We start from the raw sequence: 114263 nt of genomic DNA on the forward strand, positions 1-114263 counted from the left end.
GTTGTCCGCGCCGATCACGCCCTCGAGGGTCTGCGCCCAGATCAGCCCGACGTTCATGCCGCTCGGCCCGGCGTTCCTGCCGCTCAGCCCGGCGCTCATACCGCGACCGGGGCCTTGATCGCCGGGTGGTGCTGGTAGTCGACCACTTCCACGTCGGAGTAGGCGTAGCCGAAGAGCGAGTCGGCCTGGCGCAGCCGCAGCCGGGGGAACGCGAACGGGGCGCGCGAAAGCTGCTGGGTCACCTGCTCGACGTGGTTGTCGTAGATGTGGCAGTCGCCGCCGGTCCAGATGAAGTCACCCGGCTCGAGGCCGACCTGCTGCGCCACCATGTGCGTGAGCAGGGCGTAGCTGGCGATGTTGAACGGGACGCCGAGGAACAGGTCCGCGCTGCGCTGGTACAGCTGGCAGGAGAGCTTGCCGTCGGCCACGTAGAACTGGAAGAAGGCGTGGCACGGGGCGAGCGCCATCGCGGGCAGCTCGGCGACGTTCCAGGCGGAGACGATCATCCGGCGGGAGTCCGGGTCCCGGCGCAGCGTGTCGAGGACCTCGCTGATCTGGTCGATGTGCCGGCCGTCCGGGGTGGGCCAGGAACGCCACTGGGCGCCGTAGACCGGGCCGAGCTCGCCGTTCTCGTCGGCCCACTCGTCCCAGATGGTGACGCCGTGCTCCTTGAGCCAGCCGACGTTCGAGTCGCCGCGCAGGAACCACAGGAGTTCGTACACGATGGACTTGAGGTGCACCTTCTTCGTGGTGACCAGCGGAAACCCCTGGGAGAGGTCATAGCGCAATTGGTGCCCGAAGACACTTCGGGTGCCGGTGCCCGTCCGGTCGGCCTTGGCCGTCCCGGAGGTGAGCACCAACGTCAACAGGTCTTCGTACTGGGTGTCCGCCACAGGCGTCGATTCTACTGGCCACCTGCGGGTGCACTCGACGACCATGCCTCTTCGCGCGCCGGGGGCCGGTGTCCGGCTCCCCTCGGCCCGGCCCCGGCGTCGGCCACCCGCTACTCGAAGCGGGTGGTGTCCCCGGCGCCGCGGCGCACGATCTCGATGTCGCCGCCGGAGAAGTCGATGACCGTCGTCGGCTCCGTGCCGCAGTCCCCGGAGTCGAGCACGGCGTCCACGACGTGGTCGAGGCGCTCCTTGATCTCCCAGCCCTGTGTCATCGGGGCGTCCTCGCCGGGCAGCAGCAGGGTGCTGGAGAGCAGTGGCTCGCCCAGCTCGGCGAGGAGCGCCTGGGTGATGACGTGGTCGGGGATGCGGACGCCGACCGTCTTCTTCTTCGGGTGCAGGAGCTGGCGCGGCACCTCCTTCGTCGCGGGCAGGATGAAGGTGTAACTGCCGGGCGTCGCCGCCTTGATCGCGCGGAACACGTCGTTGTCGATGTGCACGAACTCGCCGAGCTGCGCGAAGGTCTGGCACACCAGGGTGAAGTGATGACGGTCGTCGAGGTCGCGGATCGAGCGGATGCGGCTGATGCCGGCACGGTTGCCCAACTGGCACCCCAGCGCGTAGCAGGAGTCCGTCGGGTACGCGATGAGCGCGCCGGACCGGATGCTGTCCGCCACGGTGGTGATGGTGCGCCGTTGCGGGTTCTCGGGGTGCACGTCGAAGTACTTGGCCATCCGCCGAGTCTAGGCGTGTGCGGGTGGGCCCGAAGGGCAGGACGTGGCCGAAGGGGCAGGCGCCCGGTGGCCGAGTGGCCGGGGGTGCGGTCCCGGGACTCTTGCGCCGGACGTGGCCCGTGTAGTCACCTGTCCCTCATGGGGAAGAGGAGCATTGCTTCACTGATCGCCGTCATCGCCGCGGGAGCCCTGCTCACGGGCACGCCGAACCCACCGGCGGAGGCCGCCGCGCCGGACGCCGACGGCCCGGCACCGACGGGCTCGTCCCGGACGGAGGCGGCCGGTGCCACCGACGTACCCGACCGCTACCTCGACACGGTGACGATCCCTCAACTACAGGCACGCATGGCGGACGGCTCGCTGACCTCGTCCGCACTCACCCGTGCCTATCTGCGGCGGATCAAGACCGTCGACCCCAAGATCCACGCGGTCCTGCGCACCAACCCGAAGGCGCTGCGGCAGGCGGCGGCGAGCGACGCGAGGCACCGGCACGGCCGCACCCTCGGCCCGCTCGACGGCATCCCGGTGCTCCTCAAGGACAACGTGAACACCCGCGACATGCCGACGACCGCCGGGTCCCTCGCCCTGGCCGGGAGCCCGCCCGGCACCGACGCCGCCCTCGTGACCAGGCTGCGGGACGCGGGCGCGGTCGTCCTGGGCAAGACCAACCTGTCCGAATGGGCCAACTTCCGGGCGGCCAAGCCCACATCGGGGTGGTCGGCGGTGGGCGGCCAGACCCACAACCCCTTCGTGCTCGACCGCAATCCCTGCGGCTCGTCCTCAGGCTCGGCCGCCGCGCTCGCCGCCTCGCTGTCCCAGGTGGCCATCGGCACCGAGACGGACGGCTCCATCGTGTGCCCGGCCGGGATGAACGGCGTGGTCGGCCACAAGCCGAGCCTCGGCCTGGTGAGCCAGAGCGGCGTCGTGCCGATCTCCGCGGAGCAGGACACCGCGGGTCCCATGGCGCGCAACGTGGTCGACACCGCGCTCACTCTTTCGGTGCTCTCCGGCGAGGGCACGCCCCGCCCCGGCGGCACGCGCGGCCCGCTGAGCGACGCCGGGACGATCCACGGCGACCTGCGCGGCAAGCGCATCGGGCTGTGGCGGCTGCCCTCGCTCGGCCCCGAGGTCGACGCCGTGATGACCCGGACCGCACGGAAGCTGCGCGCCGCCGGAGCCGAGGTCGTCGAGGTGACACCCCCATACCAGGACCGGCTCGCCGAGCTCGAGTTCCCGGCGCTCCTCAGCGAGTTCCACCGGGACATCGACGCCTACCTCGGCACCCGCAAGGGCCCCCGCGACCTCGCCGCGCTCATCGAGTTCAACCGCGCCCACCCCGCGGAGCGGACCTGCTTCGCCGGGCAGGAACTCTTCGAGCAGGCCCTCGCGGCGCCGCCCACCACCGACCCGAAGTACCGGGCCATGCGCGCCGAGTTGAAGGACCTCTCCGGGCGCTCGCTGGACGAGACCATGGCCGCCCACGACCTGGACGCCATCGCCGCGCCCACGAACCCGCCCGCCTGGACGACCGACTGCGCCCGGGGCGACAACGACGTCATCCCGTCCTCCACGCCCGCGGCCGTCGCCGGATACCCGTCCCTCTCGGTGCCCGCGGGACAGGTCGGCGAACTGCCGGTCGGCCTGCTCCTGATGGCGGGCGACCGCCAGGACGCCGAACTCCTCTCGCTCGGGGCGGCGGTGGAGCGCCGCCTGAACGCCTGGCGGGCGCCGCGGTACCTGCCGACGCTGGAACGCTGACCCCCACGTCCACCGGAGCACAGGAGGTGCACGCCCTCCCTTGTCCTCCCTGCCGTCCGAGGCTCCCGTGCGCCCGCCACGCCCGGCGCGCGACGTCGGGGTACCGGCGCGGCGGCGTGCGCCATTCCTGGGCACGCCCTTGCGAATGGTCCGTACCACCGTCTGCGTCCGACCGCCGCCCGTGCGGGGTTCCCCGCTGCCTTCCGGGACTGTTTGCATGGCCCATGCAGCCTCGTGCAGCCCGCACCTCTCGGCCGCACGCTCCGTCACAACGCTGTCGCCACGGCGCCGACCACCCTGGAACCCGCCCCTGACCGCAACCGCGCGGCTACTCCGACACCGGCGTCCTCAAGAAGATCGTCTCCCGGCTGCGGGTACGACAGGTGCGCGTCGGGGAGGTGCTCTTCGACGCCGGACAGCCCGTCGCCGAGGCCTACCTCGTCGTGCACGGCCGCATCACCCGCTACGCCACGGGCGAGTTCGGCGAGGAGGGAGTCATCGGCGTCTTCACCGGCGGCGATCAGATGGGGGACGGGCCGTCGGCAGGGCCGACCCGCTGTGGCTCAGCTCGGTGCGGGCCGAGACGCCCGGTGTCGTCCTCGTGCTGCCCTGGGACTCCCTGCAGCCGATCGTGGAGGGCGCCCCCTCCCTCGCGGCGCACCTGGACGCGTGAGTTCGGGTTGCTGCACAGCGTCGACTACGGCCGGCGCATCAGCACCTACACCGGCCCGCCCACACCCGACGACCTCGACGAACTCCTCTCCATACGCCGCAAGACCAAGCTGTTCCTGGCCCACCCGAAGGCGATCGCGGCGTTCTTCCGCCAGTGCAACAAGCCCGGCCTCGTGCCGGTCACGGTCACCGTCGACGGGCACGAGGTGCCCGCGTGGCGGGGCGTGCCGCTGTTCCCGTCTCGGCCTGGAACAGGACGCCCACCACCGTCATCCTCTACGACGGCACCTGCACCGGACGCCTGGGCCCGCTCCCGGGCTGGTTCAAGGGCGATCTCCACCCCGACCACGACAACAGGCTGAGCTAGGTCGACGCGACCTGCTGAGCCACACCCGACACCAAGAACGTCCAGGTCGACCGAGTGCGGCCGACCTGGACGTTCGTGTTTCCGGGCGACGTCAACGATCAATTGACGTCAGGGAATTCTCAGGCGAGGTCGAACCGGTCGAGGTCCATGACCTTGCCCCACGCGGCGGCGAAGTCGCGCACGAACTTCTCCTTCGCGTCGTCGCTCGCGTAGACCTCCGCCAGCGCGCGCAGCTCGGAGTTCGAGCCGAAGACCAGGTCGGCACGGGTGCCGGTCCACTTGACCGCGCCGCTCGCGTCGCGGGCCTCGAACTCGTCCTGCGCCGAGGACGTCGACTTCCATGTCGTCCCCAGGTCCAGCAGGTTGACGAAGAAGTCGTTGGTCAGTGTGCCCGGCTTGTCGGTGAGGACGCCGTGCTTGGACTGCCCGTGGTTGGCCCCGAGGACGCGCAGGCCGCCGACGAGGACGGTCATCTCGGGGGCGCTCAGCGTCAGCAGGTTCGCCTTGTCGAGCAGCAGGTACTCGGCCTGGAGGCGGTTGCCCTTGCCGGTGTAGTTGCGGAAGCCGTCGGCGGCGGGCTCCAGGGCGTCGAACGACTCGACGTCCGTCTGCTCCTGGGTGGCGTCGACACGGCCCGGCGAGAACGGCACCTGGACCTCGACGCCGCCGTCCTTGGCCGCCTTCTCGACGGCCGCGGTGCCCGCGAGGACGATCAGGTCGGCCAGCGAGACCTGCTTGCCGCCCGCGGAGTCGAAGGCCTCCTTCACGCCTTCGAGGGTGCGCAGCACCTGGGCGAGCTCGTCCGGGTTGTTGACCTCCCAGTTGCGCTGCGGCTCCAGGCGGATGCGGGCGCCGTTGGCACCGCCGCGCTTGTCGCTGCCCCGGAAGGACGAGGCCGCGGCCCAGGCGGTGGAGACGAGCTGGGAGACGGTGAGGCCGGAGCCGAGCACCCGCTCCTTGAGGTTCGCGATGTCCGCGGCGTCGATGACCTCACCGGTGCGCGCGGGCAGCGGGTCCTGCCAGAGCAGTTCCTCGGCGGGGACCTCCGGGCCGAGGTAGCGGACGACCGGGCCCATGTCACGGTGCGTCAGCTTGTACCAGGCGCGGGCGAAGGCGTCCGCGAACTCCTCCGGGTTCTCGTAGAAGCGGCGCGAGATCGGCTCGTAGATCGGGTCGAAGCGCAGCGAGAGGTCCGTGGTGAGCATCGTCGGGAGGTGCTTCTTCGACGCGTCGAAGGCGTCCGGGATGATCGCCTCGGCGTTCTTCGCCACCCACTGGTTCGCACCGGCCGGGCTCTGGGTGAGCTCGTACTCGTACTCGAAGAGGTTCTTGAAGAACCCGTTGCCCCACTGGGTCGGCGTGGTGGTCCAGGTGACCTCGAGACCACTGGTGATGGCGTCCTTGCCGACACCCGTGTTGTACGTGCTCTTCCAGCCGAGGCCCTGCTGCTCCATCGGGGCGGCCTCGGGGTCGTCGCCCACGTTGTCCGCGGGACCGGCGCCGTGGGTCTTGCCGAAGGTGTGGCCGCCGGCGATGAGGGCGACGGTCTCCTCGTCGTTCATCGCCATGCGGCGGAACGTCTCGCGGATGTCGCGGGCCGCGGCGATCGGGTCCGGGTTGCCGTTGGGGCCCTCGGGGTTGACGTAGATGAGGCCCATCTGGACCGCGCCGAGCGGGTTCTCCAGCTCACGGTCACCGGTGTAGCGGGCGTCACCCAGCCACTCGGTCTCGGGGCCCCAGTAGACGTCCTCCTCCGGCTCCCACACGTCCTCGCGGCCGCCGGCGAAGCCGAAGGTCTTGAAGCCCATCGTCTCCAGGGCGACGTTGCCGGTGAGGACCATCAGGTCGGCCCAGGAGATGTTCTTGCCGTATTTCTTCTTGACCGGCCACAGCAGTCGGCGGGCCTTGTCGAGGCTGGCGTTGTCCGGCCAGCTGTTGAGCGGCGCGAACCGCTGCTGGCCGGCGCCGGCGCCGCCGCGGCCGTCGCTGATGCGGTACGTGCCCGCGCTGTGCCAGGCCATCCGGATCATGAGCGGGCCGTAGTTGCCGAAGTCGGCGGGCCACCAGTCCTGCGAGGTGGTGAGCACCTCGGCGATGTCCCGCTTGACGGCGGGCAGGTCGAGGGAGTTGAACGCCTCGGCGTAGTCGAACTCCTCGCCGAGCGGGTTGGCCACGGCGGGGTTCTTGGCGAGGATCTTCAGGTTCAGCCGGTCCGACCACCACTGGCGGTTGCCGCCGCCCTGCGTGGGGTGCGGCGCACGGTGGGCGACCGGGCAGCCTCCGCCCTCCTCGACCTTCGCGTCTGTGACGATTGCGTCCGGGTTCTCAGCCATGGGAAGCCTTTCGAACTGAGTGAATCGTGGTGCTGGAGGGCTGCGCGCGAGGAACGGTGACCGCCGGAACAAGGTCAGGCAGGGGGACGAGGTCGATCGAAACGGACCGCCCCGCTCCCTTGGTCATCGTAGGAAACCGATCCTACGATGGACGCTGTCCAGGTCAAGAAGCTCAACTGATTCATATTGATTCAGAATCCGTACGGCTCCCGGTAAACTTGGAGTACGCCACCGAGCCTGAATGGGTGAACCGATATGAGCGACCTGCTGGAGCGACTGCGAGGGCGTGGCTGGCGGGTGACCTCCCAGCGGCGTGTCGTCGCGGAGGTCCTCGACGGTGACCACGTGCACCTGACGGCCGACGAGGTGCACGCCCGCGCGGCGCACCTGCTGCCGGAGATCTCCCGGGCGACGGTCTACAACACCCTGGGCGAGATGGTCTCCCTCGGCGAGGTCATGGAGGTCTCCACCGACGGCCGCGCCAAGCGGTACGACCCCAACGCCCACCACCCACACCAGCACCTGGTGTGCTCCAACTGCGGCGCCATCCGCGACGTCCACCCGAGCGGCGACCCCCTCGCCGACCTGCCGCAGGACCAGCGCTTCGGCTTCACGGTGTCGCAGGTCGAGGTCACCTACCGCGGGCTGTGCCCCACCTGTTCCTAGACCCTCCCCGCCACCCGGCCGGGAGTGTCCGGCAGGGGCGCCTCACGGACCGCGATCCGTCGCGGGAACGCCGTCGCACTGTGGCCGGAATTGTCGTCTGACGAGGGTTCAATTCCGGCTGATACTCAGGGCTGGGCGATCCGTCCCGCATTCCCCATGTCCGGAGGCCGCTGATGCACCAGACCAGTGTTCCGACCACCGCCGTCCTCACCGCCTGGCTGTCGGGTGCCGAGAGCGCGTACGGCCAGGCGAACCCCGCCGGGCCGCTGTACGTCGGCGGCACCGCCGCCGAGGCCGCGCTCACCGACCCGAGCGACTCCCTCTACGGCTTCTGTTCCAGCCCGAGCGGCTCGCACGGCAGTTGGTGCTGCTGACCGACACGCGGGCGTGGGGGACCGCGCGTGACGTCGCGTGCCCGGGCGTGTCGCGAGGTTCCTCGCGCCCTGTGGTGGTCGTTGTGGTCGTGCGGGTCGTCGGACAGGGGGACGGTGGACGGTGAGCGGATCGGCGGCGGGGCACAGACCTGAGCAGCGGTACGAGGAGGAGCGGCACGAGGCGGACTGGTTCGCCCAGCCGGTACGCGCCATCGCCCGCCCCTGGCACGACGAACTGGCCCGGCGCCTCGCTGCCGTGGACGGGCTCGGCCGCGCCGAGCGGGACGTGATCCTCCAGGCCGGGCACACCTCCCTGCTGCGGTCCTTGCACGCCAAGCTGTCCCGCCTGTTCCTGATCGAACTCCACGCGCTGCGCATGTCGGCCGCCGGTGGACGTGCCGACGAGGGCGCCGGAGCCGGGTCCGACACGGAGACCTGGGCCGCGTTCATCGAGCAGGCCTGCGAGGAGGGATACGTCGACCGGCTCGCCGAGCGCTACCCGACCCTCGGCGCCCGGATCGCGGCGGTGGCACGGCTCTCCGTGGCCGCGACGGCGGGCTTCGCCGAACGGCTCGGCGCCGACCGCACACTGCTGCGGCCTCTCCTCGGCGCGCCCGCGGGGGAGTTACAGGCCCTCGCGTTCGGCGCGGGCGACAGCCACCGGGGCGGCCTGACCGTCAGCCGGGCCGACTTCGCCGCCGGAAGCGTCATGTACAAGCCGCGGCCGTCCGGGACCGATGTCGCCCTGGGCGCCCTCCTGGACGAGTTGTTCGCGGACTTGCCCGACGCCCCGCCGCCGGACCGCCGCATCCGGGTGCCGCGCACCCTGGCACGCGAGGGCTACGGCTGGGCCGAGTTCGTCCACCACCGCTACTGCGCGGACGACGCCGAACTCGCCGCGTTCTACCGGAACGTCGGCCACTGGCTGGCGGTACTGCGCTTCACCGGCGGCACCGACATGCACGCCGAGAACATGATCGCCGCGGGCCCGGTGCCGGTGATCGTGGACGGCGAGACGCTGTTCGACGCCCCCGCACCGTTCCCGCCCAGCGGCCAGGGCCAGGCGGTCGACGTGGCGGCGGCCGCGATCCGCCGCACCGTCCTGCGCACCGGACTGCTGCCCGTGCGCGGCACCGGCTTCGCGCTCGCGGGCGTGGACATCTCCGGCGTCGGGGCCCTGCCCGGCCAGCAGCCGCTGATCCCGAACCCGGTGATCGCCGACGGCGGCACCGCGGCGGCCCGCTTCGAGGTGGACCTGGTGGCGATGCCCACCGCGGGCAACCACCCCAGCCCCGCACCCGTACTGAGCACGTACTGGGACCGGATCCTGGCCGGGTTCCGGGAGATGACCGCGCGACTGCACCGGCCCGGCACCGACCCGCACCGGCTGCTGCGCCGGTTCGAGGGCACCCGGGCGCGGCGCATCCTGCGGCCCACGCAGGCCTACGTCGACATCGGCCGGATGCTCTGGCACCCCGCCTCGCTGCACGACGAGACGGCGGCCGTCGAGCGGGCCCGGGACATTCTGCGCCGCAACGCCGAGGTGCTGCCCGGCGCGCCGACGGACCGCGCGGCCATCGACGCCGAGATCGCCGACCTGCTGGTCGGGGACGTACCGATGTTCGGCTTCACCGTGGACACGGCCGCGATCGGGGCCACCGTCGAGGACTGGCACGGCGCCGATCTGGCGCTGGAGGAGTCGGTGATCCAGGACGCGCTGGTGGGCGCGTACCTCAACGAGCGTTCGCTGCCCGCCCGGGTGCAGGCGGCCGCCCATGAGCCGCACGCCCGCGACCGGGAGCGGCGCCGGCGGGAGCTGGCCGCGCAGATGGTGCGGCGGCTGTGCGACGGGGCGGTGCGCGGCGAGGACGGCACGGTCACCTGGATCAGCCCGGTCTTCACGCCCGCGGGATGGTCGATCAGGGTGCTGCCCGCCGACCTCTACACCGGGCAGGGCGGGGTGGCGTTGACGCTCGCGGAGTACGTGAGCGAGGTGCGGGCGGGGCGGGCGGACCCGGTGCCGGGTGTCGCCGAGACGTTCGAGGGGGCGTTGCGGGTCCTGGTGGGTACGGAGGACCGGACGGCCACGCCGTCGGCGGGGGCGTTCAGCGGGGCGGCGTCGCAGGTGTGGACGTGGCTGGCGCTGCACCGGGTCCTCGGCGACGACTGGCTCCTGGAGCGGGCCGCGGCGCGGGCCGAACTGCTCGCACCGGCGGGGCGGTTGATCGAGGACGACGTCGAAGTGGACCTGCTGAACGGGGCCGCGGGCGCGGTCGTGCCGCTGCTCAACTTGGCCGCGGCGACGGGGCAGGACCGGTGGCTGGCCGCCGCCGCGCACGTCGGCCGCCGCCTGGAGGGCCTGGCCACGGTCGAGGGGAGCGGCGCGCGCTGGACGACGCGGCTCAACCCCGAGGGCATCGGCGGCTTCGCCCACGGCGCCACCGGCATCGGCTGGGCGCTGACCAGGCTCGCCCTCAGCGACGCGGGCACGGCGGCGGAACGGGGTGGCTGGCTCCGGCTCGGCGAGCGGGCCTTCGCGTTCCAGGAGTCCCTGTACCGGCCCGCGGACGGCAACTGGCTCGATGTGCGCGTCGGCGCCGAGGAGGACTTCTTCACCAGCTGGTGCCACGGCAGCGCGGGAATCGGCGTCGGCATGCTGGATCTGCACCGGCGCACGGGTGATCCGGTGCACCTGGACATGGTCCGCCGTGCCGCGTGTGCCTGTGCGGCGGAGGGCTTCGGCTGGAGCCACACCCTGTGCCACGGCGACCTCGGCCTCTGGGAATTCCTCACGTCCGTGGACTTCGGCAGCGCGTCCGACGTGGACTTCGGCACCGCTTCCGACCTCGACGGTGAAATCCTCACCGGCCTCGAACAGCGCGGCCCGGTCGGCGGTCTGGCGCGTGAGGCGTTCTCACCGAGCCTCATGTCGGGTCTTTCGGGCGTCTTGCACACACTGCTGCGGATGCACCATGAGGCGGCACTGCCGAACCCTCTTCTCCTTGACTGAGCCCACGGTTTCGGGGGCCTTCTAGGGAAAGATTTGACTTGTGATCCATGTCACATCTCGCCCGTGAAAGATCTTGGTCTGGGATATCCACACAGCTGTTTGGTTGTGGCACGATGCCAACGGATTGCCCATGGCCGAAGTAACCGATTGCGAAGCTTTCGACGTAGGTCTTGTCTTGCTGAGAACGACTTGTTGATGGTGTTGGCTGGACGTAATTCGGGGGATGCAAGAGTGTCATCTGTCATTGTTGTTGGATACCGTGATGACCTTGACCGCGCGGTGCGGAGTCGAGGATTGGATCCCTACTACATCGTGCAGGCGCCGTTGAGCCCGCCGCCAGGGCGAAGGTTCACGAGCGTCGCTGACATGGAGAACGCTCAGGAATTGCTGAGAGCGGTGCTCGCCGCGCGCATCGATGATGTGGCGGGCGTGCTGAGCGTGCATGAGATGGGTGTGTTCGGGGCGGCCTATCTGCGGCAGCAGCTGAACCTTCCCGGGAACCGGGATTCGAGGACGGCCCTGTATTTCCGGGACAAGTACCTGCAGAAGAGCTGCCTGCCGGACGACGTCAGGCGCGCCCGGTGCCGGTACGTCACACAAGGCACTTCATTCGCCGAACTCGTCGGCGAGTTGGGTGACGTCTTCGTCGTCAAACCCGCGACCGGAGCGGGTTCTCTGCGTACGGAAATCGTGCGCACGCCGGATGAATACGCGCGAGCCCTGAAGGAGCTGCCGGGCCAGTCGGACGTGGGCGTGGTCGCCGAGTCCTTCATCGATGCCCCGGAAGTCTATATGGACGGCATCTGGGAGGGCGGCGAGCTTCGCTGGTCGTCCATGAGCAGCAATCACATTGCGCCGCTCAGCGCCGTGAAGGGAGGTGTCCTCGCCGCGCACATCCTCGACAGGAGGCGGCAACCGGAGCTGTTCCGGCGGGCGGAGAAACTCGCCAGGCGTGTACTCGCCAGTCTGGGCGCACCGGATTGCGTGTTCCATATGGAGGCGTTCGTCGAAGAGTCGGGGCTGACTCTCGGTGAATGTGCCATCCGGCTCCCCGGGGCGCTGTCTCCGAACGTCAACAAATTGACGTTCGGCGTCGACCTCTTCGACGCCGAGATCAGCCTCGCGCTCGGGGAGCGGATCACTCAGGAACTGGACGGCGGAGCACCGGATCGCTTCTACGGTTACATCCTTCTGCGTCGCTCCCGGGCCCTGACCCAGGAGGACTTCGAGCGCGCCTTCACCTTCGACGAGATCGACTACCCCTCGTCGCCGGACGCGCCGCTCGGCCCGTACGGCCGCGTCGGGCAGGCCGTCGTGTCCGACGAGGACGAGCTGCAACTGCAGAAAACGATCGAGGACATCGTGCGTTTCAACGAGCTCGGCTGAGCCCGGACGTTCCGTCAGGCTCGGTCGGCACAAGCATCGCGGCAGGCTGCATTCGGGGGAGACGAGAATGCCGACAATGATCGTCATCGGGTACCGGGAGGATCTGGACCGGGCGCTGCGGCGCCGGGGCCTGGAACCCCACTACATCGTGCAGGCACCGGCGAGCCCGCCGCCGGGGCGCAGGTGGACGCGGGTCGCCGACATGGAGAACGTCCAGGAAGTCCTGCGGGCCGTGCTCGCCGCGCGCGTCGACGATGTGGCGGGTGCGCTGAGCGTGCATGAGATGGGTGTGTTCGGGGCGGCCTATCTGCGGCAGCAGCTGAACCTTCCCGGCAACAAGGACTCGAAGACAGCGCTGTATTTCCGGGACAAGTATCTGCAGAAGAGCAAGCTGCCGCCGCAGATCAAGCGGGCGCACTGCCGGTATGTCACCCAGGACACCTCCCACGCGGACCTCGTCGGCGATCTGGGGGACGTCTTCGTCATCAAACCGGCGACCGGCGCCGGTTCCGTGCGGACGAATATCGTGCGTTCCCCGGAGGAGTTCGCGCGCGCCGTGGACGTGCTTCCGGGACAGTCGGACGTGCAGATCGTCGCCGAGTCCTTCATCGACGCGCCGGAAGTCTATATGGACGGCATCTGGAGCGACGGTGATCTCCTGTGGTCGTCGATGACCCGCTATCACCTCTCACCACTGAGTGCGGCACACGGCGCCGTGCTTGCCGCGCACATCCTCGACAAACGACGGCACGCGGCGCTTTTCCAGCGGACGGAGGAAATCGCCCGACAGACGCTCTCCCACTTGGGTGCGCCCGACTGTGTCTTCCACTTGGAAGTATTCGTGGAGGAATCCGGGTTGACCTTCGGCGAGTGCGCTGTCCGGCTGCCAGGGGCGCTGTCTCCGAACGTCAACCAATTGACCTTCGGGGTCGACCTCTTCGACGCCGAGATCAGCCTCGCGCTCGGAGAGCCGATAAGACTGACGTTGGGAGACAGCGCGCCTGAGCGCTTTTACGGATACCTCCTACTGCGTCGCCCTGAAGGAAACACCTTGACCCAGGAGGACTTCGAGCGGCGTTTCGTCTTCGACGAGATCCAGTACTCGTCGTCGCCCGACACTCCGCTCGGTCCTTACGGCCGCGTCGGGCAGGCGATCGTATCCGACCCGGACGAGCTGAACCTGCAGAAGAAGATCGAGGACATCGTGCGATTCAATGAGCTCGGCTGAACAATGAGCCCCGCCGAAAGCACCTCACGGCCACCCGCTCGACGCGCCCGAAAGGCCATGCGCGCCCATGTGTGCCGACTGACATCAGCTGTCGGCCCTCGATTATCCGTGTACGGCATGACGCCCTGAGGCCGTGACACACAGCAAGCGGTGATCCGGGCGGCACAGACGCCCTTTCCCATACCGAAGCACGAGGACGCCCCGGCGCGCAGCAGCGGCCCCGCCTCTCCTCGTACGGCTTCGCCATCCCTAAAACACCCCATCGTGATGGAAATTCAGGGCCGTTTTCCGACCCTTCTGATCGGAGGTCTCCGCCCCCATGCCGGAACACATATCCGCCTCGACGCTTCCGCGACTCCTGGAGAGCGCGGCACGTGACACCACCCGAGGCATCACCTTCATCGGCGGCTCGTTCCTCTCCTACGCCGAACTGCGCGACAGCGCCCGCCGGATCACCCAAGGGCTGCGCGGCCAGGGCGCCGCCCCGGGAGACCGCGTACTGATCGCCGCCAACGACCCCGAGTCCTTCTTCCGCGCCTTCTGGGGCTGCGTCCTCGGCGGCCTCGTACCGTGCCCGGTCGCGCCGCCCGCCGACCCCTCCCGGTGGCAGACACAACTGGAGCACCTGCGTGCCCTGTTGGACGACCCGCTGGTCGTCGCCTCCAAGGCCACCCATGCCGACCTGCCCGACATCGGCCTGCGGACCGTGACGGTGGAGGAATTGAGCCACGCCGCACCCGACCCCGCCGACTCCCACACACCCGATCCCGCCGACCTCACCCTCCTCATGCTGACCTCCGGGTCCACCGGATCCAGCAAGGCCGTCCGGCTCACCCACGCCAACCTCCTCGCCGCACAGGCGGGCAAGGCCGGAGCCCTCGACCTCGGCCCCACCGACACCTCGTTGAACTGGATCTCCACCGACCACATCGCCGCCATCGAGGCGCATCTGCTGCCGATGTTCAACGGCGCCGACCAGGTCATGGCCACACCCGCGACGGTCCTCGCGGACCCGGTGGAGTTCCTCAGGCTGCTCGCGGCGCACCGGGTGCGCGTGACCTTCACCCCGAACTTCCTGTTCGGGCAGATCAACCAGGCCCTCGCCCAACGGCCCCCCGCGCGGGACGAAGTGGACCTGTCGCACGTGCGGCACATCATCTCCGGCGGCGAGGCCACCGTCACCGCGACCGTGCGGGACTTCCTGGCCGCGCTGGCCCCGTACGGGCTGCGCCAGGACGTCATCGTGCCCGCGTTCGGGATGACCGAGACGTGCGCGGGCAGCGTGTTCAACCGCGACTTCGCCGCCCGCGACCTGCGGACCGAGTTCCCGCCGCTGGGACGGCCGGTCCGGGGCCTGCGCATCCGGATCACCGACGGCGAGGGGCACGTCCTCGCCTCCACCGACGCGCCGGGGTCGGCCGACGCGGGCGAGGTGCAACTGCACGGCCCGATGGTCACCGACGGGTACTTCGGCAACGACGAAGCCACCGCGCAGGCCTTCACGGCCGACGGCTGGTTCCGCACCGGAGACCTGGGATCCCTGGACTCCGACGGCCGGCTCACGCTGGTCGGGCGGACCAAGGACTCCATCATCGTCAACGGCGTCAACTACTACAGCCACGACCTGGAAGCGGCCCTCGACGAGCTGGACGACGTGCGGCGGGGGCAGGTCGCGGCCTTCCCGATCCGGCCCGACGGCGCCGACTCCGAACAACTCGCCGTCGCGTTCGTCCCGGCGGACGACCCCACCGACGACACGGCGGTGTACCGGGCGCTCGTCGCGATCCGCAGCTCCACGGTGATGCACTGGGGGTTCCGGCCCCAGCTCATCCTCCCCGTCACCGAGGAGCAGATACCCCGCAGCAACCTCGGGAAGATCCAACGCACCCGGCTGCGCACGGCCGTCGAAGCGGGCGGCCTCGACCGGGCGGCCCACCGGGCGGCCGAGGTGAGCACCCGGTTCCTCGGCGCCCACGTGGCACCCGAAGGAGCCGCCGAGACCGCGCTGGCCGACATCTACGCCCGCGTCCTGAACGTCAAAACGGTGCCGGTCACGGCCAGCTTCTTCGACCTGGGCGGCACCTCCCTGGACGTGCTGCGGCTCAAGCTGGAGATCCAGACCGGGTTCGGCATCGACGACGTACCGATGGCGACCCTCCTGCAGGCCCCGACCGTACGAGCCCTCGCCGGACGCCTCACCGGCGGGCGGAGCGCCGACGGAGACACCGCCTACGACCCGCTGGTGCCTCTACAGGTCACCGGGGACGGAACGCCGTTGTTCTGCGTGCACCCCGGCCTGGGGGAGGTGCTCGTGTTCGTGAACCTCGCCAAGTACTTCACCGGCGAGCGGCCGTTCTACGCGCTGCGGGCCCGCGGGTTCGGGCAGGGCGAAAGCCACTTCGCCTCGTTCGACGAGATGGTGTCCACGTACGTCGACGCGATCCGGCGGACACAGCCCAGTGGGCCCTACGCCGTCGCGGGCTACTCCTACGGCGCGGCCGTCGCCTTCGAGATGGCCAAGCGGCTGGAGGCCGACGGCGACGAGGTCAAGTTCGTCGGCGTCTTCAACCTGCCGCCGAGCATCTCCGGCCGCATGAACGAGATCACCTTCACCGACGGCGCCATCAACCTCGCCCTGTTCCTCGAACTGATCGGCCCCGCCGACGTCGAAGCCCTCACCACCAGGCTCCGCGACCTCCCCGACGCCGACCAGCTCGCGTATCTCATCGACCAGGCCCCGCCGCGCCGCCTCACCGAACTCGACCTCACCGTCGAGCGGTTCACCGCCTGGGTGAACCTCGCCCAGAGCATGGTCCACCTCGGCCGCACCTACGAACCCTCCGGGTCGGTCGCGCGGACGCAGGTCTTCTACTGCACCCCGCTGCGCGGCACCAAGGAGGAGTGGCTGAACAACCAGCTCCGCCACTGGGACGACTTCACCCGCACCACCAACCGGTACATCGAAGTCGACGGCGAGCACTACACCCTCATGAGCCCGCAGCACGTACAGACCTTCCAGGCGACCCTGCGGCGCGAACTGGGCCGGGCGCTCGCGGGACAGACCGACACGGCCGACACCACCGGGAGCCACTGACCATGCAAGGCAAGAAGATCCTCATCACCGGCGGCACCGGCCAGGTGGCGCGGCCCGTCGCCGAGGCGCTCGCCGCCGACAACGAAGTGTGGTGCCTGGGCCGCTTCGGCGACCTGACCGCCCGCAAGGCCCTGGAGGAACAGGGCGCCCACACCTACACCTGGGACATGGCCGACGGCGACCTGGAGGACCTGCCGCGCGACTTCACCCACGTTCTGCACTCGGCGGTGCACCGCGGAGACAGGGCCGACTTCGAGGCGACCGCGCGCATCAACGCGGTCGGCACGGCGCGGCTCATGACGCACTGCGCCACCGCGGACGCGTTCCTGTACGTGTCGTCCGGCGTCGTCTACCACCGCGCCGACCGCACCCACCGCTACCGGGAGGGCGACCCCCTCGGCGGCACGGCGCCCTGGCTGCCGACCTACCCCATCGCCAAGCTCTCCGCCGAAGGAGTCGTGCGGGGCCTGGCCGAAGCACTCGCGCTGCCCTCGGTGATCGCCCGGCTCAACATCGCCTACGGCCCGTACGGCCACGGCGGTGTCCCGATGATCCTCTTCAACGAGATGCGCCGGGGCGAGCCGTGCGCGGTGCCGCGCGAGGGCCAGAACTACTGCAACCTCCTGCACACCGACGACGTCGTCCGGCAGGTGCCCCTGCTGTGGGAGGCGGCGCGGACACCCGCGCAGGTCGTGAACTGGGGCGGCGACGAGGAGGTCGGCGTCACCGACCTGCTGGAGTACATGTCCGCGCTCACCGGCGTGCCCGTGCGCCTCGAGCGGGGCGACTACAGCCGCGAGACCGCGATCTTCGACCACAGCACCCGCCGCGGTCTGATCGGCGACTGCTCGGTCGCCTGGAAGACCGGCATCGCCCGCACCCTGGCGGAGCTGTTCGAGGAGTACCAGGAACGCATCGGGGAGTACTTCGACACCCGCCTCGACAGCGAACGGAGCTAGCATGCGCAGGCCCTCAGATCTCGACGCGCTCCAGCAGGTCCTCCGCGCGGCCCTCGGCTCCGCCGAGCCCGTGGCCCCCCTGGCCCAACTCGGCCAGGACACCGGGGCGTTCGCCGTCCTCGACCCCGCGGTGCTCGCACGTCCCACCCTCATCGGCGGCGGATCCCTGTACAGCCCGACCAGCCCCGTCCCGGCCCCGCACGCCCTCGCGGAGCTGGTCCGCCGCGCGGAGACGCTGGACGTGCGCCAGATCCTCGTGCCCGGCGTGCGCCGCAGCGACGACACCCGCGCACTGCGGGCCGCGGGCCTCGCGCCGGTCCCCGCCGACCCCGAGTGCGTCGTGCGGCTGACGGGGGAGGTGGACGACGTGCTGCGGACCCGCGTCGGCACCGACCGGCTCCGCGATGTCCGGCGCCGCCACCACGCGGTGTCCCAGGACACCACGTGGGAGCGGATCAGGCTGCGCGACCTCGACGGGAAGCCGTGGGCGCGCGCGGCCTTCGCGGACCTCCACCGGCGCCAGACGGAGCGGAGGCAACAGGCGGAGCACGGGGCTCAGGCGGCGGACCAGCCCCAGGGCGACGGCCACCACCACCCGTACAACGCCGACGCCCTCGACGCCCTCGCCCACGGCGTGCTCGCCGACCGCACCCAGATGTTCGTACGCCGCCGCGACGACACCGTTGTCCAGGTCGGACTGACGACGACGTCCCACAACGGCCGGGGCGTCTACTGCCTCACGCAGGCCATCGACCACGAGGACGCCGCCGTGCGCGACGACCTGTACGAGGCCACCCTGTACCAGCTGTACGTCGAAGCCCGGACCTCCGGCCTGGAGTGGGTGCACCTCGGCCGGGGGGACGCCGAGCGCATGCGGTGCCTCGGGGCCGACCTGTTCGTCCCCCTCGACCACTGGCTGCGCGCCCCGGAGGTGACGGCCCCTGAGGGCGGGCGGGAGGAACCGGAACTCTCGCGGTTCACGGCCCCGCCCGTCACGACGGTGCCGGTCCCGGGCCCGGCCCGCTTCCGCCACCAGCCGCGGTTCGACACGGTCGACCTGACGAGCAACACCAACCCGTTCCTCGGACCCGAGGGCCAGTACCCCCACCTCGACACGGCGGAGCTCGCCCACACCTATCTGAGCACCATCGCGGCGCTGCCCGGCCACGAGGGCGTCGACGCCCTCAGCACCGACCACGTGCTGTTCACCAGCGGGGCGGTCGACGGCGTCATGCTGCTCCTCGCGGCGCTGGCCTCGCCGGGCGAGAGCGTCTGCGTCACGCCCCCGACGTTCCCGCTGTACACCCACTTCGCCCGCGTCCTGCGCCTGCCGCTCGTGGAGGTGCCGCTGCGCGGCGACGACCTGTGCGAGCTCGACACCGAGCGGATCCTCGCCGCGGACCCACGGGTCACCATCCTGTGCGATCCCAACAACCCCGTCGGGACCAGGCTCGACCTGGAGCAGGTGCACGCCCTCGTCACGGGCACCAGCGGCGTCGTGGTCATCGACGAGGCGTACGTGGAGTTCAGCGAGAACCCCTCGTACGCCGCCCTGGTCGCCCGGCACGACAACCTCATCGTGCTCCGCACCCTCTCCAAGGCCTGGGGCCTGGCCGGGGCGCGCTGCGGGGTCGCGCTCGCGCAGCCCGGCGTCATCGAGGCCCTGCGACGGCTCCAGGTGCCCTTCGGGTTCACCGACGCCTCGCAGCGCGCCGTGCGGGACCGGCTCACGAACGCGGGCCCGGCGCTGGCCGCCATCAAGCTCATCCGCGCCGAGCGGGAGCGGCTGGCGGCAGCCCTCGCCGATCACCCCGCGGTGGACCGGGTGTTCCCCTCGCAGACCAACTTCCTGCTGGTCCGCCTCCACAAGCACGACCTGGTGATGGAGCGGTTGCGCGACGCCGGCATCGCCGTCGCCGACACGGGCCACGTCATCCCCGCCACGTGTCGCGTCTCCATCGGCAACCAGCGCGCGAACGACGCCTTCCTGGAAGCGCTGTCCTTCGCCCTGTGAGCCAGCCGCTCATGCGGCGGCCAGAAGAGACGCTGCCGCCCGCAACCACCCCGACATCCCTCGGAAAGGACCCGTCCCGTGGGCACCGAGCCACACCCCGCCCCTTCCCACCCGTCCCTGACCAGCACGGTCGTGGCCAAGAACTTCGACCGCTGGAGCCCGCCGCTGATCAAGGAGTTCGACGACAACGTCCACAACGGCTGCGTCGGCCAGACCCTGCTCAAAGAAACCGAGACGCTGCGCGTCTGGGAGACCACGCTCGAGCCGGGCGAGCGGATCCCGGTCCACCGGCACGTCCTCGACTACACGTGGATCGCCCTCACGGACGGCCGGGCCCGCCAGCACGCGAGTGACGGAGCCTCGCGCGAGATCACATACGTACGCGGGCAGACCCTCCACTTCCCCTTCGAGGCGGGCCGCTACCACCTGCACGACCTGAAGAACATCGGTGAGGACGTCCTGTCGTTCCTGGTCGTGGAGACGAAGGACGGGGCGAACGAGCCCGTGGAGCTTCCCTAGCCGGACCGGGGCGCGGTCGGCGGCCGGTGGTCACAGCCGACGGCCGGCCTCGTCCCCGCCGGGATCGTCGGCGAGCGCGATCGCCGTGGTGATCCGCTTGCCGACGGGCTCCCGCTGCACGTGCAGGCTCTGGCACACGGCCATCACGATCTCCAGGCCGTGCTGGCCGATCCGGTCCGGGTCGGCGGGCAGGACCGCGGGCAGCGCGGGTTCGCTGTCCCACACCGTGACGTTGACGGCCCCGCCGTGCGCCTCCAGCGTCAGCAGGCACGGCCCCGGCGCGTACTTGCGGGCGTTGGTGACCAGCTCGCTGACCACCAGCTGCACGGTGCTCAGCACACGCAGGGAGACGGGCAGCCCGTGCACGGCTTGAATGTCGGTGAGGAACGCCCGGGCCAGGTCCCGGGCGGCGCCGATCTCCTCGCTGCCCTCGAAGGCACGGGACACCGACAGGTCGCCGCCGACCAGCGACGACGCGTCGCACTCCGCCGCAACCCGATCCATCTGGTCCGTCCCGCCCGCTCTGAAGCCGTGTCTCACAGGAACGCCTCTACCCCGAAAACGTGACGGAACGCGGCTGGATCTCGCTGGTCTTCTCCGTGTGGGGGAGAGGGGCGCGGCCGCCGCCCGGCCTCTCCCCGACGTGCGTGACGCGCGCACGCCATGATCCGGGTGTACGGACGGCACCCTTCCGTCCGGACCGGCCACCTGGCCCCCAGCGGTGGTGCGGGACCCTTCGTCGACGCGGTCCGCTCCTTCGCCGCCCGCCATGGCGTCCCTGTCGGCGAGGCCCGCGACGGTCAGAGGGCGCCACGGGTAGTGGGTGCCACGGCTGGAGGGTGCCGATCAGGGCCGCCCCGCGCCCGTGGCCTCGGCGAGCAGCATCCTGATGTGGTCCAGGAACTCGGCGGTCGCGGGGTGCCGGGGTACGCGCGGGTGGACGAGGTGGACGGTCACCGAGGGCGCGTCCGCGAGCGGCACGTAGCGGACGCCGGGGTGCGGGTGGCTGTGGCCCGCGCTCTCCGCGGTGACGCCGACGGCCTCCCCGGTGGCGATGGTGGTGAGCCATTCGTCCACGCCCGGCACTTCGAAGGTCTGCGGGCGCCGCCCGGCCGGCCACAGACGCGCGGCCGTGGTGGCGGCCGTGGAGCAGATCACCACCGGCTCGTACGACAGCTCCTCCAGGCGGACGGCCTCCTGGTCCGCGAGCGCGTGGTCCGCAGCCAGAGCGGCCACACGGCGCTCGCGCAGCAGCGGCACGCACACCAGGTCGCTGTCCGGTACGGGCTCCGTGCGGACGAGCGCCAGGTCGACCTCGCCGCGCCGCAGCGCCGCCTCCGGGTCGTCGCGGCGCAGCACTTGAGCGGCGGTCTCGGGCCGGTTCTCGCGCCAGGCGCGCAGCAGCGGCACCGTGTAGCGGCCGAGCGCGGACCAGGCGAAGCCGATGCGCAGGGGGCGCCCGTCGGAGGCGGTCTCGGCCAGCGCGTCGTCGACCAGGCGCAGGATGCGGTGGGCGTGCTCGACCAGGCGCCGACCGGCGTCAGTGAGCGCCACGTACCGGGTCGTGCGGTCGACGAGACGGGTGCTCAGTCGGCTCTCCAACTGGCGGAGGGTGCGCGAAAGCGCGGGCTGGCTGACGCCGAGGGCGATCGCGGCGTCGGTGATCGTGCCTTCGGCGTCGATGGCCACGAGGGCGCGCAGATGCCGCAGTTCGACGTCGGCGGCGTCTCCGTGTCCGGCCCGCACGGCTCCCGCAGCCCCGCTCCCAGCATTCATAACCAGGAAGCATAAGCACTGCGTGTCGGACATTTCCCGGCGGGCTCCGGGCCGCTCTAGGGTCCTCACCATGAAGATCCTCCTGATCGGTGCCGCCGGAAAGCTCGGCGCCGCCGTCCACCAGACGCTCACCGCCCGCGGCCACCAGCTCGTCACCGTCGGCCGCACCAGCGGCGACCTGCGCCACGACATCACCGACCCGGCGGAGATCGCCGCCCTGTACGCGGCGGCCGGCCCCGTGGACGCGGTCGTCAGCGCGGCGGGTGACACCCCCTTCAAGCCCGTCGCGGAGATCGCGCCCGAGGACTACGAAGCGGCGTTCCGCGGCAAGGTCCTCAGCCAGATCGAGCTCGTCCGCCAAGGCGTCGGGCACGTCGCCGCACGCGGGTCCTTCACGCTGATCTCCGGCGTCCTCGGTGACGAGCCGATCCCCACCGGGAGCGCCGCGTCCATGGCGAACGGCGCGGTCGAGGCCTTCGTCCGGGCGGCCGCCATCGAGATCGCCCCGCAGCGCGTCAACGCGGTGAGCCCGACCGTCTTCACCGAGAGCCTCGACGACTACGGCTCCTTCTTCCCCGGCATGCCGTCCGTCGACCTCGCCCGCGTCACCGAGGCGTACGTCCGCTCCGTCGAGGGCGCGCAGACGGGGCAGGTCTACGCCGTGCGCTGACCTGCGTCAGCCGAATGCGGCGAGGAGCTCCACGGCACGCCGATAGCGCCGGGCCTCGGCGGTCGTGGCGCTCTGGCCGACCGGCTCCCGCGCCAGGGCGCGGCCCTGCTCCCCGGCGGTGACGAGGCGGAAGGTCACTGCGCGGGCGACACAGCCGACGAAGCCGGGACCGAACGCGGGCGCGGCCGCACGCAGCAACTCGGTCCCGGCGCCGTGCCAGATCAGGGCGTCGCCCACCACGACCGCCTCACCGAACGCCGACGGCCGCCAGTACGGCGAGAAGTCGATGACCGCCGGCGCGAGACCCGGTGCGAACAGGACGTTGCCCGTCAGATCACCGTGGACGAGCTGGGCCCGGCCCCGCGGCTCCTGGCCGTACAGCGCGACCAACTCCTCGTAGGGCCCGCGCAGACCGGGCAGCAGGTCGGGCTCGCACTCCTGCCACGCGACCCGGTCACCCAGCGCCCACCGGTCCCGGCGCCGGTCCAGGAAGGCGGGGCGCGGTACGTCGGCCAGAGCCCGGTGGAAGGCACGGCCCGCGGCGACGATGTCCAGCCAGCGGGGCGCGGCGGCGTGATCGGGCGCGGTGCCGGGGACGAAGCGGGACGCGCTCCACCCGTCGTACGTCCAGGCGCCGGTGCGGGCGCGCAGGGGCCGTGCGACGCGGAAGCCGTCCTCGGGCAGGACGTCCAGCAGGTCGGCCAGCCACTGCGCGAACTCGACGTCGGGGCCGGTGGGCTTGAGCACCACGTCGTCGACCCGGACACTGCGGCCTTCCCCGCCCACCAGGCGAACGGGGCTTCCGGCCAGGCCGAAAGCGTCGAGCACATCTCGTCCAGGGACAGTCATGAGCACTCTTCGGTCGGGGGCGGTCGGAGGGGTGGCCGGGCGGGGTCGGTCGGCACGAGGCGGGCGGCAGGCGGGTCGGCAGGAGACAGTCCGTGGACCTGGCCCGCCCGTCCGACGCCACGTTAGCGATCACGTGCACGCCTGTAGCCCCCCGGGGCACGGCAGGGGGACGCTCACCGTGCGGACAAGGCGCGTCACCCCCGGCCCTGGGAGGGATCACTTGAACACGTCACGTCGTACGCCGTACCGGATGGACCCCGCCGGAGGCTGCCCGCACACGGACAACGCCCGGCTGCTCGCGGAGGGCGCCGTGGCCGACGTCGTGCTCCCCGGCGACGTGCCGGGCGCGGCGGTCCTGGGACACGAGGCGCTGAAGGAACTCCTCGCCCATCCCGAAGTCGCCAAGGGCGCAGCGCACTTCACCGCGCTGCGGGAGGGCGCGATACCCGACGGCTGGCCGCTGCGGACCTTCGCCACCGTCCCCGGCATGACCACCGCCGACGGGGACGACCACCGGCGGCTGCGCACCCTGGTGAGCAAGGCGTTCTCCGCGCGCCGGGTGGAGGCGCTGCGGCCGCGGATCGAGACGCTGACCGCCGAACTCCTGGACGGGCTGGCCGAGGCGGCCGTCGACGGCGGCGGGATCGCCGACCTGCGCGCCTCCTTCGCTCTGCCGCTGCCGATGGGCGTGATCTGCGAACTGCTCGGCGTGGACACCGAACACCGGGACCTCCTGCACCATCTGTCGAACCAGGTGGTGAGCACGGCCATCGGGCCGGAGGAGGCGATCGCCGCCAACCGCGAGATGACGGCAGCGCTCGCAGCCGTCGTCGCCCGCCGCACCGAGCACCCCGGCGACGACCTGACCAGCGCGCTCGTCGCGGCCCGCGACGAGGACGGCGACCGGCTCAGCCCCCAGGAGCTGATCGGCACCCTGCTCCTGATGATCGTCGCCGGTCATGAGACGACCCTGAACCTGATCACCAACGCCGTCCGCGCGCTGTGCGCCCACCGCGACCAACTCCAGCTCGTGCGCGCGGGCAAGGCCGACTGGCCGGACGTCGTAGAGGAGACCCTGCGCTGGGACAGCCCGGTCAGCTACTTCCCGTTCCGTTACCCGACCCGCGACCTCACCCTGCACGGAACCCTCATCCCCCAGGGCACACCCGTCCTCGCGGGCTACTCCGCCGCCGGACGCGACACGGCGGCGTACGGCCCGGACGCCCACCTCTTCGACGTCACCCGGCCCGCCCGGACCACCGGAGCCACACGCCACCTCTCGCTCGGGCACGGCGCGCACTACTGCCTCGGCGCGCCCCTCGCCAGGTTGGAGGCGACGATCGCCCTGGAGCGCCTGTTCACCCGCTTCCCCGAACTCGACCTGGCCGTCCCCGAGGCCGAACTCGCCCGGCACGAGGGCTTCGTGGGCAACAGCGTGCGGGAGCTGCCGGTGCGTCTGACCGCCTGAGTGGCGACGGGGGCGTGGGCGTGGGCGTGACGGAAGCGGAGGCGTGTACGTCCGCTGTCACTCGCCGCCCGCCCCCTCCAAGGCCCGCGCCGCCGGGTCGAACGTCACCGTGATGTCGAGGCCGCCCTCGGACCCGGGCCGGGCGGTCACCGGCGCGCTGTGGGCCTCGGCGACGGCGGCGACGATCGACATGCCGAGGCCGTGGCCGTCCGGAGTCCCGGCGCGCGTCTCGAAGCGCTGGAAGGGCTGGAAGAGCGCCTCGACGCGCTCGTGCGGGATGACCGGCCCGCTGTTGGTCACCCGCAGCACCGGCCGGCCGTCCCGCACCCCGGTGCGCACCCGCGCCCAGCCGCCGGGGACGTTGTGGCGCACAGCGTTGCTGACGAGGTTCGTCACCAGGCTCTCAAGCAGCCGTGGGTCGCCGACCGTGGCCGCCGGGGCGAGCGACAGGTCGATCCGCACCTCCGCGGCCTGCTCCACGAGGACCGTCTCCGCGATCGCCGCCAGGTCCGTGTGCTCGCGGCGCTGCAGCCCGCGCTGACTGCGGGCCAGTGTGAGGAGCGCCGCGATCAGATGCTCCTGGCGCTCGCCCGTGGCCAGCAGGCGTTCGCACACACTCCGCAGCGAATCCGCGTTCGCCGCCGGATCGGCGAGCGCCACCTCGATCATCGCCCGTTGCAGGGTCAGCGGGGTGCGCAGCTCGTGCGACGCGTTGGCGACGAAGCGCCGCTGCGTGGTGAAGGCCGTGTCGAGGCGCCCGAGCAGACCGTCGAAGGTGTCACCGAGGTCCTTGAGCTCGTCGTCCGGCCCGCTGACCGCGAGGCGCTCGTGCAGATTGCGCTCGGAGATCCGGCGCGCCTTGTCGGCCATCGTCCGGACCGGGCGCAGCGCGCGGCCCGCCATCAGCCACCCCAGTGCCACCGACACGGCCGACATCAGGGCGAGCGCGATCCCGGACTGCGTGAGCAGCTGCTTCAGCATCGCCTCGCGCTGCTCGCCGCCCACGTCGGGGAGCTGATCCGTGTCATGGGGCAACCAAGGGGCCGGGCCCGGTGTGGTCTTGCGGATGACCTGGGGATCGCGGGTGGCGACGAGGACGTACGTGATGATGAGCAGCGCGGCCCCGGACACCAGGAACAGGGCGCCGTACAGGAGCGTCAGGCGCAGCCGTACGGTCCAGCGGAAGCGGCGCGGCGCGGGGGATGTGCCCGCCGGGTCAGATGCGGTAACCGGCATGGGGGACCGTCTCGATCACCGGCGGGTAGCCCAGCTTGCGGCGCAGCCGACTGATCGTGACCTTCACGGTGTTGGTGAACGGATCGGTGGCCTGGTCCCAGGCGCGCTCCAGCAACTGCTCCGCGGACACGACCCCGCCCTGCGCGCTCAACAGGAGTTCCAGGACGGCCAGTTCCTTCGGGGACAGGTCGAGGCGCCGTCCGTCACGGCGGGCGACGCGCTGCGCGGAGTCCAGGGTGAGGTCGCCGCGGCTGAGCACCGGCGGTACGGCCGGGTGCGCGCGGCGGGCCAGGGCCCGGACCCGGGCGATGAGTTCGGCGAAGGCGAACGGCTTCGGCAGGTAGTCGTCCGCGCCGAGGGACAAGCCGTCGACCCGGTCCTCGATGGTGGTGGCGGCCGTGAGCATCAACACCCGGCAGCGGCCGCCGCTCTCGACCAGGGTCCGGCACACCTCGTCGCCGTGCAGCCGTGGCAGATCGCGGTCCAGGACGACGACGTCGTAGTCGTACACGGCGGCGAGGTCCAGGGCCTCTTGGCCGTCGAACGCGAGGTCGACGGCCATGCCGTCCTGGCGCAGGCCGGTGGCCACGGTGACGGCCAGCTCCTGATGGTCCTCGACGATGAGCACGCGCATAGCCGTCAGGATGCCGGAGGCGGGGTTACACCGGCATAACAACCAGCGTTCCTGCGGTGTAACCCCCCGCTACGTAGACCTGGACGGCATGACAAGGACGACCAAGCGCACCAGCGCGCACATACGCACCGCCGCCCCGCTGCTCGTGCCGCTCGCGTTGACCGCGGCACTCCTGACGGCCTGCTCGGACGAACCGTCGAGGGCGACGACCGAGAAGGACGCGGGGAAGAAGACGGGCGAGCAGGCGCAGGCGTCGCCGACGAGCCCGCAGGAACGCGGCCTCGCGTACGCCAAGTGCATGCGGGAGAACGGGGTGGCGAAGTTCCCCGACCCGGAGGGCGGTGGCATCAGGCTCGGGCCGGACTCGGGCGTCGACATGGGCTCTCCGGAGTTCAAGAAGGCCCAGGAGGCATGCAAGGACCTCTCCCCCCAGGGGGACGGCGGCCCGAACGGCGGCAAGCCGCTCGACTCCGCGAAGGTCGCCGCGTGGGCGGCGTGCATGCGCGAGAACGGCGTGCCGAAGTTCCCCGACCCGGAGATCGACGGCGGCTCGATGGTCATCGACATGTCGGCGGTCGGCATGGCGGGCGACGACCCCAAGTTCGAGAAGGCCATGGAGGCCTGCCGGGACAAGCGGCCGAGCGGCGGCGTCATGATGCGGGGCGGCGGTGGCGGCCGGTGAGCGGGCCGGAGACCGAGGACAGGGCGCGGGCCGAGGGCAGCGCTGAGGGCACCGTGCTCGACAGCGGCGCCGGTGATGCGGATGTCGGCGCAGCTGTCGCTGCCGACACCGACGGGCCTGCCGCCGGGCCCTCCCGTCGCCGACGGCGCCCGGTGCGGACCTCGCTGGTCCTGCTGGCCGCGACAGCCGTCGCCGGAGCGGGCGGACTCGCCGCGACCGGCACCCTCGGCGGCGACGGTACGGGCACGTCCGATGCCGCTCCTGCGGGCCCGGCCCGGACCGCCACCGTCGAGAAGAGGACGCTCACCCGGGGCGAGACCGTCGACGGCACGCTCGGGTACGGCGAGGCGACCCCGGTGCGGGCCGGTGCGGGCGGCGAGAGCGAGCCGGAGGCGGGGGCCGACGCGAAGGGCGGCGGGAGTCCCACCGGCTCCGAGGGAACGCTGACCTGGCTCCCCGACGAGGGGGAGGTCCTCGAACGCGGTGACACGGTGTACGGCGTGGACGCGCGGCAGGTCCCCTTGCTGTACGGCTCCACACCGCTCTACCGGACGCTCGACGTGGGCGCCGACGGCAACGACGTACGACTCCTGGAGAAGAACCTGGCGGCGCTCGGCCACACCGGCTTCACCGTCGACGACACGTACACCTCGGGCACCGCGCGGGCGGTCGAGGACTGGCAGCGGGACCTGGGACGGGAGGAGACCGGCAAGGTCGCGCCGGGGGACGCGGTCGTGGCGACCGGCGCCAGGCGGGTCGCCCAGGTCGAGTCGGCCCGCGGCGACTCCGCCTCCGGCGACGTGCTCACCTGGACCGGTACGCGGCGGACCGTCACCGTCGACCTGGAGGCGCAGTACGAGGACCTGGTCGAGGAGGGCACCAGGGCGACCGTCGCCCTGCCCGACGGCACCGAGGCCGAAGCCCGGGTGACCGACGTCGGCAACGCCGCCACCGCCAAGCCCTCCGAGGGCGGCGACACCGAGGGTGGCGCGGACGAGGCAACCCTGCCCGTCGAACTCACCGTCAAGGACCAGAGGAAGCTCGGCCGCTACCAGGCCGCCCCGGTCGACGTCACGCTGGCCGCGGAGAGCCGCGAGGACGCCCTCGCCGTCCCCGTCAACGCGCTCGTCGCCCGCAAGGGCGGCGGCTACGCGGTCCAGGCCGTCACCGGCTCGGACGTGCAGTACCTGCCAGTGGAACTCGGCCTGTTCGCGGGCGGCATGGTCGAGGTGTCCGGCGACGGCATCACCGAGGGCCTGAAGGTGGCGGTGCCGAAGTGAGGCCGCAAGCACAGGAATCGTGGCCCGTCGTGGGCTCGGCCCTGGGAGAGTCGGGGCCCGAAGAGCCGCCGCCCGTCGTCGAGTTGGAGGGGGTGTCGAAGACGTACGGGGACGTGGTCGCGCTCGCCGGGGCCGGGATCGTCGTGCGGCGCGGCGAGATGCTGGCGATCGTGGGACCGTCGGGCTCCGGAAAGTCCACGATGCTCAACATCATGGGGACGCTGGACCGTCCCTCGGCGGGCACGGTCCGCGTCGACGGCCACACCGTCGACGCCCTGTCGGACCGTCAGCTGTCCGCGCTGCGCGCCCGCACCATCGGCTTCGTCTTCCAGGCCTTCCACCTGGCGGCGGGCGTACCGGCCCTGGACGCGGTCGCCGACGGACTGCTCTACAGCGGACTGCCGAGGGGTGAGCGGCGTGGGCTCGCGGAGCGCGCGCTGCGCAGAGTCGGGCTCGGCGAGCGCCTCCACAACGAACCGCACCAGCTGTCCGGCGGCGAGAAACAGCGCGTGGCCATCGCGCGGGCCGTGCTCGGCGACCCGCCGCTGCTGCTCGCCGACGAGCCGACGGGCGCGCTCGACTCACGGTCCGGCGAAGTGGTCATGGAACTCCTCCACGAACTGCACCGGGCGGGCACGACGGTCGTCGTCATCACGCACGACCGGGACATCGCGGCATCGCTGCCCCGGGAGGTACGCATCAAGGACGGCCGCATCGAGCACGACTCCGCCGCCGGAAGAGCCACCGAGTCAGCCGTCGGGGAAGCCGTCGCGGAACGGGTGGGCGCATGAGCACGGCCACGCCGACGCGACCGCGACCACGGCCGGCTCCGGCTCGGCTGAGCCCGGCGGACGTCGTCAGGACCGGCGGCTCCGGCCTGCGCTCGCGCCCGATGCGCGTCTTCCTCTCGGCCCTCGGCATCGCGATCGGCATCGCCGCGATGGTCGGCGTCGTCGGCATCTCCACCTCCAGCCAGGAGGAACTGGACCGCAGACTGGCGGCGCTCGGCACCAACCTGCTGACAGTGGCGCCCGGCCAGTCCTTCAGCGGCGGCGCGGCCCACCTGCCGGACGAAGCCGTCGAGATGGTCGGTGCGATCGACGGCGTGGAGTCGGTCTCGGCGATCGGCAAGACCGACGCGAAGGTGTACCGCAACGACCACGTGCCGACGGAGGTGACCGGAGGCATCGGCGTCTACGCGGCCCGCACCGACCTGCCGGGAACGGTCGGCGTCGACGTCGCCGACGGCCGCTGGCTGACCGCGGCCACGCACCGCTACCCGGCCGTCGTCCTCGGGGCGAAGGCCGCCGCGCAGCTCGGCGTGTACGGGTCGGGGCCGGACGCCCAAGTATGGCTCGGCGGCAGGTGGTTCACGGTCGTCGGCCTGCTCGCGCCGAACGAACTCGCCCCCGAGCTCGACTCGGCCGCGCTCGTCGGCTGGCCCGCGGCCGAGCGGGAACTGGACTTCGACGGCTTCGCGACGACGGTGTACGCGCGCGCCGAGGGCGGCGCGGTGAGCGACGTGCAGCAGGTCCTGGGCGCGACGGCCAACCCCGAGAACCCCAACGAGGTCAACGTCTCCCGCCCTTCCGACGCGCTCGCGGCGAAACAGGCCACGGACGACACCCTGTCCGGGCTCCTCCTCGGCCTGGGGGCGGTGGCGCTCCTCGTGGGCGGGGTCGGAGTGGCCAACACGATGGTCATCTCCGTCCTGGAGCGCCGGGCGGAGATCGGCCTGCGCCGCTCCCTGGGCGCGACCCGAGGACAGATCCGTACCCAGTTCCTGTGCGAGTCCCAGCTGTTGTCGGCCCTCGGCGGCCTGGGCGGCGTGGTCCTCGGCATCGGGGTGACGGCGGGCTACGCCGGATACCAGGGGTGGCCGACGGTCGTTCCTCTGTGGGCCATGGTCGGTGGGGTGGGCGCGACGCTCCTGATCGGCGGCCTGGCCGGTTTCTACCCGGCGGTCCGCGCGGCCCGGCTGCCACCGACGGAGGCGCTGGCGGCGGCGTGATGTGTCGTGCGGCGCGGCGTGCGGCGTAGTGGGGCGCCGATGGGCCCTCACCCCCTTGCCGGGGGTGGGGGCCTGACGCTGGATCCGGCGTGTGGGGCCCCGCTCGGCTTCGGCGCGAGGTGGGCCGCCGTCCCGCCGGGTCCGGGTGCCCCCGAGCGGGAACGGATCTGCTGCGCTGGCGAGTGGCTGACCCCGGCGACAGGCCGGGGCGCGGTCGTGGACGGACGGCGCACGCGGCCCGATGCTCTCACCCATGCCCCCGCTCATGATCGTGCGCCGCGTCGACAAGTCCCACCCGGGCAGCACCTCTCCGGCCCCGAGCAGCGCCCCTCCCGCCCCGAGCAGTACCGCCGCCCCCACCAGACGCCATAGCCTCGCCGTCCTCGCCACGGCCACCGCGTGCGCGACGGCACTGGGCGCAGCCCCGGGCGCGACGGCGGCGGAGCACCGAACTCTCACGGGCACCGCCGCGAAGGACACGTACCGCCAAGTCCCCGCGGGAACGGCCACCGAGCCCACGTACCGCCAACTCCCCACGGGAACGGCCACCGGACCCACGTACCGCCAGGCCCCCACGGGCACCACCACCGGGCCCACGCACCACCAAGCCCCCACCGACACCCCCGCCGACCGCGCCCACCGCGACTTCCTCGACCACGGTCCCGGCATCTCCGTCATGACCGCCGCCCACCGCGGCCAGTGGCGGAAGGCCCCCGAGAACAGCCTCGCCGCACTCCGCGCGGCCTTCGCCGACGGCGCCGAGATCGTCGAGGCGGACATCCGGCTGACCAAGGACGGCGTCCCCGTCCTGATGCACGACGCGACCGTGGACCGCACCACTGACGGCACCGGCCGCGTCGCCGACCTCAGCTACGCCCAACTGCGCGCCCTGCGCCTGCGCGCGGGCCTCGGCGGCCGGCAGGCGGCGCTCACGGGCCACCGGATCCCCACGCTCGCCGAGGCCATGCGAGCCGCACGGGCCAGGGGCCTCGTCAACCTCGACCAGGCATGGAAGGACCGCGAGGCCGTCTGGCGCGTCCTGACGGAGACCGGCACCGTGCGCAACGGCCTCTTCAAGTCCGCCGCACCCGTCCCCGAGGTGCGGGCTTTCCGCACCCGCCATCCCGACGCCCTCTACATGCACCTCGTGGACGACACCAACGCCGCCTCCGTCACGGAGTTCGGGACGGACCGGCCACCCGCGTTCGAGGTCGTCTTCGACGACGCCGGCGACGCGGTGGCCGACGCGGCCTTCCTGCGGAGGCTGCGGTCGACCGGCCGCGTATGGATCAACAGCATGCGGGACGCCCTCGCCGCCCGGTACACCGACGAGGCCTCGCTGATCGCGCCCGCACGCGGCTGGGCCACGCTCATCGGTGTCTACGGGGCGTCGGTCCTGCAGACGGACAACGTCGAGGCGTTGGAGAGCTACCTGGCCACGGGGGCGGCGGGCGCGGTGCCGACCGGCGCGGTACGTGTCCAGGCGGAGGACTACGCCGCAGGCGGCGAGGGGGTGGGCTACCACGACGCCGACGCCGGGAACCGGGGCGACGGACCCGGCCGGACCGGCGAGGGCGTCGACGTGTGCGACCTCGACGGCGCCGTGGCCGTGTGCTGGATGCGCGGCTCGGAGTGGCTCGCCTACGAGGTGGACGTGCCCCGGTCCGGCCGCTACACCCTCACAGCCCGCGTGTCGTCACCGTACGCCCCTGCCGGGACCTACCGCGTCGCCGTCGACGGCGGCACCCCCGGCGCGCCCGTGGCCGTCGCCAACACGACGTCCCACCAGGCCTTCGCGCTCCAGGACAGCCGCCAGGCCCGGCAGTTGACGCAGGGGCGGCACACCCTGCGCCTTTCCCTGGACCCCTCCGCGTACCAGAACTGGAACCTCGACTACCTCCAGCTGGAGCCGGTCGGCAGCTGAGCGACGGACGGCGGGGAACAGGACCTGACGACGGGGAGCAGAACCCGGCGGCCGGGAATGTCGTTCGTCATCCGACCCGCGTCTTCATAGCCTGCGGCCATGCACATCAACATCCCGACGCGGGACCTCACCACCGCCGACCAGGAACTCATCGACCTCGCCCGGGCCGTCGTCGACGCGAACACCGACGGCGAGGACGGAATCCACACCATGGGCGCCGCCGTACGGGCCGCCGACGGCACGGCGCACGCCGGAATCAACGTCTACCACTTCACCGGCGGGCCCTGCGCCGAGCTGGTCGCGCTCGGCAACGCCCGCGCCTCCGGCGCTCGGGAACTGACCACGATCGTCGCCGTGGGGAACATGGGCCGGGGCGTCGTCGGGCCATGCGGCAGGGACCGGCAGGTGCTCCTCGACTACCACCCGGACATCCGCGTCATCCTGCCCACCGCCGAAGGCCTGCGCAGCGTCCGCATCAAGGACCTCATGCCGTACGCCACCGAGTGGAGTCCCGAGGAGGGGTCGATCGCGTACCGGGCGGACCCGGCGGACCCGGCCGCGCCGGAGTAGCCCCGCGCCCTGGGACGAACCTGTGAAACGCAGGTCGCGAGGCGTACACACACCGCGTGCGAAAATTCGTTCCTCATGACGTCCGAGAAATGACGGGGGAGACGCGTGAATCAGGTGATCTACGCCGAGCGGTCCCGCAACCCCTTCGCCCAGCTGGTGGAGTTGACCGAGCAGGGGCTGAAGGCCAACTACCGCACGACGCCGCTGAGCGAGCTGCACCTGGCCGCGATGGCGGACGCGTACCGGAGGGGGCGCTGGCTGGGCGGCGGGGGCACGGAACGCGGCCTCGAGGAACTGCCGGAGGGGCCGGGCGTCGTGCCGGTCACCCGTGTCACCGGCACCACCAAGCCGATCAAGGTCCGCAGGGCAGGCGAGTTCGCGCACCGCCTGGGGGAGCTGGCGCTGCGGGAGAGCGGCGGCGCCGCGCGGGTGGCGGCGCTGGCCACGCAGGCCGACGTGGAGGGGGTGCCCCTGTGGCTCGCCCGGCGGTCCGCTCCCGGTCCGGCGGGGCCGGTGACCGTGGCCGTCGACCGCCGCCTGATCCGGGTGGACGTCTGGGGGCCCTACGCCCCGGCCGTCCGGATCCGGGCGCCGCACGGCCTCGTCACGACCGACAGGTCACCGAGCCGCGGGCTCGTCCTGACCGTGGGCGAGGCCGCCGTCTCCCTCACTCTCACCAAGGTCTGGCGCAAGTCCCGGAGCTTCGTCAGCGCGCAGGGCCCGCACGGCTTCTGGGAACTGCGGCGCGTGGACACCCTCTCCTCGGAGCTCCTGCGCGACGGGCGCCGCGTCGCCTTGATCAGGCGCCCCGAGCGGCGTCGCCGCCCGGTGCCGGACACGGTCCTGCTGCCGCTCACGGAGATACGCCACGACACCCCCGACCCGCTCGACGCCGTCATGGCGCACGCCTTCGCCGTCGCCTTCGGTCTCGGCGACACAACCGGCGCCTATCGCTTCCGCGCCGAGAAGCCGCGGAACGCCCGCGGCGGCGAGCCGGTGGTCATCGAATGGGACTCCCCGTGGTTCAGCAACCTCGGCTGGGGCGGCGACGACAACGACTCCGGCGGCGGCGACGGCTGGGGCTCGGACGGCGGGGACGGCGGCGACGGAGGCGGCGGCGGTGGGGACGGCGGCGGTGGCGGGGACGGCGGCGGAGGTGGTGGCGGGGACTGACCGCGCCGCGGCCGGCGGCCGGGGTCTGCCCGGCTCCCGTCGCCGCGTCTCCGGGGCGCCGTGCCCGCCCCGGGCGTGATCAGTAACATGCCGAGTAGCTTGTTTGATGAACCTCCACTCGAAAGGCAACACGATGCCCCGTGCCACCGCTCGTCACATCCTGGTCAAGACCGAGACCGAGGCCCTGCAGCTGAAGGAGCAGATCGAAGGGGGCGCCGACTTCGCCGAGCTCGCCAAGAAGCACTCCTCGTGCCCCTCGTCCCGCGACGGCGGCAACCTCGGCTCGTTCGGACCGGGCCAGATGGTCGCCGAGTTCGACCAGGTCGTCTTCAGCGCCCCGGTCGGCTCGGTTCAGGGCCCGGTCAAGACGCAGTTCGGCCAGCACCTCATCGAGGTCACCAGCCGGCAGGACTGAGGTGTGTCCGACGGGTCGGCGCGCCGCCGACCCACCGGACCGACCCTAGGACCTGTCCGACGGGTGCTTCTTCGTCACCACGAACCGGTCGATGACCAGAAAGTCGATCTCCGTGGCGAGGAAGCACTCCAGCGCGTCCCGCGGTGAGCAGACGATGGGCTCACCGGCCACGTTGAAGGACGTGTTGAGCAGACAGGGCACCTCGGTGCGCTCCGTGAAGGCGCGCAGCAGCCCCGCGAGGACGGGGTTCTGCCGCTCGTCGACCGTCTGGACGCGCGCCGTGCCGTCCACGTGACAGGCGCCCGGGATGCGCTCCTGGTACTCCTCGCGCACCGGGAAGACGAACGTCATGTACGGAGACGCGGTCTTCTTGCCCATCTCGAAGACGCGGGAAGCGTCCGACTCGAGGACGACCGGCGCGAACGGACGGAACGGCTCCCGGTGCTTCACCCGGACGTTGATGATGTCCTTGATGTCGGGGAAGGCCGGGTTCGCTAGGATGCTGCGGCTGCCCAGGGCGCGCGGCCCGAACTCGGTGCGCCCCTGGAACCAGCCCACGACGTTCTTCTCGGCCAGCAGCTCCGCCGTCCTTTCGGTCACCGCGGCGACATCGGCCTCCTCACGCCACTCGACCTGGTCCGCGTACGCGGCCAGCGTGTCGAGGACCTGCCGCTCGTCGAACGACGGGCCCAGGTAGGGGGTGGTGACGGCCTTCGCGGGCCGGTTCCTGAGACCCGCGGTGTACACGGCCGCGCCGATGGCGACGCCCGGGTCGCTGGCCCCGAAGCTGACCTCCATCCCGGTGAACGACGACCGCTCCAGCATCTTGGAGTTGGCGACGCAGTTGAGCGCGAGACCGCCCTCGAACAGCAGCGTGTCCAGGCTGGAGGCCGCGGTCAGCGTCCGCAGCTGATGGGCGGTGATGGCCTCCACCATGTGCTGGGCGAGACCGGCGACCTTGACGCGGAAGTCGAACTCCTCGCGCTTCACGCTGTCACCGTCGAAGAGCTCGTCGAACAGCGCGTAGTACGCCTGCCTGTCCCGCGGGACGGAGATCGTGTACGAGCCGTTCTCGTGCAGCCGCACCACGCGTTCGAGCAGGGGGTTGTGGAGCGGCGGCGGGCCGTACGCGGCCAGGCCCATCACCTTGTACTCGTCGTTGTTGGGCACGAACCCCAGATAGCGGGTGATCCTCCCGTAGGCCACGCCGAGGGAGCTGGTCATCTCGACGGAGCTCTCGTCGAAGACCCGCACCACGCCGTCGCGCAGCTCGCCCATCACCGCGGACAGGGTCTCCGCGCGGCCGTCGCTCACCAGGAACGCGGCGTCGCCCCCTCCGGCCAGATAGGCGCCGCACATCAGATGGGCCAGGTGATGCGGGACGAGGGCGAGCTTGTTCGGGTCGAGTTCATGGCCGGTGCGCCGTACGAAGTCGCCGTGCACGGCCTCGCGGCTGAGCATGTCCGTGTACAGCTCGCCCGTGCGGCGCAGGGCGTCGAACTTCGCCGGCACCGACAGGTCGGTGGCACATATCTGGGCGATCATCTGCTCGCCCACCGTCGGCGAGAAACGCCAGGGGAAGGCGAACATGTCGACCTCGTCGAGGCCGACCCCGGCGGATTCCAGGCACCACCTGATCGCCTGCTCGGGGAAGTCGGCCGTCTTCTTGACCCGGCTCAGCCGCTCCTCCTCGACCGCGGCGACCACCTCGCCGTCGATCACCAGCGCCGCCGCGGCGTCGTGGCCCACCAAGAGGTTGCGGTCGATTCCCGTCGCCCCGTAGAGCCGCCCGAAGAGTTCTGCACCCTTGGTGAATCCGTTGTAACCGAGCACGATCACTGGCCCTCAGCCTCCCCAGCGTGACAACAGCGGCGGGACGGCACGCTACTCGGCCGTAAACGGGAGGGATAGATGTGACGCATGAGCAGCATGGGTTCCACTTTTGCGAAGGCCAGGGCTCCGGTTTTGTGAAGGTGAGGGCTCCGGTTTATGAAGGTGGGGCTCCGGTTCCGTGCAGGTCGGGGCGCGGGGGGAGGCACGGCTCGCGGGGCCGTCCCCGTGCTCACGCGGGCCGTGCGCGGAGCACCGCCTCGGCGGCGGAGGTCCGGGCGTACAGCACCGACCGCCCGGCCCGGTGCGCGCTGACGAGGCCCGCGTCGCGCAGCGCGGTGAGGTTCTTTTCGTGCCGTTCTACGCGATCGCGGGCACCGGACGCACGGCCGGAGCGCGTGCCACCGAGCACGAGGACGTGCTCGCCGTGGCCCGCGCCCACGGCACGGGCGCGGCCGCGATCCGGCTGGCCTGGACCCTGCACCAGGGGCCGCACGTCCTGGCCATCCCCGGCACCGGCGACCCTCGGCACCTGACCGAGAACATCGCCGCCGGCGCGCTGCGGCTCTCGCCGGACGAACGGGCCGCCCTGGACTCGCTGCACAGGCGCACCGCGTGAGCACACGGACGTCACCGAAGGCCGGTCGGGGGCGCGCGCTCAGCGTGCCAGGCGCTTGATCCTCTCGAACGGGTACCCGGCGACGGCCACGACGACCAGGCCGTAGGCCGCGACGATCAGCATCCCCGTCGTGCCGATCGCCCGGTCCCCGTCGGACAGCAGGACGCTGCCGAGCGGCACCAGCGGGGCGACGCTGAGGATCGCCGCCCCGGTGCACCAGTGCGCGACCAGGTGGTTCGCCCGGGCGCGCAGCTCGGGGTCGCGCTTGACCTCGTCCGGCACGTCGTAGCCGACCTCGCGGTCGCCGACCTCACCCCGGCGCCCGACGCGGGCGGCGAGCAGCGAGACCCCCGTCATCAGGAGGAAGCAGCAGAGGATGAAGACGTACGCCATGAGAGTGCGGGCCCCGGAGGTCTGGTGGGATCACGTGCTGATCAACAGTACTCGGCTTCCATGATCTTGGGGATGGACGCCGACTCCCAGTCCCCGTTGTAGTTGAAGGCGAGCTGGTGGCGGCCGTCCTCACTGGTGACGGCCAGGGAGAGCCAGCCCACCATGCCCCCGCCGTGACCCCAGACCGTGCCGCCGCAGCTCGTCCTGAACCGCTGGAGGCCGAGCCCGTAGGCCGTGTCCGGGCTGTCAGGGGTGCTGACGGTGGTCTTCATCGCCTTGAGCTGGCGCGGCGGCAGCAGCTTCCCGCGCAGCAGCGCGCCGTAGAACCGGGTCAGGTCCCCGGCGGAGGAGATGATGTCGCCGTCGCCCCAGCCCTGGGAGCCGTTCATCTCGGTGATGTCGTCGATCCGGTCGGGCTGGGACCGGAACAGCTTGGAGTAGCCGCGGCTGCTCGGCCGGGGCAGGTGCACGCTGTCGCCCGGGTTGGAGGTGGCCTTCAGGCCCAGGGGCTTGATGATGCGGTCGCGGACCTCTTCCTCGTACGTCCTCTTGCCGACCTTCTCGACGATCAGCCCGGCGAGGATGTAATTGGTGTTGGAGTACGAGTGCTTGGCGCCGGGCTCGAACAGCGGCCGGTGGGAGAGGGCGACCTTGACGTGCTTCTCGGGCGGCAGGGTGTCGTAGCGGTGCTTGAGGTAGCCGTCGCCCTCCATGTACGTCTCGCTGTACTTCTTGTCGGTGAGGTAGTCGAACAGGCCGCTGGTGTGGTTGAGGAGCCGACGCACGGTGATCTTGCGGCCGTCGTTGCCGTTGCCGCGTACCAGGCCGGGCAGATGGCGGTCCACGGTGTCGTCGAGGCTGAGTCTTCCCTCCGCCTCCATCTGGAGGAGCACGGTCGCCATGAACGTCTTGGTGATGCTGCCGACGCGGAACCTGTCGTTCTTGCCGCGCGGCTCGCCCGTCTTGAGGTTGCCGACGCCGGACGCCGCCTTCCACACACCGCGGCCGTCGCGCGCCTGGGCCGTGACGCCGGGGACACCCGCCCGCACGGCCGCGTCCATCGCCCGCTGCGTCGCCCCATGACCGGACGCCCGGGCACCGGGGTCCGGCGACGCCTGGGCGGGGGCCGTGAAGGCGGTGGCCGCCACCGCGGCCGCCGCGAGACCCACCACGCCGATCCTGGAACTCCTGCGTAACGTCATCCCGTACTCCTCACCTTCGTCTCCACTGAGCTGTGCGCGTGCGGTCCCGCCGCGACAGCCGAGGTTCCTGGCCGGTGGTGCGGAGGGGCCGCTCGCGTAGCAAGACCGCGCAGGGTGACGAAGTGGTTGAGAAGGACCCGAACTCCGTGTTCCTGGACGGGTGGTGGGCTCGTGCGGTGCGGGCTCGATCCGTCAGGCCCGGACCGGCAGGGAATAGCGGAGTTTCTCCTTCGCCCGGGCGCCGAGACGGCCGTAGAAGCGGATCGCGCCCTCGTTCCACGCGGGCGTCTGCCACTGCACCTCCTCGGCGCCGAGGGCGCGCGCCTCGGCCACGACGGCGTCCATCAGCGCCCCGCCGAGGCCCGAGCCGCGGTTCGCGGAGCGCAGGAAGAGGCAGTCCATGTGGAGGTATTCGCGTCCGTCCCACGTCGAGATCTCCGGCGCGCAGGTGGCGTAGCCGACGACCTCGCCGTCGTCCGCCTCCGCCACGAGGCAGCGCAGGCGTGGTGCGGGGGTGTCGAAGAGGAGGACGCCGAGCCGCTCCGCGAGGTCGGGTGCGGGCGGTGCGGCCTTCTCGTACACGGCGTGCTCCGCGGCCAGTTCCGCCACCCGCGGCAGGTCGGCGGCGCGTGCGTGCCGCACCGACGTCATCGGACCTCTCCCGACAGGACGTCCTTGCTCCACGCCACCACCCGGTCCGCGATCCGGCCGCCGCCGTCCAGGACGTGCCGCGTGAACGCGTCGCGCTCATGGGCGAGAAGAGCCGCCTCCCACACGCAGGGCGCGAGGCCGACCCGCCCCGGCCGCAGCTGGTCGGGCTGTCCGGCGGGGCCGACGAACACCGCGAGGTCGGACATGTGGCCCTCGATCCAGGTGGAGACGAGGACATAGTCACCGTCGCCGCCCGCGTGCACGATCAGCACCGCGAGGCCAAGGGAGCCGCGGGCGCGCCCCAGTTCCAGATGGGCTCCGGCGAGCCGCAGCGCGGCTGCCTCGTCCTGCACGGTGACCGTACGGCCCGGCGCCTCCAGGGCGTACACCTTCACGACGTGACCACCGGCCTCGCGGACGGGGCGGGCGCGGGCGGTACGGGCGTGGTGCCCGTCGGCCAGGGCCAGCAGCGCCTCCGTGTCGAGCCCGGGCGGCATCTCTCTGAGATCACTCATCCGGACATGATGCCCTGGCCCGGCCGACAGGGGCCGGGCCAGGGCACGGTGCACAGCCGCGTCAGTAGAGCTTCTTCACCGCCGTGGCCGTCGTGGTCTTGAAGGCGGAGACCGGGGCGTCGGAGAAGTCGCCCATCTGCCCCCAGTGCACGAGCGTCACCGTCCTGCCGTCCCGGCCGACCGCGTACATGTTGATGTCGGAGGCACCCCAACTCGCCTCGGTGTGGACGCCGTAGACGTGCGCGCCCTCCTCGACGTTCACCTTGCCGTAGTACTTCTGCGCCGCGGTGACGTCGGGGTACTGCGCCATCACCTTCTTCGCGCAGCCCGCGAGGTCCTTGCGGAGCAGTTCGGCGAAGGCCTTGGCGCGCTGCACGTCCCGCTCGACCACCGTCACCTGCAGGGCGCCCGTGTCCAGGTCCGTGCGGTAGGCGCGGTGCACGGACGTCGACGGCAGCGCCTCGCCGCCGCACATCGGCAGCGGGTCGGGCTGGCCGGAGGTGATCGGACCCGCGTGCCAGGCCGACGACGCGTGCGGCGGCAGCTCGGACGGGGACAGGAAGCGAGGCGTGCCCTCGGCGGCCGAGGCCGGAACAGTCCCCACCGCCACGCCCGATGCGGCCACCACGGCGGCCATCGCCAGCAGCTTCACATTCACACGCACACTCATCATCGACATCTCCCCAAGTCGGATGCGTCGGCCCGCCGTTCCGGGCCGATCTGACCGCCCCCGTGCACGGCGACCCATTACGCCTCATACGACCCGCGGCACCCCGCACCCGTTGCCCCCGCGCATGTCACGGATCTGTCCGTCATGTCACCGAACGGCAACAGCCCTACGGAGCAAGGAAGTCGGCGCGGGCGACGGTCAACGCATTCGCCAGTCAGGGGAGTCAGTGCGTGGGCAGGACGCAGACGCTGTCGATGCCGAGCACGTGATTGAGCCTGCCGAACGCGAGCCACGAGCCGATGCTCATGCTCAGCTCCACGATCTCCACCTGGCTGTAGTGCGCCCGCATCCGCGCCCAGAACGCCTCGTCGAGTCCGTGGTGGTCCAGGGCGTACCGCTCGGCGTACTCGGCGGCGAGGCGGGTGCGGTCGTCGAAGGCGTCGGTCGTGCGCCACGCGGTGACCGCGTCCGCGAAGCCGTCCTCGACCTTCTTCCCGTCGCGTTCGGTGCGCCAGTCCAGGCAGAAGACGCACCCGTTGATCTGCGCGGTCCGCAGCCGCGCGGCCTCGAACTCGCGCAGCCCGAGCGTGCTGTGCTCGTACACCGCGAGGGAGAAGTTCGCGGCGGCCGCGCCGATGCCCGGGACCATTTCGCCCCACACGTACCCGATCGGCTCCTGTCCTTCGGGAATGTCGATGATCATGGCAACTTCCTTCCCAGGCTGCCCACCGCGGGCCGCAGCGGGACGTCGAGGGCGTCGTAGAGACCGGGCTCCGCCGCCGCGAGCCAGTCGATGGCGCCCACCAGGCGGCCGACCGCGGTGGCGTTGCCGCCCGCCGACCGGTTCTCGCCCTCGTCGGTGGCCTCGACGGTGACCGCGATGCGCGGGCGGCCCTCGATCAGCACCCGGTGCGCGCCGTCGCCGTCCGGGGGAGCGGGCCAGTCCGGGGCGCAGGAGGGGTGGATGCGCGTGACGTGCTCGATGACGATGCGGGGCTCGCCCGCGACGATGCCCTGCACCTCGAACCGCACTGCGCCCTGCGTGCCCGCCTCGAACCGCCCCATGGTCCGGGTGGTCACCGTCGTGTCCAGCGGGCGGCGCTCCACCGTCTCGCGGATCTCGTCGAGTTCGACACCGAGGGCGCGGCACATCAGGCGTATCTGCCCGCCCCACACCATGGTCGGCACCGACTCCGCGAGCATCAGCGGCTCGTACGTCATCGGGTGACCCATGCCGATCAGATCGCGGACCGAGGTCTCCTGGTCGTACGTCGAGTAGTCGAAGATCTCCTGGCAGCGGATCACGTCCAGGGTGGTGCCGAGCCCGCTGACCAGGAGCGGCAGCACATCGTTGGCCCAGCCCGGGTCGACGCCGGAGACGAACAGCGAGCCGCCCCCGGCCGCGACCGCGGCGAGGACGGGGTCGCGCAGTTCGGGCGGGGCGCCCACCTTGTCGTAGAACGCGTACAGGGACGGCGTCACGACCACGGCCCCGACGCCGATCGCCCTGATGACGTCGGCCATCGCGTCGTCCGGGCGGATGTCACCGGACGCCGCGTACACCACGGCCCGCGGCCGGGCGGCGAGCACCGCGTCGACGTCGTCGGTGGCCGCGACCCCGAGCCCGCGACCGAGCCCGGCGAGTTCCCCGGCGTCCCGGCCGACCTTGGCGGGGTCGTGCACCACCACGGCCGCCAACTCCAGCGCAGGGTGGGCGTCGACGGCGCGGACGGCCGCCCGCCCCACATTGCCTGTGCCCCAGACCACCGTGGAAATCATGCGGCGGAGGGTAACGACAGGGCCTCGCACTTCCTAGGGGCATGACCGCACCTTGTGCGCGGAACGCGGGCCGGGGGAGTGGTCGGCGGTGTCCCGAAGGTCAGCCGCTGAGGTCCTGGAGGTGCCGGTGCAGTGCCTGATGGCCCTCGGCGGTGGGGTGCAGGCCGTCCACGAGGAGTGCGGCGTTGTCACGCAGGGGCTCCCAGACGTCGAGGTGGTCGACGTGGTTCTCCTCGCACCAGTTCCGCAGGAACGCGCGCAGGGTCAGGGCTCGGGCCTGGGTGAAGCGCAGTCCTTCGTAGTCGCGGGTCCGGGCCTCGTCGACCCAGGTCGGTCCCGCGACGACGAGGCGCGCGTTGTGGCCGAGGGCCGCGGCGGCCAGCGAGCGGAGGCCGGCGGCGATGTCCGTCAGCCAGTCGTCGGGGGCCGCCGGACCGGTGAGCGGGAGCGCGGAGTCGTTGATCCCGGCGGCGACCAGGAGCGTGTCGGGCAGGCGGGGGGCCAGGAGCGCGGGCGTCTGCGCGCTGACGTCGCGCAGGGTGCTGCCGGGGATGGCGAGGTTGAACACCCGGTGCTCGGTCTCGTCGGCGGCGATGTGGGCGGCCGCGAACCGGGCCGCCCAGCCGCCGTCCGGATCGCAGCGGCCGTACGCGATGCTGTCGCCCACGATCACGACGCGGGCGGCCGGGCGCAGCGGCTTCGCGTCGAGGTAGGCCCAGGCGGTCTCCCCGGAGGACAGCAGGACCCGGCGGCGTACGTAGTCGTCCACCTCGTAGGCGTCGGCCGCGGCGAGGTCGGCGTCGGTGAGGTGCAGGACGGCGCCCTCGACCGCGGCGCCGTGCTTCCGCGCCAGGGTGAGGTGGACGTCGAGGCCGCTCGTGGCGATCACGGCCGGGTCGGTGATCGGCAGGGGCCTGGTGGTGTGGCCCGCGAGGGACGCCGGGGTGCTGGGTACGGCCTGGCCGAACAGGGAGGTCTGGACCCGCTCGTCCAGCAGCGTGCCGAAGGAGAACAGGGTGTGCGGGCGGAGCGGGGTCACCTGGGGCGCCAAGGCCTTTCTTCCGGGAAGCGGAAGATCATCCTATGTGCGCGTCCCCGGCCTCGTGCGGCCGGGGAACCTGGGGCGTCGCAGGCGGGGGTCGGTTTCCGTCGGCCGCGTGCTCCGGGGTGCACTCCTCCTCGGCGGGCGACCGGAACGTCCTCTCGCCCGGCGACACCGCGGCAAGCACCGCGAGCAGTCCGCCGAAGACGAGGAACACCGCGGCGGTCGGCATCCCTTCCAGCATCACCCCGGCCAGCGTCGCCCCCAGCGGAGGGGTGGCCATGAACAGCAGCCCGATCGTGCTGTTCGTGCGGCCCTGGAGGTGGTCCGGAGTGTGGCGCAGGCGGGCGAGGGTCATGACCGAACCCGAGACGGCCACCGCGAGGGCGCACCCCGCGAGGAGGGCGGCGAGGCCCGCCGCCGTCGAGGTCAGGGCCATCGCGCCCACCAGGACCGTGCACACGACCCCGGTGGCGAGCAGCAGCGTGGAGGAACGCAGGCGCCTGCCCGCGAGCGGCGCGAGCATCACCCCGGCCATCGCCCCGACCGCCGATGTCGCCGTGACCATCCCCACGGACAGCGCGGACACACCCTGCCGTGCGGTGGTCACCACGATCGCCAGGTACACCCCGTCGAAGACGAAGTTCTGCGCCGACGCCACCAACGTGAGCCGCCGCAGCAGGCGTTGGCGCCACAGGAAGCGCAGCCCCGTGGCGAACGACGGCCACCAGCCCTCGCGCGCCCCCGGCGGAGTGCCAGGCCGCACCCGGAGCGCGAGGACACAGCACACCGAGGTCGTGTACGAGGCGCAGTCCAGCCAGAACGGCCAGCTCGCCCCCACGCCGAACAGGGCGCCGCCGACCACAGGACCAAGGAGGTAGGCGGCCTGCCCGCGCACCTGGTTGACGGCGAGTGCCGTGGGCAGCCTGGGCTCGGGCACCACCTCCCGCACCAGCGGCAGCAGCGCCGCGTTGAACGGCGCCGTGAGGAACCCGAGGACCGCCCCCGCGACAAGGAGCACCGGAAGGGACGCCAGTCCGGCGAGGACCGCCGCCGCGAGGGCCGCGCTCGCCACCGCCCGGCCCGCCTCGCACATCAGCAGCACCGTGCGCCGGTCGAACCGGTCGGCGATCGGCCCCGCGGGCAGGCACGCGAGCGCCAGCGAGCCCGTCCACACCGCTTCCACCAGGCCGACGTGCAACGGCGACCCGGTGGAGCGCAGGACGAGCAGCGGCAGCGCGATGGCGGCCGCGCCCGAGCCGAGCAGGGACAAACCCTGTCCGGCGCACAGGAGTTGGAAGTCCCGGTTGTGGCGGAGGCTGTCGGGCGCGCGGGCCCCACGCCGCACGGCGACACTCCTGTACGTCACCTCGGCACCCCGGCCGGCGTCCGCGCCTCCAGGAACGGCAGCGCCACGTGCCGCGCGTCCGTCGGACCGCCCCGCAGCGCGGTGTGCACGGCGAGCAGCACCCCGGCCGTACCGGTGGCCAGGTCCATCGACAGCCGGAGCAGTCCGTCGAGCGCGAAGGCCCGCCGCCCCCGGAAGCGCACGCAGTGGAGGCCCAGGCCGCGCAGGTGCGGAGCCAGTGCGGAGCCTGGGCCGGCTAGGTGGGCGGTGGCGTGCAGGAGCCCCGCCTGACCGCCCAGGAGGCCGGGGGAGAGCAGGAGTTCCGTCCCCAGGCCGTCGCGGATGCGGTCGCGTACGCGTGCGAAGTAGGGGTCGTCGGCGCGCTGGACGTACGCGTCGAGGACCAGGCCGATCCCGGCGCTGCCGCGGTCGAGGGTCGACAGCCACCGCTGCCCGTCCCGGACCTGGACCCGGCCTTCGCGCGGCGCCCCGCAGCGGCCGAGGTCGCGGGCCAGCGCGGTCTCGGCGAGGCGCAGCCACCGGTCGTCGTCCGTCGCCGCGTGCAGGTGGACGAAGAGCAGGGCCGGGCCCGACCAGCCGTGGGTGAGCCCCACGGCGTCCGCCGGGCCCGGCAGCCGCCCCCCGCCGGTGACGATCCGCGCGAGGCGCTCCCCCAGCGCCCGCGCGGCCTCCACGTCGCCGAAGCGCAGCCGCGCCAGACCGATGCCCGCGAGGCCGCCGAACAGGCCCGCGCCGCACCGGTCGAGCCCGATGCCGTCGATCCGGTCGAGGGCCGCGCGCGCCTCGTCGGCGCGGCCCAGCTCGTCCAGGACGTACGCGACGCCCGCGAGCCCGTCGTACAGCCCCGGCCGCGGCCAGCGGGTGCGCTCGGCCGCCCGCGCCAGCCAGTCGGCGTACCCCTCGAAGGCGGGGTCGTCGCCGTACCCGGAGACGAGCAGCGCGTGCAGGACGCCCGCCGCGCCGAACGCGAGCGACGCGCCCTGGTTGTCGAACTGCCGCACGTCGCCCGGGAAGAGGCGGTCCTCGCGCTCCGGCGTGGCGCTGAGTCGGATCGCCTCGGCCAGCGAATCCAGCGCGGCGCGCCCGTCGGCGCCGGGCTCCTCCGGCCAGCGCGAGCCGTCCGGCGGGATGTCGTCGTCGGCCCGCGGCCAGTGCGGCGGCGGGGCCAGTCGCTCGCGCAGCCGCGTGGTGAACTCGGGCCGCACGGGGAAGCGTCCCCGCGTCCAGTCCGTCAGTTGGACGTACTTGTCCCGGTCGAAGCGCAACAGCGGGGTCAGCGGGCAGAAGAGCGCGAGGCTCACCGCCGCGAGCCCGTACGTGTCCACGGAGCGGCCCGATCGCGCCCAGCGGGCGGTGAACCCGGGCGTGCCGAGCGCGGGCCGGTGGTCCTCGGCGTCCTCGAACGCCGTCTCGAAGTCGACCAGGCACACGCTGTCGTCCGGGCGCACCATGATGTTGCCGGGCTGGAGGTCCCCGAAGACCACGCCCCGCGCGTGCAGGGCGGCCACCGCCTCCTCGACGCGGCCGATGACGCCCTGGGCCCAGAGCGTGTACGCGGCGAGCTCCGACTCGTCCGCGCCGTCCCGGAAGAGCGGGTGCCGACGGCCGACCGCCTCCTGCAGCGTCTCGCCCTCGATGAGCTCCTCGACGAGGAAGTGGTGCTCCCAGTGCCGGACGCGGCCGTGGAGCGCGGGGACGCAGCCGAGCCCGGCGAGGCGCTCCAGCATCCCCTGCTCGTGCGCGAGCCGGACCACGGCGTCCGCGTCCCGGTCGTCGAGACCGGCGTGCGGCCGTGCCTCACGGAGCACCACGCGGCGTCCGGTGCTCTTCTCGACGGCGCGGTAGACCCCGCCGCCGTTGGAGAAGTGCAGCGCCTTCTCCACCCTGTACGGGAACCCGCCGGGCGCGGCCGCGCGGGACGCCTCGATGCGCGCCGCGAGGAAGCCGGGCGGCTCCACCCACGGCGGCACGCGGAACGACGTGCCCCGCACATCGGGCAGCAGAATGCCGTCGGGGCCCTCCACCGCCGGGACGTACTCGCCGTCCGGCGCGAAGCAGTAGGCCAGTTGGAACCCGCCGTAGCGCACGTAGAGCGGGCCGTCCTGCCAGCGCAGGTCGCTCAGGACGTACGCACCCTCGACGCCGTCGAGGAGTTCCGACAGCTCGGTGAGCGTCCGTTCGAGTTCCCGGTCGTCGGCCGGGTAGACGGTGACGAGCTTGCCGCTGGCCGAGCGGGGTGCCTGCTTGCTGTTCATGTGGTGGAGGAGCACGGAGCTGCGCAGGAACTTGAAGCTGACGGAGTGTCGGACGCAGTGGTCCCAGACGGTGTCGACGACGTGCTCGGCGCGGTCCGCCGTGGCCGAGGCGTGGATCTTCCAGCCCTGGCGGGGCAGGGGGACGCCGTCGCGGTGCAGGCTGACCCAGCCGCCGCGTTCCGTTCGCACCCACCCCGAGGGCGTCGGATCGCTGGTGCGTACGAAGCGCTGCCCGGTGTCGTCGATGCGGTCGAGCGCGTCCACGAAGCAGTCGTCGGCGATGAGGTGGCCCTGGGCGAGCATGACGCGTGCTCCTTTCCGGAGTCGTTCGGAGACAAGGGGGTCGGAGTCAGGGGCGGTGGAGGGTGCGGCGCACGGGGCTCCTGGACCGGGAGAGGGCCAGGAGCCCCGGCTGCCACCGGTGGCACCGATCGCCTTCCGACCGTGAGGGGCCACTGCCGGAAGGCGATCGGGGTGGCAAGCTAGCTGTGCGTCAGGCGACGCCGCGGGCGCTCTCGAAGCTGTTGGCGCAGGGCCACAGGGAGGTCGTCTCCTCCTCGAGCTCCTGCAGTTCCAGGATCTCCGCCATGTGTGTCACCCCCTCGGTACGGTCGCTGTGGTGGCGGGCGGGACGCGTGGTGCGGCGCGCGTCAGCCCATGCCGATGCTGCTGTGCGAGCTGTTGGCGCAGGGCCACAGGGAGGGGGTCTCCTCCTCGAGCTCCTGCAGGTCCAAGATCTCCGACATCCGAAATCACCTCCTTCCGCCGGCTGGTGGGAACGTCGACCGCGGGTCGAGGTAGGGCAGGACGGGCCCGCCTCCCTCGAACGCGGAGTCCAGGGCGAGCAGGACGCCCGCCGCGCCGGTCGCGAGGTCCGCGGACAGGCGCAGCATCCGGAAACCCGGGAACGCGAGCTGCCCGCGGTAGGAGTGCGCGTACCAGGCCATGCGGCGCACCTGGGCGCGCGCGGCCTCCCGGTCGCCGGGCCCGTCCATGGCGGCGAGCACGGCGATGGCGCCCGCCCGGCCGCGCAGCAGCCCGGCGTTGCGCACGTACAGGGCGCGGCAGGTGTGCCGCACGGCGGCGAGCGTGGCGGCACGGCCCGGGTCGGGGCGGCGGCGCAGCAGCGCCCGCAGCGGGAAGGCGAGCCCGCCGCTGCCACCGTGCAGGTACGGCAGGTGGTGGGTGCCGTCGAAGAGCGTGAGGGCGCCGTCGGGTCCGGTCGCGCACCGGGCGGTGTCGAACCGGAGCGCGCGGTCGGCGAGTTCCAGGAACCGGGCCGCGCCGCCGTCCTCGTACAGGTGCAGGAAGAGCAGGGCGATCCCGGCCGGGCCGTGCAGCAGGCCGTAGGGCGGGGGAGTGCCGGGCCTGGGGACGGGCGGGCCGTCCAGGACGAGCGCGGCGAGGTCGTCGGCGATGCGCAGGGCCGCGTCGTGCAGCGCGGTGTCGTGGGTGACGCGGGCGAACCGCAGCAGGTTCAGGGCGATTCCGGCCTGGCCGCCCGCGAGGTCCGGTCGTACCGTGCGGGCGTCGAGCGGACGGGACCGTTCGAGGACTTCGAGGGCCCGGCCCCGGTGGCCGAGCAGGTCCAGGGTGAGGGCCACGCCGTGCAGGCCGTCGTAGAGCCCGGGCCGGGGGTCGGGGTCGCGGGTCGCCGCGTCCGCGAGCCAGTCGGCGTATGCGCCGGGGACGGGAGCGCCCACCCGGTGCAGCGCGTACAGGACACCGGCCGCGCCGTGGCCGAACGACGTGCCGCCGAGCGCCGCCGGGCCGAACGGGGTGCCAGGGAACAGCCGGTCGGCCCGCTCGGGCGTGGCCATGGCGTGCAGCCCGGCCACCAGCCGTTCGCGCAGGGCGGGCCAGTCGGGGGCCTCCGCGGCGAGCGCCCGGGCGTCGTCAGGGCCGTCGGCGTCGCCCGGTCCCGCACCCCGGCGCAGGCGTGACAGGAGCGTGGCGCCGAAGCCCGGGGGCAGCGGGTAGAGCTCGTCGACCGCCTCCGTGAGGACGCGCAGCGTCGCGGGGGCGCGGTGGGGCACGGGCAGCAGCAGCCACAGCCTCAGGGTGTCAAGCAGATGGGCGTGGGCGGCGGCGCCGCGCAGGCCGACCGGGGCGGTGAAGCCCTCCTTGCCGACGCTCGGGGGCCGGTCGTCCGTGAGGTCGGTGGCCGTGCGCAGGCGGGTGAGGACGACGCGCCCGTCGGGGCGCAGGACGATGTGGTCCGGGTCGAGTTCGCCGAGGCGTACGCCGTGCCGCTGGAGGGCGCCCAGGGCGTCGGCGACGCGGTCGGCTACGTCGAGGGCCCACTTCGCGTAGTCCGCGGCCTCGCTGCGCGCGCGGTCCTCGGTGGTCAGCGGGAAGGCGGTGGCCGCGGCCTCGGCGAGGGTGCGCCCCTCGGGGGCCTCGACGGCGAGGAAGTGGTGCCCCGCCCGCACGTGCCGGCCGACGATTTCGGGCACGCAGTCCAGGTCCGCGAGGCGTTCCAGGAGCGCGCGTTCGCGGGTGAGGCGGGTGACGGCGTCGTCGCCGCGCACGTCCAGACCGGCGTGTGGGCGCGCCTCGTGCAGGAGGACGGGCCGGTCCGTGGTCGTCTCCGTGGCGCGGTACGTGCCCTCGCCGGTGGTGAGGGACACGGCGCGGACCCCGCGGTAGGGGAACGGGGACCGGGGCGGGGCGAGGAGGCCCTCCAGGTCGGCGTGCAGGACCTCGGGCAGGGCGACCCAGTCCGGGAGGCGGAAGACGGGGCGCCGGTCCTCGGGCACGAGCGTGCCGTCGGGCCGCTCGAGCGCGGGCACCAGGTCGTGCTCGTCGCCGGGGGCACTCGGGTGGCCGCCGGCGGGACATCGCCGGTTCTCGGCGGCGGCGTAGCGTACGTACAGCGGGCCGGGGCCGTGCCGCAGGGCGCCCGGGACGTACGGGCCGGGCAGCAGGGCGAGGAGCGCGGTCAGGTCCGCCAGGGCGGCGGCGAGTTCGGTCTCGTCGGCCGGGTGCAGGACCATGAGGTCGGCGCTGGTGAGGCGGTCGGCGCGGACGTCGGCGAGGGCGCGGGCCGCGGTCAGGCCACGGACCAGGTCGCAGGCGAGGCCCCGGTGCACGCAGTACTCCCGGACGATCTCCGCCGTGCGCTCCAGCTCCCCCAGCGTCACCGAGACGTGGATCCGCCAGCCCTGACCGGGTGTCCGCGCGGCGGGCGGCCGCAGTCGCACCCACCATCCGGCCTCCGTGCGCTCCCAGCCGCGCGGCGGTTCGCGCAGGACGGCGGCGAGCCGGTCCGTGGCGTCGTCGGCCAGCCGTTCCGGGAATTCGAAGAAGTCCGGGTCCGCGCGGTAGAAGCGGTCGTAGTCCTGAAGTTTCATCATGGCGCGGTCCTTTCAACCGGAATGAGGAGCCGAACCCGCTGCAGGGCGGTGGCTCAGGGACGGGGCGGCACGGGGAATCCGGGGAGAATCCGGACGGAATACAGGCGAGTTCCGGACAGAGATCAGCTGCGTTCTGGACAGGGGGAGAAAGGGTGGCGGGCAGGAAGCGGAGGGGTGACGGCGGGGCAATGGCCGACCGGTGTCCGCCGCGGAATGCTGGTATGCGAGGGCGATATGACGGAGGGACAACCGAGGCGTCAGACGGAGCGCCGCCCCGGTGCCCCCTGGGCGGTGACTGCCGTCGGGTCGACGAATTCCGGCGGATTCGTACGGACCGAACGCCGGTCGAAGCGGGCGATGTCCTCGGCGGTCCCGAAGCGGCGGTCCATGCGCCGGACGGCCTCCGCCCAGGTCCCCATGGAGTGCACGGAGGACAGGGTCTCCACGACGAACGGGTCCTTGAGCCGCGCGAGCGTGCGCTCCCAGAGCACCGACGCCGGCTCCTCGAGGAGGCTGCCGACGGTCCCCTCGTACACGGGGATCCCGCGCACCAGGCCGTCCGGCTCCACCTGCATCACGAGGGTGTCGACGCGCCGGGCGACGCGCTCGGGGTTCATCGCCAGGTTCATGTTGTCCGTGGTGTGGACGGACACCGACGGCGGCGCCAGGTCGCGCAGCCGGGAGCGGAGTGTCCGACTCGTCAGGTGGGCGACCTGGTCGTCGTCGAGGAGCTCGTGCGCGCAGAACTCCGGTCGGCTGGCGAGCCCTTCGGGCACGGCGGCGTTGAAGCCCAGGGTGGTCAGGTGTGGGAAGCGGTGGGCGATGTCGGCGGCGAAGGCCTCCAACTGCGGGAAGTTGCTGCGGATCACCACACAGTCGATGCCGAAGCGCAGCCGCCCCCGTGCGGCCGCGCTCCGTTCCCCCGCCACCTCGTCGAGGAGCGCCAACGTCGCAAGGACCCGGTCGAAGGAACCCTTGCGGCCCCGGATGCGGTCGTGCACCTCGGGCGTCGCCCCGTCGAGGCTGACGATCACCTCGTCGAAGCGGTCGGCGAGCCGTTCGGCGAGCGCCCTGCTCATCACCCAGCCGCTGGTGTTGATCGACAGCTTCACCCCGCCGGCCCGCAGCCGCTCCGCGACGTCGAACAGGCCCCGGACGACGAGCGGTTCGCCTCCGGACAGGGCCACGACCCGCGGCCCGAGCGAGACGAGCGCGTCCGCGACCCGCAGCATGTCCTCAAGTCCGAGCTGCCGCGACGGCCGCCGCCCCGATTCCGAATAGCAGTGCGAGCACCGCAGTGGGCAGGCGTACGTGGTGTCCCACACGACCACTTCCGGACCGGAACAACGACTCATGACAGCCACCCGTTCTCGAGGAATCCGCGTCGGCGATTGAGTTCCGAGTGTTGTCGCCGGCGCCATTCCGCGGCACCCGGGCACCCCCCAAACCGTATGGCGGTTTTCCTCCATGCGCGGTGGATTATTTCCGTGGACGCCCGTCGTGACGACGGCCGATAATGGCGCCCGTGGCAGGAAGAAGCAGGGGGATGTGCCTTGTCGCGGTAAGTGGCGGAGTGTTCATGCTCTGGGCAACGCTTATCGGGACAACGCAGTTGGAGAACCGGTATGTTCTGCCCTGGGTCCTCGGATCCGTACTCCCGTGCTATTTCGCCGGTCTTTTCACCTGGTGGCACGCCCCGTCGAGCCCCGTGGCCCGCCGCCTCCTGCTGCTCGGCACCTGGCTGTCCGTCGCCATCGCCGTGCGTCACACCACGAACCTGATGATCCGTGAGCTCGGCTGGCACCTCCGCCCGAAGGTCGTCGGCCCGGTGCTGCCGCTCGACCTCGGCCTCCAGATCACCCACGAGATGTGCAACCTCGCGGTGAGCATCCTCATCGTCCGTCTGCTCGCCCTGCTGCCCGACGGCCGCTACGCCTTCCGCTACGAACGCCACGTCCTGCGTGCCCTGTGGGGACTGCTGGCCCTGCCGATCGTGCTGCCCCTCGCCGGAGTCCCGCAGAACATCGTCTACTACGTCGTCTTCTACTACCCCGAGGCCTGGCTGCCCGGCCTCGGCGCCGCCCTCCTCGCCCTGCGCTGCCTGCGCGCCCGCACCGCCGGACGAGCCGACATCGCCGCCCTGCTGCCCTGGGCCGCGCTCGGTGCCGCCGTCCTGCTGGCCCGTGCCGCCAGCCGCCTGTTCCGTTCCTGGCAGGGCGAGCAGGGCATGTTCTACTTCATCGGTGCGCTCCTCGGCGCCCTGCCCTACATCCTGATCTCCGTGACCCTCGTCTACGCCGCCTTCCGGCACCGGCTGCTCGGCGTCGACATCGTGCTGCGGCCCTCCGCCGTCTACGGCTCCTTGTGGTTCATCATCAACAGCTGGTACCTCGGCATGGCCCTCACCCTCGGGCTCACCGCGGGACTGTTCTTCCCCGTCGGCCTGGCCCTGCTGATCGCCGTCGTCGCCACAGCGCTCTTCCGGCCCCTGCGCGACCGGCTCAACGCCCTCGTCGAGCGGCGCGTCTTCGGCAAACGCCTGAGCAGGTTCGAACTCCTCGTCCAGTTCAGCACCACCCTGGAGCACGCCTACGACCTCGACCGGCTCGCCCCCCAACTCGCCACCGGCCTGCGCGAGGGCCTCGGTCTGCGGTGGGTGCGCGTCCGACTCGGCGGGCACGGCCTGCCCCTGTCCACCGCCGAGTCCGGCGAACGGCCCGCCGCGGCCCGGCCCGTCAAACAGTTCCCGCTCTTCTACGGCGACGACACCCTCGGCCTCATCGAGTACGGCCCCAAGAGCGAGGGCCGCTCCACCCCCGAGGACCACGCCATCGGCGGCACCCTCGCCCGCTCCGCCGCCCTCGCCGTGCACAACGTCCGCCTCGCCGCCGAACTGTGTGCCCACGCCGACGAGATGCAGCGCCAGGCCGCCGAACTCGCCGCGTCCCGCGCCCGCATCGTGCACGCCCAGGACACCGAGCGCCGCCGCATCGAGCGCCGCCTCCACGACGGCATCCAGCAGGACCTCGTCGCCCTCGTCGCCAAACTCGCCCTCGCCCGCAACCGACTGCACCGCGGCGGCGGCATCGACAGCGCCCTGAACGAGATGCAGGACGACGCCTACCGCGTCATCGACGAACTCCGCGAACTCGCCCACGGCATCCACCCGCCGATCCTCACCGACCAGGGCCTCGTCGCCGCCGTCACCTCCTGCGCCCGCCGCATGCCCATCCCCGTCACCGTCCAGAGCGGGCAGTCCCTGGCCGGGGTGCGCTTCGCCCTCGACATCGAGGAGTCGGCCTTCTACCTGGTCTCCGAAGCACTCACCAACGTCCTCAAGCACGCCTGCGCCGGACACGTCACCGTGCGCATCACCCGCGCCGACGGCCGCCTCCAGGTCGAAGTGACCGACGACGGCACGGGCTTCTCCGCCGCCACCACCCACGGCTCCGGCCTCACCGGCATGCGGGACCGCACCGAGGCCGTGGGCGGCGAACTCACCATCACCAGCCGCGCGGGCACCGGCACCGTCATCCGCGCCCGGCTCCCGGAACGCGTCAGGGAGGACACCCGTGCCTGAACCCAGGCCCGCGCCCGGCCCCCAGGGCCACGCACCGCTGCGCGTCGTCATCGCCGAGGACCACTACCTGGTGCGCGAGGGCACCCGCCGCCTCCTGGAGGACACCGGCGAGGCCGACGTCCTCGCCGCCGTCGGCACGGCCGCCGAACTCCTCGACGCCGTCGCGCGGCTGCGCCCCGACGTCGTCGTCGCAGACATCCGGATGCCGCCGGGCCACCACACCGAGGGCATCACCGCCGCCCACGCCATCCGCGAGGCCCACCCCGGCATCGGAGTCGTCGTGCTCTCCCAGCACGCCAACGAGAACTACGCCTTCGACCTGTTCCGGCGCGGCACCGACGGCCTCGCCTACCTCCTCAAGGAGCGCATCGGCGAGGTCGACGAACTCCTGCGCGCCCTGCACGAGGTCGCCGCCGGGCGCTCCGTCGTCGACCCGCGCATCGTGGAGGTCCTCATGGGCAGCCATGCCCGCGGCGCCGATGCGCCCCTGTCCCGTCTCACCCGCAGGGAGCTGGACGTCCTGCGGCACATGGCGGAGGGCAAGACCAACCGTGCCATCGCCGACTCCCTGCGCCTGTCCGAGTCGACCATCGAGAAGCACGTGAACTCCACCTTCGCCAAGCTCGGCCTCGCCGAAATACCGCAACTGCACCGCAGGGTCAGCGCGGTCCTCGCCTACCTGCGGCACGCGCCGCCGGGCTCGCCCTGAGCTCGGCAGCGAACAGCACACGGCGACTCGCGCTGGCGGTCACGTCCCGCAGCCCGGTCGTCCGCTCCTGCCGCTCACGCCACCGATCGGTCACCTCGTAGGGCCGCTGCCTCGGCGCACTCCGGCCGCACAGCGGGGTGTGCACAGGAGCGCCCCCGAGAAGCGCACTGCGCCGTTGAGCGCCGTGCGGCATCCGTCGGTGCGCGCTGTCCGCGCGCCCAATGCCCTCCTGTGCGACCGCGTAGGTTGTACGACGATGGTGTGCGCACACCGGCCTGTGCCGGACTGTGTCTGAGGCGGCGCGCGTTCCCTCTCGAACTCGGGAAGGACACGCCTCGCGCCAGTTGTGCCAGTACGGGGCCAGGGGCGGCCCCGGGGCTCGGGGCGCCGACCACATCGGTGCCTTTGGGCGGTGGTGAAACCCAAGGGGGAGGGTCAGCACCAGCCAATATCCGCATCGCCCCGCATCCGGCAGCGGGCCGCCGTCCGGCCTCTCCTCGCGGAGGCGAAGCGCGCTGTCGTCTCCGCTCCCCCTTTTTTCCGACGCGGCAGTCGGACGCCGCCGCGGGACGCGCAGTGCAGCAGTGATGAAAAGTCCATCGGGCGTACCGCGGTGCGGTGCGCCCGGACGAGAGAAGGAGTGAGGGCTTGTTCTCCATCACGAAGGAATTCCATTTCTCCGCCAGTCACCAATTGGCCCACCTGCCTCCGGACCATCCCTGCGGGAGGATGCACGGACACAACTACATCGTGGTGCTCGAACTCTCCGCCGGGGCGGACGAGCTGACAGAGCCCGGCTTCGTACGCGATTACGGGGAACTCGGGCAGTTCAAGAAATGGATCGACGAGACGCTGGACCACCGGCACCTCAACGGCGCCGTCGGCGACCGGAATCCATCGGCGGAGAACATCGCCCTGTGGATCTACCAGACCTGGATCGGCGACTTTCCGGAACTCACCGCCGTGCGGGTCTCCGAGACACCGAAGACATGGGCGACCTACCGGCCCGCGGCGGCCGTCGGCGCGCGCACGGGCCATGCGGGCGGCTGACCGCCGGACACCGGACACGCCGGGTGCGGCGGGGGAGTACGGGACTCGATGCGATGCGCCCCGCGCGGGCGTGAGGGGGGTGACGCCAATGTCGGTTCCGAACCTCGTGGTCAACGAGATCTTCGGACCCACCTAGCGCCGTCCAGGGCGAAGGGCCTTCCACGGGAAGGTCGTGCGCGTTCCTCAGGCTCGGCGGCTGCAATCTGACGTGCCGGTGGTGCGACACGCCGTACACCTGGGACTGGAAGGGCGAGTCGGACACCGGGATCGCCTACCGGGCGGCCGAGGAACTGCACACGCTCAGCGCGGACGACGTGACGGAGCGACTGCTGGGGTTCGGCGTCGAGTTGATCGTCATCTCCGGCGGTGAGCCGCTCAGCCAGCAGGACCGGGTCCTTCCGACGGTCCGCGCGCTGCGGGCGCGCGGCATCGCCGTGGAATTCGAGACCAACGGCACCGTCATTCCCACCACCGCCTTGGTGGCGACCGGAGCGGGCTTCAACGTGTCGCCGAAGCTCGCCCATTCCGGAGTGGCCGAACACCGCCGCAAGGTCCCCGAGGCACTCAAGTGCTTCGCGGGCCTCCCGAATGCGGCGTTCAAGTTCGTCTGCGGCGACACAGGCGATCTCGAAGAAGTCGACACGTTCGTGAAGGAATTCGGTCTTCGCAACGTATGGATCATGCCGAGGGGACAGACGCCCGAGGAAATCGACCGCGGCATCCGCACCTTGGCGGACGCGGTGATCGCACGGAAATGGAACTTGTCCGGAAGGCTGCACGTGAACATCTGGGGAAACAAACGGGGGGTCTGATGACCAGCAGCATCGAGGTACTGGCCGAAGAAGAGGTACTGGCCGAGGAAGTGGCGCTGAGCGGCGAGGCGTCCGGTACGGATCCGTTGGAGGACGTCGCCCGCCGACTGCTCGTGGAGATCGGGGAGGACCCGCAGCGCGACGGACTGCGCGACACCCCCGGGCGGTTCGCGCGCTGGTGGCGCGAGTTCACCCAGCACGACCCGGGCTCCGTCGACACGGTCTTCGAGACCACGGCGAGCGGCAGCCTCGTCGCTGTGTCCGGGATCGACGTGTGGTCGCTCTGCGAGCACCACCTGCTGCCGTTCTCCTGCCGTGTCACCATCGGCTATCTGCCGCGCGAACACATCCTCGGGCTGAGCAAGTTCGCCCGCGTCGCGCACCAGCACGCGCACCGGCTCCAGTCCCAGGAGCAGCTGACGCAGGACATCGCCGACGACATCGAGAAGCTGACGGGCTCGCCCGACGTCGCCGTCATCGGCCGCGGCGAGCACCTGTGCATGGCCATGCGCGGCGTCCGCACCCCCGCCACGATGACCACGGCGGTGTGGCGCGGCGCCCTCAAGGACAGCGCCCTGCGCCAGGAGCTGACGGCCCTCACCGTCGACCACCGGGGCTGACCGGGGCGACGGGACACACGGGACACACAGGGCTGACGGGCCTGGCGGGATCGAGCGGCCCGCCAGGCCCGTCAGCCCTGCCGGAACCGGCGAGTCCGGCGAGTCCGACGACTCCGGAGCCCAGCGAGCGCGGTAAGAGCAACGGGACCAGCAAGAGCAACGTGACCAGCAAGAGCAACGAGACCAGCGAGTCCGACGAGATCAGCGAGATCAGCGAGACCGACGAGAGGGGACCGCACCCATGCGCATCACCGACCCGCCGCGGACCGGCCTGAGCTTCGACGACGTCCTGTTGGTGCCCCAGCGCACCGCGCTGACCAGCAGACGCCAGGCCGACCCGACGACGGAACTCCTCCCGGGCCTGCGGCTGCGCCTGCCCGTGATCTCCGCCAACACCCAGTGGTGCACGGGCGACCGGATGGCGCGCGCCATGGCCCTGCGGGGCGGCGTCGGCATCCTGCACCGCATGCAGACCGTGGCCCAGCAGGCCCAGCAGCTCGACGCGGTCAAGTCCGCGCAGCCCGGCGCCGGGAGCGACGGAAACACCGAGACCGCCGAGGACTGGGACCGGGCGACCCTGGACGCCGACGGGCGCCTGGTCGTCGGCGCCGCGGTCGGCGTCACGGGGGACTGGCGGGAGCGCGCCCGCGCCCTGGCCGCGCTCGGCGTCGACATCCTCCTGGTCGACGTGGCGCACGGCCACAGCGACCAGGTCATCGACACCGTGCGGGAACTGGCCGCGGCCTACCCCCGGATCCCGCTCATCGCGGGCAACGTGGCCACCGCCGCGGGTGTGCGCGACCTCGCGGAGGCGGGCGCCCAGGCGGTGAAGGTCGGCATCGGTCCCGGGGGTGTCTGCACGACGCGGCTCGTCGCCGGGACCGGCGTGCCGCAGCTGACGGCGGTGCTCGACTGCGCCGAGGCGGCGGCAGGGGTGGGCGTGCGGATCATCGCCGACGGCGGCATCCGGCAGGCCGGTGACCTGGCCAAGGCCCTGGCCGCGGGGGCGCACGCCGTCATGCTTGGCTCCGCGCTCGCGGGCGCCGACGAGAGCGCCGCGACCCCTGTGGAGCGGGACGGTCGGGCGTACCGCGTCAGCAACGGCTTCGTCTCGCTCGGCATGGAGCTGACGCTGCGCCGGGCGAACGGCGGCAAGGTCACCCAGGAGGAGATCGACGACTACGTACCCGAGGGCGTGGAGGCCACCTTCCCCGCCTCCGGCCCGCTGGCCACGACGCTGCGTCAGCTCGTCGGTGGCGTGCAGTCGGCGATGAGCTACTCCGGCGCGCCCGACCTGGAAACCTTCCGCGAGAGGGCCGAGTTCATCCGCGTCACCGGCGCGGGCCGCGCGGAGAATGGGCCGCACGCCCGGGAGCGCTCGGTGCAGATCGACGTCGACCACGTAGCGGAGGCCGTACGGACATGACGGACACCCCCCTCGCACAAGAGTCACGAGAACCGGCCGCAGCGCCCGCCATGTGGTCACGGCAGGGCCCCTACCTCCTGGACTGGGCCTCCTTCGGCACCCTGGTCGACGACCTCGTCGACCAGGTGCGCGCCGACGGCTTCGTGCCCGACGCGGTGCTCGCGCTCGCCCGCGGCGGCCTCACCCCCGCCGGGCATCTCACGTGCGCCCTCGACGTGCCCGTGACGCACGTCGTGCGCGTCCGGCGCACGGCCGACGACAGCCGGTACGCCACGAAGAACCCGCCCGTCATCGACAGCGCGGCCCCGCTGCCGCTCGGCCCGGGCCAACGGGTCCTGGTCGTCGACGACATCGTCGGCACCGGCGAGACGGCCACGGTGATCCTCGACCATCTGTCGGCCGCGGGCGTCACGGCGGACGACGTCCGGTTCGCCGCGGTCGTCCGCAACCACCGCAGCGCCTACGTGCCCGAGTACTGCGCCGCCGTCATCGACGACTGGATCGTCTTCCCGTGGGAGACGGCCCGCGAGTCCGTCGCCGACTGCCGCCCGTTCCCGGCCGAACTGCGGGTGCGCGCATGAGCGCGGAGACGACCGGACAGAGTCGGAGCCCGCATGCCGAGGGCAGTTACCCGGGCAGCGGCCTCACGCGCGTCGTCTGCGCCGCCGAGGCCGGCCTGCCCGGTTGCTACGACGCCGTCGATCTGTACACGTACGACGCTCCGGTCAGCACCCGCGTCGAGGCGGCCCGCACCGTCGCCGACATCGAGCGGACGCACGGCTCCCGGCCCACGGTGGTGTTCACCGACCTCACCGAGCGGCCGGGGGCGCGCGTGCTGTGCCACCCCTATCCACGGGCCGTCCTGCTCGCGGCGCTCACCACCTCCGAGGAGAAGCATCTGCCGGAGATGGCCGACCGGCTGGCGCGGCCGGTGCCCACCGCGCCCGTGCCCGGCCAGGGCGTCGTGGTCCGGCGGGACGTGCCGGGCCTGATGGCGGAACTTCCGCTGCTCCAGCACCGCCCCGGTGACGCCGGGCCCTACCTCACCGCAGGGGTCGGCGTGACGACCCGTCCGGACGGCAGCGGCGTCAACATGGGGTTCTACCGCGCCCAGGTGGTGGGCCCCGACCGGGCACGGATCTTCCTCGACCCGCGCACCGACGGACACCGCAACCTGCGGGAGTGGCTGGCGGCCGGCCGCCCCATGCCGATCTCGATCTTCCTCGGCGCGGACCCGGCGGTCACCGTCGTCGCGGCGTCCCGCCTCCCCGCCGAGGGCGACGACTACGAAATCGCCTCGCGGCTGCTCGGCCACCGCATCGGCACCTCGGGCAGCCCGCCGGTGCCGGACGACGCGACCCACGTCATCACCGGCCTCGTCCACGAGGAGGACGAAGTCGAGGGCCCCTTCGGGGAGTTCAAGGGGTACTACGCGGAGGCCCGCCGCAGCAACGTCCTCACCGTGACCGGTGTCTCGGCCACGCCGGGGGCGCCGATGCCGACGATCGTGGCGGGCGCCGAGTCGGGGCTCACCCTGATGAGTTTCCAGAACGAGTACCTGATGTACGCGCACCTGCGTGGGGCGGGCCACCCGATCAGGTCCGTCCGCTACAGCCTCAGGGCCCGGGGCGAGTTCGTCGCGTACATCGAGTGCGACGAACCGAGCGCGGAACTGGTGCGGGAGGCGATGGCCTTCGACGTCCGCTCGAAGGTGGTCATCTGCGGCCCGGACCTGTCCAACCCCGGCCAGGCGCTTGCGACCTATGGTTTCACCACACGCACCGAGCCCTACTACCGCAAGGGCAGGGTGGAGGGGCAACGTATAGGTCTGGCCCTGGTCATCCCGCCCGAGGGCCGACCGACCGAGTACTGACCTGCCGAGTGCCGACCGGGCCGGTACTGACCGAACGTTCGACGACGACGGAACGAGGACGCAGAGCACGATGAGTCGATTCGCAGAGGCGCTGCCCGCCGCGCTGCTCGTGGTTCCCGGCCCCGGTGGGACCGTGACGTTCATCCACCAGCTGAAGGGACCGTACGCCGGCAGCTGGCTGTTGCCCGGCGGAGGCATCGAGCGCGGGGAGGCCGCCGAGGCCGCCGCGCTGCGGGAGGCCCGTGAGGAGACCGGCATCGCGGTGGAGTCCTGCTCCCTCTTCGCCGTCTACGAGTTCACCGGCAAGTGGTCGGAGGGCGACTACCACCTGCTGATGTTCGCCTGCCTCGCCGACCGCGCGTACGAGCTGCCCGCGGGCTACGAGGGCCACAACGTGGGGGAGATCAGGCAGGCGCGCCTCGGGGACATCGGGATGCACTCCACGGACTACCAGATCCTCACCGACGCCGGTCTCGCCGCGTACGACGACGAGACCATCGCGCGGGGGCTCGCCGCGGACGGCATCACGATGCGCGCCCACCGGGTGGGGTCCACCAAGCGGTTCATCGCGCCTTGAGAACCGTGGCGGCCGACACGGCACGGCAGGTGCTCTGTCGGCACCCGATGGTCACCCGGGCCGCCCGCAGCCCCTGGGCGAGGGCGGCCCGGGGGCTCGCGCCGGAGCTGAGGCCGAGCACGAAGGCGGACGCGAGCGCGTCCCCTGCGCCCGTGTCGTCCGCGCAGGTGCCCTGCTCGGCGGGCAGGAACAGGACCTCGTCGTACTCCTCGCACGCCACGGCGGCCCCGGCCGCGCCCGAGGTGACCACGACCACGCGGGGGCCCAGATGACGCAGCCGCGCGGCCTGTTCGGCGGGCGTCCCGGCCCGGCACAGGAGGTGCAGGGCCTCGCGCGCGTTCAGGAGCAGGACGTCGTACAGCGGGAGCAGGTGGGCGCGCGGGCCGAAGTCGGCCTGGCGCGTGGGCATGCAGCACATGAGGGTGCCGTGCCGTCGGGCCTGCCGGGACGTCCAGGCGAGCAGCTCCTCGTCGAGGCCGCCCTCGGCGACGACGGCCCGGGCGCGGGCGATGTGGGCGTCGAGGGCGGTGCCGCGCAGGGCGGTGGCCGCCGCGGGGTCGGGCAGGGCGATGCGCGAGGTGATCTGGCGGCGCAGGCCGTCCAGGGTGACGTCGAACCGGCCGACGCCGCCGGTGGTGCGCAGCACCTGGAGCCGGACTCCGAGTCGTGTCAGCTCGTCCTCCAACGCCTCGGCGTCCGGGCCGAATCCGGACAGGCCCACGAAGGTCGGCCGCGCCCCCAGCCTGGCCAGATTGACGGCGACATTGCGGCCGACCCCGCCGTGGTGGCGCTCCACGCTCCAGACCGCCTGCGTCCTGCCGCCCGCAGCCGAGGTGTGGGTTCCGGCGCTGAAGTACTTGCGGTCCATCACGAGCGAGCCCATGACGACGATGTCGCTGAGGTCGTCGCGTCGATCACTCATTGGATCGTGCCCCCGATCACCCACTGGATCGTGCCCCCGAATACGCACTGGATCGTGCCCCCGAAAGAAGTCGTGCCGCCCAGGTCATTCGTGTCCCCGGACCTAGAGGAAACCCCACGTCGTGGAAGAGAAGGCTGAGAAAGCCGTACGGAGCCACGGAGTTGACGCGCCTTCGGACGCCGCCGAGGCGTCCGGATTTTGGTGGAAGTTCTGGCTGATCTATCTCGCGGGCGTCACCGCGGCGACCAGTATGGGAAAGATTACGCCGGTTTCTGTGGAAATGCGAGAGGAGTTGTCGCTCTCTCTGAGTCAAGTGGCGCTCATCGCCTCCCTGGTGACGGCTGTCGCCGCCGTACTGGGTCTGCTCGTCAGCTATCTGCTGCGTCCCCACGACCCGCGCCGGATGCTCGTGGGCGGCCTGGTCGTGATGGGCGTCGCGGGCCTCTTCTGCGCCCATACCGCGAGCTTCGGCGCGCTGTTCGGCGGTCGGCTGCTGGAGAGCGTCGGCTACGTGATCGTGGTGATCGTCGCGCCGGTCCTGCTGTTCGGTCTGGGCAGCGGCAGTCGGCTGACGTCCGCGCTCGCCATCTGGGGCACGTTCATGCCGGTGGGCCTCGCGGTCGGCTCGTTCGCGGGCGGTGTTCTGTCCACGTGGTTCGACTGGCAGGGTTGGCTGACGATCGCGGGGGCCGTGACGCTGGTGGTCGCGGTCGCGACGACGCGGCTGCCCGTGGACATCGCCCGCCACCGCCCGGCGCCCGCGCGCGCCGCACGCTTCGGGCGCGGGGGCGGTGCGGCGGGGCACCCCCGGGACCTGCGCCGTCGGGCGCGCAGGTTGGCGCGTCCCATCGCGCTGGGCGCGGGCTTCGCCACGATCAGCGGCGCGATCGTCACCTGCGTCACCCTCTACCCCACGTATCTGCACGAGGAGTTCGACGTCCCCACCGAGACCGCCGGAACGCTCACCGGCATCGTCTCCTTCGTCGGCGTCGCCGGTGGCTTCCTGGCCAGCGCCCTGCTGCGCCGGGGCAAGGACGTGAAGCACCTGTTCCTCGTCGCGCTGCTGATGCCGGTCGGGGCGTTCGTGGCGTTCGGCGGGGTGGGCGGCACCTGGGGTTCCGTGAGCAGCGCCCTGGTGGTCGCGCTCAGCAACGAACTGGTCGTGGCGTCGGTCTTCGCGGCCATCCCCCTCGCCGTGCGCGCCACCTCCGACATGGACGCCGCGAACGGCCTGGTCGCCCAGCTCGGCAGCATCGGCGCGCTCGCCGCCCCGCCCCTGGTCGGCCTCGCCGTCACCGTGGCGGACGGCTGGTGGGCGGTCGGCCCCTGCCTGCTCGTGGGGACCGGTGCGGGGACGGTGCTGCTGCGTCTCGCGACGCGCGGGGGACGGGAAGAGGGGCGGAGGGAGGAGGAGAAGGTGGTGGAGTCGTCGTAGGCTCCCGGGTCGACGCGCCGCTGACGTGGCGCCCCCGGCCGACGCGCCGCTGACGTAGCGCCCCGGGCCTGATGAGCCACTGACGCAGAGCCCTGGGCCGAGGAGCCACCGACTCGGTGCCCCCGCGCCGGATTTGTCACACCCGTGGCTAGTCCTGCGCGCCTCCCTCGTCGACGGTGGTCCCTCCTGTGCGCGTGGAAGGAATCGGCCGTGAGAGGGGTTCAACCGTGAGACGTAGGCGTTTTGTGGCAGGGGTGACCGGGGCGCTGTCGGGGATCGCACTCGGCACGGAACCGGTGCGGGCCGCCACGTCGGCCTCGCGCGCGCCGGGCTGGCAACCCGTACCGGCCCCCGGCAGCACCCCGGCCGCCCAACTGCGCCGCATCGCCGCCGCCGACGCCCAACTGGCCTGGGCCGTGGGCGAGGAGAACCGGGCCGGACCCTCGCGCGGCCGTGCCCTCGCCATGGCGTGGAACGGGAGCGCCTGGGCGAAGACCGACCTGTCGCACCTGGCGCACAGCCGGCTGAGCGACGTCTCCGGTACGTCCGCGACCTCGGCGTGGAGTGTCGGCATGCCCACCGGGACGGCGAGCCCGCTGCTGCGGTGGGACGGGACCACCTGGCGTACGGCCGCGTTCCCGGGGCAGGGCGAGTCGGGCGTCCGCCTGGAGGGGGTCGCGGTCGGCGCCGACCGGCAGGTGTGGATCTGCGGCGCCCGGGGCGGCGCGGCCCGGCTGCTGCGCGGGGACGGGCGGCAGTGGCGGTGGCTGGACCCGCTGCCGGTCGCGGGCGCGAATCTGTACCGGGTCGTCGTCGCCGCGTCGGGCGAGGTGTGGGTGAGCGGTGACCAGGCGTCCGGTGGCGGCTGGGCGGGGCTCGTCGCCCGCTGGAACGGGGCGTGGACGGTCCTGCCCCCGGTCACGGGTGCCCGGCTCAGCGTCAGCGATCTGCATCCGGCCGCCCCGGACGACGTCTGGGCGGTGGGCACCGACGCGGGCGTGGGCGGCCCGCCCGGCCGCCCCGGAAACCCGGCCCTGAACCACTGGGACGGCACGGCCTGGACGCGCGTACAACCGGGCTTCGCCGTCGGCGCGTTGTCCGGCATCGCCGCCGACGGCGAGGGCCGCGCCGCGTGGATATCGGGCTGGAACTACCAGGACCAGAGCCGCACCACCTACCTGCGCCGGAACGGCGACGCCTGGACCGTGGTGCGCGGCCCCGCCGGACCGGCCCCGGCGCCCTACCTCAACGACGTCGTCCCCATCCCGGGCACCACGGGCTACTGGTCGGCGGGGATGACGAGGCCCGTCCCGGCCCCGCCGACCGAGGCCTACACGGAACGCTTCGAGGCCTGAGGCGGACACGGAACGCTTCGAAGCCTGAGGCGGACTCAGTCGACGACCGCGGTCGCTTCCAACTCGACCAGATGATCGGGTACGTCCAGTGCCGCGACGCCGAGCAGTGTGGCCGGCGGCACGGGCGTGCTCCCCAGCTTCGCGGCCGCCCGGGACATCCCCTCCAGGAGCTGCGGCATCTTGTCGGGGCTCCAGGCGACGACGTACACGGTCAACTTCGCCACGTCGGCGAAGGAAGCGCCGACCTCGGCGAGCGCGGTGGCGACGTTGAGGTAGCACTGCTCGACCTGGGCGGCGAGGTCGTCCGCGCCGACGGTGACCCCGTCGGCGTCCCAGGAGACCTGCCCGGCGAGGAACACGAGCTTCGACCCGGTCGCGATCGACACCTGCCGGTACGCGTCGATCTCGGGCAATCCGCTGGGGTTGACCAGGGTGATGGCCATGCTGTCCGCCTCCTTGCGATGAGCACCTGCGAGGCCGCACGCTGCCGCCCGGACCAGAGCACTCTCGGCTTCCTGTGGTTACTCGGGAACGTTAGGAGAGCGCGTGCTGACCTGGAAGAACGCACTTTTCGGTGACTGGGGAACCCGGAGGTGACCCAGCAGCTCAGCGGCACGACCACGCCAGGAGCCGCGGGCACCGTGGGGCCAACCCCCGTACTCCGCACCGGCACACCCCCTCGGCAATGCGGTGGATCACCCCAGTGCACCCGGGGTGCCGGGAGCGGCAGAGTCCAGTCATGACCTTCACACGCTTAAGCGGAAGACTCTCGACGTCCGGCGCGCTCGCCCTGGTGTGCGCCGCGACCGTACTGGCGGGCACCGGGCACGCGGACAGCCGCGATGCCCCCGCACCCACCACGCAGGCCACCCACCCGCAGCAAGCCGCCGCACGCGGCTCGGTGGTCTCCGTGACTCCCGTGCTGGATCTGAACGCCGATCAAGTCGCGGCCCGTCTCGCGAAGGCCGGAATCGACGGGGACCAGGTGCGCCACGGGGTGCGGGCGTACCGGATCGTGTACCGCACGGTCGACACCCAAGGCCGTCCCACCACGGCCAGCGAACTGGTCGCGGTGCCCAGGAACGGCGACCGCTCCCTGCGGGTCGTGTCCTGGCTCCACGGAACCGAGGTGTTCCGGCGCGAGGTGGCCTCGGTCAACGACGAGTCGACGGACCGGGACACGGCGCTGCTGTTCGCCTCGACCGGCCTCGCGGTGTCCGCCCCGGACTACCTCGGCCTGGGGGAGGGCCCCGGATCCCACCCCTACGGGCACCCCAAGGCAACCGTCACCGCGCCGCTCGACGGGCTGCGGGCGGCACGCGCCTTCGTCCGACGCGACGGCCGCGACCTCGACCGGCGCGTCCTCATCAGCGGCTTCTCCCAGGGCGGGCCCGCCACGATGATGCTGGGGCGGGCCCTGCAACAGGGCATCGACCCGTACTTCCGCCTGGGCGCCCTCGCGCCGATCGCGGGTCCGTTCGACCTGACCGGTTTCGAGGCCGCGGCGGCGGACGACGGGATCGCCCGTTCCTCGCTCTACCTCGCGTACTTCGCGACCGCGTGGAACCGCATGTACGGCCTCTACGCCACGCCGAAGGACGCCTTCCGCGCCCCGTACGACAAGACGATCGAGTCGCTCTTCGACGGCAACCACAGCGGGGCGGAGATCGCGGACGTGCTGCCGAAGACGTCCAAGGAACTGTTCACCGCGGACTTCCTCGACAAGATCCGCAACCCCACGGGTGAACTCCGGCGCAACCTGCGGGCCCTGGACACCACGTGCGACTGGCGCCCGCAAGTTCCCGTTCACCTCTTCCACTCCAAGGCCGACGAGGACGTGCCCTTCAAGAACTCCGAGCACTGCGCGCGCCAACTGGCCGCCAACGGCGCCGCACACGAGCTGAGCGAGGTCGAGGAGGCCGACAGCCACAGCACGACGGTCGTGAAGGCGCTGCCGGAGGTGGTACGCGAGTTCAACGCCGTCCGCTGATCCGCGGCCGCGACCATCCCGGCCCGCCACGAACCATCGAGTTCGGACGCGCAGTCGCACGGAAGTTTGCCCATTCGCTCGTCGTGGCGATTTTCCTCTTCGTGTTCATGGCGAGAAGCTGATCGGTGGCATCGCCAACGGCGCCTGGTCGGCGCACGGCTTCCTGAGGGAGAGTCACCGTGAGGACCATCGAACACGTCGTGTCCAGGCACCATCCCGCGTTCGTCGTCCCGGCCGTGCACCTGGGGCTCGGCCGGGACGACAAGGTCTATCTGGTGCTTCCCGCTCACCCGGACGGACAGGCGCTGAGACTCGCGCCGGACGGCTCGGCGCAGCGGTTCGGGCGGGTCGGGTACGCGGCGCTGGCGATCACGGCCACCGCGGACGGCGTGATCGCGACCGCCGAGACCCACTCCCCGCACCGGTCACCAAGGACCTCAAGGCGCTGCCGGTGTCGGCCTGGCTGCCCGACGGCGGGCTCCTCGTCGCCACGTGGACGGGCACCGTGATCCGCTGCACCGCCGCCCTCGAAGAACGCTGGCGCACCCGGCTGACCCCGTGGCTGCGCGACGTCCAACTGCAGTGGTGGGACACCAGGGCCGGGCTCTGGAAGGACGGCCCGAAGCTCCTCTCCGACGCGGGCGCCGTGCACAGCCACGCCTTCGGGGCCCTGTCCTCCTCCCGCTTCCGGCTGCGCACCACCGGCGGCGGCAGCTGGCCCGTGGGGAACATCCGGCTCGGCGAACTCGTCTTCCACGGCACCGTGGTGGGCAACTCCCACCGGGACGCCTTGAGGACCACGCCCTCGCCGTCCTCTTCGACGACCGCGAGGACGACGTGCGCGCGACATCGTCGAGGACACCTCGGCCGCCGACATCCAGATCGGCGGCGCGGCCGTGCGGACGAGATGCCTGCGGCTGGAGAAGGCGGTGGAGCGCTACCCCACGTCGCGGGCCCCCTTCGGGCACGCCATGCACGACTGGGACTTCAGGATCGTGGAGAACCCGAGCGCCCGGGGTGAGTACCGCTACCTCCAGTTCGCCTGGAAGAGGCTCAGCTCCCGGACCTCGGGGATCAGCCTCAGGGTCGGGCCCGCGAAGTCCGCCCCCATCTCCTCGGCGTCCATCGGCGTCCATCGGCGACTCGCACTGGCCACCGGCCACGTCCATGGTCGAGAAGCGGTTCGGCGGCCGGGTCCCCGCCGACTGGGAGGTCGTACGCGTCGAGCTGTGGAAGTTCACCGCCGGAGCGGTCAAGGTCGTCGACCAGCTCGCCCTGCGCAGCAACGGCGACGGCGCCCTGTTCGACCAGATCGTGCTCGCCCGCACCGAGGGACAACTGCCCGATCTGCCCTATCTCCAGTCGACGTGACGCCCGGTGACCCGGACGCCGCCTAGGCGTGCGGGCCCACCGTCACCGTCCCGACCGTCAGCCGCAGGGCCGTGGTGTCCAGGAACGCGCCGATCCGCACCGCCTCCCCGTCCAGCGCGCGCCGCCGCGCCGCGCTGAGCGGGGCGAGGGGCTCGACGGTCAGGTCCGCCTTGCGTCCGGAGCGCCGCAGGTGCCAGACCCCGGCGACCGTCCCGTCGATGAGCAGGACCGGGTAGTTGCCCGCCTGGCCGGTGCGGGACAGGGCGCGTGCGGCTGCCGGGCCGGGGAAGAGCCGGTCGCGCGGGTGACAGCCCACCACGTACGCGTCGAAGTAGGGCAGGAGCCGCAGCGTCCCCGCGGCGTCGGAGGCATCCTGGTCCGGGTCCCCGTCGTCGGAGGCGTTCAGCCAGCCGGTGCTGTCTTCGACGTCGGCCGGGCGCAGGCTCCCCGCGGTGGCCAGGGTGTCGAACAGGGCGGCCGTCCACGCGGGAGGTGCCCCCAGCCACTGGGCGAACTGCCGTGGCGTCGCCGGACCGTAGGCGTACAAGTAGCGCGCGACCAGTGCGTTCAGGGCCGCGTCGGCGGGCGCGGGACGAAAGCCGGGCAGCCGTCGCCCCGGGGAGAGGTAGGTGGCCTTGCGGCCCCGGTCGGGGCCGAAGCACAGCGCGCCCCGGTGGGCCGCCAGGGCCAGCGCCTGCCGCCAGCGGGGCCACATCCCCTGGAACGCGGGCATCACCAGGTCGCCCGCCCACGGCCCGGTGGCCGCGACGACCGCGTCGCCCAACTCCTCGACGGTCAGCCCGTCGTCGTCGGCGTCCGCCAGCGCGACGCCGATGGCCTCGACGACCTGCTCGGTCTGCTTGTCCGTGAGGCGCGCCGCCTGCGGCAGCCCGTTCGGGCCGGACGGCAGGGCGGACAGCGCCCCGGTCCACATCGGCAGGTCGCGCGCCGCGAGCAGATGCACGGTGCCGCGCGGCCCGTACGTCTTGACCAGGCCGTCCGCCATGCCGAGCGCCGCCCGGACCTCCGCGCGGGTGCCACCGTCGAGGCGCGCGCCGATCGACAGTTCGGCGGCGGACATCACCTGGGCGTGTGCGCCGCACATGGCGGACACGACGTCGGCGACCCGGGAAGGCGTCGGGGGTGTCGGGGCCGTCGGGGCGGAGGGGGACGTGCCGGACAGTCCGTGCCGCGCCATGCGCCGGTCCCATACCTGCCGCCACGACAGCTGCGAGCGCTCGGTGGTGTCGATGCCGTTGTCGATGTCCATGCGCGTCACCGTAGAAGCCAAAGAGGCCAGTTCTTGTCCTAAACGAGGCCGTGCCGGGGTATGAGTCCTCCGGGCCGTGCCGGAACGGACGTCCTCCATCTCCCTCTGAACTGGGGTTATGGCGTGGTCGCAGATTGACTTTGCGTGGTCTTTACTGTTGTCTGCCGACATGAACAGACGCATTCGCACCGCCGTGTGCACCCTCGCCGCCGCCGGTCTCGCGCTCACGCTCGGGGCATGCTCGGAGGCCGAGAAGAAGGCCGTCGACGCCGTGGACAAGGCCGTCAACGAGAAGTACGAGGTGACCTACGAGGTCTCCGGCAAGAGCGTCGACGAGATCGAGTTCGCCGCCGGCGAGGGTTCCGCGTCCAACCCGAAGCTGGAGAAGGTCAGCAAGGCGCAGCTGCCGTGGAAGAAGACGGTGACGCTGCGCGGCATCATGCCGCCCACCGTCGTCCCGATCTCGACGGACCCGACCGGCTCCGACCTCACCTGCAAGGTGATCTACAAGGGCAAGGTCATCAAGGAGGCCTCCGGCGAGAACGTCGTGGCGGGCTGCATCGCCGTCTCGCCGATGGGCAAGTAGCCCTCCCGCCGCGACGGGAAGCGAAGCGGCCCGTACGAGACCTCCCGCGCCGCGCGCGGGAGGCGGGCCGAGTGCCTGGGGGCCTCTCAGGCCTTGGCCGAAGGCCGCCCCGTGACCCACCGCGTCGTGAGCCGCCGCGCCCTGACCGCGAGGCACGCCGCCAGGGCCGCCCACGCGAGCGGCTGCTGAGGGAGTGTCAGAGCACCGATGTGCTGCACGGCCGCGAGCTGGGCGGTCGCGGCGGCGCCCATGGTCACCCAGTAGCTGGGCGCCAGCGGCGGTCGTATCCCAGGCGCCGGACGGCGACCGCCAGCGTGGCCGCGTACAGCAGGACCCCGCGGACCCACGGCACGAGCGCGAGCGTGACGACGGGTCTGCCGGGGCGAAGGCCGACGAGCGTCAGGACGAGCGCCTGCAGGCCGACCGTGGCCAGGAGCCAGGTGTCGTCGGCCTGCCGGAGCGCCGCGCGCGAGCCGAGACCGCGGAGCCCTGCGACCGCGCGGGCGAGCACCGCCCACGCGCGCGCCGCGACGGCCAGCGGCGCGCGCCCCGCGACCCGGGCGGGCCCCGAGTCGAGGCGCGCGGCCAGGACGCCGCTCGCCGCGAGCAGGGTGAAGTGCCCGAACAACCGCGCGGGGTCGCGGAGTTCGGCTCGGACGGCGCCGCGGTGGCACCGGGCCTTGAGCGCGGTGGCGCACAGCGGCACGGCACAAAGGGCCGTCGTGACGCCGAACAGGACGAGGGGCAAGGCCCGGGCGCCCGTCTGTGCCAGCGTCCGGGAGACGATGCCGGTGGCCATGACCGGCGCGGAGCACGCGGGCGCGAGCCCCCGGCACCGGTCGGTGAGTCCGCCGCCGCGTCAGCGCCGGGCCGGGGCCGTTTGCCCCGCGGGCCGGAGCGAGCGGCGACAGCCCCGCCTGGACCGGAACGACCGAGCGAGGGCACGCGCCGACCGCCCCGCGACCGGTACACGACATAGGGGCGGACGAGGTAGCCGACCGGCGTGGTGAAGGCGTGGACGAGACGGCTGAACGGCCGCGCGGCGAACAGGGCCATCGCGAGCAGCGCGCCGGTTCTCGTGCGGCTGACTGGAACGGGTCGTGAAGCCGAAGCGGTCGTAGCGGTAGCGCCAGGCGGTACCGGTGACGAGGACGGTGAGAACGAGATAGGGCAGCACGCCCCACAGGGCGATGCGCAGGCGGTTCACCGGGAAGTCTCCTCCGCGCGCGGGGCGTCGGGAGCGCGTGCGGGATATGGCAGGAGGCCGACGGTCTCGGCGGGCGGGCCGGGGGAGCCCGGCCGCCAGGACGCCGACGCGGCGAGAACGGGACGGGGCGCCTCGGGCTCTCGGCCCGCGGACGCCTGGAGCGCCGCGCCCTCATTCACGGCGAGCGGAGGCGGCCGCGGCTGAGGATCGTGTAGAGCGACGCGGAGACGGCGATCCCGGCGGGGAGGGCGAGGTCCAGGCCGTCCAAGGCCCGTGCGATCGGCCCGGTGTAGAGGGTGTTGACGCACAGGGCCGATACGGTGACGCCTCCCGTGAGGGCCAGGGCGCCCGCCGGGTTGACGCCGGCGGCGTACCAGCAGGGGCTTTCGGGGCTCTCGTCCATCAGCGTGGGGCCGTCGTAGCGGTTCCGGCGCAGCCAGATGTCCGTGGCGTAGACGGTCATCGCGGGGCCGAGCAGGACGACGGTGAGCTGGAGGACGTTGCTGACGGTGTCGAGGAAGTCGGAGATGAGGAGTGCGTACAGGGTGAGGGAGACGGCCGCGGTGCCGTCGGCGAGCACGCTGAGGGAACGGCGGATGCGGATGCCGACGGCCTGGAGGGCGAGCCCCGCGCTGTAGGCGGTCAGCGCGTTGAGGGCGACCGTGCCGAGGATCAGGGCGAGCAGGAACAGCGGATCGAACCAGCCCGGCAGGATCGTCTGGAGTCCGGACTGCGGGTCCGCCATGTCGACCGCGGTCGCGGCGCAGGCCCCGAGGGAGCAGACGACGACGCCGGGCAGGAACCCGCCGAGCGCGGTCCAGCCGAGCACCGCCTTCGCGGAGGTCGTGGGTGGCAGGTAGCGGGCGAAGTCGGCGCTGGTGGTGTACGACAGCGGCGCGGAGGCGATGAGGGTGACCCCGGCGACGAGGACCGTCCACAGGTCGGCTCCGCGCGGCGGCGCGGGCGGGGCGTACGAGAAGTCGGTGTGGCGGAGGACCCCGATCGCGACGACGGCGAAGACGGCGGCCAGGGCGAGGGTGATCGGCAGATACAGCTTCATGATCAGGCCGTGGCCGTAGACGCCGATGGTGAGGGTGATGGCGGCGATGACCAGGACTGCGGTGATCTTGACGCCCGTGCTCGCGGTGATCCCGGCCTTCTCGACCAGGGAGAACGCGGCGGTCGCGGCGGCGGCCAGATTCAGGGCGAAGTAGCAGACGGAGATCATCCAGCCGACGACGGCGTTGTTCACGCGGTTGCCGCGGATTCCGTAGATCGCCCGCGTGATCACTTCGCTCGGCGTGCCCGCGGCCGGGCCGGATATGGCGAGCAGCCCGGTGAGGAGCCAGAACAGGTTGCCCGCCACGATCACCACGAGGGCCTGGCCCAGTGTCAGACCCGTGAGGATCAGGGTCCCGCCGACCACCAGGCTCAGGTAGTTGACGTTCGCCGCCGCCCAGACGGAGAACAACTGCCGTGGGCGGCCGTGGCGTTCCCGCTCGGGGATGTAGTCGATGCCGTGCGCCTCGACGCGGCTCACGGCGTCGGAGGTGGGTTGTGCCGCCTGCCCGTCGGCGGGGGGCGGTGCCGCTTGACCGCCGTCAAGGGGCCGTGCCGCTTGCCCGCCGGGGGAAGGCCCCGCTCCCTGTCGCGCGGCGCAGGTGCTCTCGGGCGGGTCGGGAATCGTGGACGCCATGCGGCCCCTCCGGATGCTGGTTGCCCACCTGCTTGCTTATTGGTCGCACACTCAATAGCATGGAATCCATGTCGTCAAGCGTTCCGAACAAGCGAATCCGCAAATCTCCAGCGGCCAGACGTGCGGAAATCGTTGCGGCTGCCGCCGGTGTGGCACTGGCGGAGGGGCTGGAGTGCATCACCCTGCGGCGGGTCGCGGAGGAGCTCGACGTCCGCCCTGGACTCATCAGCCACTACTTCCCCGCGGTGGACGACCTCGTGGCCGAGGCCTACGGAAACGCCGTCGGCTCCGAACTCGACGAACTCCTCCCGGCCGACCGGGCCGACGCCACCCCCACCCGGCACCTGGCGCGGTTCTTCGCCCGTACGTCAGGGAAGGCGTACGACGACATCAGCAGGCTGTGGCTCAACGCCCGGCACCTCAGTCGCTACCGGCCCGCCCTGCGCGACCGCGTCGCCGTCCAGGAGGACGCCTGGCGCGACCGCCTCGAAGGAGTCATCCGCGACGGCGTCGAGGAGGGCGAATTCCACACCGAGGACCCGCTGGTGACGGCCATTCAGATCCTGGTCGTCCTCGACGGCCTCGGCATGGTCGTCAACAGCCCGAGCGCCGACAGCGGCCCACCCGCGGTCCGGCGCCTGCCCGTCACCACGGCGGAACGCGAACTCGGCCTGCCCTTCGGCACGTTGTCCGCCGGAACGGACTGACCCGTCCGCAGGACCCTTCGTACCTCAAGGCGCTCCCGTGCCTCACCTGCACGCCCGCGTCTCCCAGCGTCCTCCATGTCCCCAGCAGTCCCCGCGTCCCTCAGCAGTTACCGCGTCCCTCAGCAGTCCCAGCGTCCCTCAGCAGCCCCCGTGTCCAAGGAGTCTTCGTGTCCCAAGGAGCCCCCGTGCGCACCTCCCTCATCCTGCTCTCGGCCCGTCTGCTCGACCCCGTCACCGGCGAGCTCCTGCCGCAGAGCGCGCTCGCCGCGGCCGACGGACGCATCACCGCCCTCGGGGACGCCCCGGACATCCGCGCGCTCGCCGACGCCTCGACCACGGTGATCGACCTCAAGGGCGCCGTAGTCACCCCCGGCCTCGTCGACGGACACATCCACCCCGTCACGGGCGCCGAACTGACCCACGGCCTCGACCTGTCGGGCTGCGAGGACGTGGAGCAGGTACGCGCGGCACTCGCCCGCGAGGTGCGGGACCTCGCCCCCGGCGCCTGGCTGCACGGATGGGGCCTCGACCCCAACGTCTTCGCCGGGGCCCCCGTCGACACCGCGCCCTTCGACGCCGTCCTCGACGGTGTGCCCGCCCTGCTGCTGCTCTTCGACGCGCACTCCATGCTGGCCAGCCGCCGCGCCCTGGAACTCGCCGGAGTCGAGGGGCCCCGCACCTTCGACCAGGCCACCGCCGAAGTGGTGTGCGACGCCGACGGTCGGCCCACCGGCCTGCTCCTCGAAGAGGCCGCGTGCGCACTCGTGGAACGGGTCGCCCCGCAGCCCACCCGCGACGAGAGCCGCGACCGGCTCGCCGCCGTCCTGCGCGCCATGGCCGCCACCGGCCTCACCGGCGGCCACGCCATGGACGCGAACGGCGACAGCCTCGCCTTCTACGCCGACCTCGACGCAGCAGGCGACCTGCCGCTGCGCCTGCGCGTCGCACCCTGGTGCCAGCCCGGCACCGACGCCGACGGCCTGCGCGCACTCATCGCCCAGCAGGGCACGGGCGGGCGGCTGTGGCGCACCGACGGCGTCAAGATCTTCATGGACGGCACCATCGACAACGGCACCGCCTGGCTGGAGCACCCCGACTGCCACGGCGAGTCCCGGCACGCCTTCTGGCCCGACCCCGAGGAGTACACCCGCGTCGTCGGCGAACTCCACCGGGCGGGCGTGCCCATCGCCACCCACGCCATCGGCGACGCCGCCGTACGCCATGTCCTCGACGCCGTCGAGAAGGCCCAGGCCGAGGACAGCCGACCGGTACGGCACCGGATCGAGCACATCGAGACCGTCCCCGACGACACCCTGCGCCGCTTCGCCGAACTCGGCGTCATCGCCTCCATGCAGCCGACGCACTGCTGCGACTTCACCCGCGCCGACCACACCGACAACTGGTCGCGCCGCCTCGGCGAGGAGCGCGCCGCACGCGCCTGGCGCTGCCGCGACCTGCACGACTCCGGCGCCGTCGTCGTCCTCGGCTCGGACTGGCCCATCGCCCCCTACCCCCCGTCGGCCGTCATGGCCGGAGCCCGCCACCGCCGCCCCAGCCGCGACCTCACCCGGCCCCCGCACGGCCCGCACCAGGCACTCACGGCCCTGGAGGCCCTCCAGGGCATGACCGTCAACGCCGCCTACGCGGCGGGGGACGAGCACGAGGCCGGACGCATCACGGTCGGCCACCGCGCCGACCTGACCGTCTTCGCCGAGAACCCCCTCACCACCGCGGCCACCGAACTCCCGGACCTGCCGGTGCTCCTGACCGTCCTCGACGGCGACCCGACCCACCGCGACCCGCGCCTGTGACCGGCCGTGGCGGGTGCGCTCGCCGGGCGTACGCCGACCTGCCCGGCCAGAGGGACCGCCCCTACTCCCGGCTCAGGAGCGGAAGCTCCTCCGAGGGATTGCGCAGCGCCTCCAGCACGGCTCGCACCGCCGCGCGCGGCGGTGAGCCGCGGCGGACCGCCGCCGTGATCGTGCGGGTCACGGGAGCCGCGAGTTCCGCGGTGGCGACGCGATAGCGGCTGCGGTCCACCGTCAGGCCGGGCAGCAGTGCGATCGAGAGCCCGGCCTCGACGTGCTGCAACGTCATCATGTAGTTGCTGAAGCGGCACACCACGCGCGGCTCGAACCGCGACTGGCGGCACAGCCGCAGCGCGAGGTTCGCCATGTACGACTGTGGCATGTCGAACGACCAGGGTTCGTCCGCGTACGCGGCGAGGTCGACGGCGCCGCGCCCGGCCGCGGGGTGTCCGGGCGGGACGACCAGCAGGATCGGGTCCCTGGCCAGCGGGACCAGGTCGAGGTCCGGGCCCAGCGGCAGCTCGTCGAAGTCGGTGGTCGTGATGATGACGTCCGCGTCGCCGACCCGCAGCGCGGGCATGCTCTCGTGCGGCTCCAACTGCAGCACCTCCACGTCGAGATGCGGATGCGCCCGCTTCAGCCGAGTCACCGCCGGGACGGCCATGGTGTGGATCGCGCTCTGGAACGCCCCGAGCCGCACCAGGCCCGCCGGTTCCTCGCCGAAGCCGCGCAGCTCCGCCTCGACGCCGTCCATGTGGTCGAGGATCGCCCGCGCCCGGCGCGCGAGGATCAGCCCGGCCGGGGTGAGCCGCACCCGGCGCCCCGTGCGTTCGAGCAGCTGGGTGCGGGTCTCGGACTCGAGGACGGCGAGCTGCTGCGACACGCTCGACGGGCTCAGGTTCGCGGCCTGGGCGACCGCCCGCACGGTGCCGAGGGTGTCCAGCTGGCTCAGCAGGCGCAGCCTCCAGGGGTTCATCACCCCCTCATTGTTGTGCGGATTCTCCGAACAGGACAGCCGGAATTGTGAGATGGACGTGTCGCTCGCGCGCGTCCTACCGTCGAGGACATGCCTGCTTCGACCCCCGCCCCCACCGGTCTGCCGTCCCCTGCCCCGGCCACCGTGCCCGGCACCGAGTCCTTCTGGGCCGACGCCGGGAAGCACCTCGTCCGCTACGGCGGCGAGTTCACCCGCGAGGTCATCGACCGCGCCGCCGGAAGCTTCGTGTATACCGCCGACGGCCGGAAGATCCTCGACTTCACCTCCGGCCAGATGAGCGCGATCCTCGGCCACTCGCACCCGCGGATCGTCGCGACCGTCCAGCGCCAGATCGCGACCCTCGACCACCTCTTCAGCGGCATGCTCAGCCGCCCCGTGGTCGACCTCGCCCGCCGCCTGTCCGACACGTTGCCCGCGCCGCTGGAGAAGGCACTGCTCCTGACGACCGGCGCCGAGTCGAACGAGGCCGCGATCCGGATGGCCAAGCTCGTCACCGGCAAGCACGAGGTCGTCTCGTTCGCCCGGTCCTGGCACGGCATGACGCAGGCCGCCGCGTCCGCCACGTACAGCGCGGGCCGCAAGGGCTACGGCCCGTCCGCGCCCGGCAACTTCGCCATCCCCGTGCCGAACGCGTACCGGCCCGACTTCACCACGGCCGACGGCTCCCTGGACTGGCGGCGCCAGCTGGACTTCGCCTTCGACCTGATCGACGCCCAGTCGACGGGCAGCCTCGCCGCGTGCCTGGTGGAGCCGATCCTCAGCTCGGGCGGCATCATCGAGCCGCCGGTCGGGTACCTGGCGGCGCTGCGGGACAAGTGCCGGGAACGCGGCATGCTGTTGATCCTCGACGAGGCCCAGACCGGGCTGTGCCGCACCGGGACCTGGTACGCCTTCGAACGCGACGGAGTCGTCCCCGACATCCTCACGCTGTCCAAGACGCTCGGTGCCGGACTGCCCCTCGCGGCCGTGATCACGAGCGCCGAGATCGAGCAGCGGGCGCACGAGCGCGGGTTCCTGTTCTTCACCACGCACGTCGCCGACCCGCTGGTGGCCGCCGTCGGCAACACCGTCCTCGACGTCCTGACCGCCGACAGGCTCGACGAACGCGCCCGCTCCCTCGGCACGTTCCTCCGTGACGGCCTGACGGACATCGCCGCCCGCCACGAGGTCGTCGGCGACATCCGCGGCCGGGGCCTGCTGGCCGGACTCGAACTGGTCGTCGACCGCGAGACGAAGGCGAGTTCCAGCGAACTGGGCGCGCGCGTCACCCGCCGCTGCCTCGAACTGGGCCTGCACATGAACATCGTCCAGCTCCCCGGCATGGGCGGAGTCCTGCGGATGGCGCCGCCGCTGACCGCCACCGAGGACGAGCTTTCGCTCGGCCTGACGATCCTGGACCGGGCGATCGCCGAGGCCCGGGCCGCCCGCTGACCGGCGCGTGTACGGCTGCCGCGGGTCCCGGCTCGGCCAATCTCCGATCCGGCGTGCGGTGCTCGGCCAGTGCCCGGTCCGGCCTGCGGTTAGGACCGGTCCGCGGTTCAGCCCGTTCGACGCGGTGTTCCTGCCCGCCAACGGCACGGTGGTCGACGCGCCGCACCTGCAGCCGCCGAGCCGGCTGCCCGCCGCGATGGACCCGAGGCAGTCCGCCGCGGCCGCGGAGATCCTCAACGCCCGCCACGCGGTGCCGATGCACTACGAGACGGAGCGGTCCGACAAGATTCCGGGCTACGTCGAGGTCGGCGACCCGGAGGGCGAGTTCCGCACGCACGCCGGGCGGCGCGCACACGTGCCGGCCGTCGGGGAGTGGCTGGACCTGGCCGCGTGTGCGGGTGAGCTGACGCCCTCCCCGCGCACCAGGACGTGAGTGGGCTGGTGCTTGCGGGGCGGCCTATCGGCCCGACGGTCCCTGGGTCAGCACCGCGCTCGCGACGACGTCGAAGAGATGATCGGCGCGGGGCGCGAGCGAGGGCTGGTCGTTGAGCCACGCGAGCGCCCCGACCAGCGCGAACAGATCGGTGCCGTCGACGTCGGCCCGTGCGGCGCCCGCGGCCTGGGCGCGGGTGAGGAGCCGTGTGCCCGCCGCGCGCATCGAGACGCACGAAGCGTGCAGCGCGGACTCGGGATCCTCGATGGCGGCCACCATCAGCGCCACGACGCCCCGGTACTCATGGGCGCACGCGACGCAGTCGCGCAGCCACGAGACGAGGGCGTCCTCGGGCGGACCCGGCGTCTCGAGCGCCGCCGCCCGCGCCGCCAACTCGTCGAATCGCGCGCGGAGCAGGGCCTCGAGCAGCGCCTCCCGCGTCGGGAAATGGCGGTACAGCGTGCCGAGCCCGACGCCCGCCCTGCGGGCGACATCGCGCAGCGACGCGTCGGCGCCCTGCTCGGTCACGACGTCGCGCGCGACGGCGAGCAGGTGGTCGTAGTTCTTCTTCGCGTCGGCTCGCATGTGCCTTCCTCGCCCGGTCTTCCTTGTCGACCCTTGCTAAGCGGAGCAGTGCTCCATATATTCGGAGCACTGCTCCGTTAAGAGTAGTTCCTCCGCGGGGAATCCCACAGGGAAGGGTGAGAGCCATGCCTGCAGGCACGATGAAGGCGATCCGGGTGCACGAGTTCGGCGGCCCCGAGGTGCTGCGCCACGACGAGGTGCCGATTCCCGAGCCGGGCCCCGGCGAGGTGCTCGTGCGCGTGCGCGCGGTGGGCGTCAATCCGCCCGACTGGTACGTGCGCGAAGGCATGCGGAACATCCCGCCGGACAAGAGGCCGCCGCTGACCCTGCCCGCCGTCCTGGGCACGGACGTGTCGGGCGTCGTCGAGGCCGTCGCCGCGGACGTGCGCGGCTTCGCCGTCGGCGACGAGGTCTTCGGCCTCCTGCGCTTTCCCGGCCTCGAGGGCAGCGCGTACGCCGAGTACGTCGCCGCGCCCGCCGCGCACCTCGCCCACAAGCCCGCCGGTGTCGATCACGTGCACGCCGCGGGCGTACCGATGGCCGGGCTCACCGCGTGGCAGTTCCTGATCGAGCTCGGCCACGACCACCCCTCGCCGTTCCAGGAGGCACGCCATCGCCCGATGACGCTGAACGCCGGGACGACGGTGCTGATCAATGGCGCGGCGGGCGGCGTGGGCCACTTCGCGCTGCAACTCGCCAAGGGGAAAGGCGCGCGCGTCATCGCGGTCGCCTCGGGCGGGCACGAGTCGTTCCTGCGCGAGCTGGGCGCCGACGAGTTCATCGACTACACGAAGAGCCGTCCCGAGGACGTCGCGCACGATGTCGATCTCGTGCTCGACGCTGTCGGCGGCCGTGACAGCGGCCGTCTCCTGCGCACGCTCAAGCACGGTGGCGCGGTGTACCCGGTGTTCCCCGGCGACTACGACGCCGACGAGGCCGCGAAGCTGGACGCCACCATCTCGGCCACCCAGGTGCGCTCCAGTGGCCCGCAGCTCGCGGAACTCGGGCGCCTGCTCGACGCGGGCGCGCTGCGCGTCGGCATCGACAGCACGTATCCGCTCGCGGAGGCGCGCGGCGCCCACGAACGAGCGGCCCGAGGGCACATCCGAGGCAAGATCGTGCTCACGGTCGCGTGAGGCCGGGCCGCCCGCGCCGAACGGTCAGGAACGGAGAAGCGACGGCGATCGGCCGCACCTAGTGTGGCCAGCATGAACACCACATTGAAGGTCAGTGCCATCATGCTCGGCGTCAAGGACGTGGAGCGCGCCAAGAAGTTCTATGTGGAAGGCCTGGGTTGCGCGATCAACCAGGAATTCCCCGGTTTCGTCAAGTGCGACCTCGGCGAGGGGTCCTCGCAGTTGGTGCTCTACGCCTGGGACGAGGTGGCGGCGGACGCCGGTGTCCCCGCGGAGGGATCAGGGTTCCGCGGGGCCTCGTACCACTTCCTCACCGACTCCAGGGAAGCGGTGGACGAGGTCATGAGCGCCGCTGAGGCCGCCGGCGGCACCGTGGTGAAGGAGGCGGCCGCCGCCGACTGGGGCGGATACTTCGGCTGCTTCAGCGACCCCGACGGCCACCTGTGGAAGGTCGCCACCGCTGCCTGAGCGGGCGCCGCGGTCGCATCAGTCCGGGTGTCGCACTCGGGCCGGGCGCCGCACTCTGATCAGACCGTGCACAGGGTCAGGACCAGCCCGGTCAGCCCGGTCGCCAGGCCCCCCATCGCCTGCTTGCGTCCCGCCCCGTGCATGCGGTGGGCGTTGGCCCACCCGGTCACGCCCAGGACGAGGGCGGGAACGGGGATGGTGCCGGTGACCGTGCGGACCGGTGGGATCAGGGCGCCGATGACGGAGAGGGTCCCGTAGGCGAGCGCGAGCGTAGCCAGGCCGTTGAGCGGGCCCTTCGCCGGTGCGGGGGAGACGTCCTGGGAGGCCCGCTGCCGGGTCTCCCCGGGTGTCTCCCGGGCCGTCTCCTCGACAGCGGTGAGGGTGAGCGCGTTCATAGGCGTACGACTCCAAGTCGTCGAGGACGGCAGGGAAGGTGGCGACAGACGAGCGGCGCCGAGCCACTCAGGGGAGAGCTCGGTGCCGCGCCGTCGACCTCGTCGATGCTAGGAAGCCCACAGATATAGATCAAAGACGCATCTTCACAGGGACCCATAGAGTAAGGCTATGGCAGCCCCACCGACCCTCCGGCAGCTCGAATACCTCCTGGCCGTCGTGGAGGCCGGCTCCATCACGGACGCCGCGGCCCTCCTGCACGTCTCCCAGCCCACGCTCTCCCAGCAGCTCAAGAGCCTGGAACGCACGGTCGGCACCCCGCTCCTCGAACGCACCCCGCGCGGCGCTCACCTCACCCCGGCGGGCCGCGCCTTCCTGCCCGGCGCCCGCCACGCCCTGTCCGGCGCCGAGCGCGCCACCGGCGCCGCCCGCGCCGTCGCCGACATGGTCCACGGTGAACTGCACCTCGCCGCCGTCCTCAGCGTCGCCCTGGGCGTCGTCCCCGGCGTCCTCGCCGTCTGGCACCAGCGGCATCCGCGCGTCGACGTGGTCCTGCACGAGTACGCCGACCTCGCCTCCTTCGCCCGCGCCCTGACGGACGCCACCGCCGACGTGGCCATCGGCCCGCTCCCGGACGGCTGGGACGGCCCCCACCACCCTTTGGGTGCCGAGGAGTTCGTCGCCCTGGTCCCGCCTGGCGACGCCCTGGCCGGACGCAGGACCGTGCGCCTGGAACAGCTCGCCGAGCGCCCCTGGGTCCAGTACGGCCGCACCCACGCCCTGGCCGCCACCGTCGAAAACCTCTGCGCCGAGGCCGGATTCACGCCGCACGCCGCGATCCGCTCCACCCAGACCGCCGCCGTGCCCCGCCTCGTCGCCGCCGGACTGGGCGTCGGCCTCGTGCCGGCCAACGTCCTCACCCCCGACTTCCCCGGCGCCGCGCTGCGCCTCACCCCGCGAAGGCGCCGCGCCCTGTCCGTCTTCACCCGCCCCGGCCCGCACCCCCTCATCGCCGAGCTGGTCACCGTCACCCGCGAACACGCCCGCCTGACACCCGATCACCTCGCCGAGCAGCTCTCGTAGTCGGCGCTCGCTCCGTCCGCCCGGTCGCGGCCCGCCAGGGCCCCGCGGGGCACGCCTCCGTGCGTCGGCCCCCGCGGCACGCCCTCGTGGAAGATCCCGGACAGGGCAGGTCCAGACCCTTGCGCGACTGACGCATACATGCCACTTTCCTTGCTCGGTACGTCCCACACGTATCGCGGTACGTCACACGTCACCGTCAAAGGAGCCCCCCACATGAGACGCACCACCTGTGCGCGTCTGGGCCTGTCCGCCCTGCTCGTCACCGGATCGCTCGCCCTGGGCGTCACCCCCGCCGGCGCCCAGAGCGAACCGGCGCCCTCCGCGACCCGTCTCAACGCTCTGAACGCCCAGGTCCAACGGCAGCTCGGCGCCGACAGCGCCGGCACCTACCTGGACCGGAAAACCGGAAACCTCGTCGTCACCGTCACCAGCGACGCCGCCGCCGAACGCGTCCGCGCGACCGGCGCCACCCCCAAGCGCGTCCAGCGCAGCGCGGCCCAACTCGGCGCCGCCATGGACACGTTGGAGTCCCGCGCCAAGATCACCGGAACGTCCTGGGGAATCGACCCCCGCAGCAACCAGATAGCCGTCGAGGCCGACCGCTCGGTCTCCGCCCGTGACCTGGCCCGCCTCCACCGCGTCGCCGACTCGCTCGACGGAGCCGTCCGCGTCAGCCGCGTGCCCGGGACCTTCAAGCGCGAGGTCGCGGGCGGCGACGCCATCTACGGCGGCGGCTCGCGCTGCTCGGCCGCCTTCAACGTCTCCAAGGGCACCACCAAGTACTTCGTCACGGCCGGGCACTGCACCAACCTCAGCGCCAACTGGTCCGCCACATCCGGCGGCGCGGCCGTCGGCGTGCGCGAGGGAACCAGCTTCCCGACCAACGACTACGGCATCGTCCGCTACACCAACGGCTCCTCGCCCGCCGGCAACGTCAACCTCTACAACGGCAGCTACCAGGAGATCTCCTCGGCCGCCGACGCAGTCGTGGGCCAGGCCATCAAGAAGAGCGGCTCCACCACCAAGGTGACCAGCGGCTCCGTGACCGCAGTCAACGTCACCGTCAACTACGGCGACGGGCCCGTCCACGGCATGGTCCGCACCACCGCCTGCTCCGCGGGCGGCGACAGCGGCGGCGCCCACTTCGCCGGCACGGTCGCCCTCGGCATCCACTCCGGCAGCTCCGGCTGCACCGGCACCAACGGCTCCGCCATCCACCAGCCGGTGCGGGAAGCCCTGTCCGCGTACGGCGTCAGCGTCTACTGACCCCCGCGCAAGAAGGCAAGCACTGCCCCCTTCCGGGCTTCCGCACGGCAGGGGGCTCGCCTCCCACTGACCCCAGGCGGCAACGGCAGTTGCCGCCTGGGACGTCAGCGCGCCAGGCCGAGCGGTACGTGCACCGGCCGCGCAGCGATCCGCGCCCGGTCCTCGTCCGACGCGAACCGCTGGTCGATGCGCCGCACCGCCTCCGCCCAGTCCGCCCGGCTGTGGATGCTGTTGAGAGTCTCCACGACGAACGGATCGTCCCAGCGCTCGTACGACCGCCGCCACAGCACCTGCGGGTCCTCGGTGAGCAGACTGCCCACGGTGCCCTCGTAGATGGGCATCGCGCGCACCTCGCCGTCCGGCTCGATCTCCATGGGGCGGAAGCTCGGGGTGTGCGCCAGGAAAGCCGGGTTCATCTGGACCTCGAAGTTCTCGGTGGTCTCCACCGTCACGGACGGCGGCGCGGCCGCGCGCAACCGCTTCAGGGTGTCAGGCGCGGTCAGCTCGGCGACCTGGTCGTCACTGAGCAACTCGTGCTCGACGAACGACGGCCGGCTCGCCAGGCCGGTGGGCACCACCGCGCCGAAGTACAGCGTCTCCAGGTGCGGGAAGCGGGGCGCCACCCGCGCGCACATCTCCTCAAGCTCGTCGAAGTTGCTCCGGATCACGACGTAGTCGATACCGAACCGCGGCGCCCGCAGCCCAGCCGCCTCACGCCGGGCGACCTCCGCGTCGAGCCGGGCGAGACCGTCCGTCGCCCGCGCGAACGACCCGGCGCGGCCACGGATCCGGTCGTGCGACGCGGCACTGGCACCGTCCAGACTCACCACGATCTTCGTCACCACATCGGAGAGCGCCTCGACCGTCGAGGCGGGCAGCGCCCACCCGCTGGTGTAGAGGAAGACCCGCACCCCCGCGTCGTCGAAATGCCGCGCCAGATCGACGATGCGCTTGATGGTCAGCGGTTCGCCGCCGCACAGCGTAATCATCTTCGGCCGCATCGAAATGATCGCGTCCGCGACCCGGATCATTTCCTCGTACGTGAGGTTCTTCGCGGGCCGTCGCCCCGATTCCGTATAGCAGTGAACGCAGCGCAGGGGACACGCGAAAGTGACGTCCCAGATCACGGCGTTGGGGTTCCTGAGCGACTTTTCCATGGACGTTTCTCCAGGCAGAGGATGGGCGTGCATTCCGGCTTCGCACCCTAGGAACCCCTGCCGAAACCCGTCGTCCGTAACGCGGTACGCAATCACAGGACTCCACTACGCAGACGTTCCGTACGTAGGTGATACGGCCCGACGGTCTTCCGTAGTCGCCTTCCGTCTTTGCGTACCCGAGTACGGATCTGCGTGGCCACCCCGCCGATTAGCGTTCCTTTCCGGCAACGCAGTGCACCCGAGACGGAGAGGAGGTGAATCACCATGATGTATCCGCCCCCGACCGTCGGCGACTGACGGTGACGCATGCGGGCGGTGGCCGCTTCCGAGCCGGAGCGGCCACCGCACCCTTTTGGCCACGACGGCCGACGGGTTCGAACCGGCGGAGGGGAACAGACCCATGACAGCCACGAGTGACGCCAAGGCGGCCAAGGCGGGCAAGGCGGCCGACGCGACCGGCGCGGACCAGGCGGGGAGCGCCGTGTGGGCCCTGATACGCCAACTGCCGCGCGTCGCCCGCGGCCTGACCATCACCCTCGCCCTGCTGATCCTCGCGCAGGTCGCGGGCAGCGCCCTGCTGCCCCTCGCCACCGGACACCTCGTGGCCGCGCTCACCAGCACCCCGAAGTCCCTGAACAGCATGACGGTGGGGCTCGCGCTGCTCGGCCTCGTCCTGATCCTGGACGTGGTCCTCGACCCGATCCGCACCATGGTGGCCTCCCGCCTCGGCACCGCCCTCGACGGCGCGACGGCCCAGCGGACCGTCGACGGCGCACTGCGCCCCGCCCAGATCGACCACTTGGACGACACCGGGGTAGCCGACCGCATCGAGCGGGCCCGCGCCGTCGGACTCGGCGCGCACCCGCCCGGCCAAGCCGTCACCGCGCTGGCCGGGCTCGTCCCGCTGCGCCTGACCGGACTGGTCTCCGCCGTCCTCCTGGGCTGGTTCGGGCAGTGGTGGATGCCGCTGGTCCTCGGCGCGGCCTGGGTGATCACCGGCCGCTGGCAGGAGAAGGAGATCGGCCGGTCGGTGTCCGCCCACGCCGGCAACACCGTGCAACTGCGGCGCGCCGCCTACCTGAGGGAACTCGCTACCACCGCGCCCGCGGCGAAGGAAGTACGACTCTTCGGGATGCGCTCCTGGCTCGTCGAACGCTTCAGCACTGCCTGGTGGGACGGCATGGTCCACATGCGCCGGGCGCGGGTGAGCCCGCGACGGCACGCCCTGGCGATCGTGTTCCTCCTTGCCGCGCACCTCGCCGTCGTCCTCACGCTGGCGTTCTCGGCGGCCCGTGGTTCCCTGTCGGTCAGGGAACTGACGGTCGCCCTGCAGGCGCTGCTCGGCCTCTTCGCCCTCGGATTCAGCGGCGACCTGCAGTGGACCCTGCACACGGCCAGCGCCGCGGTGCCCGCGGCACTCGCGGTCGGCGAACTGGACACCAGGACCGAGCCCGGAACCCGTACCGCGACGGCGGCGCTGCCCGACCGGGAGATCCGCTTCGACCAGGTGTCCTTCACCTACCCCGGTGCCGGCGCCCGCGTACTCGACGGCCTGGACCTGACCATCCCGGCGGGCTCCTCGCTGGCGATCCTCGGCGACAACGGCGCGGGCAAGAGCACCCTCACCAAACTCCTCGCCGGCCTCTACCTCCCCGACCGGGGCCGTATCACCGTCGACGGCCAGGACCTGACCGACTTCGACCACGCGGCCTGGCGGCGCCAAGTAGCCGTCGTCTTCCAGGACTTCGTCCGCTACCCCTTCTCCGCACGCGACAACGTGACCTTCGGCCACGTCGAAGCGGCCGCCACCGACGACGACCACCTCGTGGAAGCCGCGCGCCTCGGCGGCTTCCACGGCGTCGAACAGGAACTGCCGAGCGGCTGGAACACCCTCCTGAGCGGTGCCTACACCGACGGCACGGAACTGTCGGGCGGACAGTGGCAGCGACTGGCGCTGAGCCGCGCCCTGTACGCAGTGCGGCACGGAGCCCGCGTGCTCGTGCTGGACGAGCCCACCGCCCATCTCGACATCGAGGCGGAGCACGAGCTGTACGCCCGATTCCTGGAGATCACCGCCGGACTCACCACGATCCTGGTCTCGCACCGCTTCGCCACCGTGCGTCTCGCCGACCGGATCGCCGTCGTGGACGGCGGCCGGATCAGCGAGTACGGCACTCACGACGAACTGCTCGCCTCCCAGGGGCGGTACGCGCGGATGTTCCGCGTGCAGTCCGAACCCTTCGACGCACGCCAGGGGAGCCACAGTGGTTGACAGCCGACGCAGGTCAGGGATGGCCGGGAAGGCAGGGGAGGCAGGCAAGGGACACCGGGCCCGGGGCCGCAGGGGTCTCGCAGGGATCCGCCTGCTCGTCGGCACGGCGATCCACGTCGACCCCCGCCGCGCCCTGCTGGTCCTGATCCTCTCCCCGCTCCTCAACGTCGTCGCGGCGCTCCAGGCCCTCGGTCTGCAGTGGATGGTCGACGGAAGCACCGGCCACGACCGCGCGCAGACCGTGCGAGGCGGACTGCTCCTGCTCGTGGTCACGGTGTTCGTGCACCAGGCGGCCGCCATCGCCACGGACGTACGCCTCGTGCTGCAGCACCGCATCGGGCTCGAGTTCGACCGCCGCCTGATGAACCTGTGCTCGTCACCCGCGCACATCGGGCACTACCAGGATCCGGACTTCCTGGACACCGCAGAGGTCGTGCGGCAGCGCCGCGGCGAATTCGGCACCGGCTTCGCGGCCCTGGTGGAGAACGCCAACCTGGTGGCCCGGTGCATCGGCGCCCTTGTCCTGCTGGCGTTCGCCAACCCGCTGCTCGCTCTGCTTCCGTTCACCATCGTGCCGTTGGCGTCCGCCAACCGCTGGCAGGCACGCCTTGTCGCGGAGGCGGAACGGGCGGGCGCGGCGGCCGACCGCCACCGCATGGCGTTGTTCTCCCTGGCCACCGACCCGGCCCCGGCCCGTGAGGTACGCCTGTACCGGCTGGGCGGTGAACTCTCGGCGCGGCACCGGGCGGCCTTCCTCGAGGCGAGCACCCCGCGCGAGGCGGCACGGGCCAAGGGCGCGTGGGCCGTGGCGGGCGGCTGGCTGTTCTTCAGCGCCGCGCTGATCGGCGGCCTGTACCTGATCTCCCGGGCCGTGATCGACGGCAGCGGCTCCGCGGGCCAGGCGGTCCTGGTCCTGCTGCTCAGCACCCGGCTCGTCGGCGCGACCACAGGACTGGGCTGGCTCCTGGGCTGGCTGCGCCGTGCCCTGGACACCGTCGCGCAGTACCTGAGCCTGGTCGACTACCCGCAGGGCCACGTACTCACCGGCGAGGGCCGCGCCCTGCCGCCCCGAGGCGACCTCGTCCTCGACGGCGTGTCGTTCACCTATCCGGGCCGTACCCAACCGGCCCTGGGACCCCTCGACCTGCGCCTGCCTTCGGGCGCCACCGTGGCCGTGGTGGGCGACAACGGCGCGGGCAAGTCCACCCTCGTCGCCCTCCTCGCCGGTCTGCAGCCACTGGGGGAGGGCCGCATCACCTTCGGCGGCCGCGACCTCAGCGAGGTGCCGCCGCAGGTGTGGCGGGCCGGAGTGACGGCCTGCTTCCAGGACTTCTGCCGCTTCGAGCTGCCCGTCGCCGAATCCGTCGGCCTCGGCGACCTCAACGCGCTGGAGGACCGCGACGCGGTACGGGCAGCGCTCGACAAGGCCGGCGCGGCCGACGTCGTGGCCGGGCTCGACGCGGACCTGGACACCCAACTGGGCAGCACGTACCCGGGCGGCACCGACCTCTCGGCAGGCCAGTGGCAGAAGCTCGCCCTGGCCCGCGCCCGGATGCGCACCCACCCCCTCCTCGTCCTCCTCGACGAACCGACCGCCAGCCTGGACCCGGACAGCGAGGCCGAACTCCTGCGCCACTACCTGCGTGCCGACCGCGCCCACGCGGACACCATCACCGTCATCGTGTCGCACCGCTTCAGCACCGTCCGCCAGGCCGACCTCATCGTCGTCCTGGACGGCGGCCGGATCACGGAGCTGGGCACGCACACCGAACTGCTCGCACGGCAGGAGCGGTACGCGAGGATGTACGCGTTGCATGCTGCCGCGTACGCCGAGAGCAGCCCGGCCGGCACCGTCCCGGCCGAGGCGGTGCCGGCCGAGGCGGTCCCAGCTGAGGCGGTTTCCGAGACGGTGCCGGCCGGGACGGGGCCGACCGACACGGCCTCGGCCGAGACGGTCCCGGCACCCGCAACAGTCGGCACCACGGCTCCCGCCGCGACTCCCACCCCTGCTCCCGCCCCCGTTCCTGCCTCGGCGGCGCGCGCGGGCTCAGGTGCGGTGGAGGGCGGGCGGTAGATCCTTGCGGGAGTGGACGCCGAGCTTGCGGTAGATGCGGGTGAGGTGGCTCTCGATGGTGCGGACGGACACGCCCAGGCGATGGGAGATCATGCGGTCGGGCAGTCCCGCGGCGGCCAGCGAGGCGATCTCCACCTCGCGCAGGGTGAGCGCGTCGGGCAGCGGCCGGGGCGGGGTGAGGCCGAGGCGGTGGCGCAACCGGCTGGCCAGGACGACCGCGTCGCTGTGGTGGCGGCCCTGCGCGGGCAGGGTCGTCGCGGCGTGCTCGGCGAGCCGCCATGCCGGTGCGTTCATGCCGAGGGTGTCGAGGCGGGTGGCGTGGTCGAGGAGCTCGGTGCCGATGCCGCGGGACAGCGCCAGGACGGCCTCGGCCGCAGCGATGAGCCGGGGCGCGTCGACGTGCCGGACGGCGGTGGTGAGCCGGTCGATGACATCGGCGGGTGGCCGGGCGGGCGTCAACCAGGCCGTGTAGACCAAGTACTCCACCTCCACCGTCCAGCATCCGGCGGCCCGCGCGGCCTCGATGGCACCGCGCATGTGACCGGTCGCGGCCGTCGTGTCGCCGCGCGCGACGGCCACGGCGGCGTGGGCCCACTGCCACCGTCCGGGCATGATCGAGACCGCGTCCGGCGGGCAGGCCGCGAGCGCGCGTTCGGCGTCGTCCGGCCGCTGCTCCTCGGCCAGGCACACGACGAGCCAGCAGACCGCTTCGGTCCGCAACAACCGCCTGCCGCTCAGCTGGTGCACCATCGCCTCGCGCAGCCGGGCGATCGCGTCGGGCCGGTTGCCGAGGGCCCACTGGAGACAGCCACCGAGCAGCGTCGCGACGGCGCCGCTCATGTGCCCGGAAGGAGCCGCCTCGCACGGACGAACCGGTTGGACTGGACTGCCTGTTGGGCGTGCCGGGTCTGTTGGGTGTCCTGGGCCCGCCGCGTGTGCTGAGCCTGCCGGGCGCGCTGGACCTGGCTCCTGCGGCCCTCGGAGCCTGGCCTCCTCATCCGTCCGTCCCGTCTCCCGACTTGTCCTTCCCGTCCCCCGCAGGCTCTCCGGCACACTCCCGAGGACGGGGTCGTCGACGAGGGCCCGCGTATCGGTGGTCCGCCAGATCTCGGTGAAGGCGCAGACAGCGGCCGCCCATTCACGTTCCCAGGGGCTGCTGGCCGGGTTGGAGGCCGTGGTCTCGGCGAGGGTGATCGCGTCGAGCGTGCGTCCGGTCAGGGCGAGGGCCACGGTCAGGGCCAGCCGGGCGTAGCCGGAACCCGGCCCGCGTGTGTCGTGGCGCAGCACCCGCTCGGCGCGGGCGAGCGCGAGGTCGGTACGCCCGGCGCAGAGCAGGACCAGGGCGCGCATGCCCTCGACCGCGGCCGTGGCCGAGGGCGAGACCGGACGGAGCTGTGAGAGGTGGAGGTCGGCGGCCGCCGGATCCCGTTCCGCCCAGCATCGGTGAGCGCCGAGCGCGACGGCCGCACCCAGCCTGCCCCCGGGCGTGCCGGCCCGGGCGTGTGCTTGTTCCAGTACGGCACGGGCCTGCGCGGTGTCGCCGAGTTCGACCAGGGCCTGGGCCAGCGGTACGGCGGCCGCGCCGGACTGCTCGTGCGCACGCCGGGCGAAGCGGCAGGCGAGCTGCGGGTCATGCCCGCGGACCGTCTCGGCCGCGCGGATCAACAGCCCGGCGTCGACGGACCCGTGGGCATCGAGCTGCCAGCGGGCCAGGGTCACCGGATCGGGCGGACTCGCGCACGCGTCGAGCAGCGCGGCGGCCAGTCGGCGCCGCCGCAGCCGGGGCAGGCGCTGCCGTACGGCGGCGCCCAGCATCGGCTGCCCCAGGCGCACCAGGAGCTGACGCCCCGGCCCGTCGACGGTGTGCAGCAGCCCTTGGCACTCCAGGTCTTCCAGGCGCCCGGCGAGGCCGGGAGCGACCGCTTCCAGGACGGGCAGGGGCAGCGGCTCGCCCAGCGCGACGGCGGCCAGCGTGTCGTGGTCGGCGGGGGAGAGGCCGTTCAGCTCGTGATCGAACAGCTCGGCCAGGCGCGGCGGCACGGTCAGCGGCCCGCGCCACCGCCACAGCCCGCCCTCGGCCACGAGATGGCGCGAGACGCGGGCGTGGCGGACGAGTTCGGTCAGGAGCAGCGGGTTCCCGCCGGTCCACTGCTGCAGACAGTCCACGGTGGCCTGTGCGACCGGCCCGCCCACCAGAGTACGGATGAGCTGCTGCGTGCCGACGCGGCCGAACGCCGCCAGGTCCAAGCGTTCCAGATAACCGTCCTTCCACAGCGCCACCACGGCGTCCGACACCGGCTGGTCCGCCGCACAGGCCGGCTGGGAGCGGGCGGCGACCATCAACCGCACCACCCCCTCGGCGGCCAGTCCCAGCGCCAGCGCCGCGCCCCGGTCGTCCAGGCGGTGTGCGTCGTCGATGACGAGCACCGGTATCCGCGCCCCGGCACGCCGGAAGAGTTCGGTGTGGAGCGCACCGTACGCCTGATGGTCGTCGAGCCGGTCGCAGGTACCGAGGACGGACCGGAACGCCCCGAAGGGAACCTGCCGGCTCGCCCGCGTCGCGGCCGTCCACACCACCTCGAACCGCGACGTAGCCAGCCGCCGCGCGACGGCGGAGAGCAACGCCGTCCTGCCGACCCCCGGCGGACCGACGATCGCCGTACCCCGCCTGGCCACCACGGCCGCCAATGTGGTGCGGAGCTCTTCGTCCCTGGCGACGAACGCACCCATGCCCTGGTTGTCTCGCATCGGTTTTCTCCCCCACGCGCGGCGCGGCCCGCTGACACCTGACGTCCTGGCCGGGCTCCGCCGCACCGTTTCAGGAGACCCCCCGCGGGCACGGGCGGCCTCCCTTTCATGAGCGAACTCGGGTGACCTGCCTGACAGAACGGGCCTGAGCGGCCCGGACGAGCCGCGCGAGGGGCCCAGGGGCGGGTCGTATGTCCGGTGCTCTCCCGTGCACCGGCCGCGTCACGCCGCGCGCGAGCCGCCCCTCCAGGACGGCCGAGCACCGGCCCGGGGACCGGAACGCTCTGCGCGGCAACACAGCAAGCCCACGGCATCGTCATAAACGACCCATGAATGCATGCTCAACGCCGCCCACCGACACCCGGTCGGTTCTGCTGCTCGGTCGCCGCTCAGTGCCGCGAGGCGGTGTGGGTCTGCCGACGATAGTGCCCGGGAGCCTGCCCGTGTTCGCGCTTGAAGGCTTTGGCGAAGGCGTACTCGGAGCTGTATCCGGTGCGGGCCGCGATGGTGTTCAGCGGCGCCTGTGTCTCCCGCAGCAGCGTTGCGGCGGTCGTCATGCGCCACCGCGTCAGGTACGCCATGGGGGGTTCGCCGACGAGGTGCGTGAAGCGCCGGGCGAACGCCGCGCGGGACAGCCCGACCCGCTGGGCCAGCGACTGGACGGTCCAGGGAGCCGCCGGTGACTGGTGTATGGCGGACAGGGCCGGAGCGACGGCCCGGTCGCCGAGGGCCGCGGCCCAGCCCCGGGCGGTGGCAGGTGCCTGGCCTTCCAGCCAGGCCCGCAGGATGTACAGCAGCAGGGAGTCGATCAGCGCGGGAACGATCCCGGCGGATCCGATACGAGGAGAGTCCAGCTCGGCCTTGAGCAGTTGCACGGCCGCACTCAGCTCGCCGTGGCGGCCGTGCCCGGTGGGCAGATGGATGATCTCGGGAAGCTGGCCCACCAGCGGATGCGGACGCCCCTGGTCCAGGTGGTAGTTGCCGCAGAGCAGAGTCGTCTGGGGCCCCTCACCACCGATGGTGAGGGTGCCGAGGACGGGCCCCGCGCTGAACTGCTCGGGCCGCTCCTCCACCGCCGGGGTGGCGGGGTCGTCGGCGAGGATGTGACCCCGGCCGTCGCGCAGGAAGACCACGTCCCCCGCGGCGAGAGCGACCGGCGCCAGATGCGGTGCGTCCTCCAGCGGGACCAGCCAGCACGCCCCGGACAGCACCACATGGAATCCGGCCCCGGCGACCGGCGGCAGACGCAGCCCCCAGGGGGCACGGCCGAGGGTACGCACGGACGCGGGCCGCCCGGTACGCATCGAGGACAGCGCTTCCGTCAGGACATCCATCACTTCCCCCAGCCCCCGACTCCCGCTCCGCGGCGACCTCGCTCTGCCCCGGCTTGTGCTCCCCGGCCCGGGCGTCGGCGCACGGGCCCCGTTGGCGCGTCGACCCTGACGCGCCAGCTCAGACGAACCGGCTCCCCACCTTACGTTCCCTCCGCCCCCGGTCCGGTCCTGCCGTCAGTCGACACTCAACACGACCTTGCCCTGGACCCGCCCCGATGCGACGAGCTCGTGTGCTTTGGGGGCCTCGGCGAGCGGGAAGGTCTCGGCGACGTGGGGGCGGATGGCGCCGGTGTCGACGAGCCGCGCGATCGCTTCCAGCGACGCGTAGTCGGGCTCGACGGAGATTCCGGCGAAGCGGCGCCCCGCGGCCTCCACCCGTGCGGCCAACTCCCGGTCCCCGTGTTCCATGATGCTGACGAGCGTTCCGCCGGGCCGCAGGACGGACAGTGAACGCTCCCCTTCGGAGCTGGAGTCGAACACGACATCCACGTCACCGGCCGCCTCGGTGAAGTCGGTGGTCCGGTAGTCGATGACCTCATCGGCCCCCAGGTCGCGTACGAAGTCGTGCTTGGCCGCGCTGGCCATCGCGATGACATGAGCGCCCCGGGCCTTGGCCATCTGTACGGCGAAGTGCCCGACACCCCCGGCCGCCCGGTGGATCAGCACCCGCTGTCCCGCGCCGACCCCGGCGGCGTCGACCAGCCCCTGCCAGGCGGTGAGTCCGGCAAGCGGTATGGCGGCGGCCTGCGCGTGATCCACAGCCGCGGGCTTGCGGGCCACCTGACGCGAGGGCACCGCCACATACTCGGCGTATCCGTTCGCGGCACGTGGGAAGAACGGCATCCCGAACACCTCATCCCCCACGGCGAAGCGGGCCCCCGGGCCCGCCTCCTCCACGACCCCGGAGATGTCCCAACCGACCCCGAACGGCGGCTCACCCAACAACGGATAGGCACCCGAACGCACCGCCACGTCAACAGGGTTCACCCCGGCCGCCCGCACCCGCACCAACACCTCCCCACTGAGCGCAACAGGACGGTCCACCTCGACCACCCGCAGCACCTCGGGCCCACCGAAGGTCTCCTGCCTGACAGCACGCATGACCGATCTCCCTCACATATCCCAGAGCGGCTGAGCACGACCCGCGCCCAGCCGCCCCAACTGGCTGATGCGCATCACTCTAGGAAGATCGAACGAGCCGATGAATATCTTCCAGTCTCCCAAAGATGTCTCATCGTCTACACGGGCGGAGGGGTCGGAGTCGGAGAAGGGCCGGGGGAGGAGGGACTGCGCATCTGCTGCCGTACCTCAGAGCATGATGAGCAGACGCGTCTTCGGCTTGAGTTTCCTGTTCACGGAACGGCTCTGCACGTACACCTCCAACTTGGGATTGTTCCCCGCCTTCACGGAAACGGTCCCTTGGATACCCGTACCGAACAGCAGACTGCGTGCTGCATCCCCCGTATAGGCACGGTCGGTGTCCTTCTCCACGACGATGACTTCCTTGTTCTGCTGAACCTGAGCCCGAGCCCCCAGCTGGTAGTAACAAGACCCCCGCTCATAGGTCACCCCCGGATGTGAGTCGACGAAGGACCGGATCTCGACTTCCTTGTCCACCTTCAGAAGCCGGTACCTGTCAGCGGGTATCGGCTCGAGGTTCGCGCGCACCTCGTCAACGGATATGTCCTGCCCGACGGCGAAGAGGTTCTTCGTTCCCCGCACACCCTGCTCGCGGCCCCGGAGGAAGCTGGTGGCGGCGGCACGCACGGTGCCGATCGCCTCCTCGACCCCCTTCTGGGAGTCGGCGTCCCAGATGGCGATGTTCCCCGCCGGGAAGCCGTAGTTCTGCGCGGTGCGCTTGGCCAGGGAGTTCGGCACGAGGATCGCGGAAGTCCAGTGCCCGGGAAGCCCGCCCATCGTCGCCGTGATCCTGTCGAGCCAGGGCCCGAGGATGGCCGGGTCCCCGTCGTGCCGCCGGTCACCGCCGGAGGCGTTCTCCTCGCCGTCCGTCACCACGATCTGGAGGAAACTGTGCTCGCCGTACTCCTCCCAGATATGACCCAGATCATCCAGAGACTTCAAAGACGCCTCAATCAGGGCCGTAGCGCCATTGTTGACCTGATACAGGCCCCGCATGGACGGCAAATGCTTCACGTCCATGTCCCACACCAGATTCTCCACCCTGTGGTCGAAGGAGTAGAGACTGATCCGGGTCTCATGCCCGAGACTGTCCGACTCGGCCTTCAAGCCGGCCACGAACTCGTCCACCACGCGAATGAGCTGACTCTCGTGCGGACGCATGGAACCCGAACAGTCCACTACCAGCGCGACGTGATTCACCTTGTGCTGGATCCTGTGTGCGGACACGGTTGTCCTCCCCCTCCGAGGCTCCCCGAGTGATGTTTTCACTGTATGGGGAGGCACTGACAACGCCCTTTGACGTGCCGTCACCTGCGGTCATCCGGTCCGGAGCGGGGCGGACCGCACCGCCGAGGACGCACTGCCGGAGAGCGGCGCGGAAGGGCGCCGCCCTCTGCCCGTCGTGACGTCACGATCACGAAGCTGAGAGACTGGCTCCCTCGACGGCCCGCACGCGGTGGGCGGCAAAGTTGTGAGGAGCCAGAGTGGTCGCACCGCCCCGTGCCCTGTCGGCGATTTCGGAACCTGCCGATGTGTGGATCCTGGCGCGGCAGCGGCCAGCAGTGCTGCGCCGGTCCACTCGCGATCTGGCAGCGGCCCTGGCCGACGTGTACGGTCCCCGCTTCGCGGTCTGGCATACCGACGAACTGCTCTTCGGTGTCCAAGGCGGCCGGTTGGTGCTGCGCACTCTGGGGGGTGCGGACCTGCCCGCTCCTGAGGTGGTGTGCGTTCGCCAGGTGGCCAGCACCATGCACGACGACCGCGAGGTGACCCTGCTGCGGCACCTCGAACACATGGGCAGCACCCTCATCAACACAGCCGACGCCCAGCTCAAGGCCCGTAACAAGGTCCGGCAACTGCAAGCACTCGCCCTGGCCGGGCTGCCGGTGCCCGACACCATCTCCTACGCCACCGCCCCCTTGGAAGGCGTTGTGCGCAGCCCCCACCTGAGCACACCGTGCGTGGTGAAGTCCGTCAACGGCGCCAAGGGCGAACAGGTTTTTCTCGCCCCCGACCCGCACCTGCTCAGCACGGTGGCCGGCAGCCTCACACGGGAGGCGCCGTTTCTCTTCCAGGAGTACGTGTCCCCTTCGCACGGCCGCACCCTGCGCGTGATCGTGGTGGACGGCGAACCGGTGGACGCTGTCCTGCACACCTCCGGCAACGGCGCCCTCGCCGCGAACATCGCCAAGGGCGGCGCCGCCACGCGCTGCGCGGGCCGCTATCCGCAGGCGGAAGAGCTGGCGGCGCGCGCGGCCCGCGCCCTGGGCCTGGACATCGCCGGGGTGGACCTGTTGTTCGCCTCCGAGGACACCTTCACCATCTGTGAAGTGAATGCCGTCCCGGGCTGGCGTCCGGAGATGACCGCGGTCGTTCCCGCGCTGACAGCCTGCATCGCCCAGGCTCTCTCAACCCGACGCCAAGCGGCGCCACGGCGAACTGGAGAATCGCACCAGGGCCGTTTCACATAGAGGGGAATCCTCAGTCGGCAAGACCTGCAGCGCATCGAGAGGTCCTGCCACGCGGTGCGGCGACAGAACGTCGCCCGGTATCTCCTGCGGTGCCTGGCTGCGGAAGGCCGGGGCACGCGCGTCGAGATTCACCCGCTGAATCAGTCTCAGGTGCCCAGGCCGCGCCAGCGGGTCGTGGAGTTCCGGAGTTCGAATGTCCGTCAGAGGGAAGCGCTGGTACGGACCTGGACGGACACGGACGACGAGGCGCCGGATGACGCCTGGGTGGGAAAGATCGTGGACTTGGGAAGCCAGTGGGGCCGGTACGAGTACGTGACCAGTGTGGGATTCGCCGCCTGAGGCCACTCCGCCATCTCGATGGGCCCGGTCTGGAAGCCGTCGGGCAACGGCTTGAACCGGATCGGACGGTGATCGATCGCCGGTAGCCGGCCGCGTTCACCGACTGGCGGCCAGCACTGCCGCGAGGCCCTCTTGGAGATCTTTGACGAAATACTCGGGAACCTCCAGCGACGGGAAATGTCCCCCGTTCTCGGGCGACCTCCATCGGACGATCTGCCGGTACCGCTGCTGCGCCCAGGGGCGCGGGCACTTCTCGATGTCACGGGGATACATGCTGATCGCTGACGGGACATCGACCCGAAGTTCGGGATCGAGCGAGTTGTGACTTTCGTAGTAGATGCGGGCCGCCGACGCGCCGGTCCGCGTCAGCCAGTACAGGGTGACGTCGTCAAGAACCCTGTCCATGGAAATCCTCTCGAACGGGCTGTCTTCGGTGTCCGACCACTCGGCGAATTTGTCGAGGATCCAGGCAAGAAGCCCGACCGGTGAGTCGACGAGCGAATAGCCGATGGTCTGCGGCCGGGTCGCCTGCTGCTTCGCGTACGCCGCGCGGTGGCGCCAGAAATGGTGGGTCTCCTCGGTCCACTTGCGCTCGACCGGCGTCAGCCCGTCCGTCGTCAACCCGGGCGGCCCCTCCGCGAAGGTTGTGTGAATGCCGAGAACGTGCGCCGGGAACCTGCCGCCGAGAACTGTGGTGATATTGCCTCCCCAGTCGCCACCGTGGGCTGTGAACTTGTTGTAGCCGAGCCTTCCCATCAGTTCCACCCAGGCGGCCGCGATCTTTTCGGTTCCCCACCCGGTGACGGTCGGCTTGTCGCTGTAACCAAAACCTGGGAGCGACGGGACCACGACATGGAACGCCGGCGCTCCTGCGTCTTTCGGATCTGCCAGCTCGTCCACTACATCGATGAACTCGGCGATGCTGCCCGGCCACCCGTGCGTCAAGACCAGCGGAGTGGCGTCTGCGCGCGCGGATCGGCGGTGCAGGAAGTGGATTCCCAGACCGTCGATGGTCGTGCGGAACTGGCCGATCTCATGGAGGCGCTCTTCGAACGACCGCCAGTGGTAGCCGGTGCGCCAGTAGTCCACGACATCGACGAGGTCGGCGAGCGGAACGCCCTGCTCCCATCGGCGTGGGCCGGGCGCGGCGCGACGGACCGTCTCGGCCTCCGGCAGCCGCGCCGCGGCCAGCCGCGCGCGCAGATCGTCGAGTTCAGCGTCAGTCGCACGGGCTTCACATGCTTGTACATCGCTGGTGAGACGGGGCATGAGACCTCCTGACCCTCAGGGAACCGGCCACAGCCTGCTGTGAACCGTCTAAGACGGTTCTAGCAGTCCGCCGTGTCACGCTGCAACCGGCTAAGGTGGTTCCATGAGTGCTGGCTTCCCTGACTTCCGCCTCGGTACCGTGCTGGCGACCAGCTTCACGGGGACCCTGTCGGAGCGTCATGGCAACCCCGTGGAGCGCATTCCCGCGCCGCATCGACTCGTCGACTGGCTGGCAGTGAACGGCCTCGCCGTGGACTCCTGCACCACCGCCCAACTCGACCTCGCTCGGGAACTGAGGGAGTCGATCCACACCGCCGCGACAGCGGCCGCGCTCCAGGAAGCTCTCCCCGCGTCTGCCGTCGAAGTCATCAATGACCGCAGCGCTCAGGGGCGGGCCGCGGCGATCCTGACGCCCGAGGGGGCGCGGCGATGGCGGCTTGGCTCGGCTTCCTGCGTGGAAGACGCCCTCGGCGTGATCGCCGCCGACGCGATCAGCATCATCGCAGGCGAACGAGACGGAAAACTGGCCCTGTGCGCCTCACCGACCTGCCAAGCCGCCTTCTTCGACACCAGCCAAAGTCGCACCCGTAAATGGTGCGACATGAACACGTGCGGAAATCGTCAGAAGAAGGCGCGCTTCAACGCCAATCAGCGTAAGAAATCCAGCTCGGCGGAGTGATCGTTACCCTCGGCACATCCAAGTGAGCCCCATGCTGTCTTCGCCGCGCCTTGTCTGGCACACCGGGCCGACCTACGGTCTGGCTGAGGGGGTGCACGGCCTTCGACTCACGACGTACCGCAAGGCCTTGTCCTCCCTGTGCGGGCTGTAATCCCGCGCATTCCGCACAGGGAGGGCCTCCCGCATCAGGAACCACTTACTGCTCCTGACGCTCACGGTTGCCGCCGGGAGATCTTCCGGCGGCAACTGCAGACCACGCGGCAGAGCCACCACTGGCGGCTCTGTGACAACGTCCTTGTCCGAGTCGACAGTTCTCGGCAGTGTGCGCGTGAGCGAGACTGGACTGAAGGGAGTAAGACCGGTCTGTCTCTTACCGCATGCTTCACGTTGGCAGCGGCGAGTGTCGCCGTACAGCCCTATTCTGGACAGACGATGCAGGCAGAACTCCCGCCCCGTGAGCGGATCTTGAACGCGGCTTATGAGCTCTTCTCGCAGCGCGGCATCCGTGATGTCGGAGTGGAAGAGGTCGTGGCCCGCTCCGGGGTGGCGAAGGCCACGCTCTATCGGCACTTTCCGTCAAAGGACGCGCTGGTGCTCGCCTTCCTCGCCTGCCGGGAGCAGCGATGGACCCTCGGGACCGTCGAGGCCGGGGCCCGTGACCGCGGCCGCACCCCGGAGGAGCGGCTGCTCGCCGTCTTCGACGTGTTCGACGAGTGGTTCCGCCGAGACGACTTCGACGCCTGCTCGTTCATCAACGTTCTCCTGGAAATGCGCTGGAGCCACCCGCTGGGGCGGGCGAGCATCCAGTACCTGGAGAACATCCGGGCCATCGTGCGTTCCATGGCGGAGGAGGCGGGACTGCGTGACACGGACTCCTTCGCCCGCTCGTGGCACATCCTGATGAAAGGCTCGATCATCTCGGCGGCGGAGGGCGACGCCGAGGCGGCCCGCCGGGCTCAGGCGATGGCCCGCACCCTGATCGAGCAGCACCGCACATCGTAGGGCGCCCCGGCGGCGCAGCGTGTGGACGAGTGTGTCGCAGCCGAGCGCCTCGCGTGGATCGACGCGCCGTACCCGCTCAGCCTCTGGTCCGTCACGCGGCGAGCGCCGCTCGTTCCCCCAACTGCGCGGCCGCCGTGCGCCAGGCAGATGTCACCGCCGCGTGAGCTTGTTCCGTCGGCGCGGTGCCGTGCCCGGTCAGCTGGAGCGCACGCCCGACGTGTACGTGGAGCCCGGGTCGGCGCAAAGGCGCCGTGAGCAGGCCTGTGAGCTGCTTGGACACGCTGCCCGATGTGATCCGGCGAGCGCCGGCCTGCCCCACGGGCACCACCGGAGCCCCCGTTCGCCGCGCGAGCCGGGCCAAGCCGCTGCGGAAGGTGCCGGGTGCTGCTTCCGCGGCGTCCAAGCGATGGGGGAGGCCACCTTCGGCGTAGATCAACACCAGGTGGCCTCGCTGAAGGGCCTCGGCGGCGTCGGCCAGGGCGTTCGCCGCGCGTCGGTCCCGGCGGTGGACGGGGATGTGGCCCCCGCGGGCGAGCGCGTGGCCGAGCACGGGGACGCGCCACAGCCCGGCTGCCGCCATGACGACCGGCCGGGCCCCGAGGCGGTGGAGTGCGGCGAGTACGAGGAGAGGGTCGGCCAGTGAGGTGTGATTGGCGGCGACGATACTGCCGGGGGCGAGTTCGGCGCCCGCGTCGGCGGTGATCGTGAGGCGGCCGACGGCGGGCGCCAGGACGTCGGCGAGGCGGCTGAGCATGTTCGGTCTCCCGGGCTCGACAATGTGGATCTTCATCGTCGGCCGTCGGTGGCTGCCCGGGCGTGAGTAGGCGCACTCATCTTCTCGCCGCCCCGTACCCAGAAGCGGGCCGTCGGCCGGGGCGCCGGTGAGGATGACGACGGCCGGCCCGGGGCGAGCAGGCCGCGGTCGTGCTGGTCCAGGACCCCGGCGACGCCGGCCGCCGATGCCGGCTCCACGGGCACGCCGTCCGGGTGGACCAGGAGCCGACAGGCATCGAAGGTCTGCCCGCGTCATTGGAAGAGGTCGTCCACCGGCCCGGCCATCGTGGACGACGCCGCTGTCGGGTCGCGGTCGTCGTCCCGGCCCCTTCCGCGATCATCCGGGAACATCAACCGCGCGCTGGCGACTACCAGTCCCAGCCCGCTCATGCCCAGCACGAAACGGACCCACCACATCCCGCCCGTCCACTCCTGGGGAGACCCGGCTACGGTCCAAAAGCCCAGGGACGCACCCGAGAGCAGAACAATGACCGCGCAGACGCGGCGCAGAATGATCTTCATAGGTTCATGATCCCAACAGGTGCGGCGTCGGCGGCACCCAGCCCGGTCGAATCCCGCGACACTCGCGAATTCCAGGGACCTGAGCACCTTAGGGCTGTCCCGTAAGTGAACGCTGAGCTTCCCAGGGAGCCGTCGGCCGTCTTGCGGGCCGCTCGTCTGTCCGGCGATCGCGAGTGTTCTGCCCATGGCGGCTTTGGCGCCGGATTCCTCCCATGCCTTGCAGTCGTTGCGGTTGCCGGGCAGGGGCTGGCCCACCACGACGACCAGGCGGGTGTCGGCGTCGATCACGACCTGGTGGTCGGTCGAGTCCCGGTAGTTCTTGGACTGCTCCGACCACCGCGTGGTCCCGGGCCGGGACCAGGGTGCCGTCCACGATGGGCACGGTGTCCTTGGCGTACCGCTCGCGGGGGTGGAGCGCGAGCATCGGCCCGAGGTGGTCGATGACGCGGTCCGCCGCCGACTTGGACACCTCGAAGAGCGGGGCGAGCTGGCGCATAGTCAGGTTCGGCTCCCAGGTCACGGCTGCAACAAGCCGTGGAACACTCCTCGGTATGGGAGAGCCAGTCGAGATCATGCGTTACGACCCCGCTTGGCCAACCATGTTCGCCAAGTGGGGCGTGGGCCTCCGTGCAGCCCTCGATGACGCCGCGGTTCGTATCGACCACATAGGGTCCACCTCGGTGCCAGGGCTGGCAGCCAAGCCGGTGATCGACATCCAGATCTCAGTGACCTCGCTGGAGCCGACGGACGCGTTCCTGGGCCCGCTCACCGGCATGGGCTTCGTGTACCGGGCGGACAACCCCGAACGGACCAAGCGGTACTTCCGGGAACCGCCAGGTCAGCACCGCACACACGTGCACGTGCGACAGCTGGGCACCTTCTCCCAGCAGTTCCCCCTCCTGTTTCGCGACTACCTCCGTTGCCACACGTCTGCCGCGACCGAGTACGCAGCAGCCAAACGGCGCTGCGCGGCCCAGTTCCGTAACGACCGGCCCGGGTACGTCCAAGCGAAAGATGCCTTCGTGTGGGACACCATCCGACGCGCTGACGCATGGGCCCAGCGCACCGGTTGGATCCCCGGTCCCAGTGACGCCTGAACTTCCCCTCCAGTCCACAGCTGGAGCCAAGATCGGCGGAATTGCGGGACAACCCCGAGAGGTCGGTACGGCTGCTGGTCTAATACGAGGATGGAGAACAGCCCGAGCGCGGAAGCCCCGCTCTCCGACCCATGGCTCGCGCACTTCGCCGACCGCGGGCACACGGGGGTCCGCCGCCTCGGCGCCGGTGTCGAAGGCGTCGTCTACAGGCTGAGGGAGGGTCTGGCCGCCAAGGTCTGGAGCGGTCGGCCGCCAGCCGGCTTCGACCTCACCCGCCAGGTGTACGCGGACATCGCGCGGCACCCGCTGCCGTTCTCCACCCCGGAGATCTTCGACGTCGAGAACCACGAGGGCGTCCTGGTGACGTACGAGCGCGAACTGCCCGGAGCCTCGATGCGGGTCGACTCCGCACACGCGGACTACGAGCGCGAACTGCCCACCCAGCAGAGCGACGCGCTGCTTGCCGTACTGCGTGGCCTGGCCTCCGTGCCCGGCACCGACTCCATGCGCCAGTTGACTGTCCAGGGCGACGACCGCCCGCTGTGGCGGGATCACGACAGCTTCCGCGACGCCCTCGCGGCCCTGGTCACCCGGGCCGCGGCCCGGCACGGTGACGCCCTGGCCGCCCACGTGCCGGACTTCGACGCGGGAGTCGCACGCACACGCAAGGCACTGCGCGCACTCCCCGACGCCCCGGTGACAGCGATCCACGGCGACCTCGTCCCGCCCAACATCCACATCGACGCGGCAGGCAGGCCCGTCGCGGTGCTCGACTTCGGCTTCTACACGACCGCGGGCGACCCGGCCTTCGAGGCCGCCGTCACCGCTGCCGTCTGGGACATGTACGGCCCCCACGCCGAGGAGCACACAGCGGAACTGACCATGCTCTTCGCCCACGAACTCGGGTACGCGCCCGCGACCCTCACCGCCTACCAGGCCGCATACGCCCTCACCACCTACGACCTCTTCGGCCTGGACGACAGCGACGGGCACTTCCGGTGGTGCGCAGAACAGCTGCGTCGCAACGCCGTGTTCAGCGCCTAGGGCGGGTGCCCGCCACCCCTGCTCGCACCCACGAGCACGTCCGTTGCCCCAGCCCGGCCGAGGGCGAGGAGGGCACGCTGCTCGCCTGCGCCTACGAGCTGGAGGGCTGACTGATCGTTTCAGAATGAGATCGCTCAACTGAGGAGTCCGTGGTCAGCAGGTCGAAGCCGAGGCCGCTGGAGCGTTCGCCGTGGCCGGTGGCGCGCTGCGCGGCGAGCCAGACGATGACCCGCCCGTCCCGCCACCGGGCGCGGTGGAAGGAGACGGTGACACGGGTGCCGGTGCGCGGGACCTCCTCCTCGTTCACGAAGTAGGGCCGTCCCGCGTCAAGCCCTTCACGCAGCAGGGTGGTACGCGGCCGGATCGCGGTGCCGTCGGCGGCGCTGGGCATGGCGGCGCGCTGGAGCTGGACGCTGCGGCTGTCGCCCGGCACATGGACCGGGATGAAGGGAATCCAGTTCTCCGGGACCGAGCCGGAGATCCGGTACGCGAGGGGTGCGCGCGGATCGTCCGGCGGCTCGGGAGGGTGCAGTCGCAGCCGGTGGGCGAGCGTCTCGGCGGCGGCCTCGTCGGCGTTGCGGCCCGCGCTGTCGGCCAGTTGGACGGTCTGCTCGATGCCCCAGACGAGGTTGGCGTTCTCGTCGCGTACGAGCGCCACGTCCTCAAGGGCGGGTCCGGTGGCGGTCTTCGGCGTGCCGGGCGGGAGGAGCAGCCCCGTCCCACCGTCGGCGCCGAGGGTGAACATCGACCACTGCTGCCAGTCCTGGCGTTCGCCGACGCCGGCCGGGGTGATCCACCGGCGCTCCCCGAAGACGTCCGTCACCGCCAGACCCTCGACCGTGGCCAGCGTCCCGGCGGGCACGTCGCAGGGCAGCTGGAACCAGTCGTTGCTGAAGACCAGGGCGAACTCGAGGAAAATCAGCCGGGCCAGGTCGGTGCTGTCCGGGTTGACGGCGGCGAAGTTGGTCCGTCCGTCCTCCAGCGCCCACCAGCGCGGCAGCGGCATGCCGGAGAACCGGACCGGCGCGGGGAAGACGGTGCGCGGGGTAGGGGTCGGCTGAGGGTCCGCGCCGCCGAGCGAGCCCCCGGGGGTGGCGGAGAAGGCGTACCAGTCGAGCCCGCCGCCGGGGTACTCGGCCGCCTCGAGGACCCGTTCGCCGCCCTCCGGCGCGGCGGCGGAGACGGCGAAGGAGTGCTCCAGGGCGCGCGGCTGCCAAGTGGTGTGCGCCTCGTCGGGCTGGTCGATCAGCGCGTCGAACCAGGCGGTGAGGCGCGGGCCGAGGGCGTCGAGGGACGCGCGGTGCGGGCGGGGGAGGTCGATGCCTTCGGAAGCGCGTCCGCCGTCCTTGAGATGCCGGTAGAGGAGATGGCCGTCCATGCGGCGCCCCGCGAGCGCCTGCAGGGTGGCCCACACCTCAGGGTGCGCGACTGTCCCGGTGTCGGCCTCGTCGGCCGGGTCGGGAAGCGGGACCGGGTAGCGCTCGATGTACTGCCGGGGGACCTGGTGCGCACGGAAGACGGAAGTGCCGGTGACCAGCTTCAGCCAGCGGCGGCCGAGGGCGAGCCGGAGGTCGTAGGAGATGCGTTCGGCGCCGAAGGCGAAGGGCAGCGGGCGGCGTTCGGCGACCGTCTCCAGCGGCCGGTCCCCGGGCAGTGGTTCGGGCGGCCGGCCCGCCGGGCGGAACCGGCTGGGCGTGCTGGTGGTGACGGCGTACCTGGCGGTCACGGGCGAGCCCGCGTCGTCGCCCCGGAACTCGCCGAGCTGCCACTGCCGGGTCAGCATCCACAGCGCGTCGCGTACTTCGGCGCGCAGCGCACGCGCGAAGTCGGTGGTGCGAGGCCGCCCTTCTAGCCGGTTCCAGACCCCTACGGCGGGGTGCGTACGGTCCCTCAGCGCGCCGGCGAGGTCCGCGATGCGTGGCTCAGTCATGATCGGCCTTCCAGCGCGCGTTGGCGGTCGCGAGATCGGTGCTGATGGTGATGGGTTGCGTGGTCGCCGACATGAGAGTGGCGGGCAGCAGGTGTGCGTACGCGCTGTCTTCGAGGTGCGCGGGCTCCACGGCTCGGCTCCGGGCCAGGTCGAGTGTCTCGTGGAGCGCCGCGACCAGGTCGGAGGTGTCCCAGGTCCCGGTCCGCACCGGCGGGCTGACCAGCAGCATGGCCTGGGGCGGCTCTGAGTCGGGCCGGTCCATGTCGGCGGTGATCCCGGTGGTCTCCCGCTCGGCGGGGACGACCTCGGTCCACTCGTCGAGCAGTAGTCCGCAGTGGGGCGCGTCGTCGTCGGCGCCGCGCGCGTAGTGCGCCGTGAACAGCAGCCGGTCCTCGGTGAGCGCGGTGCCGGGGGCGAACTCCATGCCGAGCCAGCGGTCGTTCGTACGGTACGGAAGCTGGAGGGGAACGAGTCCGGGCTCCTCGGCGTCGGCGTCCTCGTCCCGCAGTGCGCCGCTGAGCAGCACGGTCCGCTCCCACAGCCGGGGCATGTCGCGGACCCGGGCGAGCCCGTGGATCCAGTCGTCGAGCGGGAAGTCCCGGCTGAACGGCGGCTGGGTGAGGTGCCGGACGAGCCGGTCGCCGTCGTCCCGGGCCTTGCGCAGTTCGGTGACGAGCGCGGCGGGCGGCGTGAACTCGGGGACGATCAGGGCCTCGGGCCCGAGCATCGCCCGGAGCGTCTCGATGCCCGCGGCGACCCGGTCGGGCCCGGTCACCGCCTGGTCGTACTCCGCGAGTCCGGCGTCGGCCGCGGCAAGCCGTGCCGCGACATCGGCGCCCAGCGCGCGGGCCCGGTCGAGCAGTTCGCGGCCGAAGGCGACGGCCCGGTCCTCGACGGCCGTCAGGTCGAGCCCTGCCGGATCGATGTCGGTGAGCGGGAGCAACTCGGAGACCTGGGCGAGCAGCCCACTGAGGGTGTCCCGGTCGGTGTGCGCCTGCTCGTCCAGATCGCGGAGGCGACGGTGGAACGAGCGGCGGCTGTTGCCGACGAGGGTGCGCAGCCGTGCGGGCCGGTCGGGGCGGGGGTCGGTCGGGGTGGTGGTGAGGAGGCGCTCGGCCCGCTGGAGGATGCGGAAGCGTTCGCCGTCCGGCGTGGCGGGCGGCAATACGTCGTACTGCGCGAGGAGCGTGTCGGCCTCGGCCAGCGCCCGGGTCATCCGGGCCGCTGAGGTGGCGACGGCGGCGAGTACGTCGGCGTAGGCACCCCTGCGCCACTGGGCGAGTTCGCCCCAGCCGCTGCGCACCATCCCGAACCCGGCCGCGGTGGTGACGAGTCCGGCGTACCGGTTGAGGAATCCGTCGATGGCGTCGAGCACTGCGGCTCGGGACGGCGGCGCGGGTGGGGCGGGGTAGAGCGGCGCGAGGTCGTGGACGTAGTCGGCAACCTCTTCGCCGAGTTCGGCGAGGGAGGCGCGGACGGCCGCGGGACGGGCGCGAGGCAGGGACACCGCGTCGTCGGCGGCGCGGTCGACGGGCGCGGCGCCCGCCGCGGGCACCAGGTCGCTGGTGCGCAGTGGCCGTGCGCTGGTCAGCAGGGTGCGCAACGCGGAGATGAGCGACGACAGTTCGAAGAAGGTGATCTTGTCGGGGACCCGTTCGGTGTGGCGGATGGTCAGTACGGCATCGGGTCGCGGACGGCCCCGGTCGATCACGGCGCCGATGATCCGGTCCTCCAGGTCGGTCATCGCCTCCGCGCCCGCGGAACGGACCGTCCACAGCAGGTCGATCGGCGCGAGTCCGAGGTCGTCCAGGGCGACGTCGCGGCTTTCGGGCCGGCCGTTCTCCGGGTCGGTCCAGGTGACGTGTGCGACGACGTCGTCGGCGTCGGGCAGCAGTCCCTCCAACCAGTCGTCGAGGGCCGGTTCGGCCTGCGCCCTGGGGGTCGCCCGGCTGTCCGGGCGCAGTCCAGGGCGCAGCCGCAGTCCCAGGCGGTGAGTGAGGGTGGTGCCGCCGCGCGGGGTCTCGACCACGGAGGGCTCGGGCGGGAAGCCCGCCTTGGCGTAGGCGTCGAGGGTCGCCGAGGCGCGCTCGGTGTTCCCGGCCAGCGCCTGGTGGGTGCTCTCGGCGACGGCGAGGTCGGCGAGCGCGTCGTGCACGTCGAGGAGGGCACGGACCTCGCTGGTGAGCGCCGCGGCCTCGCCCGAGGAGGCGGGCGGCAGCACGTCGTCGAGCCCGAACGGGTAGCTGTCCGGGACCTCGGTACGGGTCACGTGCCGGACGAGGGCGAGGCCGTCCACGACGTTGCGGGCCTCGACCTGCTCGATGGGGGGCTGCTGGGACGGGTCGGGCGCGGTCTGCGGAATCTTCCCGGCGCGCAGCGGGAACCGTTCGCGCAGCGCCGTGATGAAGCGGTCGACCTCCGCCTCCTCGTGCCGGTCGTGCAGGCCGCGCTCGAGGCGGTGGCCGAGCAGCGCGCCCAGGGACTGGCCCTGGCGCAGTCCGTCGAGGAGGCCGAGCGCGATCCGTACGCGCGCGGAGCTCAGGTTGACGGCGAAGGTACCGGGGTCGGCGGGGCTCGAGTTGGCGGTGTACCCGGCGCGCAGGACGGCGGCGGTCCTGGCATGGCCGGGGGAGGGCGCGTGGACGAACCCCGCGTTCTCGGGGTCGTGCAGAAGCGGCGTGGAGCCGCGGAAGATCTCGCCGAGCTCGCCGGTCGGCTGGACCGGCGTGAGGTGGGTGGTCCGGGGGTGGAGGTCCTCGAGCCAGCCGTACGCGCCGAGATGCAGGCCGGGGTGCGCTTCGGTGTCGCCGTTCGTGCCGAAGCGCAGTTCCTCGAGGCGCGCGGTGGCCAGGCCGAGGCGCCAGGCGTCGAGCCGATAGGTGGCGAGGTCGAGGTGTTCGGCAAGGAGCCGCTCAAGTCGCGCGGTGGGCAGGTCGGCGAGGATGCCGAGGGCCTTGATCTGTTCGGCGAGTTCGGCGGTGGCGGGCGTCTTGCCGATCACGCCGGGAACGAAGTCGGCCAGGAGCTGGTCCGGGTTCCCGGTCACGGCGGGTTCCGGCGAGTACAGCCGCCGGAACCGGCTCTCGCTCGGCAGCGACTGGCCGGATGCCGGTATCCGGATGTGCACGAAGGGCGGGTCGGCGACGAGTTCGTCGGGGGTGGCCACGCCGGCGGTGACGGCGAGATCGCGGGCCGCGTCGGCCCAGCCGAGCAGGACCGCGTGCCGCAGCAACAGGTACAGCAGCGCGGCGGGCGGCCGTTCGTCGGTGAAGCCGATTTCGAGGCGGACCGCGTCGAGGTCGTGGGCCGCCTTGTCGGCGAGCCACTGAAGGTAGTTGCGGTCGTCGGTGGTACAGGCGCGCACCGGGTCGGTCTCCGACAGCGGGCGATCGTCGACCAGCGGTGCCAGCAGAGGCTGCTGGAAGTCGACGAACAGCTTGCGCAGCAGGTCCGGGTCGTGTGCGGGGCTGCCGTTGTGGTGTCCGAGCCTGGTCAGGAGCGCGCGCAGCGGCCCGGGCTGGTTCAGGCGGTCGAGTGCGGGCAGGACGGTCGCGCCCCGGCCGCCGAGGTTCTCCCGGTTGAAGACGTCCTCGACGCTCTGCGCGTACCGCTGGTGGAACTCGGCTGAGGTGGGGTGCAGGGCGAGGATGTCCAGGAGGCGCTGGTGGGGGTCGTCGGTGTCGGCGCCGAGATGAGGGACCTCGGCGGCGGCGTCCAGCCAGTCCTGCGCGGCCGCCGTGAGCAGACGGTCCAGACCGCGCAGGTGAACGGCCGAGTCGGGCCACTTGAGGCGGGAGAACGCGGTGGTGACCAGAATGCCGTACGGCTGGCTGCCGATCCGTACGGCCGGAACCGGGCCGCGCCCCGAGACGTAGCGGAGGAAGAAGTCCCTGGTCCGGCGGACGGCCTCCCGGTCCAGTACCGGGTGGAGTGCTGTCTGGAGGTAGGAGCCCCAAGTGACGGGCCACAGTGCGGTGTTGGCGGCGCGGGCCTCGCGCTGGTCGGTGCCGTCGGCGTGCGGCATGCCGTCCAGGACGGAGGGCGGGAGTCCGAGGAGCTCGGCGAAGCGCAGGCCGTCGGTCTTGGTGGTCCAGTCGGCGGGCGCCGCGGGCCGTGCGGTCGCGGGGCGAAGCGCCGACTCCGCTTCAGCGTCCTCGCTCTGTCCCGCGGGCAGCCGCTCGGTGTTGTTCGTCGGGGTGCCCTGCGGCAGCAGGGCGTAGCCGTCGGGGCCGCGCAACTGCTGCGTGATCAGGCCGGCGAGCTGCTGCGCGGACGCGACCGGGTCGGGCCGGTCGCGCAGCCCCAACACGAGCAGCCGGTCGAGCCCGCCGCGCGTACGGTCCTCCAGCGGAACCCGCAGCCCCATGCCCGACTGGACCGCGCGGTCGAAGTCGGTCAGCCAGCGCAACTCGTCCGGGACGTGCAGGTCCCCGGTGACCGGGTCGACGGAGAGCTGGTCGGCGGCGGCGGGGTCGGGGCTCACCGGGAGCGTCTCCGGTACGGGAGCTCCGGTCGCGGAGAGGACCTGGGTCCCGCCGACGTAGCCGAGGATCTGAAAGCGGTCGGGCAGCAGCCGGGCGCGGGCCGCACGGGTCCAGGACTCGGCTTCGGTGGTCCCGGCGGCGGGCGGCGGCAGCACCAGGAACGCCACCTGCACGGCGTCGCCGGTGCTGACGGGCGCCGCCTCGATGCCCGAGGGGCGGCGGGCCCGGATGGCGGCGGCGCGAGTGGCGCCGACGGCGGCCAGCAGCGCGGCGTCGGCCTGGCGCAGCGCGCGCCGGTCGCCGTGCCCGCGCCAGACGGCGGTCCAGTAGGTCACCGTCGGCTGCACGTCGACCGTGGACACCGGCTGCGGGCTGAGGACGACGAGCACCGTCGTGCCGGCGGGGACAGCGGCCGGTTCCTGGGCGAGGTTGGCGGGGACGCGCAGGCCGAGGAGCCAGGCGGCGCGTCCGGGGGCGATCCGCGCGGACAGCTCCAGGTCGGCGGCGCGCAGCGCCGCCGGGTCGCGCGCGGCGGCCCAGCGCGCGGTCCAGTACGCGTCGAGGGCGGCGATCTCGGCCGCAGTGGGCCGGGGTTCGAACTTGTCGACGGCCCACTCGTCGGGGAACACCCGGATCAGGAGTTCGTCCTCGGTGAAGCGGGTCTCGACCCGGACCGGGCCGAGGAGCACGGGAAAGTCGTCACTGAGCTGAGTCTTCATGCCAGCATTTCCTGAGCGTGGACGGCGACCAGGACCGGGACCTGGAAGAGGATGTAGGCAAGGTCGGCGGAGCTGAGTCCCGCGTGCCAGAGCGGCAGGTTCTCGTCCTCCGCGCGCTGGTCGCGCTTCTCCTGGTCGTCCTCCGAGCCGTCGAAGCCGGTCAGGGCCACGGACACCTGGGGATCGAGTTCGAGGAAGCCGCGTCCGCGCGGATCCACGTCCGTCCACGACAGGTCGTTCCACACCTCGACCGGGGTGGGTGCCGCGTCGTCGACTCCGAACCTCGGGTCGCCCGGGCGCTCCTTGAGGACGAAGAACCAGCCCGCGTCGGCCGGTGGGTCGCCGCGCGCCTCGTCGGCGTCCAGGTCGAATCCGAGGAGCGTGATGTCCGGCTCGACCTTCGCCTCGTACAGCGGCAGCCGGATGACGGAGGCCGGCGGGCGGTCCTCGTCCGGCGGATCCACGAGCACCCGTTCCTGGCCGAGGTCGGGCAGGCCGTCCGCACCGGGCGGCCACTGGGCACGCTGCGCGTAGACGGCGGCTGTCGGGTACCGCTTGAGCAGTTCGCCCCGGACGACGAGGACCAGGTCCTCCTTGCGGGGGCCGCCGCCGGGGCGCGGGTTGGTGTTCCGGCCGAGCTGCCCGGTGACCGGCCAGCTGTGGACCGGCGGAATGTCGTAGCACCGTTCGCGCCGCTGCTCGGGGGTCTCGCCCGGGCGGAGCTGCGCGCCGCGCGGGTCCCAGAACTGCCGGAACGGGGTGCCGCGCTGGTCGGTGGGGTACTCCCGCCAGAGCAGCTCACGGGCCATCTCGTGGTTGAGCCCTGCCAGATAGGACTCGATGAACTCGCGGTTGTCGGCGAGCAGCGTGAGGGAGTTCTGCGGAAGCAGGCCGATGTTGGGAAGGAAGGCGTCGACGGACTGGTCGAGGAGCGCCTGGTAGGTGGGCAGGTCGAACACCGGGTAGGCCATTGCCTCGATGAAGTTGTCGGCGAAGGGGCGCAGCCGCTCGGGCAGCCCGACCGAGCCGAGGAGCGTCTTGGGCACCGTGGTGTCCGCGCGGAGACCGGTCAGTACCGAGCTGATGGTGACGGCCACGTCGAGCCGTCCGCGTGCGCCGGCCCTGCCCACCGAGGTGGCCGCGGACCAGCCCTGGTACAGCTCGCGCAGCGCGCTCTTGAAGCGCAGCGCCTCGGGGCTGTCGGTGGCACCGGGACGCGGTGCCACCGGGTCGCCCAGCTCGCGCAGCGTGAAGTCGGGGCTGCGCGGCAGACTGTCGACCGGGTCCTGCTGGGGTCCTGGGTGGAGTTCACCGGCGAGCCGCTCGGCGGTGACGAGACCCGCCGGGGTGGTCTTCGGCGCCGCGGCGGTGACCGCACCGGACGAGGCGTCCATGCGCGGCACAAGCGCGTCGGGCGGCCGCTCCGCGGTGAAGGGCAGCGTCCGCATCAGCCGGGATCCGGGCCGGGTGAGCCGCCGCATCGGCGCGGAGAGCGGCGCGCCCGCGACCTGGCTGGCCGCCACGTGGAACCCGATCGCGACCTTCTCCGCCTGCCCGTCGCGCGCGGCGGCCCCCGGTACGGCGGCCGTCACCCGCGCGTGCGCGGGCGCGGTCAGCCGGAGCGAACGTCCCGACGAGACGGCGGTCGCCGCCGCCCCGTCGCCCTCCGGTGGGTCGAGGTGTTTGGTCTGCAGTACGTGCCCCACCTCGCGGGCCAGTTGCGCCGCGCGGATCCTGGCGTTGGCGGCCAGGACGTCGCCGACCTGGGCCCAGGCGGCGGCCATCAGCTCCTCCTGGCGGGCCTGGACGACTTGGGCACCGAAGTGCGCGGCCACCCGGAAGCGCGGATCGAGGTTGAGCCGGTGGACCCAGTTCCGGTTCTCCGGCGCGGGGACGGGGGTGCCGTCCTGGCGGGTCAGCACCCGGGAGGTGAGCGCGTGCCACCGGCCGTACAGCTCAGGGGTGAGGACGGGGTCGGCGTCCGCGGCGAGGGGCGGCGGCGCGTCGAGCGCGGCGTGTGCCTCGGCCGGTGCGGTGCGCTGGTAGTCGTCGGCCAGGTTGACCAGCGCGGCCAGGGCCTGCTGGAAGGGGTGCGGATAGGGCGCCGCGGGCGGTGGCCGGTCGTGGAAGTTGTCCCAGTTCTCCGCCTCGTCCGGCTCGGTGCCCGGCGGCTGCGGCACCTTGAGGGCGCCGCCGAGCGGCAGTGTCCCGCCGAGGGCGGCCGGTGTGTCGATGCCCGGGAGACCGAGCCCCGGCGAGCGGTGGACATCGATGGCCCTGCGCCCGACGCGGGCGTCGGGCGTCTGCGGGCGCAGCAGCCGTACGAGGGACTCGAAGTCGCCGGAGCTGCCTGTGGTGAACGCCCACCGGTGGTAGTACGGCAGGTGCCCCGGTGCCGGTCGGCCTGGATAGGGCGGGCCCCAGCTCAGGTACAGCGCGCCGGGAGAGCCCGCCGGTTCGAGGCCGAGCCCGGCCAGGCGCCCGGTCTCGAACGCCGGTAGCAGGAACGCTTCGTACGCCGTGTCCGGGCGCAGACGGCGCGGGCACAGCAGCCGTGAACAGGCGTTGTCGGCGTTGGTGCGCAGGACCTCGCCGAGTGCGGCAAGGGCGGGTCCCGTGCTGTCCGAAGCGACCGGTTCCGTCAGCGAACCGTTGACGTGCACGTGCGCCCAGGCGCCGAGCTGGTCGGGCCTGGGCAGGGTGGCCTCGGGGCCGCGTACGGCGATCACTGGCAGGGGCCCGCCGCCCTGCGGGATCTCGGTGAACTCCGGTGCCGCGCCGTCCGGTCCGGGCCCGGTGGCGAGGACGACGAGGGCGAGCCAGGGGGTCAGGCGCTTGGTGGCGTCGTCGGGCGGGGCCGGGCTGTAGCGCCAAGGGAAGTCCTCGTCGCAGAACTCGATGTGGGCGAGGTGGTTCGGCTCATGATTGGTGGTGCCGGGCCTTGGTTCCGTACGCGAGACGGCGCGGGCGTCGACGCCGGTCACATCGCCCGGCCCGTACAACTGGACGGTGCGCTCGATGTCCTGGACCAGGGGGCCGCCGGCGAGCGGCTCGCCGGAGATCCGCAGCCGGACCGGGAGACCCGCGCGGGCCGCCGTGCCCGGGTCGCCGGTGATCCGGGTGGCGATCCCGGCGCGCAGCCAGGGCAGGAAGGAGTAGGCGTTCGGGCTCACGAGACGCCTCCGGCCGCGAAGATCTCGGTGCGCACGCTCAGTTCGGGGACCGCGGGGTCGGCGGCGGCCGTCCCGGAGCGAGCCGTGCCCCCGGTCACGAGGACCTTCCCGCCGGGCAGCGGAGCGGCGGCGAAGGCCCAGCGCCCCGTGGCCAGTCCGGCTGCCGGGGTCCAGGTGTCGGTGGCGGAGTCGTAGAGGACGGCGCTGCGGTATCCGGCCTCGTCCTTGTCGTCGGCGGCGCCGCCGACGACAAGGACCGCGCCCGGTCCGAACGGCAGCGCGCGGTGCAACGCCCGCCCGGACGGCATGTCCGCGGCCGGCTGCCAGGTCCCCGAGGCCAGGTCGTACATCTCGGCGGTGCGCTGGCTGAACGGGTCGAACGGGCCGCCGCCCGGCGCTCCGGGCGCCGTGCCGCCGGTGACCAGGACCTTCGTCGCGGAGAGCGGCGTGGCCTGATGGTGGCTGCGGGCCGCGCGCAGACTCCCGGTCGGTGCCCACTTCCTCGCGGCGGTGTCGTACAGCTCGCAGAAGGCGAGCGCGGGGTCCGCCGCGGTGCCGACCGGCGCCGTGCCTCCGCAGACCAGCACGGCTCCGCCGGTCAGCGGGACGGCGGTGTGTCCGGTGCGGGCTTCGGTCATGTCGCCCGCGGCGGACCAGGTTCCGGTGGCGGGGTCGTACACCTCGGCCGTGCGCAGGGCTTTGGTGGTCTGCGCGGAGCGGAGGGTGGTGCCCCCGGCGACGAGCACCTTGCCGTCGGCGAGCAGAGCCGCGCTGTGACCCGCGCGGGGGCCCGCCATCGCGCCACTGGCGGTCCAGGCACGGGTCACCGGGTCGTACAGCTCGGTCGTCGCGAGCGCGGGCGCACCCGGCGCCGAG

At 72.1% G+C, this 114263-nt stretch carries 92 protein-coding genes and 9 pseudogenes (2 of these 101 cut by a window edge); 54 read left to right on the forward strand and 47 right to left on the reverse strand.

Translation table 11 applies throughout. From position 1 onward, the window contains the following. The 3 genes from ACZ6BG_RS21660 to ACZ6BG_RS21670 form a co-directional block, all read right to left on the reverse strand. Window positions 1-57, reverse strand: partial view of a dihydrofolate reductase gene (locus ACZ6BG_RS21660; protein WP_469004138.1) — the beginning only. Its footprint begins 447 nt before the window's first position; the window shows 57 of its 504 coding nt (coding positions 1-57); the start codon lies at window positions 55-57; its stop codon lies beyond the left edge, outside the window. 38 nt (window positions 58-95) lie between these two features. After that, on the reverse strand, window positions 96-893 hold the full coding sequence (locus ACZ6BG_RS21665; protein WP_469003752.1) for a thymidylate synthase: 798 nt from the start codon (window positions 891-893) through the stop codon (window positions 96-98). Window positions 894-1003: 110 nt separating this feature from the next. Then, window positions 1004-1624, reverse strand: a complete 621-nt coding sequence (locus tag ACZ6BG_RS21670; RefSeq protein WP_468456914.1) for an L-threonylcarbamoyladenylate synthase — start codon at window positions 1622-1624, stop codon at window positions 1004-1006. Between the two features lie 138 nt (window positions 1625-1762). Between ACZ6BG_RS21670 and ACZ6BG_RS21675 the strand changes: the two genes are divergently transcribed. Beyond that, a complete protein-coding gene (locus ACZ6BG_RS21675) occupies window positions 1763-3382 on the forward strand; it encodes an amidase (protein WP_469003755.1) in 1620 nt (539 codons plus the stop codon). A 314-nt stretch (window positions 3383-3696) separates the two neighbouring features. Further along, a pseudogene (locus tag ACZ6BG_RS21680) lies at window positions 3697-4293 on the forward strand (cyclic nucleotide-binding domain-containing protein); the annotation flags it as partial. 247 nt (window positions 4294-4540) lie between these two features. Here the strand turns inward: ACZ6BG_RS21680 and katG are convergent. Then, window positions 4541-6754 (reverse strand): catalase/peroxidase HPI, encoded by a 2214-nt coding sequence (gene katG, locus ACZ6BG_RS21685; RefSeq protein WP_469003757.1) that lies wholly within the window; start codon window positions 6752-6754, stop codon window positions 4541-4543. Between the two features lie 255 nt (window positions 6755-7009). Between katG and ACZ6BG_RS21690 the strand changes: the two genes are divergently transcribed. The 9 genes from ACZ6BG_RS21690 to ACZ6BG_RS21730 all read left to right on the forward strand — a co-directional run bounded on the left by ACZ6BG_RS21690 (window position 7010) and on the right by ACZ6BG_RS21730 (window position 20004). Continuing rightward, window positions 7010-7420, forward strand: coding sequence for a Fur family transcriptional regulator (locus ACZ6BG_RS21690; RefSeq protein ID WP_468456926.1), 411 nt, complete (start codon window positions 7010-7012; stop codon window positions 7418-7420). Between the two features lie 173 nt (window positions 7421-7593). Beyond that, on the forward strand, window positions 7594-7794 hold the full coding sequence (locus tag ACZ6BG_RS21695) for a DUF6229 family protein (protein ID WP_289943152.1): 201 nt from the start codon (window positions 7594-7596) through the stop codon (window positions 7792-7794). Window positions 7795-7915: 121 nt separating this feature from the next. After that, the gene (locus ACZ6BG_RS21700; protein ID WP_469003760.1) at window positions 7916-10804 is read left to right on the forward strand and encodes a type 2 lanthipeptide synthetase LanM family protein; all 2889 of its coding nucleotides are present in this window, start codon (window positions 7916-7918) and stop codon (window positions 10802-10804) included. A gap of 195 nt (window positions 10805-10999) precedes the next feature. Beyond that, window positions 11000-12190, forward strand: coding sequence for an ATP-grasp domain-containing protein (locus ACZ6BG_RS21705; RefSeq protein WP_469003762.1), 1191 nt, complete (start codon window positions 11000-11002; stop codon window positions 12188-12190). Between the two features lie 67 nt (window positions 12191-12257). Next, window positions 12258-13418: an ATP-grasp domain-containing protein gene (locus ACZ6BG_RS21710; RefSeq protein WP_469003764.1), complete on the forward strand. Its 1161-nt coding sequence runs from the start codon at window positions 12258-12260 to the stop codon at window positions 13416-13418. Between the two features lie 319 nt (window positions 13419-13737). Next, a complete protein-coding gene (locus ACZ6BG_RS21715; RefSeq protein WP_469003766.1) occupies window positions 13738-16512 on the forward strand; it encodes an alpha/beta fold hydrolase in 2775 nt (924 codons plus the stop codon). A gap of 2 nt (window positions 16513-16514) precedes the next feature. Further along, a complete protein-coding gene (locus tag ACZ6BG_RS21720) occupies window positions 16515-17471 on the forward strand; it encodes an NAD-dependent epimerase/dehydratase family protein (RefSeq protein ID WP_469003768.1) in 957 nt (318 codons plus the stop codon). Between the two features lies 1 nt (window position 17472). Beyond that, complete coding sequence (locus ACZ6BG_RS21725; protein ID WP_469003770.1) at window positions 17473-19485, forward strand: aminotransferase class I/II-fold pyridoxal phosphate-dependent enzyme; 2013 nt, start codon at window positions 17473-17475, stop codon at window positions 19483-19485. Window positions 19486-19563: 78 nt separating this feature from the next. Beyond that, a complete protein-coding gene (locus tag ACZ6BG_RS21730; RefSeq protein WP_469003772.1) occupies window positions 19564-20004 on the forward strand; it encodes a cupin domain-containing protein in 441 nt (146 codons plus the stop codon). 30 nt (window positions 20005-20034) lie between these two features. Here the strand turns inward: ACZ6BG_RS21730 and ACZ6BG_RS21735 are convergent, their stop codons facing one another. Then, the gene (locus ACZ6BG_RS21735) at window positions 20035-20508 is read right to left on the reverse strand and encodes an ATP-binding protein (protein ID WP_469003774.1); all 474 of its coding nucleotides are present in this window, start codon (window positions 20506-20508) and stop codon (window positions 20035-20037) included. Between the two features lie 342 nt (window positions 20509-20850). After that, window positions 20851-21780, reverse strand: a complete 930-nt coding sequence (locus ACZ6BG_RS21740) for a LysR family transcriptional regulator (RefSeq protein WP_469003776.1) — start codon at window positions 21778-21780, stop codon at window positions 20851-20853. Between the two features lie 70 nt (window positions 21781-21850). Between ACZ6BG_RS21740 and ACZ6BG_RS21745 the strand changes: the two genes are divergently transcribed. Continuing rightward, complete coding sequence (locus ACZ6BG_RS21745) at window positions 21851-22450, forward strand: short chain dehydrogenase (protein WP_469003780.1); 600 nt, start codon at window positions 21851-21853, stop codon at window positions 22448-22450. Between the two features lie 6 nt (window positions 22451-22456). Here ACZ6BG_RS21745 and ACZ6BG_RS21750 read toward each other — a convergent pair whose 3' ends face one another. Continuing rightward, window positions 22457-23299, reverse strand: coding sequence for an aminoglycoside phosphotransferase (locus ACZ6BG_RS21750; RefSeq protein WP_469003783.1), 843 nt, complete (start codon window positions 23297-23299; stop codon window positions 22457-22459). Window positions 23300-23549: 250 nt separating this feature from the next. On the opposite strand from ACZ6BG_RS21750, the gene ACZ6BG_RS21755 reads away from it, so the two are divergent. Continuing rightward, window positions 23550-24767 carry a cytochrome P450 family protein gene (locus ACZ6BG_RS21755; protein WP_469004140.1) on the forward strand — a complete coding sequence of 406 codons (1218 nt, stop codon included), beginning with the start codon at window positions 23550-23552 and terminating at the stop codon, window positions 24765-24767. A gap of 57 nt (window positions 24768-24824) precedes the next feature. Here ACZ6BG_RS21755 and ACZ6BG_RS21760 read toward each other — a convergent pair whose 3' ends face one another. Both ACZ6BG_RS21760 and ACZ6BG_RS21765 read right to left on the reverse strand, forming a co-directional pair. After that, window positions 24825-26003, reverse strand: a complete 1179-nt coding sequence (locus tag ACZ6BG_RS21760) for a sensor histidine kinase (protein ID WP_469003785.1) — start codon at window positions 26001-26003, stop codon at window positions 24825-24827. Continuing rightward, the gene (locus ACZ6BG_RS21765) at window positions 25984-26637 is read right to left on the reverse strand and encodes a response regulator transcription factor (protein WP_468456950.1); all 654 of its coding nucleotides are present in this window, start codon (window positions 26635-26637) and stop codon (window positions 25984-25986) included. Before ACZ6BG_RS21765 ends, ACZ6BG_RS21760 begins: the two co-directional genes overlap by 20 nt. A gap of 88 nt (window positions 26638-26725) precedes the next feature. Here ACZ6BG_RS21765 and ACZ6BG_RS21770 point away from each other — a divergent pair, with 88 nt between their 5' ends. The 8 genes from ACZ6BG_RS21770 (at window position 26726) to ACZ6BG_RS21805 (ending at window position 34692) form a co-directional block, all read left to right on the forward strand. Next, window positions 26726-27319 (forward strand): hypothetical protein, encoded by a 594-nt coding sequence (locus tag ACZ6BG_RS21770; RefSeq protein WP_469003787.1) that lies wholly within the window; start codon window positions 26726-26728, stop codon window positions 27317-27319. Next, complete coding sequence (locus ACZ6BG_RS21775; protein ID WP_469003789.1) at window positions 27316-28599, forward strand: peptidoglycan-binding protein; 1284 nt, start codon at window positions 27316-27318, stop codon at window positions 28597-28599. Before ACZ6BG_RS21770 ends, ACZ6BG_RS21775 begins: the two co-directional genes overlap by 4 nt. A 41-nt stretch (window positions 28600-28640) precedes the next feature. After that, the gene (locus ACZ6BG_RS21780) at window positions 28641-29390 is read left to right on the forward strand and encodes an ABC transporter ATP-binding protein (protein ID WP_469004142.1); all 750 of its coding nucleotides are present in this window, start codon (window positions 28641-28643) and stop codon (window positions 29388-29390) included. After that, entirely contained in the window at window positions 29387-30610 is a 1224-nt protein-coding gene (locus ACZ6BG_RS21785) for an ABC transporter permease (RefSeq protein WP_469003792.1), read from the forward strand. The genes ACZ6BG_RS21780 and ACZ6BG_RS21785 overlap by 4 nt, the downstream gene beginning before the upstream one ends. A 253-nt stretch (window positions 30611-30863) precedes the next feature. Further along, window positions 30864-32534, forward strand: a complete 1671-nt coding sequence (locus ACZ6BG_RS21790) for a glycerophosphodiester phosphodiesterase family protein (protein ID WP_469003794.1) — start codon at window positions 30864-30866, stop codon at window positions 32532-32534. A 99-nt stretch (window positions 32535-32633) separates the two neighbouring features. Then, on the forward strand, window positions 32634-33104 hold the full coding sequence (locus ACZ6BG_RS21795) for a cytidine deaminase family protein (protein ID WP_469003796.1): 471 nt from the start codon (window positions 32634-32636) through the stop codon (window positions 33102-33104). Between the two features lie 105 nt (window positions 33105-33209). After that, window positions 33210-34277, forward strand: coding sequence for a hypothetical protein (locus tag ACZ6BG_RS21800; protein WP_469003798.1), 1068 nt, complete (start codon window positions 33210-33212; stop codon window positions 34275-34277). A 133-nt stretch (window positions 34278-34410) separates the two neighbouring features. Then, window positions 34411-34692, forward strand: coding sequence for a peptidylprolyl isomerase (locus tag ACZ6BG_RS21805; RefSeq protein ID WP_469003801.1), 282 nt, complete (start codon window positions 34411-34413; stop codon window positions 34690-34692). Window positions 34693-34737: 45 nt separating this feature from the next. Here ACZ6BG_RS21805 and ACZ6BG_RS21810 read toward each other — a convergent pair whose 3' ends face one another. Together ACZ6BG_RS21810 and ACZ6BG_RS21815 are read right to left on the reverse strand one after the other, a co-directional pair. Beyond that, on the reverse strand, window positions 34738-36531 hold the full coding sequence (locus ACZ6BG_RS21810; protein WP_469003803.1) for a carbamoyltransferase family protein: 1794 nt from the start codon (window positions 36529-36531) through the stop codon (window positions 34738-34740). A 223-nt stretch (window positions 36532-36754) separates the two neighbouring features. Continuing rightward, a pseudogene (locus ACZ6BG_RS21815) lies at window positions 36755-36865 on the reverse strand (transcriptional regulator); the annotation flags it as partial. Here ACZ6BG_RS21815 and ACZ6BG_RS21820 point away from each other — a divergent pair. After that, window positions 36866-37141 (forward strand): annotated as a pseudogene (locus ACZ6BG_RS21820) (aldo/keto reductase); the annotation flags it as partial. It lies immediately after the preceding pseudogene. A 39-nt stretch (window positions 37142-37180) separates the two neighbouring features. Here ACZ6BG_RS21820 and ACZ6BG_RS21825 read toward each other — a convergent pair. The 12 genes from ACZ6BG_RS21825 to ACZ6BG_RS21880 form a co-directional block, all read right to left on the reverse strand. Continuing rightward, window positions 37181-37534 (reverse strand): hypothetical protein, encoded by a 354-nt coding sequence (locus ACZ6BG_RS21825; protein WP_468461319.1) that lies wholly within the window; start codon window positions 37532-37534, stop codon window positions 37181-37183. 41 nt (window positions 37535-37575) lie between these two features. Beyond that, window positions 37576-38736, reverse strand: a complete 1161-nt coding sequence (locus ACZ6BG_RS21830) for a serine hydrolase domain-containing protein (protein ID WP_469003806.1) — start codon at window positions 38734-38736, stop codon at window positions 37576-37578. A gap of 192 nt (window positions 38737-38928) precedes the next feature. Beyond that, window positions 38929-39387 (reverse strand): GNAT family N-acetyltransferase, encoded by a 459-nt coding sequence (locus tag ACZ6BG_RS21835; protein ID WP_469003808.1) that lies wholly within the window; start codon window positions 39385-39387, stop codon window positions 38929-38931. Further along, window positions 39384-39902, reverse strand: a complete 519-nt coding sequence (locus ACZ6BG_RS21840) for a hypothetical protein (protein WP_469003810.1) — start codon at window positions 39900-39902, stop codon at window positions 39384-39386. Before ACZ6BG_RS21840 ends, ACZ6BG_RS21835 begins: the two co-directional genes overlap by 4 nt. 61 nt (window positions 39903-39963) lie before the next feature. Next, window positions 39964-40575, reverse strand: a complete 612-nt coding sequence (locus ACZ6BG_RS21845; protein WP_469003812.1) for a hypothetical protein — start codon at window positions 40573-40575, stop codon at window positions 39964-39966. Between the two features lie 220 nt (window positions 40576-40795). Continuing rightward, window positions 40796-41275, reverse strand: coding sequence for a carboxymuconolactone decarboxylase family protein (locus ACZ6BG_RS21850; RefSeq protein WP_468461310.1), 480 nt, complete (start codon window positions 41273-41275; stop codon window positions 40796-40798). Next, on the reverse strand, window positions 41272-42351 hold the full coding sequence (locus tag ACZ6BG_RS21855) for an NAD(P)H-dependent amine dehydrogenase family protein (RefSeq protein WP_469003814.1): 1080 nt from the start codon (window positions 42349-42351) through the stop codon (window positions 41272-41274). Before ACZ6BG_RS21855 ends, ACZ6BG_RS21850 begins: the two co-directional genes overlap by 4 nt. Window positions 42352-42451: 100 nt before the next feature. After that, window positions 42452-43402: a GDSL-type esterase/lipase family protein gene (locus ACZ6BG_RS21860; RefSeq protein ID WP_469003816.1), complete on the reverse strand. Its 951-nt coding sequence runs from the start codon at window positions 43400-43402 to the stop codon at window positions 42452-42454. A gap of 25 nt (window positions 43403-43427) precedes the next feature. Next, the gene (locus ACZ6BG_RS21865; protein ID WP_469003818.1) at window positions 43428-44762 is read right to left on the reverse strand and encodes an MFS transporter; all 1335 of its coding nucleotides are present in this window, start codon (window positions 44760-44762) and stop codon (window positions 43428-43430) included. Next, window positions 44759-47320: a class III lanthionine synthetase LanKC gene (gene lanKC / locus ACZ6BG_RS21870; protein WP_469003820.1), complete on the reverse strand. Its 2562-nt coding sequence runs from the start codon at window positions 47318-47320 to the stop codon at window positions 44759-44761. The genes ACZ6BG_RS21865 and lanKC (ACZ6BG_RS21870) overlap by 4 nt, the downstream gene beginning before the upstream one ends. 449 nt (window positions 47321-47769) lie before the next feature. After that, the gene (lanKC, locus tag ACZ6BG_RS21875; RefSeq protein ID WP_469003823.1) at window positions 47770-50373 is read right to left on the reverse strand and encodes a class III lanthionine synthetase LanKC; all 2604 of its coding nucleotides are present in this window, start codon (window positions 50371-50373) and stop codon (window positions 47770-47772) included. A 257-nt stretch (window positions 50374-50630) separates the two neighbouring features. Continuing rightward, a complete protein-coding gene (locus ACZ6BG_RS21880; RefSeq protein WP_469003825.1) occupies window positions 50631-51728 on the reverse strand; it encodes a radical SAM protein in 1098 nt (365 codons plus the stop codon). Window positions 51729-52081: 353 nt separating this feature from the next. On the opposite strand from ACZ6BG_RS21880, the gene ACZ6BG_RS21885 reads away from it, so the two are divergent. The 9 genes and pseudogenes from ACZ6BG_RS21885 to ACZ6BG_RS21925 all read left to right on the forward strand — a co-directional run bounded on the left by ACZ6BG_RS21885 (window position 52082) and on the right by ACZ6BG_RS21925 (window position 61020). Continuing rightward, on the forward strand, window positions 52082-53953 hold the full coding sequence (locus ACZ6BG_RS21885) for a sensor histidine kinase (RefSeq protein ID WP_469003827.1): 1872 nt from the start codon (window positions 52082-52084) through the stop codon (window positions 53951-53953). Then, the gene (locus ACZ6BG_RS21890) at window positions 53946-54662 is read left to right on the forward strand and encodes a response regulator (RefSeq protein WP_469003830.1); all 717 of its coding nucleotides are present in this window, start codon (window positions 53946-53948) and stop codon (window positions 54660-54662) included. The genes ACZ6BG_RS21885 and ACZ6BG_RS21890 overlap by 8 nt, the downstream gene beginning before the upstream one ends. A gap of 648 nt (window positions 54663-55310) precedes the next feature. After that, on the forward strand, window positions 55311-55712 hold the full coding sequence (locus tag ACZ6BG_RS21895; RefSeq protein WP_469003835.1) for a 6-pyruvoyl trahydropterin synthase family protein: 402 nt from the start codon (window positions 55311-55313) through the stop codon (window positions 55710-55712). 200 nt (window positions 55713-55912) lie between these two features. Continuing rightward, window positions 55913-56524: pseudogene (locus ACZ6BG_RS21900) on the forward strand (radical SAM protein); the annotation flags it as partial. Further along, the gene (gene folE / locus ACZ6BG_RS21905) at window positions 56524-57144 is read left to right on the forward strand and encodes a GTP cyclohydrolase I (protein WP_469003837.1); all 621 of its coding nucleotides are present in this window, start codon (window positions 56524-56526) and stop codon (window positions 57142-57144) included. The pseudogene ACZ6BG_RS21900 and the gene folE, both read left to right, overlap by 1 nt. A gap of 241 nt (window positions 57145-57385) precedes the next feature. Further along, window positions 57386-58570 (forward strand): IMP dehydrogenase, encoded by a 1185-nt coding sequence (gene guaB, locus ACZ6BG_RS21910; RefSeq protein WP_469003840.1) that lies wholly within the window; start codon window positions 57386-57388, stop codon window positions 58568-58570. Then, entirely contained in the window at window positions 58567-59151 is a 585-nt protein-coding gene (locus ACZ6BG_RS21915) for a phosphoribosyltransferase (RefSeq protein WP_469003842.1), read from the forward strand. The genes guaB and ACZ6BG_RS21915 overlap by 4 nt, the downstream gene beginning before the upstream one ends. Continuing rightward, window positions 59148-60443, forward strand: a complete 1296-nt coding sequence (locus ACZ6BG_RS21920) for a UbiD family decarboxylase (RefSeq protein ID WP_469003844.1) — start codon at window positions 59148-59150, stop codon at window positions 60441-60443. The genes ACZ6BG_RS21915 and ACZ6BG_RS21920 overlap by 4 nt, the downstream gene beginning before the upstream one ends. A 70-nt stretch (window positions 60444-60513) precedes the next feature. Then, window positions 60514-61020: an NUDIX domain-containing protein gene (locus tag ACZ6BG_RS21925; RefSeq protein ID WP_469003847.1), complete on the forward strand. Its 507-nt coding sequence runs from the start codon at window positions 60514-60516 to the stop codon at window positions 61018-61020. Here the strand turns inward: ACZ6BG_RS21925 and ACZ6BG_RS21930 are convergent. Continuing rightward, window positions 61007-61942: a carbohydrate kinase family protein gene (locus ACZ6BG_RS21930; protein ID WP_469003849.1), complete on the reverse strand. Its 936-nt coding sequence runs from the start codon at window positions 61940-61942 to the stop codon at window positions 61007-61009. The genes ACZ6BG_RS21925 and ACZ6BG_RS21930 overlap by 14 nt on opposite strands. Window positions 61943-62063: 121 nt before the next feature. On the opposite strand from ACZ6BG_RS21930, the gene ACZ6BG_RS21935 reads away from it, so the two are divergent. Further along, window positions 62064-63377: an MFS transporter gene (locus tag ACZ6BG_RS21935; protein WP_469003852.1), complete on the forward strand. Its 1314-nt coding sequence runs from the start codon at window positions 62064-62066 to the stop codon at window positions 63375-63377. A 254-nt stretch (window positions 63378-63631) separates the two neighbouring features. Then, window positions 63632-64732 (forward strand): hypothetical protein, encoded by a 1101-nt coding sequence (locus ACZ6BG_RS21940; RefSeq protein WP_469003854.1) that lies wholly within the window; start codon window positions 63632-63634, stop codon window positions 64730-64732. Between the two features lie 35 nt (window positions 64733-64767). Here the strand turns inward: ACZ6BG_RS21940 and ACZ6BG_RS21945 are convergent, their stop codons facing one another. After that, window positions 64768-65175, reverse strand: coding sequence for a RidA family protein (locus tag ACZ6BG_RS21945; protein ID WP_469003857.1), 408 nt, complete (start codon window positions 65173-65175; stop codon window positions 64768-64770). A 296-nt stretch (window positions 65176-65471) separates the two neighbouring features. Between ACZ6BG_RS21945 and ACZ6BG_RS21950 the strand changes: the two genes are divergently transcribed. From ACZ6BG_RS21950 to ACZ6BG_RS21960, 3 genes are all read left to right on the forward strand, one after another. Beyond that, complete coding sequence (locus tag ACZ6BG_RS21950) at window positions 65472-66722, forward strand: lipase family protein (RefSeq protein ID WP_469003860.1); 1251 nt, start codon at window positions 65472-65474, stop codon at window positions 66720-66722. Between the two features lie 179 nt (window positions 66723-66901). Further along, on the forward strand, window positions 66902-67231 hold the full coding sequence (locus ACZ6BG_RS21955; RefSeq protein WP_469003863.1) for a hypothetical protein: 330 nt from the start codon (window positions 66902-66904) through the stop codon (window positions 67229-67231). Then, on the forward strand, window positions 67174-67743 hold the full coding sequence (locus ACZ6BG_RS21960; RefSeq protein WP_469003865.1) for a hypothetical protein: 570 nt from the start codon (window positions 67174-67176) through the stop codon (window positions 67741-67743). Before ACZ6BG_RS21955 ends, ACZ6BG_RS21960 begins: the two co-directional genes overlap by 58 nt. 6 nt (window positions 67744-67749) lie before the next feature. Here ACZ6BG_RS21960 and ACZ6BG_RS21965 read toward each other — a convergent pair whose 3' ends face one another. Next, window positions 67750-67878 (reverse strand): hypothetical protein, encoded by a 129-nt coding sequence (locus ACZ6BG_RS21965; protein WP_469003867.1) that lies wholly within the window; start codon window positions 67876-67878, stop codon window positions 67750-67752. 11 nt (window positions 67879-67889) lie between these two features. Here ACZ6BG_RS21965 and ACZ6BG_RS21970 point away from each other — a divergent pair, with 11 nt between their 5' ends. Beyond that, window positions 67890-68093, forward strand: coding sequence for a hypothetical protein (locus ACZ6BG_RS21970; protein ID WP_469003869.1), 204 nt, complete (start codon window positions 67890-67892; stop codon window positions 68091-68093). Window positions 68094-68115: 22 nt separating this feature from the next. On the opposite strand, the gene ACZ6BG_RS21975 is transcribed toward ACZ6BG_RS21970, so the two are convergent. After that, window positions 68116-69363: a winged helix DNA-binding domain-containing protein gene (locus tag ACZ6BG_RS21975; protein ID WP_469003872.1), complete on the reverse strand. Its 1248-nt coding sequence runs from the start codon at window positions 69361-69363 to the stop codon at window positions 68116-68118. A gap of 169 nt (window positions 69364-69532) precedes the next feature. Here ACZ6BG_RS21975 and ACZ6BG_RS21980 point away from each other — a divergent pair, with 169 nt between their 5' ends. Then, window positions 69533-69949 carry an MmpS family transport accessory protein gene (locus tag ACZ6BG_RS21980; protein WP_385707990.1) on the forward strand — a complete coding sequence of 139 codons (417 nt, stop codon included), beginning with the start codon at window positions 69533-69535 and terminating at the stop codon, window positions 69947-69949. Window positions 69950-70035: 86 nt separating this feature from the next. On the opposite strand, the gene ACZ6BG_RS21985 is transcribed toward ACZ6BG_RS21980, so the two are convergent. The 5 genes and pseudogenes from ACZ6BG_RS21985 to ACZ6BG_RS22005 form a co-directional block, all read right to left on the reverse strand. Then, a complete protein-coding gene (locus tag ACZ6BG_RS21985) occupies window positions 70036-70200 on the reverse strand; it encodes a hypothetical protein (protein ID WP_469003876.1) in 165 nt (54 codons plus the stop codon). A gap of 2 nt (window positions 70201-70202) precedes the next feature. Further along, a pseudogene (locus ACZ6BG_RS21990) lies at window positions 70203-70760 on the reverse strand (SLAC1 family transporter); the annotation flags it as partial. Between the two features lie 197 nt (window positions 70761-70957). Beyond that, window positions 70958-71005, reverse strand: a pseudogene (locus ACZ6BG_RS21995) (hypothetical protein); the annotation flags it as partial. A gap of 67 nt (window positions 71006-71072) precedes the next feature. Continuing rightward, window positions 71073-71156 (reverse strand): annotated as a pseudogene (locus ACZ6BG_RS22000) (respiratory nitrate reductase subunit gamma); the annotation flags it as partial. A 175-nt stretch (window positions 71157-71331) separates the two neighbouring features. Beyond that, window positions 71332-72852: a purine-cytosine permease family protein gene (locus ACZ6BG_RS22005; RefSeq protein WP_469003878.1), complete on the reverse strand. Its 1521-nt coding sequence runs from the start codon at window positions 72850-72852 to the stop codon at window positions 71332-71334. 68 nt (window positions 72853-72920) lie between these two features. Here ACZ6BG_RS22005 and ACZ6BG_RS22010 point away from each other — a divergent pair, with 68 nt between their 5' ends. Then, window positions 72921-73559: a TetR/AcrR family transcriptional regulator gene (locus ACZ6BG_RS22010; RefSeq protein WP_469003880.1), complete on the forward strand. Its 639-nt coding sequence runs from the start codon at window positions 72921-72923 to the stop codon at window positions 73557-73559. Window positions 73560-73744: 185 nt separating this feature from the next. Further along, window positions 73745-75370, forward strand: a complete 1626-nt coding sequence (locus ACZ6BG_RS22015; RefSeq protein ID WP_469003883.1) for an amidohydrolase — start codon at window positions 73745-73747, stop codon at window positions 75368-75370. 61 nt (window positions 75371-75431) lie between these two features. Here ACZ6BG_RS22015 and ACZ6BG_RS22020 read toward each other — a convergent pair whose 3' ends face one another. Beyond that, on the reverse strand, window positions 75432-76343 hold the full coding sequence (locus tag ACZ6BG_RS22020; protein ID WP_469003887.1) for a LysR family transcriptional regulator: 912 nt from the start codon (window positions 76341-76343) through the stop codon (window positions 75432-75434). Window positions 76344-76433: 90 nt separating this feature from the next. Here ACZ6BG_RS22020 and ACZ6BG_RS22025 point away from each other — a divergent pair, with 90 nt between their 5' ends. Further along, window positions 76434-77795 (forward strand): aspartate aminotransferase family protein, encoded by a 1362-nt coding sequence (locus tag ACZ6BG_RS22025; protein WP_469003889.1) that lies wholly within the window; start codon window positions 76434-76436, stop codon window positions 77793-77795. Window positions 77796-77919: 124 nt separating this feature from the next. Then, window positions 77920-78228: a hypothetical protein gene (locus ACZ6BG_RS22030; protein ID WP_469003891.1), complete on the forward strand. Its 309-nt coding sequence runs from the start codon at window positions 77920-77922 to the stop codon at window positions 78226-78228. 24 nt (window positions 78229-78252) lie between these two features. Here the strand turns inward: ACZ6BG_RS22030 and ACZ6BG_RS22035 are convergent, their stop codons facing one another. Then, window positions 78253-78813, reverse strand: a complete 561-nt coding sequence (locus ACZ6BG_RS22035; RefSeq protein ID WP_469003893.1) for a TetR/AcrR family transcriptional regulator — start codon at window positions 78811-78813, stop codon at window positions 78253-78255. 125 nt (window positions 78814-78938) lie between these two features. On the opposite strand from ACZ6BG_RS22035, the gene ACZ6BG_RS22040 reads away from it, so the two are divergent. Next, the gene (locus tag ACZ6BG_RS22040; RefSeq protein WP_469003895.1) at window positions 78939-79949 is read left to right on the forward strand and encodes an NADP-dependent oxidoreductase; all 1011 of its coding nucleotides are present in this window, start codon (window positions 78939-78941) and stop codon (window positions 79947-79949) included. Window positions 79950-80021: 72 nt separating this feature from the next. Beyond that, entirely contained in the window at window positions 80022-80417 is a 396-nt protein-coding gene (locus tag ACZ6BG_RS22045; protein ID WP_469003899.1) for a VOC family protein, read from the forward strand. Between the two features lie 59 nt (window positions 80418-80476). Here ACZ6BG_RS22045 and ACZ6BG_RS22050 read toward each other — a convergent pair whose 3' ends face one another. Beyond that, on the reverse strand, window positions 80477-80812 hold the full coding sequence (locus tag ACZ6BG_RS22050; protein WP_469003903.1) for a hypothetical protein: 336 nt from the start codon (window positions 80810-80812) through the stop codon (window positions 80477-80479). Window positions 80813-80981: 169 nt separating this feature from the next. Here ACZ6BG_RS22050 and ACZ6BG_RS22055 point away from each other — a divergent pair, with 169 nt between their 5' ends. Together ACZ6BG_RS22055 and ACZ6BG_RS22060 are read left to right on the forward strand one after the other, a co-directional pair. Further along, a complete protein-coding gene (locus tag ACZ6BG_RS22055; protein ID WP_469003905.1) occupies window positions 80982-81893 on the forward strand; it encodes a LysR family transcriptional regulator in 912 nt (303 codons plus the stop codon). A gap of 213 nt (window positions 81894-82106) precedes the next feature. Then, entirely contained in the window at window positions 82107-83159 is a 1053-nt protein-coding gene (locus tag ACZ6BG_RS22060; protein WP_469003907.1) for a S1 family peptidase, read from the forward strand. A gap of 104 nt (window positions 83160-83263) precedes the next feature. Here the strand turns inward: ACZ6BG_RS22060 and ACZ6BG_RS22065 are convergent, their stop codons facing one another. After that, window positions 83264-84316: a radical SAM protein gene (locus tag ACZ6BG_RS22065; RefSeq protein WP_469003909.1), complete on the reverse strand. Its 1053-nt coding sequence runs from the start codon at window positions 84314-84316 to the stop codon at window positions 83264-83266. A gap of 400 nt (window positions 84317-84716) precedes the next feature. Here ACZ6BG_RS22065 and ACZ6BG_RS22070 point away from each other — a divergent pair, with 400 nt between their 5' ends. Next, window positions 84717-86588 carry an ABC transporter ATP-binding protein gene (locus ACZ6BG_RS22070; protein WP_469003911.1) on the forward strand — a complete coding sequence of 624 codons (1872 nt, stop codon included), beginning with the start codon at window positions 84717-84719 and terminating at the stop codon, window positions 86586-86588. 19 nt (window positions 86589-86607) lie between these two features. Beyond that, window positions 86608-88662 (forward strand): ABC transporter ATP-binding protein, encoded by a 2055-nt coding sequence (locus ACZ6BG_RS22075; protein ID WP_469003912.1) that lies wholly within the window; start codon window positions 86608-86610, stop codon window positions 88660-88662. Here ACZ6BG_RS22075 and ACZ6BG_RS22080 read toward each other — a convergent pair. The 4 genes from ACZ6BG_RS22080 to ACZ6BG_RS22095 all read right to left on the reverse strand — a co-directional run bounded on the left by ACZ6BG_RS22080 (window position 88636) and on the right by ACZ6BG_RS22095 (window position 95111). Further along, complete coding sequence (locus tag ACZ6BG_RS22080) at window positions 88636-91410, reverse strand: LuxR C-terminal-related transcriptional regulator (RefSeq protein ID WP_469003914.1); 2775 nt, start codon at window positions 91408-91410, stop codon at window positions 88636-88638. The genes ACZ6BG_RS22075 and ACZ6BG_RS22080 overlap by 27 nt on opposite strands. 389 nt (window positions 91411-91799) lie before the next feature. Beyond that, a complete protein-coding gene (locus tag ACZ6BG_RS22085; RefSeq protein WP_469003916.1) occupies window positions 91800-92744 on the reverse strand; it encodes an AraC family transcriptional regulator in 945 nt (314 codons plus the stop codon). Between the two features lie 174 nt (window positions 92745-92918). After that, on the reverse strand, window positions 92919-93845 hold the full coding sequence (locus ACZ6BG_RS22090) for an NADP-dependent oxidoreductase (protein WP_469003918.1): 927 nt from the start codon (window positions 93843-93845) through the stop codon (window positions 92919-92921). A 207-nt stretch (window positions 93846-94052) separates the two neighbouring features. Next, window positions 94053-95111, reverse strand: a complete 1059-nt coding sequence (locus ACZ6BG_RS22095; protein ID WP_469003920.1) for a vWA domain-containing protein — start codon at window positions 95109-95111, stop codon at window positions 94053-94055. 257 nt (window positions 95112-95368) lie between these two features. Here ACZ6BG_RS22095 and ACZ6BG_RS22100 point away from each other — a divergent pair, with 257 nt between their 5' ends. Continuing rightward, window positions 95369-96355 carry a RimK family alpha-L-glutamate ligase gene (locus tag ACZ6BG_RS22100; protein WP_469003924.1) on the forward strand — a complete coding sequence of 329 codons (987 nt, stop codon included), beginning with the start codon at window positions 95369-95371 and terminating at the stop codon, window positions 96353-96355. A gap of 12 nt (window positions 96356-96367) precedes the next feature. Then, window positions 96368-96694: pseudogene (locus ACZ6BG_RS22105) on the forward strand (transcriptional regulator); the annotation flags it as partial. Between the two features lie 96 nt (window positions 96695-96790). Here ACZ6BG_RS22105 and ACZ6BG_RS22110 read toward each other — a convergent pair. After that, on the reverse strand, window positions 96791-97963 hold the full coding sequence (locus ACZ6BG_RS22110; RefSeq protein WP_469003927.1) for an epoxide hydrolase family protein: 1173 nt from the start codon (window positions 97961-97963) through the stop codon (window positions 96791-96793). A gap of 103 nt (window positions 97964-98066) precedes the next feature. Here ACZ6BG_RS22110 and ACZ6BG_RS22115 point away from each other — a divergent pair, with 103 nt between their 5' ends. Both ACZ6BG_RS22115 and ACZ6BG_RS22120 read left to right on the forward strand, forming a co-directional pair. Next, window positions 98067-98642 carry a CGNR zinc finger domain-containing protein gene (locus ACZ6BG_RS22115; RefSeq protein ID WP_469003930.1) on the forward strand — a complete coding sequence of 192 codons (576 nt, stop codon included), beginning with the start codon at window positions 98067-98069 and terminating at the stop codon, window positions 98640-98642. A gap of 432 nt (window positions 98643-99074) precedes the next feature. Beyond that, window positions 99075-99644 carry a TetR/AcrR family transcriptional regulator gene (locus ACZ6BG_RS22120; RefSeq protein ID WP_469003935.1) on the forward strand — a complete coding sequence of 190 codons (570 nt, stop codon included), beginning with the start codon at window positions 99075-99077 and terminating at the stop codon, window positions 99642-99644. A 91-nt stretch (window positions 99645-99735) separates the two neighbouring features. Here ACZ6BG_RS22120 and ACZ6BG_RS22125 read toward each other — a convergent pair whose 3' ends face one another. Further along, window positions 99736-100398, reverse strand: coding sequence for a lysophospholipid acyltransferase family protein (locus ACZ6BG_RS22125; protein ID WP_469003939.1), 663 nt, complete (start codon window positions 100396-100398; stop codon window positions 99736-99738). Between the two features lie 704 nt (window positions 100399-101102). Continuing rightward, a pseudogene (locus ACZ6BG_RS22130) lies at window positions 101103-101454 on the reverse strand (IS5/IS1182 family transposase); the annotation flags it as partial. Window positions 101455-101491: 37 nt separating this feature from the next. On the opposite strand from ACZ6BG_RS22130, the gene ACZ6BG_RS22135 reads away from it, so the two are divergent. Further along, the gene (locus ACZ6BG_RS22135) at window positions 101492-102037 is read left to right on the forward strand and encodes a GrpB family protein (RefSeq protein ID WP_469003941.1); all 546 of its coding nucleotides are present in this window, start codon (window positions 101492-101494) and stop codon (window positions 102035-102037) included. A gap of 90 nt (window positions 102038-102127) precedes the next feature. Continuing rightward, window positions 102128-103081: a phosphotransferase family protein gene (locus ACZ6BG_RS22140; protein ID WP_469003943.1), complete on the forward strand. Its 954-nt coding sequence runs from the start codon at window positions 102128-102130 to the stop codon at window positions 103079-103081. 91 nt (window positions 103082-103172) lie between these two features. On the opposite strand, the gene ACZ6BG_RS22145 is transcribed toward ACZ6BG_RS22140, so the two are convergent. The 4 genes in view from ACZ6BG_RS22145 to ACZ6BG_RS22160 are tightly spaced (each overlapping or abutting the next) and all read right to left on the reverse strand, a layout consistent with a single transcriptional unit that may run on beyond the window. Further along, window positions 103173-105011, reverse strand: coding sequence for a hypothetical protein (locus ACZ6BG_RS22145; protein ID WP_469003945.1), 1839 nt, complete (start codon window positions 105009-105011; stop codon window positions 103173-103175). Beyond that, window positions 105004-110214, reverse strand: coding sequence for a hypothetical protein (locus ACZ6BG_RS22150; RefSeq protein ID WP_469003947.1), 5211 nt, complete (start codon window positions 110212-110214; stop codon window positions 105004-105006). Before ACZ6BG_RS22150 ends, ACZ6BG_RS22145 begins: the two co-directional genes overlap by 8 nt. After that, on the reverse strand, window positions 110211-113387 hold the full coding sequence (locus tag ACZ6BG_RS22155) for a DNA polymerase III subunit gamma/tau domain-containing protein (RefSeq protein ID WP_469003949.1): 3177 nt from the start codon (window positions 113385-113387) through the stop codon (window positions 110211-110213). Before ACZ6BG_RS22155 ends, ACZ6BG_RS22150 begins: the two co-directional genes overlap by 4 nt. Continuing rightward, window positions 113384-114263: the 3' portion of a Kelch repeat-containing protein gene (locus tag ACZ6BG_RS22160; RefSeq protein ID WP_469003952.1), read on the reverse strand. It continues 290 nt past the right edge of the window; the window shows 880 of its 1170 coding nt (coding positions 291-1170); its start codon lies off the right edge, out of view; the stop codon is at window positions 113384-113386. The genes ACZ6BG_RS22155 and ACZ6BG_RS22160 overlap by 4 nt, the downstream gene beginning before the upstream one ends.

The organism is Streptomyces sp. NPDC041205, from assembly GCF_055591765.1.

Excerpts from the sequence above, each read along its gene's own strand:
- ACZ6BG_RS21670 (WP_468456914.1), bottom strand. The coding sequence starts at position 1,624 with ATGGCCAAGTACTTCGACGTGCACCCCGAGAACCCGCAACGGCGCACC.
- ACZ6BG_RS21675 (WP_469003755.1), top strand. The coding sequence starts at position 1,763 with ATGGGGAAGAGGAGCATTGCTTCACTGATCGCCGTCATCGCCGCGGGA.
- katG (WP_469003757.1), bottom strand. The coding sequence starts at position 6,754 with ATGGCTGAGAACCCGGACGCAATCGTCACAGACGCGAAGGTCGAGGAG.
- ACZ6BG_RS21690 (WP_468456926.1), top strand. The coding sequence starts at position 7,010 with ATGAGCGACCTGCTGGAGCGACTGCGAGGGCGTGGCTGGCGGGTGACC.
- ACZ6BG_RS21695 (WP_289943152.1), top strand. The coding sequence starts at position 7,594 with ATGCACCAGACCAGTGTTCCGACCACCGCCGTCCTCACCGCCTGGCTG.
- ACZ6BG_RS21705 (WP_469003762.1), top strand. The coding sequence starts at position 11,000 with ATGGTGTTGGCTGGACGTAATTCGGGGGATGCAAGAGTGTCATCTGTC.
- ACZ6BG_RS21710 (WP_469003764.1), top strand. The coding sequence starts at position 12,258 with ATGCCGACAATGATCGTCATCGGGTACCGGGAGGATCTGGACCGGGCG.
- ACZ6BG_RS21715 (WP_469003766.1), top strand. The coding sequence starts at position 13,738 with ATGCCGGAACACATATCCGCCTCGACGCTTCCGCGACTCCTGGAGAGC.
- ACZ6BG_RS21720 (WP_469003768.1), top strand. The coding sequence starts at position 16,515 with ATGCAAGGCAAGAAGATCCTCATCACCGGCGGCACCGGCCAGGTGGCG.
- ACZ6BG_RS21725 (WP_469003770.1), top strand. The coding sequence starts at position 17,473 with ATGCGCAGGCCCTCAGATCTCGACGCGCTCCAGCAGGTCCTCCGCGCG.
- ACZ6BG_RS21735 (WP_469003774.1), bottom strand. The coding sequence starts at position 20,508 with ATGGATCGGGTTGCGGCGGAGTGCGACGCGTCGTCGCTGGTCGGCGGC.
- ACZ6BG_RS21740 (WP_469003776.1), bottom strand. The coding sequence starts at position 21,780 with ATGAATGCTGGGAGCGGGGCTGCGGGAGCCGTGCGGGCCGGACACGGA.
- ACZ6BG_RS21745 (WP_469003780.1), top strand. The coding sequence starts at position 21,851 with ATGAAGATCCTCCTGATCGGTGCCGCCGGAAAGCTCGGCGCCGCCGTC.
- ACZ6BG_RS21750 (WP_469003783.1), bottom strand. The coding sequence starts at position 23,299 with ATGACTGTCCCTGGACGAGATGTGCTCGACGCTTTCGGCCTGGCCGGA.
- ACZ6BG_RS21755 (WP_469004140.1), top strand. The coding sequence starts at position 23,550 with ATGGACCCCGCCGGAGGCTGCCCGCACACGGACAACGCCCGGCTGCTC.
- ACZ6BG_RS21760 (WP_469003785.1), bottom strand. The coding sequence starts at position 26,003 with ATGCCGGTTACCGCATCTGACCCGGCGGGCACATCCCCCGCGCCGCGC.
- ACZ6BG_RS21765 (WP_468456950.1), bottom strand. The coding sequence starts at position 26,637 with ATGCGCGTGCTCATCGTCGAGGACCATCAGGAGCTGGCCGTCACCGTG.
- ACZ6BG_RS21770 (WP_469003787.1), top strand. The coding sequence starts at position 26,726 with ATGACAAGGACGACCAAGCGCACCAGCGCGCACATACGCACCGCCGCC.
- ACZ6BG_RS21785 (WP_469003792.1), top strand. The coding sequence starts at position 29,387 with ATGAGCACGGCCACGCCGACGCGACCGCGACCACGGCCGGCTCCGGCT.
- ACZ6BG_RS21790 (WP_469003794.1), top strand. The coding sequence starts at position 30,864 with ATGCCCCCGCTCATGATCGTGCGCCGCGTCGACAAGTCCCACCCGGGC.
- ACZ6BG_RS21795 (WP_469003796.1), top strand. The coding sequence starts at position 32,634 with ATGCACATCAACATCCCGACGCGGGACCTCACCACCGCCGACCAGGAA.
- ACZ6BG_RS21805 (WP_469003801.1), top strand. The coding sequence starts at position 34,411 with ATGCCCCGTGCCACCGCTCGTCACATCCTGGTCAAGACCGAGACCGAG.
- ACZ6BG_RS21825 (WP_468461319.1), bottom strand. The coding sequence starts at position 37,534 with ATGGCGTACGTCTTCATCCTCTGCTGCTTCCTCCTGATGACGGGGGTC.
- ACZ6BG_RS21830 (WP_469003806.1), bottom strand. The coding sequence starts at position 38,736 with ATGACGTTACGCAGGAGTTCCAGGATCGGCGTGGTGGGTCTCGCGGCG.
- ACZ6BG_RS21835 (WP_469003808.1), bottom strand. The coding sequence starts at position 39,387 with ATGACGTCGGTGCGGCACGCACGCGCCGCCGACCTGCCGCGGGTGGCG.
- ACZ6BG_RS21840 (WP_469003810.1), bottom strand. The coding sequence starts at position 39,902 with ATGAGTGATCTCAGAGAGATGCCGCCCGGGCTCGACACGGAGGCGCTG.
- ACZ6BG_RS21845 (WP_469003812.1), bottom strand. The coding sequence starts at position 40,575 with ATGATGAGTGTGCGTGTGAATGTGAAGCTGCTGGCGATGGCCGCCGTG.
- ACZ6BG_RS21850 (WP_468461310.1), bottom strand. The coding sequence starts at position 41,275 with ATGATCATCGACATTCCCGAAGGACAGGAGCCGATCGGGTACGTGTGG.
- ACZ6BG_RS21855 (WP_469003814.1), bottom strand. The coding sequence starts at position 42,351 with ATGATTTCCACGGTGGTCTGGGGCACAGGCAATGTGGGGCGGGCGGCC.
- lanKC (WP_469003820.1), bottom strand. The coding sequence starts at position 47,320 with ATGCTCGCCCAGGGCCACCTCATCGCCGACGACTGCTTCGTGGACGCG.
- lanKC (WP_469003823.1), bottom strand. The coding sequence starts at position 50,373 with ATGATGAAACTTCAGGACTACGACCGCTTCTACCGCGCGGACCCGGAC.
- ACZ6BG_RS21880 (WP_469003825.1), bottom strand. The coding sequence starts at position 51,728 with ATGAGTCGTTGTTCCGGTCCGGAAGTGGTCGTGTGGGACACCACGTAC.
- folE (WP_469003837.1), top strand. The coding sequence starts at position 56,524 with ATGACCAGCAGCATCGAGGTACTGGCCGAAGAAGAGGTACTGGCCGAG.
- guaB (WP_469003840.1), top strand. The coding sequence starts at position 57,386 with ATGCGCATCACCGACCCGCCGCGGACCGGCCTGAGCTTCGACGACGTC.
- ACZ6BG_RS21915 (WP_469003842.1), top strand. The coding sequence starts at position 58,567 with ATGACGGACACCCCCCTCGCACAAGAGTCACGAGAACCGGCCGCAGCG.
- ACZ6BG_RS21920 (WP_469003844.1), top strand. The coding sequence starts at position 59,148 with ATGAGCGCGGAGACGACCGGACAGAGTCGGAGCCCGCATGCCGAGGGC.
- ACZ6BG_RS21925 (WP_469003847.1), top strand. The coding sequence starts at position 60,514 with ATGAGTCGATTCGCAGAGGCGCTGCCCGCCGCGCTGCTCGTGGTTCCC.
- ACZ6BG_RS21930 (WP_469003849.1), bottom strand. The coding sequence starts at position 61,942 with ATGAGTGATCGACGCGACGACCTCAGCGACATCGTCGTCATGGGCTCG.
- ACZ6BG_RS21945 (WP_469003857.1), bottom strand. The coding sequence starts at position 65,175 with ATGGCCATCACCCTGGTCAACCCCAGCGGATTGCCCGAGATCGACGCG.
- ACZ6BG_RS21950 (WP_469003860.1), top strand. The coding sequence starts at position 65,472 with ATGACCTTCACACGCTTAAGCGGAAGACTCTCGACGTCCGGCGCGCTC.
- ACZ6BG_RS21970 (WP_469003869.1), top strand. The coding sequence starts at position 67,890 with ATGGTCGAGAAGCGGTTCGGCGGCCGGGTCCCCGCCGACTGGGAGGTC.
- ACZ6BG_RS21975 (WP_469003872.1), bottom strand. The coding sequence starts at position 69,363 with ATGGACATCGACAACGGCATCGACACCACCGAGCGCTCGCAGCTGTCG.
- ACZ6BG_RS21980 (WP_385707990.1), top strand. The coding sequence starts at position 69,533 with ATGAACAGACGCATTCGCACCGCCGTGTGCACCCTCGCCGCCGCCGGT.
- ACZ6BG_RS21985 (WP_469003876.1), bottom strand. The coding sequence starts at position 70,200 with ATGGGCGCCGCCGCGACCGCCCAGCTCGCGGCCGTGCAGCACATCGGT.
- ACZ6BG_RS22005 (WP_469003878.1), bottom strand. The coding sequence starts at position 72,852 with ATGGCGTCCACGATTCCCGACCCGCCCGAGAGCACCTGCGCCGCGCGA.
- ACZ6BG_RS22010 (WP_469003880.1), top strand. The coding sequence starts at position 72,921 with ATGTCGTCAAGCGTTCCGAACAAGCGAATCCGCAAATCTCCAGCGGCC.
- ACZ6BG_RS22020 (WP_469003887.1), bottom strand. The coding sequence starts at position 76,343 with ATGAACCCCTGGAGGCTGCGCCTGCTGAGCCAGCTGGACACCCTCGGC.
- ACZ6BG_RS22025 (WP_469003889.1), top strand. The coding sequence starts at position 76,434 with ATGCCTGCTTCGACCCCCGCCCCCACCGGTCTGCCGTCCCCTGCCCCG.
- ACZ6BG_RS22035 (WP_469003893.1), bottom strand. The coding sequence starts at position 78,813 with ATGCGAGCCGACGCGAAGAAGAACTACGACCACCTGCTCGCCGTCGCG.
- ACZ6BG_RS22040 (WP_469003895.1), top strand. The coding sequence starts at position 78,939 with ATGCCTGCAGGCACGATGAAGGCGATCCGGGTGCACGAGTTCGGCGGC.
- ACZ6BG_RS22045 (WP_469003899.1), top strand. The coding sequence starts at position 80,022 with ATGAACACCACATTGAAGGTCAGTGCCATCATGCTCGGCGTCAAGGAC.
- ACZ6BG_RS22050 (WP_469003903.1), bottom strand. The coding sequence starts at position 80,812 with ATGAACGCGCTCACCCTCACCGCTGTCGAGGAGACGGCCCGGGAGACA.
- ACZ6BG_RS22055 (WP_469003905.1), top strand. The coding sequence starts at position 80,982 with ATGGCAGCCCCACCGACCCTCCGGCAGCTCGAATACCTCCTGGCCGTC.
- ACZ6BG_RS22060 (WP_469003907.1), top strand. The coding sequence starts at position 82,107 with ATGAGACGCACCACCTGTGCGCGTCTGGGCCTGTCCGCCCTGCTCGTC.
- ACZ6BG_RS22065 (WP_469003909.1), bottom strand. The coding sequence starts at position 84,316 with ATGGAAAAGTCGCTCAGGAACCCCAACGCCGTGATCTGGGACGTCACT.
- ACZ6BG_RS22070 (WP_469003911.1), top strand. The coding sequence starts at position 84,717 with ATGACAGCCACGAGTGACGCCAAGGCGGCCAAGGCGGGCAAGGCGGCC.
- ACZ6BG_RS22075 (WP_469003912.1), top strand. The coding sequence starts at position 86,608 with ATGGCCGGGAAGGCAGGGGAGGCAGGCAAGGGACACCGGGCCCGGGGC.
- ACZ6BG_RS22080 (WP_469003914.1), bottom strand. The coding sequence starts at position 91,410 with ATGCGAGACAACCAGGGCATGGGTGCGTTCGTCGCCAGGGACGAAGAG.
- ACZ6BG_RS22085 (WP_469003916.1), bottom strand. The coding sequence starts at position 92,744 with ATGGATGTCCTGACGGAAGCGCTGTCCTCGATGCGTACCGGGCGGCCC.
- ACZ6BG_RS22090 (WP_469003918.1), bottom strand. The coding sequence starts at position 93,845 with ATGCGTGCTGTCAGGCAGGAGACCTTCGGTGGGCCCGAGGTGCTGCGG.
- ACZ6BG_RS22110 (WP_469003927.1), bottom strand. The coding sequence starts at position 97,963 with ATGCCCCGTCTCACCAGCGATGTACAAGCATGTGAAGCCCGTGCGACT.
- ACZ6BG_RS22115 (WP_469003930.1), top strand. The coding sequence starts at position 98,067 with ATGAGTGCTGGCTTCCCTGACTTCCGCCTCGGTACCGTGCTGGCGACC.
- ACZ6BG_RS22120 (WP_469003935.1), top strand. The coding sequence starts at position 99,075 with ATGCAGGCAGAACTCCCGCCCCGTGAGCGGATCTTGAACGCGGCTTAT.
- ACZ6BG_RS22125 (WP_469003939.1), bottom strand. The coding sequence starts at position 100,398 with ATGCTCAGCCGCCTCGCCGACGTCCTGGCGCCCGCCGTCGGCCGCCTC.
- ACZ6BG_RS22135 (WP_469003941.1), top strand. The coding sequence starts at position 101,492 with ATGGGAGAGCCAGTCGAGATCATGCGTTACGACCCCGCTTGGCCAACC.
- ACZ6BG_RS22140 (WP_469003943.1), top strand. The coding sequence starts at position 102,128 with ATGGAGAACAGCCCGAGCGCGGAAGCCCCGCTCTCCGACCCATGGCTC.
- ACZ6BG_RS22145 (WP_469003945.1), bottom strand. The coding sequence starts at position 105,011 with ATGACTGAGCCACGCATCGCGGACCTCGCCGGCGCGCTGAGGGACCGT.
- ACZ6BG_RS22150 (WP_469003947.1), bottom strand. The coding sequence starts at position 110,214 with ATGAAGACTCAGCTCAGTGACGACTTTCCCGTGCTCCTCGGCCCGGTC.